103 protein-coding genes, 2 rRNA genes and 1 riboswitch are annotated in these 115,343 nt (G+C 39.7%); of the genes, 99 read left to right on the forward strand and 6 right to left on the reverse strand.

The window, feature by feature from the left end; translation table 11 throughout:
• The 9 genes from VEHSUH06_RS01180 to VEHSUH06_RS01220 form a co-directional block, all read left to right on the forward strand.
• A 23S ribosomal RNA gene (locus VEHSUH06_RS01180) occupies nucleotides 1-114 on the forward strand; the annotation flags it as partial.
• A 74-nt stretch (nucleotides 115-188) separates the two neighbouring features.
• Nucleotides 189-305: ribosomal RNA gene (gene rrf, locus VEHSUH06_RS01185) — 5S ribosomal RNA — on the forward strand.
• Between the two features lie 490 nt (nucleotides 306-795).
• On the forward strand, nucleotides 796-1,656 hold the full coding sequence (locus VEHSUH06_RS01190; RefSeq protein WP_105097460.1) for a polysaccharide deacetylase family protein: 861 nt from the start codon (nucleotides 796-798) through the stop codon (nucleotides 1,654-1,656).
• Between the two features lie 8 nt (nucleotides 1,657-1,664).
• Nucleotides 1,665-2,159, forward strand: coding sequence for a molybdenum cofactor biosynthesis protein B (locus VEHSUH06_RS01195; RefSeq protein WP_009352619.1), 495 nt, complete (start codon nucleotides 1,665-1,667; stop codon nucleotides 2,157-2,159).
• Between the two features lie 213 nt (nucleotides 2,160-2,372).
• Nucleotides 2,373-2,825, forward strand: coding sequence for an Rrf2 family transcriptional regulator (locus VEHSUH06_RS01200; protein ID WP_105081386.1), 453 nt, complete (start codon nucleotides 2,373-2,375; stop codon nucleotides 2,823-2,825).
• Nucleotides 2,826-2,888: 63 nt separating this feature from the next.
• Nucleotides 2,889-4,277 carry a cytochrome ubiquinol oxidase subunit I gene (locus VEHSUH06_RS01205; protein ID WP_105081387.1) on the forward strand — a complete coding sequence of 463 codons (1,389 nt, stop codon included), beginning with the start codon at nucleotides 2,889-2,891 and terminating at the stop codon, nucleotides 4,275-4,277.
• Complete coding sequence (cydB, locus tag VEHSUH06_RS01210) at nucleotides 4,268-5,287, forward strand: cytochrome d ubiquinol oxidase subunit II (RefSeq protein ID WP_105097461.1); 1,020 nt, start codon at nucleotides 4,268-4,270, stop codon at nucleotides 5,285-5,287. The genes VEHSUH06_RS01205 and cydB overlap by 10 nt, the downstream gene beginning before the upstream one ends.
• Nucleotides 5,288-5,511: 224 nt before the next feature.
• A complete protein-coding gene (cydD, locus tag VEHSUH06_RS01215; protein WP_105097462.1) occupies nucleotides 5,512-9,126 on the forward strand; it encodes a thiol reductant ABC exporter subunit CydD in 3,615 nt (1,204 codons plus the stop codon).
• A gap of 210 nt (nucleotides 9,127-9,336) precedes the next feature.
• The gene (locus VEHSUH06_RS01220) at nucleotides 9,337-10,506 is read left to right on the forward strand and encodes a hypothetical protein (protein ID WP_105081390.1); all 1,170 of its coding nucleotides are present in this window, start codon (nucleotides 9,337-9,339) and stop codon (nucleotides 10,504-10,506) included.
• 84 nt (nucleotides 10,507-10,590) lie between these two features.
• Here the strand turns inward: VEHSUH06_RS01220 and VEHSUH06_RS01225 are convergent, their stop codons facing one another.
• Entirely contained in the window at nucleotides 10,591-11,175 is a 585-nt protein-coding gene (locus VEHSUH06_RS01225) for a DUF805 domain-containing protein (protein WP_105097463.1), read from the reverse strand.
• A gap of 21 nt (nucleotides 11,176-11,196) precedes the next feature.
• Nucleotides 11,197-12,030 carry a pyridoxamine kinase gene (locus tag VEHSUH06_RS01230; RefSeq protein ID WP_009352736.1) on the reverse strand — a complete coding sequence of 278 codons (834 nt, stop codon included), beginning with the start codon at nucleotides 12,028-12,030 and terminating at the stop codon, nucleotides 11,197-11,199.
• 134 nt (nucleotides 12,031-12,164) lie between these two features.
• Between VEHSUH06_RS01230 and VEHSUH06_RS01235 the strand changes: the two genes are divergently transcribed.
• The 21 genes from VEHSUH06_RS01235 to ftsH all read left to right on the forward strand — a co-directional run bounded on the left by VEHSUH06_RS01235 (nucleotide 12,165) and on the right by ftsH (nucleotide 32,146).
• Nucleotides 12,165-13,097 carry an ABC transporter permease gene (locus tag VEHSUH06_RS01235; RefSeq protein ID WP_105097464.1) on the forward strand — a complete coding sequence of 311 codons (933 nt, stop codon included), beginning with the start codon at nucleotides 12,165-12,167 and terminating at the stop codon, nucleotides 13,095-13,097.
• Nucleotides 13,090-13,989, forward strand: a complete 900-nt coding sequence (locus VEHSUH06_RS01240; protein ID WP_105097465.1) for an ABC transporter permease — start codon at nucleotides 13,090-13,092, stop codon at nucleotides 13,987-13,989. The genes VEHSUH06_RS01235 and VEHSUH06_RS01240 overlap by 8 nt, the downstream gene beginning before the upstream one ends.
• Nucleotides 13,989-14,969, forward strand: a complete 981-nt coding sequence (locus VEHSUH06_RS01245) for an ABC transporter ATP-binding protein (RefSeq protein ID WP_105097466.1) — start codon at nucleotides 13,989-13,991, stop codon at nucleotides 14,967-14,969. The genes VEHSUH06_RS01240 and VEHSUH06_RS01245 overlap by 1 nt, the downstream gene beginning before the upstream one ends.
• Nucleotides 14,969-15,916, forward strand: coding sequence for an ABC transporter ATP-binding protein (locus tag VEHSUH06_RS01250; RefSeq protein ID WP_105097467.1), 948 nt, complete (start codon nucleotides 14,969-14,971; stop codon nucleotides 15,914-15,916). Before VEHSUH06_RS01245 ends, VEHSUH06_RS01250 begins: the two co-directional genes overlap by 1 nt.
• Nucleotides 15,917-15,928: 12 nt before the next feature.
• On the forward strand, nucleotides 15,929-16,747 hold the full coding sequence (locus VEHSUH06_RS01255; RefSeq protein ID WP_105097468.1) for a serine hydrolase: 819 nt from the start codon (nucleotides 15,929-15,931) through the stop codon (nucleotides 16,745-16,747).
• Nucleotides 16,744-18,345, forward strand: coding sequence for a peptide ABC transporter substrate-binding protein (locus VEHSUH06_RS01260; protein WP_105097469.1), 1,602 nt, complete (start codon nucleotides 16,744-16,746; stop codon nucleotides 18,343-18,345). Before VEHSUH06_RS01255 ends, VEHSUH06_RS01260 begins: the two co-directional genes overlap by 4 nt.
• A 56-nt stretch (nucleotides 18,346-18,401) precedes the next feature.
• Nucleotides 18,402-19,340: an LD-carboxypeptidase gene (locus tag VEHSUH06_RS01265; protein ID WP_105097470.1), complete on the forward strand. Its 939-nt coding sequence runs from the start codon at nucleotides 18,402-18,404 to the stop codon at nucleotides 19,338-19,340.
• Between the two features lie 46 nt (nucleotides 19,341-19,386).
• Nucleotides 19,387-20,526: an amidohydrolase gene (locus VEHSUH06_RS01270; protein WP_105097471.1), complete on the forward strand. Its 1,140-nt coding sequence runs from the start codon at nucleotides 19,387-19,389 to the stop codon at nucleotides 20,524-20,526.
• Between the two features lie 111 nt (nucleotides 20,527-20,637).
• Nucleotides 20,638-22,194: an ABC-F family ATP-binding cassette domain-containing protein gene (locus VEHSUH06_RS01275; RefSeq protein WP_105097472.1), complete on the forward strand. Its 1,557-nt coding sequence runs from the start codon at nucleotides 20,638-20,640 to the stop codon at nucleotides 22,192-22,194.
• A gap of 8 nt (nucleotides 22,195-22,202) precedes the next feature.
• Entirely contained in the window at nucleotides 22,203-22,772 is a 570-nt protein-coding gene (gene folE, locus VEHSUH06_RS01280) for a GTP cyclohydrolase I (RefSeq protein WP_105097473.1), read from the forward strand.
• Nucleotides 22,765-23,601 (forward strand): dihydropteroate synthase, encoded by an 837-nt coding sequence (gene folP / locus VEHSUH06_RS01285; RefSeq protein WP_105097474.1) that lies wholly within the window; start codon nucleotides 22,765-22,767, stop codon nucleotides 23,599-23,601. The genes folE and folP overlap by 8 nt, the downstream gene beginning before the upstream one ends.
• Nucleotides 23,601-23,963, forward strand: a complete 363-nt coding sequence (gene folB / locus VEHSUH06_RS01290) for a dihydroneopterin aldolase (RefSeq protein WP_009352705.1) — start codon at nucleotides 23,601-23,603, stop codon at nucleotides 23,961-23,963. The genes folP and folB overlap by 1 nt, the downstream gene beginning before the upstream one ends.
• Nucleotides 23,963-24,433 carry a 2-amino-4-hydroxy-6-hydroxymethyldihydropteridine diphosphokinase gene (folK, locus tag VEHSUH06_RS01295; protein ID WP_105097475.1) on the forward strand — a complete coding sequence of 157 codons (471 nt, stop codon included), beginning with the start codon at nucleotides 23,963-23,965 and terminating at the stop codon, nucleotides 24,431-24,433. The genes folB and folK overlap by 1 nt, the downstream gene beginning before the upstream one ends.
• A 121-nt stretch (nucleotides 24,434-24,554) precedes the next feature.
• Nucleotides 24,555-25,361 carry a hypothetical protein gene (locus tag VEHSUH06_RS01300; protein WP_105097476.1) on the forward strand — a complete coding sequence of 269 codons (807 nt, stop codon included), beginning with the start codon at nucleotides 24,555-24,557 and terminating at the stop codon, nucleotides 25,359-25,361.
• A gap of 320 nt (nucleotides 25,362-25,681) precedes the next feature.
• Nucleotides 25,682-26,629 (forward strand): L-lactate dehydrogenase, encoded by a 948-nt coding sequence (locus VEHSUH06_RS01305; RefSeq protein WP_105097477.1) that lies wholly within the window; start codon nucleotides 25,682-25,684, stop codon nucleotides 26,627-26,629.
• Nucleotides 26,630-26,798: 169 nt separating this feature from the next.
• A complete protein-coding gene (locus tag VEHSUH06_RS01310; RefSeq protein WP_043006286.1) occupies nucleotides 26,799-27,131 on the forward strand; it encodes a septum formation initiator family protein in 333 nt (110 codons plus the stop codon).
• A 67-nt stretch (nucleotides 27,132-27,198) separates the two neighbouring features.
• Nucleotides 27,199-27,600: a S1 RNA-binding domain-containing protein gene (locus VEHSUH06_RS01315; RefSeq protein ID WP_054747754.1), complete on the forward strand. Its 402-nt coding sequence runs from the start codon at nucleotides 27,199-27,201 to the stop codon at nucleotides 27,598-27,600.
• Nucleotides 27,601-27,696: 96 nt separating this feature from the next.
• A complete protein-coding gene (locus tag VEHSUH06_RS01320) occupies nucleotides 27,697-28,593 on the forward strand; it encodes a phosphatase (protein WP_105097543.1) in 897 nt (298 codons plus the stop codon).
• A complete protein-coding gene (gene tilS / locus VEHSUH06_RS01325) occupies nucleotides 28,541-29,560 on the forward strand; it encodes a tRNA lysidine(34) synthetase TilS (protein ID WP_255404223.1) in 1,020 nt (339 codons plus the stop codon). Before VEHSUH06_RS01320 ends, tilS begins: the two co-directional genes overlap by 53 nt.
• Before the next feature lie 23 nt (nucleotides 29,561-29,583).
• Entirely contained in the window at nucleotides 29,584-30,129 is a 546-nt protein-coding gene (gene hpt / locus VEHSUH06_RS01330; RefSeq protein WP_105081405.1) for a hypoxanthine phosphoribosyltransferase, read from the forward strand.
• Nucleotides 30,130-30,217: 88 nt separating this feature from the next.
• The gene (ftsH, locus tag VEHSUH06_RS01335; RefSeq protein WP_105081406.1) at nucleotides 30,218-32,146 is read left to right on the forward strand and encodes an ATP-dependent zinc metalloprotease FtsH; all 1,929 of its coding nucleotides are present in this window, start codon (nucleotides 30,218-30,220) and stop codon (nucleotides 32,144-32,146) included.
• Between the two features lie 145 nt (nucleotides 32,147-32,291).
• Here the strand turns inward: ftsH and VEHSUH06_RS01340 are convergent, their stop codons facing one another.
• On the reverse strand, nucleotides 32,292-33,635 hold the full coding sequence (locus VEHSUH06_RS01340) for a threonine/serine exporter ThrE family protein (RefSeq protein ID WP_105097479.1): 1,344 nt from the start codon (nucleotides 33,633-33,635) through the stop codon (nucleotides 32,292-32,294).
• A gap of 171 nt (nucleotides 33,636-33,806) precedes the next feature.
• Here VEHSUH06_RS01340 and VEHSUH06_RS01345 point away from each other — a divergent pair, with 171 nt between their 5' ends.
• The 60 genes from VEHSUH06_RS01345 (at nucleotide 33,807) to VEHSUH06_RS01640 (ending at nucleotide 105,043) form a co-directional block, all read left to right on the forward strand.
• Entirely contained in the window at nucleotides 33,807-34,781 is a 975-nt protein-coding gene (locus tag VEHSUH06_RS01345) for a biotin--[acetyl-CoA-carboxylase] ligase (protein ID WP_105081408.1), read from the forward strand.
• Between the two features lie 9 nt (nucleotides 34,782-34,790).
• Complete coding sequence (locus tag VEHSUH06_RS01350) at nucleotides 34,791-35,558, forward strand: type III pantothenate kinase (protein ID WP_009352711.1); 768 nt, start codon at nucleotides 34,791-34,793, stop codon at nucleotides 35,556-35,558.
• A 94-nt stretch (nucleotides 35,559-35,652) separates the two neighbouring features.
• Nucleotides 35,653-36,639, forward strand: coding sequence for a tRNA dihydrouridine synthase DusB (gene dusB / locus VEHSUH06_RS01355; RefSeq protein WP_105097480.1), 987 nt, complete (start codon nucleotides 35,653-35,655; stop codon nucleotides 36,637-36,639).
• Nucleotides 36,640-36,762: 123 nt separating this feature from the next.
• Entirely contained in the window at nucleotides 36,763-37,236 is a 474-nt protein-coding gene (greA, locus tag VEHSUH06_RS01360; RefSeq protein WP_105097481.1) for a transcription elongation factor GreA, read from the forward strand.
• Nucleotides 37,237-37,265: 29 nt separating this feature from the next.
• Nucleotides 37,266-38,789, forward strand: coding sequence for a lysine--tRNA ligase (lysS, locus tag VEHSUH06_RS01365; protein ID WP_105097482.1), 1,524 nt, complete (start codon nucleotides 37,266-37,268; stop codon nucleotides 38,787-38,789).
• A gap of 116 nt (nucleotides 38,790-38,905) precedes the next feature.
• Complete coding sequence (gene speC, locus VEHSUH06_RS01370) at nucleotides 38,906-41,080, forward strand: ornithine decarboxylase (protein ID WP_105097483.1); 2,175 nt, start codon at nucleotides 38,906-38,908, stop codon at nucleotides 41,078-41,080.
• 148 nt (nucleotides 41,081-41,228) lie between these two features.
• Nucleotides 41,229-41,327, forward strand: a riboswitch (purine riboswitch).
• Nucleotides 41,328-41,389: 62 nt separating this feature from the next.
• Nucleotides 41,390-42,733 carry an NCS2 family permease gene (locus tag VEHSUH06_RS01375; protein ID WP_105097484.1) on the forward strand — a complete coding sequence of 448 codons (1,344 nt, stop codon included), beginning with the start codon at nucleotides 41,390-41,392 and terminating at the stop codon, nucleotides 42,731-42,733.
• 105 nt (nucleotides 42,734-42,838) lie between these two features.
• Nucleotides 42,839-44,119, forward strand: coding sequence for a guanine deaminase (gene guaD / locus VEHSUH06_RS01380; RefSeq protein WP_105097485.1), 1,281 nt, complete (start codon nucleotides 42,839-42,841; stop codon nucleotides 44,117-44,119).
• Between the two features lie 169 nt (nucleotides 44,120-44,288).
• Complete coding sequence (locus tag VEHSUH06_RS01385) at nucleotides 44,289-45,242, forward strand: cation diffusion facilitator family transporter (protein WP_105097486.1); 954 nt, start codon at nucleotides 44,289-44,291, stop codon at nucleotides 45,240-45,242.
• Nucleotides 45,243-45,366: 124 nt separating this feature from the next.
• Nucleotides 45,367-46,647 (forward strand): serine--tRNA ligase, encoded by a 1,281-nt coding sequence (gene serS, locus VEHSUH06_RS01390; RefSeq protein ID WP_105081414.1) that lies wholly within the window; start codon nucleotides 45,367-45,369, stop codon nucleotides 46,645-46,647.
• Between the two features lie 13 nt (nucleotides 46,648-46,660).
• Nucleotides 46,661-47,305, forward strand: coding sequence for a fructose-6-phosphate aldolase (gene fsa, locus VEHSUH06_RS01395; protein WP_105097487.1), 645 nt, complete (start codon nucleotides 46,661-46,663; stop codon nucleotides 47,303-47,305).
• A 63-nt stretch (nucleotides 47,306-47,368) separates the two neighbouring features.
• Nucleotides 47,369-48,331, forward strand: a complete 963-nt coding sequence (glpX, locus tag VEHSUH06_RS01400) for a class II fructose-bisphosphatase (RefSeq protein WP_054747774.1) — start codon at nucleotides 47,369-47,371, stop codon at nucleotides 48,329-48,331.
• 216 nt (nucleotides 48,332-48,547) lie between these two features.
• Complete coding sequence (gene murA / locus VEHSUH06_RS01405) at nucleotides 48,548-49,813, forward strand: UDP-N-acetylglucosamine 1-carboxyvinyltransferase (RefSeq protein ID WP_105097488.1); 1,266 nt, start codon at nucleotides 48,548-48,550, stop codon at nucleotides 49,811-49,813.
• Nucleotides 49,794-51,179, forward strand: a complete 1,386-nt coding sequence (locus tag VEHSUH06_RS01410; protein WP_105097489.1) for a rod shape-determining protein — start codon at nucleotides 49,794-49,796, stop codon at nucleotides 51,177-51,179. Before murA ends, VEHSUH06_RS01410 begins: the two co-directional genes overlap by 20 nt.
• A 212-nt stretch (nucleotides 51,180-51,391) precedes the next feature.
• A complete protein-coding gene (locus VEHSUH06_RS01415; RefSeq protein WP_105097490.1) occupies nucleotides 51,392-52,735 on the forward strand; it encodes a phosphodiester glycosidase family protein in 1,344 nt (447 codons plus the stop codon).
• Between the two features lie 88 nt (nucleotides 52,736-52,823).
• Nucleotides 52,824-53,108 carry a biotin/lipoyl-containing protein gene (locus VEHSUH06_RS01420; RefSeq protein ID WP_105097491.1) on the forward strand — a complete coding sequence of 95 codons (285 nt, stop codon included), beginning with the start codon at nucleotides 52,824-52,826 and terminating at the stop codon, nucleotides 53,106-53,108.
• Nucleotides 53,109-53,120: 12 nt separating this feature from the next.
• Nucleotides 53,121-55,127 carry a SpoIVB peptidase S55 domain-containing protein gene (locus tag VEHSUH06_RS01425; protein WP_105097492.1) on the forward strand — a complete coding sequence of 669 codons (2,007 nt, stop codon included), beginning with the start codon at nucleotides 53,121-53,123 and terminating at the stop codon, nucleotides 55,125-55,127.
• Nucleotides 55,128-55,158: 31 nt separating this feature from the next.
• The gene (locus tag VEHSUH06_RS01430) at nucleotides 55,159-55,920 is read left to right on the forward strand and encodes an ABC transporter permease (protein ID WP_071587059.1); all 762 of its coding nucleotides are present in this window, start codon (nucleotides 55,159-55,161) and stop codon (nucleotides 55,918-55,920) included.
• Nucleotides 55,921-55,940: 20 nt separating this feature from the next.
• Nucleotides 55,941-56,699, forward strand: coding sequence for an ABC transporter ATP-binding protein (locus tag VEHSUH06_RS01435; protein ID WP_105097493.1), 759 nt, complete (start codon nucleotides 55,941-55,943; stop codon nucleotides 56,697-56,699).
• Complete coding sequence (locus VEHSUH06_RS01440) at nucleotides 56,699-57,958, forward strand: MlaD family protein (RefSeq protein WP_105081420.1); 1,260 nt, start codon at nucleotides 56,699-56,701, stop codon at nucleotides 57,956-57,958. The genes VEHSUH06_RS01435 and VEHSUH06_RS01440 overlap by 1 nt, the downstream gene beginning before the upstream one ends.
• A 42-nt stretch (nucleotides 57,959-58,000) precedes the next feature.
• Entirely contained in the window at nucleotides 58,001-59,461 is a 1,461-nt protein-coding gene (locus VEHSUH06_RS01445; protein ID WP_105097494.1) for a TolC family protein, read from the forward strand.
• Between the two features lie 328 nt (nucleotides 59,462-59,789).
• The gene (locus VEHSUH06_RS01450; protein WP_105097495.1) at nucleotides 59,790-64,076 is read left to right on the forward strand and encodes a translocation/assembly module TamB domain-containing protein; all 4,287 of its coding nucleotides are present in this window, start codon (nucleotides 59,790-59,792) and stop codon (nucleotides 64,074-64,076) included.
• Between the two features lie 177 nt (nucleotides 64,077-64,253).
• Nucleotides 64,254-66,422 carry an outer membrane protein assembly factor gene (locus VEHSUH06_RS01455; protein WP_105097496.1) on the forward strand — a complete coding sequence of 723 codons (2,169 nt, stop codon included), beginning with the start codon at nucleotides 64,254-64,256 and terminating at the stop codon, nucleotides 66,420-66,422.
• A 118-nt stretch (nucleotides 66,423-66,540) separates the two neighbouring features.
• Nucleotides 66,541-67,029 (forward strand): OmpH family outer membrane protein, encoded by a 489-nt coding sequence (locus VEHSUH06_RS01460; RefSeq protein WP_009352698.1) that lies wholly within the window; start codon nucleotides 66,541-66,543, stop codon nucleotides 67,027-67,029.
• A gap of 29 nt (nucleotides 67,030-67,058) precedes the next feature.
• On the forward strand, nucleotides 67,059-68,030 hold the full coding sequence (locus tag VEHSUH06_RS01465) for a hypothetical protein (RefSeq protein ID WP_105097497.1): 972 nt from the start codon (nucleotides 67,059-67,061) through the stop codon (nucleotides 68,028-68,030).
• A gap of 11 nt (nucleotides 68,031-68,041) precedes the next feature.
• The gene (locus VEHSUH06_RS01470; protein ID WP_105097498.1) at nucleotides 68,042-68,569 is read left to right on the forward strand and encodes an OmpH family outer membrane protein; all 528 of its coding nucleotides are present in this window, start codon (nucleotides 68,042-68,044) and stop codon (nucleotides 68,567-68,569) included.
• A gap of 31 nt (nucleotides 68,570-68,600) precedes the next feature.
• On the forward strand, nucleotides 68,601-69,632 hold the full coding sequence (gene lpxD / locus VEHSUH06_RS01475) for a UDP-3-O-(3-hydroxymyristoyl)glucosamine N-acyltransferase (RefSeq protein WP_105097499.1): 1,032 nt from the start codon (nucleotides 68,601-68,603) through the stop codon (nucleotides 69,630-69,632).
• Between the two features lie 6 nt (nucleotides 69,633-69,638).
• Entirely contained in the window at nucleotides 69,639-70,541 is a 903-nt protein-coding gene (locus VEHSUH06_RS01480) for a lysophospholipid acyltransferase family protein (RefSeq protein ID WP_105097500.1), read from the forward strand.
• A 263-nt stretch (nucleotides 70,542-70,804) separates the two neighbouring features.
• Nucleotides 70,805-71,644, forward strand: coding sequence for a UDP-3-O-acyl-N-acetylglucosamine deacetylase (lpxC, locus tag VEHSUH06_RS01485; RefSeq protein WP_105097501.1), 840 nt, complete (start codon nucleotides 70,805-70,807; stop codon nucleotides 71,642-71,644).
• Nucleotides 71,641-72,066, forward strand: coding sequence for a 3-hydroxyacyl-ACP dehydratase FabZ (gene fabZ, locus VEHSUH06_RS01490; RefSeq protein WP_009352668.1), 426 nt, complete (start codon nucleotides 71,641-71,643; stop codon nucleotides 72,064-72,066). Before lpxC ends, fabZ begins: the two co-directional genes overlap by 4 nt.
• A gap of 20 nt (nucleotides 72,067-72,086) precedes the next feature.
• Nucleotides 72,087-72,899 carry an acyl-ACP--UDP-N-acetylglucosamine O-acyltransferase gene (gene lpxA, locus VEHSUH06_RS01495; RefSeq protein ID WP_105097502.1) on the forward strand — a complete coding sequence of 271 codons (813 nt, stop codon included), beginning with the start codon at nucleotides 72,087-72,089 and terminating at the stop codon, nucleotides 72,897-72,899.
• Between the two features lie 221 nt (nucleotides 72,900-73,120).
• Nucleotides 73,121-73,957, forward strand: a complete 837-nt coding sequence (locus VEHSUH06_RS01500; protein ID WP_105081426.1) for an LpxI family protein — start codon at nucleotides 73,121-73,123, stop codon at nucleotides 73,955-73,957.
• Complete coding sequence (gene lpxB / locus VEHSUH06_RS01505; protein WP_105097503.1) at nucleotides 73,957-75,099, forward strand: lipid-A-disaccharide synthase; 1,143 nt, start codon at nucleotides 73,957-73,959, stop codon at nucleotides 75,097-75,099. Before VEHSUH06_RS01500 ends, lpxB begins: the two co-directional genes overlap by 1 nt.
• The gene (gene msbA / locus VEHSUH06_RS01510; protein WP_105097504.1) at nucleotides 75,092-76,822 is read left to right on the forward strand and encodes a lipid A export permease/ATP-binding protein MsbA; all 1,731 of its coding nucleotides are present in this window, start codon (nucleotides 75,092-75,094) and stop codon (nucleotides 76,820-76,822) included. Before lpxB ends, msbA begins: the two co-directional genes overlap by 8 nt.
• Before the next feature lie 2 nt (nucleotides 76,823-76,824).
• The gene (locus VEHSUH06_RS01515) at nucleotides 76,825-78,129 is read left to right on the forward strand and encodes a 3-deoxy-D-manno-octulosonic acid transferase (RefSeq protein WP_105097505.1); all 1,305 of its coding nucleotides are present in this window, start codon (nucleotides 76,825-76,827) and stop codon (nucleotides 78,127-78,129) included.
• A gap of 55 nt (nucleotides 78,130-78,184) precedes the next feature.
• Entirely contained in the window at nucleotides 78,185-79,297 is a 1,113-nt protein-coding gene (gene lpxK, locus VEHSUH06_RS01520) for a tetraacyldisaccharide 4'-kinase (protein ID WP_105097506.1), read from the forward strand.
• Between the two features lie 44 nt (nucleotides 79,298-79,341).
• Nucleotides 79,342-80,073, forward strand: coding sequence for a 3-deoxy-manno-octulosonate cytidylyltransferase (gene kdsB / locus VEHSUH06_RS01525; RefSeq protein WP_105097507.1), 732 nt, complete (start codon nucleotides 79,342-79,344; stop codon nucleotides 80,071-80,073).
• Complete coding sequence (gene kdsA / locus VEHSUH06_RS01530) at nucleotides 80,074-80,892, forward strand: 3-deoxy-8-phosphooctulonate synthase (protein WP_105081432.1); 819 nt, start codon at nucleotides 80,074-80,076, stop codon at nucleotides 80,890-80,892.
• Between the two features lie 11 nt (nucleotides 80,893-80,903).
• Entirely contained in the window at nucleotides 80,904-81,875 is a 972-nt protein-coding gene (locus VEHSUH06_RS01535) for an SIS domain-containing protein (protein WP_105097508.1), read from the forward strand.
• Complete coding sequence (locus tag VEHSUH06_RS01540) at nucleotides 81,875-82,396, forward strand: HAD family hydrolase (RefSeq protein ID WP_105097509.1); 522 nt, start codon at nucleotides 81,875-81,877, stop codon at nucleotides 82,394-82,396. The genes VEHSUH06_RS01535 and VEHSUH06_RS01540 overlap by 1 nt, the downstream gene beginning before the upstream one ends.
• A gap of 14 nt (nucleotides 82,397-82,410) precedes the next feature.
• Nucleotides 82,411-83,343 (forward strand): lysophospholipid acyltransferase family protein, encoded by a 933-nt coding sequence (locus VEHSUH06_RS01545; RefSeq protein WP_105097510.1) that lies wholly within the window; start codon nucleotides 82,411-82,413, stop codon nucleotides 83,341-83,343.
• Nucleotides 83,330-83,866 (forward strand): LPS export ABC transporter periplasmic protein LptC, encoded by a 537-nt coding sequence (gene lptC / locus VEHSUH06_RS01550; RefSeq protein WP_009352718.1) that lies wholly within the window; start codon nucleotides 83,330-83,332, stop codon nucleotides 83,864-83,866. The genes VEHSUH06_RS01545 and lptC overlap by 14 nt, the downstream gene beginning before the upstream one ends.
• A gap of 12 nt (nucleotides 83,867-83,878) precedes the next feature.
• Complete coding sequence (locus VEHSUH06_RS01555) at nucleotides 83,879-84,601, forward strand: LptA/OstA family protein (protein WP_105097511.1); 723 nt, start codon at nucleotides 83,879-83,881, stop codon at nucleotides 84,599-84,601.
• A 9-nt stretch (nucleotides 84,602-84,610) separates the two neighbouring features.
• Entirely contained in the window at nucleotides 84,611-85,330 is a 720-nt protein-coding gene (gene lptB, locus VEHSUH06_RS01560; protein WP_105097512.1) for an LPS export ABC transporter ATP-binding protein, read from the forward strand.
• A gap of 8 nt (nucleotides 85,331-85,338) precedes the next feature.
• Nucleotides 85,339-86,430 (forward strand): LptF/LptG family permease, encoded by a 1,092-nt coding sequence (locus VEHSUH06_RS01565; protein WP_105097513.1) that lies wholly within the window; start codon nucleotides 85,339-85,341, stop codon nucleotides 86,428-86,430.
• An 84-nt stretch (nucleotides 86,431-86,514) separates the two neighbouring features.
• The gene (locus VEHSUH06_RS01570) at nucleotides 86,515-87,729 is read left to right on the forward strand and encodes a DUF3084 domain-containing protein (RefSeq protein WP_105097514.1); all 1,215 of its coding nucleotides are present in this window, start codon (nucleotides 86,515-86,517) and stop codon (nucleotides 87,727-87,729) included.
• A 114-nt stretch (nucleotides 87,730-87,843) separates the two neighbouring features.
• Nucleotides 87,844-88,371 carry a hypothetical protein gene (locus tag VEHSUH06_RS01575; RefSeq protein WP_105097515.1) on the forward strand — a complete coding sequence of 176 codons (528 nt, stop codon included), beginning with the start codon at nucleotides 87,844-87,846 and terminating at the stop codon, nucleotides 88,369-88,371.
• Entirely contained in the window at nucleotides 88,361-89,230 is an 870-nt protein-coding gene (locus VEHSUH06_RS01580) for a YitT family protein (RefSeq protein WP_105097516.1), read from the forward strand. The genes VEHSUH06_RS01575 and VEHSUH06_RS01580 overlap by 11 nt, the downstream gene beginning before the upstream one ends.
• A gap of 9 nt (nucleotides 89,231-89,239) precedes the next feature.
• On the forward strand, nucleotides 89,240-89,824 hold the full coding sequence (lepB, locus tag VEHSUH06_RS01585) for a signal peptidase I (protein WP_009352727.1): 585 nt from the start codon (nucleotides 89,240-89,242) through the stop codon (nucleotides 89,822-89,824).
• A gap of 631 nt (nucleotides 89,825-90,455) precedes the next feature.
• Nucleotides 90,456-91,718 carry an S-layer homology domain-containing protein gene (locus tag VEHSUH06_RS01590; protein ID WP_105097517.1) on the forward strand — a complete coding sequence of 421 codons (1,263 nt, stop codon included), beginning with the start codon at nucleotides 90,456-90,458 and terminating at the stop codon, nucleotides 91,716-91,718.
• Nucleotides 91,719-92,327: 609 nt separating this feature from the next.
• Nucleotides 92,328-93,533, forward strand: coding sequence for a putative porin (locus VEHSUH06_RS01595; protein ID WP_105097518.1), 1,206 nt, complete (start codon nucleotides 92,328-92,330; stop codon nucleotides 93,531-93,533).
• Between the two features lie 286 nt (nucleotides 93,534-93,819).
• Nucleotides 93,820-94,632, forward strand: coding sequence for a Cof-type HAD-IIB family hydrolase (locus tag VEHSUH06_RS01600; RefSeq protein ID WP_105097519.1), 813 nt, complete (start codon nucleotides 93,820-93,822; stop codon nucleotides 94,630-94,632).
• A 12-nt stretch (nucleotides 94,633-94,644) separates the two neighbouring features.
• On the forward strand, nucleotides 94,645-95,559 hold the full coding sequence (gene rapZ, locus VEHSUH06_RS01605; RefSeq protein ID WP_009352646.1) for an RNase adapter RapZ: 915 nt from the start codon (nucleotides 94,645-94,647) through the stop codon (nucleotides 95,557-95,559).
• 12 nt (nucleotides 95,560-95,571) lie between these two features.
• Nucleotides 95,572-96,921, forward strand: a complete 1,350-nt coding sequence (yvcK, locus tag VEHSUH06_RS01610; protein WP_105097520.1) for a gluconeogenesis factor YvcK family protein — start codon at nucleotides 95,572-95,574, stop codon at nucleotides 96,919-96,921.
• 15 nt (nucleotides 96,922-96,936) lie between these two features.
• Nucleotides 96,937-97,884, forward strand: a complete 948-nt coding sequence (gene whiA, locus VEHSUH06_RS01615; RefSeq protein WP_105097521.1) for a DNA-binding protein WhiA — start codon at nucleotides 96,937-96,939, stop codon at nucleotides 97,882-97,884.
• 12 nt (nucleotides 97,885-97,896) lie between these two features.
• Entirely contained in the window at nucleotides 97,897-100,617 is a 2,721-nt protein-coding gene (locus VEHSUH06_RS01620) for an ATPase (RefSeq protein ID WP_105097522.1), read from the forward strand.
• A 351-nt stretch (nucleotides 100,618-100,968) separates the two neighbouring features.
• Entirely contained in the window at nucleotides 100,969-101,919 is a 951-nt protein-coding gene (locus tag VEHSUH06_RS01625) for an aspartate carbamoyltransferase catalytic subunit (protein ID WP_105081312.1), read from the forward strand.
• A complete protein-coding gene (locus VEHSUH06_RS01630) occupies nucleotides 101,903-103,192 on the forward strand; it encodes a dihydroorotase (RefSeq protein WP_105097523.1) in 1,290 nt (429 codons plus the stop codon). The genes VEHSUH06_RS01625 and VEHSUH06_RS01630 overlap by 17 nt, the downstream gene beginning before the upstream one ends.
• Nucleotides 103,193-103,325: 133 nt before the next feature.
• The gene (locus VEHSUH06_RS01635; RefSeq protein WP_105097524.1) at nucleotides 103,326-104,093 is read left to right on the forward strand and encodes a dihydroorotate dehydrogenase electron transfer subunit; all 768 of its coding nucleotides are present in this window, start codon (nucleotides 103,326-103,328) and stop codon (nucleotides 104,091-104,093) included.
• Nucleotides 104,093-105,043 carry a dihydroorotate dehydrogenase gene (locus VEHSUH06_RS01640; RefSeq protein WP_105097525.1) on the forward strand — a complete coding sequence of 317 codons (951 nt, stop codon included), beginning with the start codon at nucleotides 104,093-104,095 and terminating at the stop codon, nucleotides 105,041-105,043. The genes VEHSUH06_RS01635 and VEHSUH06_RS01640 overlap by 1 nt, the downstream gene beginning before the upstream one ends.
• A gap of 209 nt (nucleotides 105,044-105,252) precedes the next feature.
• Here the strand turns inward: VEHSUH06_RS01640 and VEHSUH06_RS01645 are convergent, their stop codons facing one another.
• Nucleotides 105,253-106,143, reverse strand: a complete 891-nt coding sequence (locus tag VEHSUH06_RS01645; protein ID WP_009352647.1) for a LysR family transcriptional regulator — start codon at nucleotides 106,141-106,143, stop codon at nucleotides 105,253-105,255.
• A 196-nt stretch (nucleotides 106,144-106,339) separates the two neighbouring features.
• Between VEHSUH06_RS01645 and VEHSUH06_RS01650 the strand changes: the two genes are divergently transcribed.
• Entirely contained in the window at nucleotides 106,340-106,528 is a 189-nt protein-coding gene (locus tag VEHSUH06_RS01650; protein ID WP_009352671.1) for a hypothetical protein, read from the forward strand.
• Between the two features lie 11 nt (nucleotides 106,529-106,539).
• Here VEHSUH06_RS01650 and VEHSUH06_RS01655 read toward each other — a convergent pair whose 3' ends face one another.
• Complete coding sequence (locus VEHSUH06_RS01655) at nucleotides 106,540-107,205, reverse strand: YigZ family protein (RefSeq protein ID WP_009352689.1); 666 nt, start codon at nucleotides 107,203-107,205, stop codon at nucleotides 106,540-106,542.
• A 343-nt stretch (nucleotides 107,206-107,548) separates the two neighbouring features.
• Here VEHSUH06_RS01655 and VEHSUH06_RS01660 point away from each other — a divergent pair, with 343 nt between their 5' ends.
• Together VEHSUH06_RS01660 and VEHSUH06_RS01665 are read left to right on the forward strand one after the other, a co-directional pair.
• Nucleotides 107,549-109,723: a cation-translocating P-type ATPase gene (locus VEHSUH06_RS01660; protein ID WP_105097526.1), complete on the forward strand. Its 2,175-nt coding sequence runs from the start codon at nucleotides 107,549-107,551 to the stop codon at nucleotides 109,721-109,723.
• Between the two features lie 169 nt (nucleotides 109,724-109,892).
• Nucleotides 109,893-110,420, forward strand: coding sequence for an ECF transporter S component (locus tag VEHSUH06_RS01665; protein ID WP_054748453.1), 528 nt, complete (start codon nucleotides 109,893-109,895; stop codon nucleotides 110,418-110,420).
• 120 nt (nucleotides 110,421-110,540) lie between these two features.
• On the opposite strand, the gene VEHSUH06_RS01670 is transcribed toward VEHSUH06_RS01665, so the two are convergent.
• Nucleotides 110,541-111,866: an FAD-containing oxidoreductase gene (locus tag VEHSUH06_RS01670; RefSeq protein WP_105097527.1), complete on the reverse strand. Its 1,326-nt coding sequence runs from the start codon at nucleotides 111,864-111,866 to the stop codon at nucleotides 110,541-110,543.
• A gap of 233 nt (nucleotides 111,867-112,099) precedes the next feature.
• Here VEHSUH06_RS01670 and ylxM point away from each other — a divergent pair, with 233 nt between their 5' ends.
• Genes ylxM through rimM form a run of 6 tightly spaced genes read left to right on the forward strand, consistent with a single transcriptional unit; the run spans nucleotide 112,100 to nucleotide 115,268 of the window.
• A complete protein-coding gene (gene ylxM / locus VEHSUH06_RS01675) occupies nucleotides 112,100-112,435 on the forward strand; it encodes a YlxM family DNA-binding protein (RefSeq protein ID WP_005387334.1) in 336 nt (111 codons plus the stop codon).
• Complete coding sequence (gene ffh / locus VEHSUH06_RS01680; RefSeq protein WP_105081321.1) at nucleotides 112,425-113,777, forward strand: signal recognition particle protein; 1,353 nt, start codon at nucleotides 112,425-112,427, stop codon at nucleotides 113,775-113,777. Before ylxM ends, ffh begins: the two co-directional genes overlap by 11 nt.
• A gap of 59 nt (nucleotides 113,778-113,836) precedes the next feature.
• Nucleotides 113,837-114,100, forward strand: a complete 264-nt coding sequence (gene rpsP, locus VEHSUH06_RS01685; RefSeq protein ID WP_004695565.1) for a 30S ribosomal protein S16 — start codon at nucleotides 113,837-113,839, stop codon at nucleotides 114,098-114,100.
• A 21-nt stretch (nucleotides 114,101-114,121) separates the two neighbouring features.
• Entirely contained in the window at nucleotides 114,122-114,349 is a 228-nt protein-coding gene (locus VEHSUH06_RS01690) for a KH domain-containing protein (protein WP_009352618.1), read from the forward strand.
• Nucleotides 114,350-114,363: 14 nt separating this feature from the next.
• Nucleotides 114,364-114,771, forward strand: coding sequence for a YlqD family protein (locus VEHSUH06_RS01695; RefSeq protein ID WP_005387339.1), 408 nt, complete (start codon nucleotides 114,364-114,366; stop codon nucleotides 114,769-114,771).
• Nucleotides 114,771-115,268 carry a ribosome maturation factor RimM gene (rimM, locus tag VEHSUH06_RS01700; protein WP_005387340.1) on the forward strand — a complete coding sequence of 166 codons (498 nt, stop codon included), beginning with the start codon at nucleotides 114,771-114,773 and terminating at the stop codon, nucleotides 115,266-115,268. Before VEHSUH06_RS01695 ends, rimM begins: the two co-directional genes overlap by 1 nt.
• Nucleotides 115,269-115,343 lie beyond the last annotated feature (75 nt).

The following is a 115,343-nucleotide window of genomic DNA, read 5'->3' on the forward strand; positions in this document are numbered from 1 at the left end:
TCTCATAGCATAAGCTAGTAAGATCCCATGTAGACGACATGGTTGATAGGCCAGGTGTGGAAGAGCCGTGAGGTTTGGAGCTGACTGGTACTAATAGATCGAGGGCTTTACTTAAACAAACATTAAGCAGAAATGTGCAACAAATATATATACTTCTATGTGGTTTTCAGAGTACAAACTCTGACAGATTCAGTGGCGATGGCTATGAGGATCCACCTGTTCCCATCTCGAACACAGTAGTTAAGCTCATAAACGCCGAAAGTACTTGGCTGGAGACGGCCTGGGAGGATAGGAAGCCGCTGATTGACTAAAAGAAAAAGGTCTACCTAAAGGTAGGCCTTTTTCTTTTAGCTAGTCTTCGACTAGCTAACCCTGCTAGAGCCGTCTCCAGCCAAGGTTGTACAATTATTATCTATGGATAATAATTTATTGGACGGCGTGGGAAACCTAGGGCAATAGGGCGTAAAGGAGCGCAGCGACGCGTACGTCCATTGCATCAGGTTCGACGAAGCCCTATAGTTAAGTCTGTACATTGGCATAATGTATTATATATTGCCATGGGCGAGTGTGATAGGAAGCCGCGGCTAGTGGTAGGAAGCAAACTAAATTTATACGGTAACAGGGCACATCGTGCTAATATTACCGAACCTTAAATCATGTGATTAACTCTAAATTTATGCAAATAAGATATTTCATAGACTTCTATGATAATCTTGTGAGGGATTTTGTTGATAATACTGATATACTTGTGGTATTCTCATTATGTATGAAAGTAGATGGGAGTGATTATTTTATATGTATAAATATGGCAAGTGCTGTATTAAAAAGTTTTTATATTTCGTTGTTGCATGTATTACAATATTAGCTGTTTCCATTGGGGCTATGTGGGGACTATCTGCTGATTATAAATTATATGGTGTGCCGGTACTCAATTATCACCAGATAAATGATGAAAAGCACTCTGCTTTAACACTGCATGTAGATCAATTTAAGGAGCAGATGGAATATCTCCATAATCATGGATACAACACGATTACATTAGATCAGCTATACGATTATTTGCAAAATGGTACAGAATTACCAGATAAGCCAATTGTTATTACCTTCGATGATGGGTATGTAGATAATTATACATATGCTTTACCTATATTAAAGGAATACAATATGAAGGCTACATTGTTTATGATTAGCGATGCAGCGAATACGCCTGGATTTGTTAGTACGGAGCAAATGCGAGAAATGGAGGCAGCAGGCTTTGATATTCAAGGTCATACAAATCATCACAAGATACTAACCCATATGGACCCAACGGAGTTGCCAGATGCAATCTTAGGTGGTAAAACCTCTATGGAAGGTATCCTAGGGGAGCCTATCGTTTATTTAGCCTATCCAGGTGGTTTTAATGATATGCTCGTTCAGTATGTTACGAAGCAATCTGGTTATAAGATGGCTTTCACCGTTCAACCAGGTACAGTTAAGCCTGGAGATAATCTCTATGCCTTAGATCGATTAGCTATATTCCAAGGTGATACACCGTATTTATCTTTCTGGTTGCGCCTACATTGCGCACCATTTATTAAGTATTCTTGGGCATTGCGTGATACATTACGCGATAATGGATGGCCAACCTTGGCATCTATTTTGCCTTTATTCTAGGAGGAATTATGTCTTACGAAGTTGTAGCAAGACCATTACGTGTTGCGGTGTTAACTGTTTCTGATACTCGCACATTGGAAACTGATAAAGGGGGCAACAAGGTTCAAGAGTTTTTAGAGCAAGCGAATCATATTGTGGCAGAACGCAAAATTGTTATTGATGATTATGATTCTATTAGAAACGCTATGATTCCGTGGTGCAATGATGAATCTATCGATGTAATCATCTCTACTGGTGGCACCGGTATTGCCATGCGCGATGTGACAATTGAGGCTGTAAATAGCTTGTATGAAAAGCATATTCCTGGCTTTGGTGAAATCTTTAGATATCTTTCCTACACAGAAGATATCGGCACAAAAGCGATGGCTTCTCGTGCGGAGGCTGGAGTGAACAATAATACATTGATGTTCTCTGTCCCTGGTTCTGTAGGTGCTGTGACATTGGCTATGAGTAAACTCATCATTCCTGAAATGGCGCACCTCGTTCGGGAAATTACAAAATAATATGTTGAGACTGCTCATAATGAGCAGTCTTTTTTTAGGTATGAAATATTATCATTATAGATTCTAAATTTGCTATGTGAGACATAAACTAGGGGCATAAAAACTGGTTTGTTTAATTCTCAATATATAAACAATACCATTGCAGTATTGTTTTATTTCGATTATACTAGATTTAGTAATACGTTTGTCCGAGTGCACGAGAAAGGAGACCTTATGAAGTTAAATCAGGCCACGGATTATGCATTTCGCATGGTCTTACATATGGCGATGTTACCTTCGGGTACGAAGATAACAGGTGCTGTATTGGCTGAGCAAGAATTGATTCCAGAACGATTTTTGCTCAAGATTATGCGTAGTCTCATTGCAGCAGGGATTATGAAATCCTTCCGCGGTGTAGATGGTGGGTTTGCCCTCAATCGAGACCCTCAAGAGATTTCATTGCTCGATGTAATTAGAGCGGTAGAAGGGGATGCGTATTTACAACGGTGTTTATATGATGTAGGTTCTTGCTCTAAATCTTGTAAGGGGCATTGTGCTATAAATGAAGCAATGGGGACGATTCAGCATCAATTAATTGGTCAGTTGAAAGAGGTTAACTTTAAAATCCTCGCGCAACGTGAACAAACTATTGTAGCGGGGTCCTTACCTTTTTTACAAGCACAATGATTCAAGGTTTTTTGTAAAAGCTCATCAAGTGATGTAAGTTTTTTATTCTAAGGAGGAAAACACATGTTTGAAGCTGTAGATTTAGCTCGATTACAATTTGCGCTAACATCTATCTATCACTGGTTGTTTGTGCCGTTCACACTAGGCATGACAGTGATTGTCGCTATCTTAGAGTGGACATATGTGTCTACAGGTAAAGAAGTGTACAAAAAAATGGCAAAATTCTGGGGCAAATTGTTCCTAATCAACTTTGCCATGGGTGTGGTAACTGGTATTGTTCAGGAATTCCATTTCGGTATGAACTGGGCAGAATATTCTCGTTTTATGGGTGACATTTTCGGCGCTCCATTGGCCCTTGAAGCATTAATGGCATTTTTCTTGGAATCTACATTCATGGGTGTTTGGATCTTCGGTTGGGACCGCTTAAATAAAAGCGTTCACGCCCTTGTAGCTACGTTGGTAGCATTAGGTACAAACCTATCTGCGTTCTGGATTCTCGTAGCGAACTCCTTCATGCAACATCCTGTAGGCTTTGTATTGCGCAATGGCCGTGCAGAGATGGAAAACTTCCTGACAATTGTTCAAAATGGCTATGTACCTGGCCAATTCTTCCATATCGTGTTGAATGGTCTATTAACAGCAGGCGTAATCATTATGGCAATCAGTGCATGGCACTTATTGCGTAATAATGCGACAGAATTCTATCGTCGTTCTGCTAAATGGGGCATGGTTATTGCCCTTGTATTCGGTACTTTAGGCGCAATGGCAGGTCATCACCAAGGTCAATACATTACAAAAGTACAACCTATGAAAATGGCTGCTATGGAAGCTTTGTGGGAAACACAAGATCCAGCTCCATTCTCTTTAGTTGCTAACATCGATACTAAAGCTCAAAAGAACACAAGCGCTCTTGAAATTCCTGGTGGCTTGTCCTTCTTGACTCAAAACTCCTTCACTTCTGGTAAAGTAGAAGGTATCAAAGATCTTCAAGCTAAAGCTGAAGCTCAATACGGTCCTGGTAACTATATTCCAGACGTTCCAGCAATCTTCTGGACATTCCGTGTCATGGTTGCAGCTGGTTCCCTTATGTTACTTGTTGCATTCGTAGGTCTTATCCTTAATGCAAAAGACAAACTTGTTGAAAATCGCACATTCTTGAAAATTATGTTCTGGATGTTGCCATTGCCATTCATTGCTCACTCCACTGGTTGGTTTGTAGCTGAAGCGGGCCGTCAACCATGGCTTGTATATGGCTTACAATTGACTGCAGACGGTGCTTCTAAATCCGTTACAGCTCCAGAAATTATGACTACAATCATCGGCTTTACACTTGTGTACATCGTAGCAGCTATTGCGGCTATCTACCTTGCTGTAGAACACATCAAAAAAGGTCCAGATGGCAACCCATCTCACGATGTAGTTGAAAAAGAGGAGGCGAGATTATGGAATTAATTTTTAATAACCTTGAAGTGGTATGGTTTATCTTAATTACTGTACTATTCGCTGGCTTCTTCTTATTAGAAGGTTTTGACTATGGTACTGGTATTTTGTTACCATTCATCGGTAAAACTGACGTTGAACGTCGTCAAATGATCAATGCCTTAGGTCCTGTATGGGACGGTAATGAGGTATGGATGATTACTGCAGGTGGTGCATTATTCGCATCCTTCCCTCATGTATATGCTACATTGTTCAGTGGTTTCTACTTGGCGTTATTCTTGATGCTTGCAGCGCTTATCATGCGTGGCGTAGCATTCGAGTTCCGTTCTAAAAGCCCTAACTTGTTATGGCGTAAAACTTTCGACTACTGCATCTTCTTTGGTTCCTTGATTCCTGCATTATTGTGGGGTGTTACGGTTGGTAACTTGATCCAAGGTACGCCAATCGATGCAAGCATGACGTATGTAGGTACGTTCTTTGATTTGTTAAGCCCATACACAGTGCTTTGTGGCATCGCTTTCATCTTGGTATTTACATACCACGGTGGTTTGTTCACTTCTATCAAAACTGCTGGTGCTATTTCTGAACGCGCTCGTGCAGCTTCCTTGGTAGTAGGTGTTCCTACAGCTATCGGTGCATTAGCATTGGTAGGTGCAACTTATGTATTTACAGATTTGTTCAACTCCGTATTAGCAATTATTTGCTTTGCGTTGGCAATCGTGTTCTTCCTTATTTCTTGGGGCGCAACACGTACTCGTAATACAAAATGGGGCTTTGTATTCAGCTCCTTATCCGTTATTTCTGTAACGGCTGCTTACTTTGCTGGTTTGTTCCCTCGCATCATGGTTTCTTCTTTGAATCCTGAGTGGAGCTTAACTATTACAAATGCAAGTAACTCTACTTACACATTGACATTGATGACTTGTGTAGCTTTCGTATTTGTGCCAATTATCTTGGTGTACCAAAGCTGGGTATACTGGACATTCCGTCATCGTGTAACAGAAAAAGACTTACACTATTAATAGAATAGCTTTATAACTCTGGTGAGTTGTAAAATTTAGGTCTCAATGTGAGGCGTGCCGTAGCGGCACGCCTCTTTTTTGTGGTAAGATGAATAATATTGATAAATTTAGATTCATTTGGACTCAATTAGATTATAGTTTAGCTTAATCTGAGTACGACCTAGATAGAGGAAATCTAATCAATTTGATTTTATATTTTTAGTAGTTTTACCGTAGAGGATAATATGATACAGCGTACCGCTTTTAAAGCGCTGCTAGAACATAAAGGTCAGCTTTTAATACTGGGATTAACTTGCTTAGTAGAAAGTCTGTCCATTGTTGGGCAAGCTTGGTTCTTTGGAACCTTAATTAATAATTTTATATTTTTAGAGAATACCTTAGCTGATGAGATGAATACAATCTTGTATTTGGCTATTGCCATTATTGTGCGATTGTTAGCTCATTATATACAAGAGGCTGTGGCAAATCGTTTGGGCACTGCAGTGAAAGCATCTTTTAGAGAGCTTGCCTTAGAGCATATGTTTAAGCTTGGTGTACAGCATAAGGAGCGTCACGGTGATGTAATTCATTTGCTTACGGATGGTTTGGAACAGGTTGATGCTTATATAGCTCGTTATATTCCTCAAATCTTATACGCTATTATGATTCCGCTCATCATGGGGATTGCTATCGTAGATGCATTACCGATTATTGGTATTATCTTGATTGTTACGGTGCCATTGATTCCATTCTTTATGATTCTAATCGGTAAGCAAGCTGATCGATTGAATAAAGAGCAATGGGAGCGCATGAGCTTTTTGTCAGGGCATTTCTTAGATGTATTGCAAGGGATTACTACGCTTAAATTATTTGGTCGTGCAAAAGATCAAATTAAAGTTATTGGTCGCTTATCTGAGGAGTTTAAAGATTCTACTTTAAAAGTATTGCGCGTAGCATTCTTATCAGCATTGGTGCTAGAACTAGTAAGCACCATTAGTACGGCCTTAATTGCAGTATATTTAGGCTTAACCTTGCTAGATGGTGAGATTGCCTTCTTCCCAGCGTTCTTTATTTTGCTATTGGCACCAGAGTTTTATACACCGTTTAGACAATTGGGTGCTGCTTTCCACACGGGAATGGCAGGTAAAACTTCAATTTTAAAATACGAAGACTTTATGAATCGTGAACCATCCTTACCTGTTGGTGGGACCACAAGATTAGATGGTTCTGTAGAATGTATTGAGATTAAGGATTTAACTTTTACCTATAAGAATAGTGATAATGGAGTTCGGCATATAACGCTTGAGGCTAAACGCAATGCACCTATTATGCTCGTTGGTGAAAGTGGGGCGGGCAAGTCCACTATTGCACATATTGTAGGCGGGTTCTTGCAAGCGCCGCGTGGTACAGTAACAGTAGATGGTCATGATATATGTGATTTAAATATCGACTGGTGGCGTCAACAAATTACCTATGTATCTCAACATCCACACATTATGAAAGGTACCTTGCGTGGGGTTCTATCCTTTGGCATGGATGTAAGTGATAAAGAAATTCTTGATGCTTGTAAAGAGGTTCAACTCTTAGATGTCATCAGTCGTCATGCTGACGGTCTTGATGCGGTCATCGGAGAAGGTGGCTTAGGTTTAAGTGGCGGTGAGCGTCAACGGGTTGCCTTAGCACGTGCATTCCTACGGAAGGGGCAGGTGCTGATTCTCGATGAAGTAACGGCCCACTTAGATGTAAAAACGGAATCTATCATCAGTACAGCTATTCAACAATTGATGAAGGATAAGATTGTCATCATTATCGGGCATCGCTTACAAACGATGCACTGGGCTTCTAAACTATATGTTTTAAAACAAGGCATCATTATTCAACAAGGCTCTTATGAAGAGCTAGTTGCTGTGGATGGTTATTTTAAAGACCTCGTAGCATCTGGCTTGGGACAATTCTCTTCTGCCATAGAAGAAGAATTAAAAGCAGGTAAATATTCAACTGCGCAACATATAGCTGTTATGGATGAAACTCTGAAACAGGCGTGTATTACTGATGCTAAGAAACAGGAAATTATTACTGATGCGGTGACTAAATCATCTACACTTGATAAACATGATGTGAAGATACAAAAAATGGGCTTACAAGGGTGGAAGCTATTATTCGCAGTTCTAAGTCCTGCTAAGTGGTCTTTAGTGTTAGCCTTGATATTTACATTCCTCACGGTCTTCATGAATGTAGGTTTGTTAACTGTTTCATCTTGGTTATTAGCGTCGGCTGCGTTACAACCCGGTCTTACCTATTTAAGTCTTGCCATCGTAGGGGTTCGTTTCTTTGGTGTTAGTCGTGCAGTATGTCGTTATTTTGAACGTTACACCTCGCATCGTATGGCCTTCCAAGGCCTCTATGGTTTGCGCCTGTGGTTCTATGCACATTTGGAGCCATTAGCACCGGCTATTTTAAAACGCTTTGGTGCTGGTGATATGCTAGGTCGCATTATGGGGGATATAGAGGTATTACAATTCTTCTACTTGCGAACTCTGATTCCACCTGTAGCAGCCATTGCTTTGACTGCATTAGTTGCTTATGGAGCATCTACGATTGATGATAGCTTGGTTATGCCAATTTTAATGGCCGCTCTTGTTTTAGGGGTAGTAGTACCATTAGTTGTTTACGCCCATAATAAACAATCTCTACGTGCCATTGGGCCTCAACAAGGAGACTATAAAGCACTGTTAAGTGATACTATGGATAGCCTCGAAGATGTTATTAGCTATGGCAATGAAAATCTTGTATATAAACGAATTCAACAGATGATGAGACATGTTGACGGTCATAAAGGAACTATTGATCGGGGTATGAACTTAGGCAACACATTATTCCTAGGCGGCGTTCAGTTAACTGTTGTTGTGGTAGCGATTATGGCTGCTAATGCATTAACTGGGGCGTGGGCCAGTGTAATGGTTGCGGTAGCCGCTATTGGTACGCAAGCTTGGTTTGAAGCGTTACAACCGATGATTGCAGCGGTCCATCACGGTGCTGAAAGTAAAGTAGCCACAAGCCGTCTTATAGCACTTGCAAATGAGCCGTTACCGGTTGTGGAGCCATTAGAGCCTAAGCCTTTTAATCCGAATCGAGATATTACTTTTACAAATGTATCCTTTGGCTATGATCATGCGCATACTATCTACGAGAACCTTAGATTGGATATTAAACAAGGTCAGTCGATTGCCATCGTGGGTGCCAGTGGTTCCGGTAAGACTACATTATTTAATATGCTAGAGCGTTTATATGATTACAACGGCTCTATCCATGTGGGGGATGTAGAATTAAAGGATATTTCTATGGATACCTGGCGTAATGCATTAGGTACCATTACTCAGGACACCTATATTTTCCATGCGTCCTTTTGTGATAACATTCGCCTTGCCAGACCGGAAGCAACAGCTGATGAGTTAGAGCAAGCCATACACCGTGCATCCTTGCAAAATGTTGTAGATAAGCTGTCCGATGGTATACATACAATCGTTGGTAGTGGTGGACATGGACTAAGTGGCGGTGAACGTCAACGTGTGGCGTTAGCGAGATTATTTTTGCGAAACCCTCAAATTGTTTTATTAGATGAGCCACTAGAAGGCTTAGATCAAGTAACTCGAAAAGCTTTACATCGCGATTTGATGCACTACGTAGAAGGTAAAACATGCTTATATATTACGCATCAACTAGAAGGTTTAGAACAAATGGATCGCATATTGTTTATGGATAAAGGTGAAATTGTAGAAGATGGCACCTATGAAGAGCTCATTGCGTTGCGTGGTCATTTCTACGAATATTGCTATCTATCTATGGCAAGTATTCAATAAAAATTAATATCAGTAAAAGTATCTATTATAATTATTAACTTATAATAGGTAGTATATTAAAGTACAGTAATAAAGCCCCTTGCGCTATGCGAAAGGGGCTTTATGTATACCTATATTTAATAGTAGATATGGGAGTCTTTTATCGATAAATCATGCAGTATATGGTATAATTTTTATATCGAAAGCTAATTTCTCACCCTTGGAGGGGTTATGACTAAAATTTTCACCAAATTAAGAGCTTTGGTGGATGAAGCATTATCTGATCGTGATACGGCGGTAAATAAGGAGCCTATTATAGAAAATACTCCTTTAGAAGAAGATTTGTTTGACCATCGGTTGCTATATATAGAGGAAGACACTATCAATCGTATGTTGCGTGCCGCTCTTCGCAATCACTGGTTCTTTTATGCTGTAACATTTGAATTTGAACCAAATAACCAAATATTCCTATCCATTATTACTAAATGGGGGAATGTGATTAATGTGGAATTCACCTTAGAGGATCTATGGTTTGATGATTACTCATCATCCTTTGCGATTCGCCTTGATACAAATAATATAGATACAGGTGGGTTTATTTTAAACTCCCTTTTACATTTAGTAGGTAACTGGTGCCTCAGCCTATTTGGCGTATTCTTTAATCCTATCGCATTAGGTGAAAAGGGTTCTACTGTACGCTTTGAGAAAAAAGGCATTATTCAATTTGACCTATTACCAAATACACAAGTAAAGAAATTTATACCGTTACCAGAACGCCATATTGGTAGTAATGGTCCCGTTCTTTTGGGGAATCCTCGTACTAGTCAATCTGTATTGCAGCTTGATTACTATGCATTCCATGATCCAGTAGATACCTTTACGGTACCAGATGTACCAACTCGTACTAGTTGGCTACGTTCTATCGATATTGCGGCGGTTCTTTTATTGCCGATTGGTGTATGGATTACCTTTGTTATCTTGCATCATTACTTGCCAACTGAAACGTTGGAGTTCTCATTCTCCACGTACTTCTTAATTTCTTTAGGGATTTTCATCATTTCCTTCTTGGTTATGAATATTCCGCGGTATTTGTACATGTATTTTGACTCTCGTAAACAGTGGCAAAGTGCGTTTGTACATAATAATATTAAGATTCAAATGCGCAAGCTCCATCGTCGCATCTTCATGCAGCAGGCTACGCTGACCTCTGACTGTGATGAGTGTACTGCTAATGAAAGCCAAGAGCGAATTAAACATTTGTTGTTACAAATTCGCGACAAGCGATTCCTCGCTAATCGACTTAAGATTGCCGATGATGATAGAGCCCGTAAACAAAAGGTTAAGTTTATCATCGCCTATATTGGTTGTACATTAATTGAGTTAATGTTGATCATGAACTAAATGGTTTTAACAACATAAGAAAGAAAAAACGTATCTCTTTAGAGATACGTTTTTTCTATTTCATGATTAAATTTTCTTATCGTTTTACCGTTTTTTACGACGTTTACGGACTGCTTTTCTAATTTCTCGCTCTGTTTCTGTTTTAGATTGTTGCATCGACTCATAAGTTGGTCGATTTACAGGCATAAATGGTGGGTTACCATATTGGTTCGGTTCTGGCTGACCAGGCAATACCCAGAATAGGAAACCGATGAGCCATATGAAGAGCTCAAGCAAGTAATTGAATGGAGATACAGCAGAGTAGGTATTGATGAAGATCATAATGACCGACCAGAGAATCCCTGCCCATGCATTAAAGCCGATGTCGTGAATACGACGACCAAATAAAATGCAAGATAATGGGAAGAGGGCTGCTAGTAAAATCCAAATAATAACTCTTGTAAACCAGTATGCAGGTAAAGAGACAACAAAGTCCAAGAATAGATCATCGATATAGTGGACGATGTGGAATAGAATCATCAGAGCGATAAAGCATATGATGAATTGTAGTCGATTTAACCGTCCCGTCAGGTTAAAAATCGATAAGCCCATGCGACGCCCTTGGAATGCAATGAGTAAACCGATGGCACATATGAGCAATGTTCGTAATACAACATAGAGTAAATCCATAAGTTCCCCTTTATGTATAGCTTATAGTTGAGTTAATTCTGGCAAGACTAGCTCAAATGCTACACCATGTTTCATTGATTTTACAGTATCTACTGTAGCTTGAATTGCTTTAGTAGTAAAATTCATTGCCAGTTCTGCTGCATCATAAGGTGAATATCCCCTCATTACTGCACCTGATAATACAGCGGTGAAAATATCTCCGGTTCCTGTTGCTTTTACAGGGACAAGAGGTATAGAGTAGGTTTTTAAAAAGTCTGTAGGCCCATCATAGACGGCGATGACCGCATGTGTTTCAGATGGAACGCTTGTCATGATAACCATGTCAGGCCCCATGTGATGTAATTGTTTACAACGGTCACGCAATTCATCATCATTAATAGGATCTGTAGAAAATGGAATATCTAATAAGAAGCAAGCCTCTGTATAATTGGGCTTTACAATATGAGCCTTGGAAACAAGTTGGCGCATAGCGACCACCATATCAGGAGTGTAGATTGAGTAGAGGCGACCATCGTCCGCCATAGCTGGATCGACGATGACCATTTGTCCATTGTTGCCAAAACGGTCGATTGCTTCCTCCACAAGGTGGATTTGTTCTGGCGATGCCAAGAAACCGCTTACAATAGCGTGAAAGTCGATTTCATTTTTATCCCAACAGTCCATGAAATCCCTCATGTGAGCCGATAAATCTACAAACTCATAATGAGGGTACTCCAAGTGATTGCTCAAAACGGCTGTAGCCAAAGGTACTGCCTGGCAGCGCATAGCACTGATGATGGGAATCATAACGGTTAGGGCACAGCGGCCGATTGAGCTCATATCTTGAATTGTTAATACTCTAGGTACTGCTGTCATAGACACCTCCAATTAATTATATATTTTATTGTACGTTATGTACGGCTTTCTGTAAATGTAATGATGCTATTCATGAAATTAACTTCATAATGTAGTATAATAAAACGGATAGACTTTTAATGGAGGATAGTGAAATGACAAGGTATGTATTTCGACGCCTAGGTGGCGCAATCATAATCTTATGGGTCATCATTACCGTAACATTTGCGTTAATGCACGCAATTCCGGGGGGACCTTTTACAACAGAAAAGAAATTGCCGCCTCAGGTGAAAGCAAGCATCGAAGCAAAGTATCATCTTGATGATCCCGTGTGGAAACAGTATGGAGATTATTTAGGTGGTGTTATTACCGGCGATTTGGGGCCATCATTTAAGTATGAAGGTCGTAGTGTGAACGATATTATTAGTGATGCATTTCCAATTTCTGCTCAGCTAGGTTTGTTATCTTTAATGGTAGCTGTAGTGGGTGGTATTACAGCGGGGGCGATTAGTGCCATGCGACCGAATAGTATTGTAGACTATGCTGTGACCGTGTTATCGACATTGGGAATCTCAGTGCCTACATTTATTATCGGTGCTGTCCTTGTATATGTAGTGGGCTTTGAGCTTGGGTGGTTTCCAGTAGCTTTCTGGCGCGGTCCATCGTATATGGTATTACCCGTTTTAACATTGGCTGCACAACCGATGGCATTCATTGCTCGTTTAACGCGCAGTGGCTTATTAGATGTGTATCAACAAGAATATATTCGTACTGCTCGTGCGAAAGGCTTAGGGTCTTGGACTATTTTGACGCGTCATGCACTAGGCAATGCGATTTTACCAGTTATTACATACTTAGGCCCATTGGCGGCGAGCCTCTTAACAGGTAGCTTTATTGTAGAAACGATTTTTGCTATTCCTGGTCTTGGACAGTATTTCGTAACATCTATTTATAACCGTGATTACACTGTTATTTTGGGCATTACAATTTTCTATAGTGCGCTAGTAGTATTTCTTAATATTTTAGTGGACATGATTTATCCATTAATCGATCCACGTGTTACGACAGAGGAGGGGACAGATGAATAAGGAAGATTTTTTACCTATTGAACGGACCCCTCAAGAAGAACTGACTAGTTTTATTAAGCGCCCTAGTAAATGGGAGCGGTTCAAGGTGAATCGTTTGGCTGTAGTAGGGGCAAGCATCATTCTCGTGATGATTGTAGTGGCTATTTTAGGACCCCTAATTTCGCCTTATACTTATGCGGATCAATCCTTAATCGATGCCAACCAAAGTCCAAGTTTTAGTCATTGGTTTGGTACTGATACATTAGGCCGCGATATTTACACTCGCGTTATGTACGGTGCTCGCATTTCTTTGACCATTGGTTTTGTGGCTGCCTTTATCAATCTTGTAATTGGCGTTGCTTACGGTGGTATTGCAGGTTACTTAGGCGGCAAGGTTGACCGCATTATGATGGGTATCGTAGATGTTTTGTACGGTATTCCACTCTTGTTATACGTGATTTTGTTAATGGTTGTACTAGGCCCTGGCCTTACATCTATTTTCGTAGCATTGGGCATCGCGTACTGGCTTAATATGGCCCGTATCGTACGTAGCCAAATTTTGAAAGTTAAAAACGAAGAATACATCATAGCTGCAGAAGCTATGGGTATTCCAAAGCATCGCATTTTATTGCGTCATATTTTGCCTAACTGTGTTGGTCCAATCATCATTACCTTAACATTGGCCATTCCAGAGGCTATTTTTACAGAAGCATTCCTTAGTTTTATCGGTTTAGGTGTAAACGCACCGATGGCGAGTTGGGGTGTATTAGCTTCTGAAGGGATTAGTAGCATGCGCTCTTATCCATTCCAATTGATTTTCCCTGCTGTTGCCATTAGCGTTACCATGCTTGGTTTCGCATTCCTTGGCGATGGCTTACGCAATGTATTAGACCCTAAGGAAGGAGATAGATAATGAATAACGCAATTGTTGATGTGCGCAATGTGTCCATTACCATCGAAACCTTTCAAGGTCCATTACGAGTGATTCGCAACCAAGATATTTCCTTACAGCCTGGTGAGATTTTAGGGATTGTAGGTGAGTCTGGTTGTGGTAAATCTGTTATGGTGAATTCCTTAATGGGTTTGTTGCCATATGGTAAGACTAAAATTAAAGCGGACAAATTCATGATTGATGGTCATGATTGTTTAGAATTTACTGAAGATGACTGGAATGAACTTCGTGGTACTACAGTTGCCATGGTATTCCAAGATCCTATGACCTCTTTAAACCCAATTATGACGATTGGTGAGCAAATGTATGAGGTTATTCATCGTACTAATGCCTATGGTGAAGATTACGATGAAAGAGCCATAGCCATCAACTTATTGAAGAAAATGGGCCTTTCTACGCCGGAAAGACGTTTATCTCAATATCCTCACGAGTTGAGTGGTGGTATGCGCCAACGGGTATGTATCGCCATGGCTGTAGCAGGTCGTCCAAAGATTTTGATTTGTGATGAGCCTACAACAGCACTTGATATTACTACAGAGGCACAAATTTTACGCCTTATGCAAACATTAGCCGTAGAGGCTGGTATTGGTATTATCTTTATTTCTCACAACTTACGCGTTATCGCTCAAATTTGTGATCGCGTTATGGTTATGTATGCAGGTAAATGCGTTGAGTCTGCTACGGTAGAAGGTATCTTTAACGAACCTCGTCATCCCTATACCTTAGGCTTATTACTAGCATTGCCGCAAGGTAAATGGCATGGTGAGTTGAAAGCCGTTGAAGGTCAACCGCCAGATCTATTTGATTTGCCGAGAGGCTGTGCGTTTAACCCGCGTTGTAAATGGGCTATGCGCATTTGTGGTAATCGGATTCCTACGGTTACAAATGTTGGTGAGAATCATCAATTTACATGTTGGTTAGCTAAGTTGGAGGGACTTTAATGAGTTACGTATGGGAGACTGACAATCTCGTTAAAGAGTTCACCCTGTCAGGTGGCTTGTTTAAGCCAAAACACACGGTACACGCTGTACAAGGCGTGAGCCTATATCAATCACCTGGGGAAACCCTTGGTATCGTAGGTGAGTCTGGATGTGGTAAATCTACTTTTGGTTACACTTTGATGGGTTTACATCAAGCTACATCTGGTTCCATTTATATGAATGGTCGTCACATTGATCCTTATATGGAGAGACAAGCTGTTCATCCAGTGATGCAAATGGTATTCCAAAATCCTTACGCATCCCTTAATCCACGACTTACGGTCAATGCTATTTTAGAAGAGCCTTTAGAGCTGGATCCAAAGTATACACCGCGTGATCGCGTTATTCGCGTAAAAGAGGTGCTCGACCAAGTTGGATTAAATATGTCCTTTGGTGAGCGTTACGCTCATGAATTATCTGGCGGTCAACGCCAACGTATCGGTATTGCACGGGCTCTCATTATGCAGCCTCAATGTATCATCTGTGATGAACCGATTTCTGCACTAGATGTATCGATTCAAGTGCAAATTATGACATTGCTTGAACGTTTACAAGCAGAGCATGGCATTTCGTACCTCTTTATTTCTCATGATTTAAACATGGTGCGCTACATTAGTCATCGCATGGTTGTTATGTATTTAGGTGCTGTTATGGAAGAAGGTCCAGCATTGGACTTGTATGAATTCCCACAACATCCATACACCCGTGCCTTGACGGCCTTAAATGGCCCAGTTATGCCACATGCACCAATTGGGGCCCCTCTAAAAGGAGACCCACCAAATCCACTAGATCCGCCAAAAGGCTGTTTGTTTAGTGGTCGCTGTCCAGAAGCGGAAGGTCGTTGCTTTACAGAGCGTCCACCACTTCGCGATTGGGCTGATCGCCGCATCGCATGCTGGCACATATAATGGGAGAATAGTATGGAAAAACTAATTGTTGGTAAGTCCTTAGAAAATCAACTTGATACGGTTATTAAAGAATTGGCACCTACAGGGAATATATCCTATGTAGTATTGCAATTTGATGATGAAGAAGAACCGACACTTATCGCATCTAAAGGTGAACATACAGTTCATTCCAGTGCGAGTTTGATTAAGGTGCTCATCATGGAATATGTCTTTCATTTAGCTCGCACTGAGCAGTTGGACCTTAATGATACGGTGCCTTTATCTAAAACTCCACGCGTTGAAGGTGGTGGGGCACTGCAAGAGCTTGTAGGTAAACATAGCTTTACGTATCTTGAGTTATGCCGTCTCATGATGGTGCTCAGCGATAATATAGCAACGAATTTGCTCATCACTGTACTTGGTATGGAAAATATTAATGCTCGTGCTGAGAAACTCGGTGTTGATGAGATTGAATTAAATCGTATGATGATGGACTTTGATGCGTTAGCTGAGGGTCGAGATAACCATATGACTGCTATGGCCTTAGCTCGTCTTTATAAACACATTTTTGAATATCGTGATAGAGATGCGTATGGCTGTGAAATGTGGAATATTTTAGGTCGCCAACAATTCCGTGATATCTTGCCATTTTACTGGGGCGAAGGCGTACGCTTTCACCATAAAACAGGTTCCCTTGATCGCGTAGAGCATGATGGGGGCGTGTTAGAAACGTTAAGAGGTCATTTTTGCTTTATCTTGTTGATGAGCGATATTGATAATGACCGCGGTAAAGAGTTAGGCGCTCAAGTTGGGCGTATCATGAAAGTATTTGTAGAGGAAGCATTGCCATGATGGATAAACGAAATTTGTTAAAACTCATGGTCCTTGCTCTTGGGGTGAGTGTGCTCTTGTTTGTATTTGGTTACCCTCGCGGTGTTCAACCAATCGACGAGCATACAATCCGTTATGTTATTGAGCAGGAACCATCCACATTGGATCCCGCAAAGTCTACTACCTCTCCGGAGGCTACGGTTCAACTTCAACTATTTGATGGTCTAGTTCGTCTTAATGATGAAAGTGAACCAGAAGCAGCACTTGCAAAAAAATGGGAAATCTCCGATGATGGTCGCGAGTATACCTTCCATTTACGACCTAATTTGAAATGGTCTAATGGAGAGCCTTTAACGGCTCATGATTTTGAATACGCTTGGAAACGCGTATTAGACCCTGAAGTCCATGCGGACAATGCATATATGTTATATGTATTAAAAAATGGCGAAGCCTTTAATGGTGGCGACGCTAAAGCAGAAGATGTTGGTGTTAAGGCCATTGATGACGATACATTGGTAGTTACCTTAGAAAATCCAACAGCGTATTTCTTAAAATTACTAGCATCTCATAGTTTCTATCCAGTGAGCAAAAAGGCTGTAGAGGCTCATGAAAATTGGGCAGCTAATGCAGAAACTATGGTGTCTAATGGTCCATACCGCTTGCTATCTTGGAAGCATAATGGGGAAATGGATTTTATTAAGAATCCTAACTATTGGGATGCAGAATCTGTGAAAACAGAGAAGATGAATTGGCCTATTAGTGAATCCCAAAGCACACGCCTTACATTGGTTGAAGGTGGCGAGGCAGATATGATGGTTGAGCCCCCTGTAGCGGATCAAAAACGCTTAGAAGAGGCGGGTCTATTACATATCGGTCCTATGCTTGGTAACTATTACTACGTATTTAATGTAAAGGCTGACCCTTTCACAAATCCAGATGTACGTAAAGCATTCTCCATGGTTATTAACCGCGCGAACATCGTTAACAACATTGTTCGCGGTGGTAAAGAAGCGGCCTATGCCTTCGTACCGTATGGCATGCTAGAAAGTAATGGCCGTGAAGACTTCCGTGAAGCTGGTAGTTATTTGGTTTACGAAGACGTAGAACAAGCTAAAGATATTTTGAAGAAAGCTGGTTACGATAAGAACCATCCATTACCTCAAATTACGATTTTGTATAATACAAGCGAGTTGCATAAATCCATTGCCGAAGCGATTCAAGATGCATGGGTAAATGCCTTTGATGCTGATGTACGCTTACAAAATCAAGAGACAAAGGTATTCTTGGCAGATCGTGAAGCTGGAAAATACCAAGTAGCTCGTGCTTCTTGGGTTGCTGACTATAGTGATCCGCAAAACTTCTTAGAAGTATTCTCTGCAGAAGACAATGATGGTCAGTACCACAGTGATGAGTACAATGAATTAATCGCACGGATTCGTACAACGCCAAATGGTGCAGCTCGTGATGCACTGATGCATGAAGCAGAAAAGATGATTTTTGATGAATCTCTTGTAATGCCGTTGTACTTCACAACACAACCTTATGTAACAAACGGAACGATTCAAAATTATTTCTGGACTACATTAGGCCTTGTTGACTTTAAAAAAGCATACAAATAAGATACACTTAAGACGTACACTATGTGTACGTCTTTTGTTGTATTTTATGAGGATATATGAACTGGATTGAACCAAAACGTTTAGCATCGGGCATGACCATAGGTATTATGGCACCTGCCAGTGCAAGCGATGAAGATTTACATAAAATAGAAGAAATTTGTGCCTCAAAAGGCTATAAGGTATTCTGGGGTGATAGTGTACATCGTAAGGGCCTCTATGGTGGTACTCCTGAGGAGCAAGCTACAGAGTTTCAATATATGATGACTACAGCCCCTTGTGATGCGGTGCTGGCCTTGCGTGGTGGGTATGGTACGATGCGGTATTTAGAACAATTAGACTATAATGCGATTCGTAAGTATCGTAAGGCTTTTATTGGCTATAGTGATTGTACAGCACTTCATATGGCTATCAACCGATATAGCCAGCTTATTACGTATCATGGTCCTATGGGCGTAGATTTTAAGCCTGAACGAAAAGCAGATATTGATGCCTTATTTAATACCTTAGAAGGTAAATTACAAGTTATTGAACCATTACCTGAACCACCTCGAGGTGCCATTGGCACTGACCTTGGTGATGGGGTTTTACGCGGTGGCAATATGACAATGCTATCTATGCTATCAGGAACGCCATATTTTTTAGAGGACGAGTCTTGGGAGGATACCTTACTATTCATTGAAGATGTAGGGGAGGCTCCTTATAAGCTAGATCGCATGTTGCAACAATTTCGTCTCAGCGGTTTATTGAGCCGCATTAAAGGTTTAGTCATCGGTACTTTTACAAATTGTGAAGGCGACGAAGATGAAGTTGATTATGATTTGGGCTATGAAGCGTTGCGGTACATGGAGGAAAATCGAAATTCTGAATTACCAGAACCTTTTGTGTGCTATGTGCCAACAGGCCATGGCTCGCCGCATCAAACCTTGCCATTAGGAGCAACGATTAGCTTTAGATATATTTCTAACACTATTATCGTTCATCCTTATACGAAATAGGCGACAAATGTTAGTTTACAGATATTAAATAACAATAAGGGACGTTATGACATTACAAGAACGAGAGGCCCATGCGTGTGCCATCATAGATAGTATGGCTATAAAATTGCGCGATGTCTCCTTATATTTACACGATAACCCAGAATTGGGCTTAGACGAGCATAAAGCAGTTAAGGTCATTAACCAATTCTTAGAAACACATAATTTTACATCTCAAGTGGGGCTAACTGAGCTTCCAGAGTTACAAACGGCGTTACGGGGTGACTATAACGGTACTGCACAGCACAAAATAGCCTTTTTAGGTGAATATGACGCGCTGCCAGAACTCGGTCATGGTTGCGGGCATAATCTCATTGCTATGATGAGTTTAGGGGCGGCTATTGCCTTTAGTAAAAGTGCACCGGAAGCATGGGGAACGACCTTCTTTGGTTGTCCTGCGGAGGAAACTATTGGTGGTAAAGTATACATGGCAGAGGCTGGTTTATTTCAGGGCTATGAGGCGGCGCTAATCATTCACCCAGGCGGTGAAAATGAGGTGGGCGGCACATCATTAGCGACACATCCCCTAGAGGTTACTTTCCATGGCCGTTCCTGCCATATAGCATCACTTACTGATTCTGGTATCAATGCCTTAGATTGTGCTGTAGATCTTTATCAAAGGGTTAAAGAGTTAAAGAAAACCTTCCCTAAAGGTGCTATTGTAGGTGCTATCTTTACCGAAGCTGGTACGGCACCGAATGTAGTAACACCTAAGGCTACGATTCGCATGACTGTACGGGGGCGTACGGTGGATGATTTAGAAGGTATTATTTTGCCGGCTATCAAAGAGGCTGCTCAAGAGATCGGAGCATCCTATGGTGCTCAAGTTGAAATGCATCATTATGAGCCACTCTTTAAGGATATGCGTCAAGATAAAAGGTTATTAGATCTCTTTAAAGATGTAATGACTGAGTTTGGTGAAACACCTCGTATATTGCCTGATGATGAAGCGGATGGTAGCACTGATGTAGGTAATGTATCCTATGAGGTACCTACGGCACAGCCCACATTACAGATTGGATTAGGCTTAGAAGCGCATACGCCAGAGTTCACTTGTGCAGCCGGTTCTGATTATGGATTGGCACAAGCTATTAAGGGGGCTAAGATTATGGCTGTTGTAGCCTTGCGTTATGCCATGTGTAAGTGATGTTCAATTTTTGACATATAGAGGTCAAAAAGGTACAATAGATATAATATTTAAGTAAGTATGAAACAAGCCGTCTTCAACAAGACGGCTTTTATTCCGGTGGAGATAGATATGAGTGTTTTAACCGTTTCAAATGTAACCCATGGTTTTGGAGCGCGACAAATTTTAGATGATGCATCATTCCGTTTGTTAAAAGGCGAACACGTAGGCCTTATTGGTGCTAATGGTGAAGGTAAGTCTACGTTCCTAAATATCATTACAGGTAAAATACCGCCTGACGAAGGTAAAATTGAATGGTCCAACCAAGTAACAGTAGGTTATTTGGATCAACATGCAGTGCTTGAAAAGGGCATGACTATTCGCGATGTATTACAACGGGCTTTCGATGATTTGTTCGTTATGGAGCAAAATATTAACGATGCGTACAATCGCATGGGTGATGTGTCCGAAGATGAAATGAATAAGCTTCTCGAGCAAGTTGGGGAATGGCAAGAAATTCTTGAACAACGTGGGTTCTATGAAATTGATGCGGTTATTGAGCGTACTGCTTCTGGTTTAGGCCTTACAGATATCGGCTTAGATCGAGATGTTACAGAGCTCAGTGGTGGTCAACGTACTAAAGTTTTACTTACTAAACTATTACTAGAGAAACCGACAATTTTATTATTGGACGAACCGACAAACTATCTTGATGTAGAGCATATTCAATGGTTGCAAAACTATTTGCAGAACTACGAAAATGCGTTCATCTTGATTTCTCATGATATGGAGTTCTTAAATTCCGTAGTCAATGTCATTTATCATATTGAGCAAGCAGTACTTACTCGATATACTGGTGACTATCATCAGTTCCAAGCTGCTTACGAAGTGAAAAAGGCACAAGCTGCCAAGGCTTATGAGCGTCAACAACAAGAGATTGAGCGTATGGAGGACTTTATTCAACGTAATAAAGCTCGTGTAGCGACGCGTGGTATGGCAAACTCTAGAGCAAAACGCTTAGAGAAGATGGAAATTTTGGAAAAACCAAAAGAGTATATCAAGCCTACCTTTGGCTTTAAAGAAGGTCGTACACCAAGCCGCTTCATTGTAGAGGCTTTTGGCTTACAATTAGGTTATGATGAACCGTTAACTAGACCAGTAGACTTTCAAATTGAAAGAAATAAAAAAATCGCCATTCGCGGCGTCAATGGTTTAGGCAAAACAACGTTGTTAAAAACTATTCTAGGTTTATTAAAACCTGTGAGTGGTGAGTTGGTAAAAGGTGAGTTCTTACAAGTTGGCTATTTTGCTCAAGAGGATACACCATCTAACTCTGAAACAGCGCTAGATTATATTTGGAATGAATATCCGGCTATGACCAATGCAGAGGTGCGTGCAGCCCTTGCTCGTTGTGGTCTTACGAATGAACATATTACGTCTCAAATGCGTGTACTATCTGGTGGTGAGAATGCTAAGGTTCGCCTATGCAAACTCATGCAGAATAAGTACAATGTGTTGGTGTTAGACGAACCGACTAACCATTTAGACATATATGCGAAGGAAGAATTGAGCCGTGCATTACGTGATTTCAAAGGTACTATTGTACTAGTAAGTCACGAACCTGAATTCTATCAAGGTTGGGTTACGGATATTTGGAATATTGAGGATTGGACGACAAAAATCGTTTAGGAGGACCGATGAATCAACGTGCAAAGGACGGGATAAAGCAATTCTTAGAGGCTTTATCTGTTGATACAGAGGCACCAGAGTTAGAGAAGACACCAAGTCGTGTAACAGAATTATATAGTGAATTATTCAGCGGTGTAGGATTAGATACAAAATCTGCATGGGGAGAAACCTTTAGCACAGACTATAAAGGTCTTGTGGCAGTTACAGGGATTCCGTTTTATTCCATGTGCGAGCACCATTTATTACCTTTCTTTGGTACTGTAGATATTGTGTACCAACCTAAGGATGGGTGTGTTGCAGGACTTAGCAAGTTCCAAGATATTGTTAATATTCTTAGCCGTAGACCGCAATTACAAGAGCGGTTGGCATCTGAATTGGCAGATGCTATTATAAATGATTTATCCGCTCATGGCGTATTTGTACGCATTACATCGACTCAGTTGTGTATGCTCATCAAAGGTACCATGCAGCAAGATTCAAAGGTTATTACATTAGAAAGCCGAGGCGTATTGGCCGAAAAAGGCACATTAAGAGATGAAGCGTTGGCAATGTTAGGTGGAGGACAGGCAAATGTTTAAACGTAGAAATTATACATGGAATGATGGCAAAAGTTTATCTTTGTGCGATCGTACCCTTATCATGGGTATACTCAATGGTACACCTGACTCCTTCTCTGATGGCGGTCTATTTAACACACCAGAGTCAGCAGCAGCGCATGTAAAACAAATGATTGAAGATGGTGCGGACATTATTGATTTAGGCGTTGAATCTACACGCCCAGGTTCTACACCATTGACGGCAGACGAAGAAATTGAGCGTTTGTCTCTATTAATAGATCCTGTATTACATGCATCTACAGTTCCCGTATCTATCGATACATATCACGCTAAAACAGCTGAATATGCATTCTCTAAAGGGGCGCATATTTTAAATGACGTATGGGGACTACATTATGATCCTGATATGGCGGCGGTAGCAGCTAACTTCAAGGTGCCTGTTATTATCATGCACAATAGTAATGATACAAACTATGGCGATATTATTGAGGATATGAAAGCATTTTTCTTCTGCGCTATCGATAAAGCGTTAAAAGAGGGGGTTACACCTCAACAAATCTGGCTCGACCCAGGTATTGGCTTCTTCGGTAAAACAGAAGAACAAAATATTGAAGTTATGCAGCGATTAGGTGAGTTAACAGCTCATGAATATCCAATTTTGTTGGCACCTAGCCGTAAGGGCTTTATCGGGTCTATGTTGGGCGGTTTGCCACCAGAAGAACGCGATGAAGGCACTGTAGCCGCTTGTATTACAGGTGTATTCCAAGGCGTTGATATGGTGCGTGTTCATAACGTGAAGATGCATAAGCGTGCTTTAGCAGTCGCGGATGGCCTATTACGAGGTGAATAATGGATAAAATCGTTTTGAAAAATATGGCCTTCTATGGATACCATGGGAACTTGGAATCTGAACAAGCACAAGGTCAACGATTTTTTGTAGATGTGGAAATTACAACAGATCTTACCAAGGCTGGTCAAAGTGATCTGCTAGAGGACTCTATCAATTATGTAGAGGTATATGAAATTGTAGAATCTGTTATGACTGGTGAGAAACGTAATCTATTGGAGCGCTTGGGGGCGCTTATTGCGGATTCCTTGTATCAACATTACCAAGGTATCGTAGGTTTATCTGTAACGGTGCGGAAGCCATCTGTACCAATTGCAGGTATTTTAGATTATGTTGAGGTTGTAACTACAAGGGGACAAGTTTGATGTATACCTATTACATCAGTGTAGGCTCCAATATGGGGGACAAGAAAGGCTACATTCATTCTGCTTTTCAGTCATTGCAGCAACATGAGGCTGTTTCTAAGGTGATTAGTTCTACGCTTATTGAAACTGAGCCGTGGGGATATACGGAGCAAGATACATTTGTTAATGGCATGTGGTTTTGTGAAAGTACTTTAGAGCCTCATCAAATGCTCGGTCTAATTCAATGTCTTGAAAAAGGGGCAGGCCGTAAACGTTTGATTCATTGGGGGCCTCGCACGCTAGATTTAGATATTATTTTAGCTTACGACTCACAAGGTGCTATGCTTTCTTTAAATGATGCAACACTCGTTGTGCCGCATCCACATTTTTGGGATCGCTCCTTTGTATTAGAACCACTATATGAGTTGTTGCCAACTTTTACCTATAAAGATATGACAATTAATGAGCGATTAGCTCAATTAAGTGAATAAAAGAGCGATATATGTGTTAAGATTAGTGAACCAGTAAATACTAAGATTAATGAACTAGTAAATACGATACATATTGTACAGGAGTTTACGTTTTATGACTGGGGATTCATAGGGAGTGTAAATGAATATAAAACGTATCGGTTTATGTGTACTGGCTTTGATTGTAGTGGGGATATCCTATTGGCTTGCGGTAGGCGTCAACTACGATACTAAAACAGTGCGTATAGATCCGGAAGCGCATACATTAGTCAACTCTAGTGATGCCATTATTTCGAAACGAATATTAGCGATGAAATCCATTGATTCACAAGTGTATTTCTTAGGTTACGAAGGGTATGGTATTTATAATTTAGCTGATAATACACTTCGGTTGATGCCTATTACCTTTCGTGGTCAACATATAGAGCCACCGAAGACCGAGAATTACCAACGTGGCTTACGTGAGATTACTATGGTAAAAACTTTCTCTGATTTTAGTGGTCCAGAACAATCCGTACTCAAGGATTTGTTGGAATCTACAGATAGAGGGGCGCATTATTATGGTGACTTTTACCATTCTGGTTATGAATCATCTCTTATCGATATGAAGGACCAGTATTTTATTACGAATACGGTACGTGCCTTAAAACGTATAAACCATACATTATATGTATATGATGCGTCAGGCTTTATTATTATTGATTTAGATAATCGTCGCTTGCAGGGGTTCTTTAATAATCGCCTTGGCGGTGAAGGGCCTAAAGGTGTACCGGATAGCTTACGTGGCCATTATGGCGGGGACTTCACTATGATATATGCGCTATCTAAACTAGATCCTAAGGATTTAGAAATTTTATGGACTATGCGTAAACAATATTTAGAAAAATCACCACAAGTGATGGAGGATAAAGACTTATTCCCTCTTAACCTTGAAGATATGGCTTTATAAGTGCGATTTTGTTGTGGTCAGTTTCTTTACTAGATGCAACTAAAGATAGAGAGACTGTTATATGAAATGCCCCCAAAAGTTGGACACAATTTTGGGGGCATTTCATATAACAGTCTTTTTTCAGTACTTTTAATAGATTTTCTAAAAATGGGTATATGGGTATATAATAATTATGTATTCTTTAAATCATATGATTTTATATAATTTGAATAGAAAACATCGAATTTTGATATAAAGTATTTAGATATTGAGTATTTGATTTCAATACATTAGTGTTGGTTAAGGTTTTATCATTTACTCGCTAATAATTGGAGGCCCTTATGAAATTGCGTAAAGTAGGTATTATTGGTACTGGTCACGTAGGTTCTCATGTAGCTTTTTCTCTTGCGTTGCAAGGTGAAGTTGATGAGCTATATATGATGGATATTGATGAGAAAAAGGCGAAAGCCCAAGCTATGGATGTTAATGATGCGGTTAGCTATATTCCTCATAAAGTAATAGCTACTGCAGGTCCTATTGAGGGCTGTGGAGATTGTGATATTCTCGTGTTTAGTGCAGGACCTTTGCCAAATTTGTATCAAGATCGTTTAGAAAGTCTTGGTGAAACGGTAGAGGTATTAAAGGACGTTATTCCTCGTATTAAACAATCTGGGTTTGATGGGTTTATTATTTCTATCTCAAATCCTGCAGATGTGGTGGCTACTTACTTATGTACACATTTAAATTGGAACCCTAAGCGCATTATCTCTACAGGTACAGCATTAGATTCTGCTCGACTCCAAAAAGAATTAGCTCATATTTTCAACATTAGTAATCGCTCTATTACGGCATATTGTTTAGGTGAACATGGTGGTAGTGCTATGGTGCCGTGGTCTCACGTATGCATTCAAGGTAAGCCCTTGGAGCAGTTACAACAGGAATTACCTCATAGATTCCCTACACTTGATCATCAACAAGTATTAGATGATGTAAAGATTGGTGGTTACCATGTATTAGCCGGTAAAGGCTCTACAGAATTTGGTATTGCTAGCGCTACTACTGAGCTAATTCGCGCTGTATTCCACAATGAAAAGAAGGTACTTCCTTGTTCTTGTTACTTGGATGGTCAATACGGAGAAAGCGGAATTTTTGCGTCCACTCCTGCTGTTATTGGTAAAGATGGTATTGAAGATATTTTAGAACTACAACTTACTGTTGAAGAGTTAACTTTATTTAAAGCTTCCTGTGCTATTATTCGTGAACATGCTACTAAGGCAGAAACTATGTAAATATAGCTTATCGTTAGATGTATACATAACTGTGCCTTTGTATACATATATATAATTGCACTCTGTTTTTCTAGAGAAATATCTGTAATATTATTTAGTCCCAAGCTATGTTATGTGGTATAATTTAAAAATGACAATATACAGATGATGAATATTTTTGGGGGACATTATGACTCAGGACACTATGGAAGTACAACGTCCAAAAAGGCCGCGCAAACGGGTTCGCCCTAATCGCAAAGCGCAGGATCAGCGTATTATCCTCATGTGGATCAAGCGAATTGGTATAGGGATTATGGTGCTGCTATTGTTAGGGCAGGCCTATCGCTTGGTGGCTGTATATCAAGAAAAACAACATATAGAGCAACAATTGCAAGAATTAAAACAGCGAAATGAAGAATTAGAGCAGGAAAAGGCTAAGTTACAAGATCCGAAGACCATTGAAGGGGTGGCTCGTGAGGAATTAGGCTTAGTTAAGCCTGGTGAAGTACCATATGTAAAATAGGTAAGAATTTAATTTTTGATTCGCTTTATTGTGTAGTTTGAGGTTTCCGCATTAATTAGGAGGTTGCATGGCAATCGAAGTTGGTAACATTGTAGATGGTACCGTATCTGGTATTACAAAATTCGGCGTATTTGTTGATTTAGGAGAGAAACAAACAGGGTTAGTTCATATTTCTGAAGTAGCTCATGGGTATGTCGAAGATATTAATACCGTATTAAAGGTTGAGGATCCTGTAAAGGTAAAGGTTTTATCCATTGATGGCAATAAAATTGGTCTTTCTATTCGTCAAACACAATCTAAAGAAGTGGTAAGTGAAGAAAGACGTCCTCGTAGAGTTCAATCTAAACAAAGTGCAGAGGCTTTCGAAGCGAAGATGAAATCATTTTTGCGCGATAGCAATGAACGCCTGCACGATTTAAAACGCAATACAGAAGGTAAACGCGGAGGCCGAGGCGGTCGTCGAGATTAATAGTGAGAGATGGCTTTCTGCCATCTCTTTACTTATGTATAAAATAGTAAGGGGGCAGTAGTATTAGGTGGATACTACTGTATGCAAGGAGCGATTATGAAGTTAGCAATTATCGATATTGGATCTAATTCAGTACGCTTATTATTAGCTACTTATGAAAATAAAATTTGGCATTACGAGCCAAAACAGTTGTGGACCACTCGTCTTGGAGAGCGAAATACAGATGGTACATTACGTGCTGAATCGATGGAAGCATCATATCAAGCCTTCAGGGATATTAAGAAATTAGCCGACCAATACGGAGCGGAATACTGCTTTGGTTTTGCAACGAGCGCTGTTCGTGAAGCCGCTAATGGCCTTGAATTTATGGAGCACATTAGTGAATATTGTCCGATGGAATGGCGTATTCTCTCGGGCGATGAAGAGGCTATTTATGGCTTTAATGGCGCCTTAGGGGAACAGTTGAATGATGGCCGTCACTATACAACTATCGATATCGGTGGCGGTAGTACAGAGCTAGCATTAGGCAATAAGGACGGCGTTTATTGGAGTCGCTCTTATCCTATAGGGGCTGTACGGCTTCAATCTATGTCTGACGAAGGTCCTCAACGTGTGTGGGAAGAAACTCAATTCTTGTGGGATCCGATGATGATTGAAGGGGAATTTGGTGAATTCATTGGTATCGGCGGTACGTTAACGACCTTGGCAGCTATCGATTTAAAGTTAGAAGATTATGATGGCACTAAGGTGCAAGGACATAAATTGAGCCGTGAGACTGTGGAAGGCATCATTATGAGATTGCGTTACATGAGCCGTGAAGAGCGATTGCAAGTCAAAGGCTTACCTGCCGGTCGTGCCGATATCATCGTAGCCGGTGCGGAGATTTTAACGTCCTTTATGGACGCTTATGAGGTGCCTCATGTATTTGTGAGTGACCAAGATGGTATGGAGGCGATGGCCAGTGAATGTGAAAGCACTCATTCGAAGAGTTAATCACACTTTAAAATTACATAAGCTATTTCCTGAATATAGCCGTATATTGATAGCTTGTTCTGGTGGTCCAGATTCGATGGCTTTATTACATTTATTACAAGACATTGCTGCGCATCGCCATACAAAATATAAGCTTGGTATTGCTATCGTAGACCACTCTATTCGCCCTGAAAGTAAAGATGAGGTTCTATGGCTTCAAAATCAGGTAGATGCATTAGGGTTGTCGTTTTATACAACTACCTTTGATGTGCCTACCTTGAGTAAAGACCTAAAGCTATCTGAGGAGACCGTTGGTAGGCAAGTTCGCTATCAATGGCTAAATGAAATAGCTCATTCTGAGGGGTATGATTATATTGCGGTAGCTCATCATAAGGATGATCAAGCTGAGTCGATTCTAGCGCATCTTATTAGAGGTGCAGGATTAAAGGGGCTAACAGGTATGGCTGTAGTCAACCATGACTATGATATCCCTGTGATTAGACCTTTATTAGATGTTACAAAAGAGGAATTATTAGCTTATTTAGCCGATAGAAAGCTCACGTATTGTATTGATTCTACAAATGATGATATTCGATATCAGCGAAATAGAATTCGTCATCGCATTATACCAGAGTTAGAATCGATTAACCCTAATGTAGTAGATGCTATCGCTAGATTAGGATGTTCTGTAAGTGAAGATTTAGCAGTAATTTCTAATTTGACGGTACAAGCTTTTGAGCGATTAGTGACTATTGATAAAAATGAAATGCGTTTATCTCGTAAGGCCTTACGAAAGGAACCAGTTGCTATACAACGTCGTTTGTGGCAGCGTTTGATGAGTTCTATTGACTCTGATATAACGCTTACTACAGCTCATCAAGAGCAATTACTAGATATTGTTAACACCGGAGAAGGGAAAACTTTCACTATAAAAAGTATAAAAGTAACCGCTCAATGTGATACAATAAAGGTATATTGCAAACATTAATATGAATCGTGGAGGTCATATAGATGCATCAAGATGCAAAAGATATTTTATATACAGAAGAACAATTAAAAGCACGTGTAGCGGAACTGGGTAAAGAGATTAGTAAAGATTACCAAAATGAATCCGTTGTGCTCGTAGGGGTATTAAAGGGTGCTATCGTATTCTTTACAGATTTAGCACGCGCTATTGATGACAGCGTAGATGTAAGTTTTGATTTCATCTCTTGTTCTAGTTATGGCAGTGGTACAACTAGTACAGGGGTAGTTCGAATTTTAAAAGATTTAGATCGCTCTGTAGAGGGTAAACATGTACTCGTTGTAGAGGATATCGTTGATACTGGTACAACATTACATTACTTGCTAGAAAATTTACATGCTCGTGGCGCTAAAAGCGTACGTCTTGCAGCGTTATTAAATAAACCTGACCGCCGTAAAATGGACGTAGAAGTAGACTATGTAGGCTTTATTATTCCTGACTACTTTGTTATCGGTTATGGTTTAGACTACGCGGAAAAATATCGTCACTTGCCTTATATCGGTATTTTAAAGGAAGAAATGTATCAAAATTAAAAATATGATATAATATATGAGTGCATCTCTCAATGAGATGTACTCAATTCGTTTATACAACTAAATTACTATTGAAAGGGGTAATATTTTGGGTCGATTTACTAAAAATATCGTCCTTTATTTACTTATCATTGCCGCTTTCGTTATCGCCATTGACGCTTTCTCTGGTCAAAGTGCGAATAAATCTGAACTTAGTTATACAGGATTTATTCAACAAGTACAACAGAAAAAGGTTGAGTCCGTAACGATTACCAATGATCACGGTATTAAAGGTAAACTAAAAAATGGAACAGAGTTCAATTCTTATGCGCCTAGTGATGAAACATTAATTAAAACATTACAAGATAATGGCGTAGAAATCACAGCAGCTCCACCTGAGCAACCAGCTTGGTGGATGAGCCTGTTAGGTTCTGCTATTCCTATTATCATCTTGGTCGTATTGTTCTTCTTTATCATGCAACAAACACAAGGTGGCGGTGGCCGAGTGATGAACTTCGGTAAAAGCCGTGCTAGATTGATGGGTGAAGGTAACGTAAAGGTTAGCTTTAAAGATGTAGCAGGTGCTGAAGAAGCAAAACAAGAATTAGAAGAAGTAGTAGAATTCTTGAAGGATCCAGGTAAATTTACAACAATCGGTGCTAAAATTCCGAAAGGTGTATTGCTCGCAGGACCTCCAGGTACAGGTAAAACATTGCTTGCTAAAGCCGTTGCTGGTGAAGCAGGGGTACCATTCTTTACGATTTCCGGTTCTGATTTCGTAGAAATGTTCGTAGGTGTTGGTGCATCTCGTGTGCGCGATCTTTTCACACAAGCGAAAAAGAATGCTCCATGTATTATCTTCATCGACGAAATTGATGCGGTTGGTCGTCAACGTGGCGCAGGTCTTGGTGGTGGTCACGATGAACGTGAACAAACATTGAACCAATTGCTCGTTGAAATGGATGGCTTCGGTGCCAACGAAGGTATTATTACCATCGCCGCTACAAACCGCCCAGATATTCTTGACCCAGCGCTGTTGCGTCCAGGTCGTTTTGACCGTCAAGTTATCGTAGGTCGTCCAGACTTACGCGGTCGTGAAGCAATCTTGAAAGTACATGCTCGTAACAAGCCATTGGCTGACGATGTAGACTTAAAAACAATTGCGAAGAAAACTCCAGGCTTTACTGGTGCTGACTTGAACAACTTGTTAAACGAAGCGGCTTTATTGGCGGCTCGCCTTAACAAAAAAGTTATCACTATGGCTGAAGTTGAAGAAGCAAGTGAAAAGGTTAGCATGGGTCCTGAACGCCGCAGTCATATTGTGAGCGAGAAAGACCGTAAGTTAACAGCGTACCATGAATCTGGTCATGCTATTGTGGCACATTTATTGCCTCATGCAGATCCTGTTCATAAGGTAACAATCATTCCTCGTGGCGCAGCAGGTGGTTACACTATGATGCTTCCTACAGAGGAACAAAATTACAAAACAAAATCTCAATTATTAGCGGATATTCGCGTAGCTCTTGGCGGTCGAATTGCAGAGGCCTTAATCCTAGATGAAATCAGTACAGGTGCTTCTGGTGACCTTCAAAGCGTAACGAATACAGCTCGTGCGATGGTAACGCGTTGGGGTATGAGTGATGAGCTTGGTCCTATCGTATTTGGTGAACAACAAGAACAAGTATTCTTGGGTAAAAACCTTGGACACGAGCGCAACTATAGTGAAGAGATTGCAGCAAAAATCGACTCTGAAATTCATCGCATTGTAGAAGAAGCGTACAAAGATGTAACAAAACTTCTCAGCGAAAATGAAAAATTCTTACATGACATGGCAAATGCTTTGTTAGAAGAAGAAACAATCGATTCTAAAGCTGTAGATAATCTTTATAAATATGGTACAACGAAAGCCCCTGAAGTTGAGGAGCCTAAAGAAGCTCTAGAAGCGGCAGGTATTGTAGTACCAGAGGTGGTTGAAGCTAAAGAAAACACTGCTACAGTGGATGCTCCTAGTGAAACACCTTCTAATGAAATCAAATAATGAGATATCTAAATAAAAGAGCTGGCCTCGTTGAGGACCAGCTCTTTTTATATATGTTCTTTTGATTATAATTACCTATTACTAGCTATAGTACTTAGTATTCTATCTATATTGTGAAGCTCGTAATGTAGTTGGTGAGGATTAGCTATTGGCCATCATTAATATGACGTGTTGCCAAGTACTGTTGAATTCTACGCTCTTTTCGGGCTTTTAAATATTTTTGAGCCAGTACATTTGGAATTGCTACACCAACCGCAATACTTACAATAGTAAGGACGCCTGTTACACCGTTTTGGACCATATGAAGTAAGCCGGATTCTGATAGTGCGTTGATATGAAGCATATCAAAGAGGAATCTGTAATATAAAATACCAGGCATTAAGGCTATAGCAGATGGGACGATGATAATTGTGCTAGATGTTCTCAGCCAAGTAGAAACTTTTACATAGATTACGCTCATTACAGCGGCGCCTACAAAGGTAGCACCTGGAATGGAGAAGCCAAATTCAACAGTTAATAAATTGCGGATAAATACGCATAATACACCACCAATACCAATGGATACTAGTAATCGGACAGGGGCGTTAAATAGTACTGCAAAGGATGCGGCTGCTGTAAAAGCCCCTATAATTTGCTCAATGGTTAATACATGAGGCTTAATATCTACAAAGCTAAAGGCCGGCATAGGGCTAAAGTATAATGCCATGGCCATGCCTAAGGTCATGCTACCAACGATAAGGATCGTTCTAATAGCTCTTGTAATTCCCGATAAAATATGGTTGTTGATGGTATCAATAACGGAGTTTATAAGAGGTACACCAGGTATCATAAATAAGGTACAACAAACAAGAACGTAAACTAACGAATCTTGTTCAATATGTGAATAGAAACCATAGGCAGAAACCATGGCAGCAAAGCCGCCAATTGTAATGCCTACATATTCATTGCAACCAAAGCGTACCGATAAGGTACGACCAAAATAACCGATTAGAGAACAAATAACAGTTACAATAAAAGCTATCATATCGCCACTATATAAAAAGGCAAGGCCTGCTGATCCGAGGGCACAAGCAATACCCTTTATCCAATCAGGATATACTGGAATAGTGGAATCTAATTTTGAAATTAACTGTTCATAAGTTGTAAGTGAATAATGTCGTTCAAAGGCTCGCCAAGTTAGTTTAGATACTGCATTAATCATGGCCATATTGGGTACATGGACAGGTGTTTTTCTAAATACGGTAATAGATCGTTCCTTATGCAGTAAATTGATCATAATCGTAGTATAGGAAATATGTATATTTAAATAATCATGAGGAATACCCATAAATGTGGCGGCTTTAAGCATTTCTTCAATGATTCGATTTGTATCGGCACCACACTCCATGAGTAGTTTGCCTATGTTTAATAGAACATCGAGCTTTCTATGAATATGAATAAACGGGTTCTCAAGAACTTCATTTTTTTCTTCTAATGTAAATTGTTTCATATATCTCCCCAGATAATGATAGATTATACTATTGTTATCTTTTACATAAGGTATAACTTAATACTATATGTATTATATCATTAATTACTATAAATAATCCTTGCTTTTTATAGGGGACACTTGTACAATCGAATTGTAAACCTAGGTTGACAAAGAAAGGGGCTCTAAACTATGCGTGATGAAGTGCTAGAATTCTTGAGACAAAACCAAGGTAGTTTCGTATCGGGACAAGATATGTCCGAAGCATGCCATGTTTCGCGCACAGCTATTTGGAAACATATCAAGGCGTTACGTCAAAAAGGCTACAAAATAGAATCTTATACCAAGAGGGGGTATCGATTATTGGAGGAACCTGATTTGTTAAGTCCATTGGCCATGAAGCAAATCTTGAAGACCGATGTGTTTGGCAAACGATATGTTTATATGGATGTTACAGAGTCTACAAACCTAGAGGCTCGTCGATTAGCTCAACAAGGTGCTGAAGAAGGTACTGTTGTCGTTACAGAAGAGCAAGCAGCTGGTCGTGGTCGCTTATCTCGTGGCTGGTATTCTCCATTTGGTAAAGGTCTGTGGTTTAGTCTTATCTTGCGCCCTGATTTTGCGCCTGTAGAAGCACCAAAGTGTACTTTGATGGCCGCAGTGGCATTAACAAAGGCATTCCATAAAATGGGGCTCACTGATGCGGGTATTAAGTGGCCTAATGATATTTTAGTGAATGGCCGTAAATTGGTAGGTATCTTAACAGAAATGTCCGGCTCTATGGAGGAAATCTCTCATATTGTGATGGGCATTGGTGTTAATGTTAAAACAAAACAAGAAGAACTACCAGAAGAATTAAAATTAATTGCTACATCCCTCGCGATGGAAGGGATCGATATTGAGCGGACGGAAGCATTTAGAATTATATTAGAAGCCTTAGAGCATCAATATTATGATGTTCTTGATAGCGGCTTTGAGGAAACTCTCAATGAATGGCGTCAATTATCGGTGACTCTCGGTGAAGAAATCGAGGTTCGCGCTCCTGGTAATACCTATGAAGGGGTAGCCACCGATATTGATGAAGATGGTAATTTATTAGTAAGAATCCCGGATGGGACTGTTAAACGTGTTATGGCAGGGGACGTATCAATTCGTCCGCGTAAATAGGAGGCATTCATGTTATTAGTAATTGATGTGGGGAACACCAACATTGTTCTAGGTGTATACGACAAGGCAGAGCTTGTAGGTCACTGGCGTATTTCCACGGATCGGGTTCGTACCACTGATGAATATGGCATGTTGATGATGAACTTGTTCTTCCACGATCGCAAGGTTAATGTGAAAGATATTAAAGATATTATCATTTCTTCTGTTGTACCTCCAATGATGCCTACCTTAGAACGTGTATGTTTACGTTATTTCAATGTGAATCCTCTTATCGTAGGTCCTGGTACTAAAACAGGTATTGCTATTAAGTATGATAATCCGCGTGAAGTTGGTGCGGACCGCATCGTAAATGCTGTAGCGGCTCATGAAAAATACAAGGGTGACTTGATTATTATTGACTTTGGTACAGCAACTACTTATTGTGCAGTACAAGGTAATGGCGATTATATGGGCGGTGTTATTACTCCAGGTGTAACAATTTCTGCGGAGGCTCTCTTCCAACGGGCTGCTAAATTGCCACGTATTGAAGTAAGAGATCCAGGGCAAGTCATTTGCCGGAATACCGTATCTTCTATGCAATCCGGTATGTTCTACGGCTACGTAGGTCAAGTAGAGGGTCTCGTAACGCGCATGAAAGCAGAAATGGGCGACCACGTAACTGTAGTGGCTACAGGTGGTTTGGCACAGCTTATCAGCAGTGCTACAGACTGCATTGACCATGTAGAGCCTATGCTTACACTAGAAGGTTTACGCCTTATTTACGAAAGAAATAAATAATGCTACTATAATATAGTTACGTATATGTAACGAAGTAGTGTACATTCGGGTACAGCTTATGCTGTACCCTTTTTGTTAGGGGATATAGAATTATATGAATTATAAACAGTGGCAAATAGGGTCCGTCAAAATTGATGGTCAAGCCATATTAGCGCCTATGGCAGGGGTAAGCGATATTGCCTATCGCTTACTTGCTAAAGAGCATGGCGCTGCCTTGGTTTGCACCGAAATGGTCAGCGCCATGGGCATTAAATATAAAAATGAGCGCACTCATGAATTGTTGCGTATTGAAGAGGCAGAACGCCCTGTATCTATGCAAATCTTTGGTTCCAATCCAGAAGCAATTGCGTTAGGCGCAAAGGTAGTAGCTGATGCAGGTGCCGATATTGTAGATATTAATATGGGCTGTCCTGTGAAAAAGGTAGTAACCTCAGGTGATGGTTCTGCGCTTATGAAAAATCCAGATTTAGCAGCTCGTGTAGCAGAGGCTGCGGTTAAGGCCGTCGATGTGCCTGTAACCGTAAAAATGCGAATTGGTTGGGATAGTGATTCCATCAATGTTGTGGACTTTGCTAAGCGCATCGAATCTACAGGTGTGGCGGCTATTGCAGTACATGGCCGTACTAAGGAGCAAATGTACAGTGGGCATGCTGATTGGTCTTATATTAAGGCTGTAAAAGAGGCTGTGTCTGTACCGGTTATTGGTAATGGCGATATAGTAGAGCCTAAAGATGCAAAGCAAATGCTTGATGAAACGGGTTGTGATGCGGTAATGGTAGGCCGTGGTGCTCAGGGGAATCCTTGGATCTTTGGTCGTATTCACCATTATTTGGCGACTGGTGAAATATTACCAGCACCTACAGATATTGAGCGTCTCGATATGCTATTAAAACATTTTGATTTGTTATGCCAATATAAGGGTGAAAGTATGGCCGTTAAGGAAATACGAACTCATGCAGGGTGGTATATGAAGGGACTTCCTGAATCTGCCTATTGGCGCAATCGTGTAAATACAATTCATACTGTAACAAGCTTTCACGATGAGCTAGAATCATACCGTAAAATACTGGTTGCAATGTAGTCAGATTGACAAATGAATAGTATTTTTATATAATGGTTGAGATAATTTAGAAACAAAAGACAAGGTGTCATCTTACTATGACACTTTTTCTTATTATTTATATGTAGAAAGAGTGGGGTACCCATGGCAGACGTAAAAGAAACATTACTTACCGCCGACGGTTTAAAGAAATTAGAAGAAGAATTAGCGTACTATAAATCTGTACGTCGTATTGAAGTATCTGAACGTATTAAGACAGCTATTGAATATGGCGATATCAGTGAAAACTCTGAATATGATGATGCAAAAAATGAACAAGCTTTCATCGAAGGTCATATTGTAGAGTTAGAAAATAAAATTAACACGGCGAAAATCATTGACGAGTCCGTAAAGGGTGATGTTGTATCTGTAGGTAGTAAAGTTACTGTACTTGATACGATGTACAATGATGAATTGGAATATGTTATCGTTGGTTCCTCTGAAGCGGATCCATTCAACAATCGTATCTCTAACGAATCTCCTGTAGGTAAAGCTATTTTGGGCAAACGTAAAGGTGATGAAGTAGAGGTTTCCACACCAGATGGTCCTGTTACATTCAAAGTGTTAGCAATCCAATAATTTACATTTACTGACGAAGAGGCGATAACATGAGTGAAGAAATTAAAAATGTACAAGAAGAGCTGAATGAGCAAATGCAAATTCGCCGCGACAAATTGGCTGAATACGAAGCAGATGGCATCTATCCATTTGGTCAACGTTTTGTTGTAAAAGATCATGCAAAAGAAATTAAAGATGACTTCTTCTTGAAATATGATGGTCAACCTGTAGTTATTGCAGGGCGCTTGATGACAATCCGTTCCCATGGTAAAACAGCATTTGCCAATGTTCGTGATAAATCTGGGGATATTCAAGTATATTTCCGTAAAGATGTATTGGGCGAAGAGGCTTATAAATACGTAAAAATGCTTGATATCGGTGATATCATCGGTATAGAAGGTCATGTATTTAAAACTCATACAGGTGAAGTTACAATTAAAGTTAACAAATTAACTTTGTTATCTAAATCTTTACGTCCATTGCCAGAAAAATGGCATGGTTTAAAGGATACAGAACTTCGTTACCGTCAACGTTATGTTGATTTGATTGTAAATCCTGAAGTGCGTGATTCATTTGTAAAACGCTCTCAAATCGTTGCTAAAATTCGCGAATACATGATGCGTGATGGTTTCATGGAAGTGGAAACTCCAATGATGCATGCGATTCCTGGTGGTGCGGCAGCTCGTCCATTCATTACACATCACAATGCGCTCGATATTGATATCTACATGCGTATTGCTCCTGAATTGTACCTCAAACGTTTAATTGTTGGTGGTATGGATCGCGTATTCGAAATGAACCGCTGTTTCCGTAACGAAGGTATCGACAACCGTCATAACCCAGAATTCACTACTATCGAATCTTACCAAGCGTATGGCGATGTTGAGGATGCTATTCGTTTAACAGAAAATCTTGTGTCCTACTGTGCTCAAGAGGTTCTAGGTACACAAGAAATCACATACCAAGGTACTGAAATCAATTTGACTCCACCTTGGAACCGTATCACAATGGCAGAAGGTGTAAAAAAATACACTGGTGAAGACTTTGATGCAGTAAATACTGTTGAAGAAGCTCGAGCTATTGCAGATCGTTTGAATGTAGAATATACAGATAACGATGGTATTGGTAAAATCTTAAATGCTTGCTTCGAAGATTATGTAGAAGAAAACTTGATTCAACCAACTATCGTATATGGTCATCCAAAAGAAATTTCTCCACTTGCGAAAGCAAGTCGTGAAAATCCATTGGCTACAGAACGTTTTGAAGCGTTCATTTATGGTCGTGAATTGGCAAATGGCTTCTCCGAGTTAAATGACCCAATCGACCAAAAACAACGTTTCTTGGATCAATTGAAAGAACGCGAAGCTGGCGATGATGAAGCTCACCGTATGGATGAAGACTTCGTTACAGCTCTTGAATACGGTTTACCTCCAACAGCAGGTTTAGGTGTTGGTATTGACCGTCTCGTTATGTTCTTAACAGACTCTGCATCCATCCGCGATGTATTGTTGTTCCCATTGATGAAACCAGAAGCTCCTAAGCATATTGAAGCTGAAGAAGAAGCAGCTGAATAATCTAACATACAAAGGCTCCCTATTCTTTGAGTAGGGAGCTTTTTTTACATGACCATAATGTACTACATTAAATACTATAAACATATAAAGTATTGATATTAAGAGAGGAGGCTATGGTGAAACATTTAAAAATTGCTTTTACCGATAGTGTAAAACCTTGGATTAGTTCTATCGAGGACCGTACATGCATACCTATTAATGAAACGGATTTTACCAACATAGGTGCAGTTGTGGTGAGCGCCTCTGAAATGGATGTACTCGATAATGAGCAAATTCGTTCTTTTGGAATACCTGTTATTGTAATGGTAGTAGATCCATCCCATACTATATCTTTTGATATGGAGCGAATTGGGGCGGTAATAGATGTTACATCTACTAGCATAAATGACTATAAAGGGACGATAGAGCAGATTGTAGCAAGCTATGAAGCTTTGATTTTGCCCCCTTTCTTTAAGGCCTTATCTGATTATGTAGGAGATAACAATGCTCAATTTGACTGTCCAGGACATCAAGGAGGACAGTTTTTCGCTAAGCATCCTACGGGACGTGCTTTTTATGACTTCTTTGGAGATCATATTTTTCGTGCAGACCTTTGTAATGCCGATGTAAAGCTCGGTGATCTTTTAATCCACGAAGGTTATGCTCATGATGCGCAGGCTCATGCAGCTGCAGTGTATAATGCGGATAAAACATATTTTGTATTAAACGGCACATCTTCTGCCAACAAAGTAGTACTCAATGCTCTTTTAACACCAGGAGATATTATTTTATATGATCGCAATAATCATAAATCTATTTGCCATGGCGGTCTCGTTATGTCCGGTGCAACACCAATATATTTAGAGACCGCACGGAATCCTTTTGGTTCCATTGGTGGTATTCTAGAGCATTGTTTTGATGAAAGCTATATTCGGAATTTAATCGGTGAGAAGGATCCTAATAAAGCTAAAGCAGACCGTCCAATTCGGCTAGCCGTTATTCAATTAGGTACCTATGATGGTACGATCTATAATGCGCGCCAAGTAGTTGATAAGATAGGTCACTTGTGCGACTATATTTTCTTTGACTCTGCCTGGGTTGGGTATGAACAGTTTATTCCTATGATGAAAGATTGTAGTCCTTTATTATTAGAGCTAGGCCCTAATGATCCTGGAATTTTAGTGACTCAATCTGTGCATAAGCAACAAGCTGGCTTCTCTCAAACTTCTCAAATCCATAAGAAAGATAAACATATAAAAGGACAAGACCGTTATGTAGATCATAAGCGATTTAATAACTCCTTTATGATGCATGCTTCCACATCTCCTTTTTATCCACTCTTTGCATCTCTTGATGTAAATGCCAAAATACATGAAGGTGAATTGGGAAAACAGTTGTGGCGTGAATGTATTGAAGTAGGAATTGATGCCCGTAAGTCAGTATTAAGCCACTGTAAATATCTGAGACCTTTGGTACCACCTGTAGTACATGGTAAGAAGTGGGAAGAAGGCAATACACAAGAGATGGCTAATGATGTGAGCTATTTTGCCTTTGAACCTAATGCAAAGTGGCATTCCTTTAAAGGCTATGGTGAAGGGCAGTACTTTATCGATCCTTGTAAATTCCAGTTGATTACGCCTGGTATTAATGTTGAAACAGGGGCGTATGAAGACTTTGGTATTCATGCCAATATATTGGCCAATTACTTACGGGAAAATAGAATTATTCCAGAAAAGTGTGATCTCAATACGATTCTATTCCTTATGACTCCTGCAGAATCTAAAGAGAAAATGGATGAATTAGTCGATCAGCTTGTGCGTTTTGAAGAGCTTATAGACCGAAATGCACCTATGGAAGAGGTGTTACCGTCGATTTACTATAGCCATATAGATAAATATAAAGGTTATCATATTCGCCAACTGTGTCAAGAAATGCATGATTTTTATAAAGCTAGAAACGTGAGTACTCTACAACAACGCTTATTCTACAAGGAATACTTCCCAGAATATGTAATGAATCCACAAGAGGCAAACTTTGAGTTCCAACGTAATAAGGGAGAGCTTGTATCTTTAGATGAGGCGGAAGGGCGCATTGCACTTGAAGGGGCTTTGCCGTACCCACCAGGGGTATTATGCGTACAGCCTGGAGAACGATGGTCTCGGACTGCTTGTGATTACTTCCTTGCTTTAGAAGAAGGAATTAACCAATTACCTGGATTTGCTCCAGAAATACAAGGTGTATACCTCATTGAACAACCCGATGGCTCTAAAAAAGCATACGGTTATGTCTTGAAAAAAGAATATGAAATGTAAATCATAAATAGTTATTGACAGTGCATAAAAATAACTTTATACTAGGTGCATAGATTGTATTATTGGCATAACAGATATGAGAAAAATTCATAAAATGAAAATTTTTTATTTAGCCTTATCAATAGTAAATAGCAGATAAGGATTAACTGTATAGACATATTGCTAATCTTGTATAACCTTGACGGGATGGGTCAAGGCTCTCTAGCGTAAACCGAGATTTACGACTACAAGAGCATCTTTATGATGCTCTTGTAGTCGTTTTTTATTTATCTATTTTATTTTTTTTCTAAAAGTTTGGAGGAATGTGAGATGAGTTCAATGGAGTACGAAAGAACTAATGAAGCAAATGGTTTTCTTGATCGCTTTTTCAAGTTAACCCAACATGGTACATCAGTGAAAACTGAATTTTTTGCAGGTATTACGATGTTTATTGCGTCAGTATATATTCTGGCAGTAATACCAAACTTATTATCTGTATCAGGCATGCCGCATGCTAGTGCAGTGGCAGCGGTTGTGTTAACAACAGCTTTTGCGACCATGCTTATCGGTTTAGTGGCTAATGTTCCTGTTATCGTAGCACCAGGCCTTGGTCTCAGTGCGTTCTTCTCGTACACTATTTGTGGTGCCATGGGACTTAGTTGGCAAACTGCATTAGGTGCCGTTTTTATTTCCGGTACAGTATTTGTTATTTTAACGGTTACTAAAGTTCTTAACAAAATTGTAGATGGTATTCCACAAGTACTGAAAACATCGATAGGTGTGGGTATTGGTTTGTTCGTTGCTTTCATCGGCTTTAAAAATGCTCATATTATCGTACCTAATAATGCAACCTTTGTAACCCTAGGTAATATGCAAGATCCAGCGGTATTATTGACTTTACTAGGCTTATTTATTACTAGTATTTTGCTGGCAAAACAAGTTAAAGGCGGCTTGCTAATCGGCATGGCGTTCACTACAATTGTAGCAATGGCTTTAGGTTTAACTAAGATGCCTGCTACAAGTGCAGATATCTTTAACTTGGTGCCACCAGTTCCCGTTGATACATTCGGTCAACTAGATATAATGGGTGCTATTAAATATGGTATTTTCTCTATCATTTTCTCCATCACTATTGTAGATATGTTTGATAATATCGGCACATTGATTGGTGTAACGAGAAAAGCAAATTTGGTGAATGAAGATGGTAAGTTCGAAGGGTTAGACAAAGCCTTGCTATGTACTTCTATTGGCGCTGCAGCAGGTGCCGTTGTAGGTACTTCTACAGTTACTTCTTACATTGAAAGTGCAGCAGCCGTTGCCGACGGTGGCCGTACAGGTCTTACAGCCGTTGTAACAGGTCTTTTATACTTGGTAGCATTGTTCTTTGCACCATTGTTCTTATTGGTACCACCACAAGCGACTGCACCGGTACTTATTACAATCGGCGTATTTATGATGAGTGAGGTAACACATATTGACTTCACTGACTTTACAGAAGCATTGCCAGCATTCTTAACAATTCTTCTTATGCCTTTAACATTTAGTATTGCTCAAGGTTTATCTTTTGGTTTTATCTCTTATACATTGATTAAATTGACTACAGGTCGTCGTCATGAAATTCATCCTATTATGTATATCATGACATTGGCATTTATTATTCACTTTGCCATCTAAAACGCCTATACTATGAATCATATAGCATTGTATATTGATTGAAAATTAATCTAGCATGTGGTATAGAGCGACTCATCTATAATCTTGAACATGCGAGGAGGTTATATGAATTCAACAATCATTTTAAAAGGAAATATTCTATATACACCACGTCCATCAGAATTTGTAGCTATTCAACAAGGTTATGTTATTGCCGTCGATGGTGTAGTAGTTCATTGTGGTGAAAGTATACCACCAGCGTATGGAGAACATCCGATTACAGATTATGGTGATCATCTCATCATCCCCGGTTTTGTGGATACTCATGCTCATGCACCGCAATATTGCAATCGCGGTTTAGGTATGGATAAGGAGCTCTTACCTTGGCTTGAAACGTATACCTTCCCAGAGGAAGCAAAGTTTAGTGATCAAGAATATGCTCGTTTAGTATATGGCGCCTTTGTACACGACTTATGGCGAAATGGCACGACGCGAAGCATCTTGTTTGGTACGATTCATAAAGATAGTACATTAGTATTGATGGAGCTTTTACAAAAAGCAGGTTTATCTGCCTATGTAGGCAAGGTCAATATGGACCGCAATAGTCCAGAATTTTTAATTGAAGACACACATCAATCCTTAGCTGATACTAAAGAGTGGTTAGAAGCATCAGCTCAATTTGGTCCTTTAGTAAAACCAATTATTACGCCTCGTTTTGTTCCATCTTGTACAAGCGAGTTAATGAGTGGTTTAGGTAACTTGGCAGAAGCGTATAATGTGCCGGTTCAATCTCACTTGTCAGAAAATCATGGTGAAATTGACTGGGTAGCAGCCCTACATCCTGAGGCAGCTAATTATACAGATGTGTACTATGAACATCATCTCATGGGGAAGGTGCCGACAGTGATGGCTCATTGCATTCATTTAAGTGACGTAGAAATGGACCGCATGGCAGAAACACAAACTATGGTGTCTCATTGCCCGTATTCAAATGTAAATTTATCTAGTGGTATTGCACCGATTCGTAAATTGTTTGAGCGGAAAATACCTATTGGCTTAGGTTCCGATATTTCTGGTGGACATATTGTATCTATGGCGAAGGTTCTTACCGAAGCCATTGGACTATCCAAGATGAAATGGGTGGAAGTGGATCAAATGTATGCGCCACTTACATTGAGTGAAGCCTTCTATATGGCTACAAAGGGCGGCGGTAAGTTCTTTGGCAAGGTGGGCAGCTTTGAAAAAGGTTGTGAACTTGATGCTCTTGTTATCGACGATACGATGTTGTTTGACCCTAATGAACGCTCCTTAGAAGAGCGATTGGAACGCTGGTTATATGTAGGCGATGATCGACACATAATAGAGCGCTATGTAGCTGGTAAAGTGGCTCCAGAGCCTACGAACTAAATAAGGATTAAAAGGATTCCAAAGATTGAAAATTTACTCCTTATAGAAAAAGAATATTGATACATTACAAGCAGCTGATTTGAAACGCATTCAAATTAGCTGCTTTTTGCGTATCAATGTACTTGGTGTATAATAAAAGGATGTAAAAATTAAGAAAGTGGGGGACTTAATGGATATATTAGGCGCAAGGCGCTCTATTGAACAAAAGTTATTAATGCAGTCTGTTGCCTTGATGGCACTTGTGGCCGTTAGTGGTACTATAATGGGGATTGTTACAGGGTCTAGTGCGGTCTTATTAGATGGTGTATTTTCCTTCGTGGACGTAGTTATTAAGATTATGATGCTTATGACTGCTAAGCTTGTAGCGAGAGAAACAAGTAAGCGATTCCAGTTTGGCTTCTGGCAATTTGAACCGCTTGTGTTAGCTGTAGAAGGTTTCTTTATTTTACTTATTGTCATTTATGCTTTATCGAGTGGTATTACAGACCTTTTATCTGGTGGTCGTCATGTAGACTTTGGACCAGCTATTTATTATGCTATATTCTTTACTATTGCAGATACTGCGTATTATTTATATGTACGTCGTATTAATAAAAGTTTACAGTCTAACTTGATTAAGTTTGATAATGTAAGTTGGTATGTAGATGCCTTGTTAGAGGCGGCTATTTTGATTAGCTTTGTGGTAGCTACCATGCTAGAAGGAACGGCATACGCTGAATGGGCAGCTTATATTGACCCTATCGTATTAATTGTATTAGCCGTACAGATGTTACCGTCTGCGATCCATATTATTGTACCATCTATGAAGCAAATCTTGGGGTGGGCACCATCTTCATTACATAATGAAGTACAAGAAATTATGGATCGTTTTATGGCGAAATATAATTTCAAAGATTATGTAACGAGTGTGCAAGTATATGGCAGTACCCGTATCATCGAGATTGATATTTTAGTTCGCAAGAATTTCCCATATCAGACAATTGCTGAGATTGATGCAATTCGCAACGAAATTGATCAAGAAATCGGCGGTAATCCCACAGAGAAGTGGGTTACTATATCTTTCACAGGCACTCGCAAATGGATGGCGAAAGATTATTTGCTAGACGAAGAAGATGATGAGTAGTAAAAATATTGATGAAAAGACTAGTATATAACGTATAATTTAATGATAAATACACCAATATATGGTATACTTAAACGTATTGAATATATTGTACGTAGCATAGTTGGAAAATGAGGTTTATAGCATGTTAGATTTAAAATTTGTCCGAGAAAATATTGATTTAGTGCAACAAAACTTAGATAACCGTCACACAACAGGCGATTTGGAAACCTTTGTATCCGCTTATGATGAACGTCGTCAGTTGATTGGTAAGGTAGAAGAATTAAAAGCGCTTCGCAATTCCGTAACTGAAGAAATTAGCCAATTAAAACGCAATAAAGAAAATGCGGATGATAAAATCGCAGAAATGAAAAAAGTAGGCGACGAAATTGCTGAGCTTGATAACCGTATTCGCGAAGTGGAAGCTGATTTGCGTGATGCGGCGTTAATGTTGCCAAATATGTGTGATCCATCTGTTCCAGTTGGTGCTGATGAAGAGGAGAACGTAGAGCAACGCAAATGGGGCGAACCACGTCAATTTGATTTTGAAGCGCAAGCTCATTGGGATTTAGGCGAAAGTCTTGATATTCTAGACTTTAATCGCGCTGGTAAAATGAGTGGTGCCCGCTTTACTGTATATAAAGGTTTAGGTGCTCGTTTAGAACGTGCCTTGATCAATTTCATGGTTGATCTTCATGTAGACAAACACGGCTATACTGAAATGATGACTCCATACATGGTAACTCGTGAAACATTGACTGGTACTGGTCAATTACCTAAATTTGCTGAAGATATGTACCATGTAGAGGATACAGAATATTTCTTGATTCCTACGGCTGAGGTTACATTGACTAACTACCATGGTGGTGAAATCTTGAGCGAAGAGGAATTACCTAAATACTACACTGCATTCACTGCATGTTTCCGTGCTGAAGCAGGTTCTGCAGGTCGCGATACTCGTGGTCTTATTCGGCAACATCAATTCAACAAAGTTGAAATGGTAAAATTAGCTAAACCTGAAGACTCTTTCAAAGAATTAGAAACTTTGACAGATAATGCAGAAGAAGTATTACGTTTATTAGAATTACCATTCCGTGTTATCACTCTTTGTACAGGTGATATGGGCTTTGGTTCTGCTAAAACATATGACGTGGAGGTATGGATGCCAGCTCAAGGCAAGTACAGAGAAATTTCTTCTTGCTCCAATATGACAGACTTCCAAGCTCGTCGTGCTAATATTAAATTCCGTCGTGGTCCTAAAGGCAAACCTGAATTTGTTCATACATTAAATGGTTCTGGTCTTGCGGTGGGCCGTACAGTGGCAGCTATCTTAGAAAATTGCCAACAAGCTGATGGTTCCGTAGTGATTCCAAAGGTTTTGGTACCTTATATGGGTGGCGTTGAAGTCATTACACCTGCGAAATAAGAGGGGGAATTCTATGAAATTCTTTATTGATACAGCAGAATTTGATGAGATTAAAGAGGCCTATGCCTTTGGTTTTATTGATGGTGTTACGACAAATCCATCTCTTATCGTGAAAGCCAAACGGGACTTAAAGCAAGTTATTTCTGAAATTGCAAATCTTGTAGAAGGTCCTGTTAGTGCAGAGGTTATTTCTGCTGATGCTGAAGGCATGGTAGCAGAAGCGCATGATCTTGTAAAATTAGGCTCTAATGTAGTTATTAAAGTGCCTATGACTCCTGAAGGTCTTAAAGCTGTTGCAGTTTTAAGCAAAGAAGGTATTAAAACAAATGTAACTTTAATCTTCTCTGCTAACCAAGCGTTGTTAGCGGCTCGTGCAGGTGCTACTTATGTTAGTCCATTTGTTGGTCGCGTTGATGACATCAGCATGGATGGCCTTACATTGATTCAAGATATTGCAGACATCTTTGCTATTCATGAAATTGAAACTGAAATCATTGCTGCTAGTGTGAGAACGCCGTTGCACATCATTCAATGTGCTAAAGCGGGTGCTCATATTGCAACCGTTCCATTTAAAGTGCTTATGCAAGCTATGAAACATCCGTTGACTGATGCAGGCCTTGCGAAGTTCATGGAAGATTGGAAACAAGCTAATCAATAAGTTAAGTAAAGACTCTGGGTAGGAGTCATATCAAAACATAGAGGACTTATAAGGAGGCCCATTATGGATCGTACATTATCTTTGGAATTTGCTCGTGTCGTTGAAGCAGCCGCTTTGCGCAGTGGTCGTTTGCTTGGTCGCGGTCAAAAAGACGCAGCTGATGGTCTAGCTGTAGACGCTATGCGTCAAGCTTTTGACTCTGTTCGCATTTCTGGTACTGTAGTTATCGGTGAAGGTGAAATTGACGAAGCTCCTATGCTTTACATTGGTGAACATGTAGGTGCAGGTGGTCCAGAAGTAGATATCGCAGTTGACCCTATTGAAGGTACAAACTTAATTGCGAAAGGTCAAAACGGCGCTATTGCAGTTATGGCAATTGCTGAAAAAGGTGGCTTATTACATGCACCAGATATGTACATGGAGAAACTTTGTGTTGGTCCTCGCGGTGCAGGTGCTATCGATATTACAAAATCTTTGACTGAAAACATAAAAAATGTAGCTGCTAAAATGGAACGTAGTGTAGAGGAAATTACGTTGGTTATGCTCGATCGTGAGCGTCATCAAGGTTTGATGAAAGAAGCGCGCGAAGTAGGTGCTCGTATTATGCTCATCTCCGACGGTGATGTTAACCCAGCTATGGAATGTTGTATCGAAGGTTCTGGTGTACACATGGTTGTTGGTACTGGTGGTGCACCAGAAGGTGTATTAGCTGCTGCTGCATTAAAATGTGTAGGCGGTGATATGCAAGCTCGCTTAAAACCAGAAACTGATGAAGAAATTCGTCGTTGCCATGAAATGGGTATTACCGATGTAAACCAAGTTCTTACTTTGGATGATTTAGTTCGTACTGATGATGTTATCTTTGCGGCTACAGCTATTACACGTGGTAATCTATTGAACCCAATTCAATACTTCCCAGGTGGTGCGCGTACACATACTATCGTAATGCGCTCTAAAACTGGTACTGTACGCTTCCTTGATACAGTACACATGGATGATAAATTGAAATCCTTAAAAGCAAAATAATAAGAAGCCCCTCTACATGAATGGGACCTAAAAATTTAACAATATTTTTGGGTGAAACGATTCAAAAAAAGAGGGGCTTTTTTCTCAGTATTTTCTCACATTCTCTTGATGAGATATATCGAAAAATAGTATAATAACATTTAGTATATGACGTTATAAATACAACGTCTTGTAGTTTATACAAGATGATCGATATAAAGTGTAGGAGGAATTCTGTTGGAAAAGCTAATCATTCAAGGTGGCAATCGGTTGGAAGGCCGTGTACGTGTTAGTAGTGCTAAAAATGCGGTACTCCCTATTATTGCCGGTACTTTGCTAGCATCAACACCTAGTAAATTACTTGAAATTCCAAATTTGGAAGATGTAGGTACGATTTGCCAAGTTATCGAGTCTTTGGGGGTTAAAATTACTCGTAATGAAGCAGATGATGAAATCATTTTTGATGCGTCTACATTGACTGCTACTGAAGCTCCTTATGAACTTGTACGTAAAATGCGTGCATCCTTCCTTGTAATGGGGCCTCTTTTGGCGCGTAAAGGGGAGGCTAAGATCTCCATGCCTGGTGGCTGTGCTATCGGCGCGCGTCCTATCGACCTTCACTTAAAAGCTTTTGAAGCACTAGGTGCTAAAATTGAAATTACTGAAGATTATGTATATGCTCATGCTCCTGAAGGCCTTAAAGGTACTCAAATTTACTTGGACTTCCCAAGTGTAGGGGCTACGGAAAACGTAATTATGGCCGCTTCTATGGCAGAAGGTAAAACTGTTATTGAAAATGCTGCAGAAGAGCCTGAAATCGTTGATTTAGCAACATTCTTGAACGCTATGGGCGCCAATATCCGCGGTGCTGGTACAAACGTAATCCGTATTGAAGGTGTACCTCAATTGCATGGTGCTATTCATACGGTTATTCCTGACCGTATTGAAGCTGGTACATACTTGATTGCAGCGGCTATGGCTGGCGGTGATGTATTCGTAGAAAATGCGTTACCAGAACATTTGAAGCCTGTAGTAGCTAAATTAAAAGAAGCTGGTATTACTGTAGAGGAAGAGATCGACGGTATTCGCGTCATCAGCACTGGTAAAGGCATTAAAGCTGTTGATATTAAAACATTACCATATCCTGGCTTCCCAACAGATATGCAAGCTCAATTTATGGCGCTCACTACGATTGCAGAAGGTACAAGTACAGTAACAGAAACGGTATTTGAGAACCGCTTCATGCACGTAGCTGAACTTCGTAAGATGGGTGCTCATATCGATATCGATAATCGCCAAGCGATTGTAGAAGGTATGCCTCGCTTGCATGGTGCCGTAGTAAATGCTACTGACTTGCGTGCTGGTGCAGCTCTTGTTTGTGCTGCGTTGACTGCAGAAGGTAGAACTGAGGTAGGTCGTCTACATCATATCGACCGTGGCTATGATGATTTTGTAGGTAAATTGCAAAGGTTAGGTGCTGATATTGTTCGGGTTGACGAATAAGAGTACAGAGCCAAAACAGAATAATAAGAAAAGAAGCCGGCGCTCTAAAGGGCCGGCTTTATACAACGAGCAACAAAACCTAGGTGCTGCAAAGGTTGAAAACTCTAAGGCGAGTGCGACTCGTAAGCCCTTGCGCAGAACAAAGCGCAAGTCTACGAAACTTTCAGAAGGTGTTGCTAAACAAGCGAATCATTTAGCCTCTAATATGCGCGAGGCCATGGTTAAGGTCACAAAAATGCGCCGTGCAGAGCGCCGTAGTCGTGAAACCGTAGCCATTGCTAAAACTACGCCTGCCATGACCTTAAAGCGCTTAGTTCGTCCTGAGCAAGTTGGAGATTTGATGGGACGCTTGAATCGAACTTTAAATTTCGATTTAGGTATCGATTTAGGGACTGCCAGCATTCTCATTTTTGCTAAGGGAAAGGGCTTGGTGCTTGATGAACCATCTTATATCGCTCGAGATGATAAAACGGGGGATATTCTTGCTTTAGGTGAGGCGGCCCGTTCCATGGTAGGTCGTACGCCAAAGGGGATATCTGTCATTAGACCTGTTCAAGCCGGTGTTATTGCAGACTATGATATGACAGAATTCATGTTAAAGTACTTTATTCGCTCTGTTGTACCTGCTTCTCGATTGATGAAAACACGGATTATCGTATGTGTTCCATCAGGTATTACACCTGTGGAGAAGCGCGCCATTTTAGAGGCTTTGCTTAGAACCGGTGCTAAAAAGACTGTTCTTATTGAAGAGCCACTGGCTGCTGCTATGGGGACCGGTCTCAACGATGCTAAGCAAGTAGGCGCTATGGTTGTTGATGTTGGTGGTGGTACCACGGATATTGCTGTTCTTTGTGATACAGGTGTCGTTGTAAGTGAATCTCTCCGTATAGGTGGAGATTCTTTTAACGAATCTATTATTCGTTATATTCGCCGGAAGAAGCGGCTTGTCATTGGGCCATTAACAGCAGAAAAGATTAAAATTTCTGTAGGTACTGTGGATCGCCGTGCTAAGGAACGTACTATAGAGGTACGTGGACGCGATGCGAGCTCTGGTTTACCAAAGATGGTAGCGGTGAACTCTTTAGAAATTCAGCGTGCTTTAGAGGCACAAGTCATGAATATTTTAGAGGGCATTAAATCTATTTTAGAAAAAACACCGCCTGAACTTGTGGCTGCCATTAATGATCATGGTATCATCCTAACGGGTGGGGGTGCTCTTATCGATGGTTTGGATCGCGTTATTACCCGTTCTGTTGGTATTGCGGCATATTTAGTAGAATCTCCACGATATGCAGTTATTAAGGGCGTTGCGAAGGCTCTTGATGAAATGTCACAACTTCGTGATACATTAGATGAGTTACAATGATATACGACTTTAATATAAGTTAAAAGTAACGAAGTTACTAACTATGGATTGATTATGATTTAATGATTTTTCTATAGCTAGTAACTTCGTTTTTTGTTTATATTTTTGAAATTTTTATCTTTATGATGTATACTATAGTAAAAGTATATTGTATAAAATTGATATAAAATATATGACCATTGATATGGTTTATCGTTGTAGAGGAATTATATATGAAACGATATCTATACATGACTTTTGCTGTTTTAGGTTTCTTAGGCAGCACTGTTCCTTATGCTGAAGCAGGTAATTTAACAGGGGTACGCGTATCTAATCATGAAGGTACTAGTCGCATAGTTTTGGATGTATCTGAAATGCCTGTGTCCTGGAATCGATCCTATAATGAAGCAACCCATGCTTTGACCCTTAACTTAGGGGGGACTACAAATGGTCTGACAGGGCCTATTAGTCAGAATGATACAAAGACAGGTGTTCTAAAAGGTATTGGTTTACAGCCAGTAAATGGAAGTTTACAAGTAACGTTAACGGCAAATAAAGATGTACAACATCATGAGTTCACCTTGGAAAAGCCGGCACGTATCGTTGTAGATCTATTTTCTAGCTATGCCCAACAGACTACAAAAGATGTAAATAAATCTGTGGCATACAGTAAGATTAATAACACAGTGCCTGAAGGTAAAATTCAAGCCTATGCTTTAACTGTAGATAATGATTCGCCTATGGTAGTAGCTCATGTTCCGGAAGGCAAAACCTTGTCGGCTGTCAGTCAGGCCCATACTGCTTTGGTTGGAGCCAAGGTAAAAGGTGGTAGTTTTGAACGTCCTTATTCTGTAGCTAGTGATGGCACTATCGATTTAGAGCGTATTTCTAATCGTGGCACTTTGCGGTATACTCCGAATCGCGGTTATTTCATAGAAGAGAAAAAGCCCTTATTACAAGCTAAAACACAAAAAGAAAGCTTTATGATTACTGCTGTAAATGCACCGCGCAAAGAGAATGCTTTAACATTGTATACGAACGCTTATGGTCCTTCTACGAAGACCAATGACTATGGCTATGAAGTGACTGTAGCCAATGGGAAGGTTATTAACGGACAAAATGGTAACTCTAAGTTAGGGGAAAACCAATATGTATTATCAGGTCACGGTGAGGCTCGCGAGGCTTTACGTAAGTTAAAGGTAGGTACACCTATTTCAATACAAAATAGACCGGAGCTTGCTCAAGTGAGCACAACAGGTGGTGCTAGTCTACAAGCAGGGACGATGGTGATGAAAAATGGTCGCTATGTAGGGGCAGATTCATCTAATAATAAAGCGCGTAGCTTTATAGGCACTACAAAGGACCATAATTTGGTAGTATTAGCTGTTGATAAAGTAGGCCTTCAATCTGTGGGAGTTACTCAAAAAGAAGGGGCAAATCTACTTTCTAAGCTTGGCGTAGTCGACGGTGCTGAGTTGTCTAACCAAGGTAGTGTTGACTTAGTTGTGAAAGATGAGTATGCACATAAGTCAACTTCTTCACCTACAAGCTATGAGGATATAGTAATCATAAAATGAATTCGCTGCATACAATTTTGTTTGAAAAATTGCTAATAATTTAGTATACTATACGTACATAACTAATTTTGTAAAAGGAGGGATCGTTATGAAAAGAGTAGTGTTGGCTTTAGCTGCGCTAGGCCTTTTAAGTGTTAGCTCTGTAATGGCGGCCCCTATATCATACCAAAGTGTATTAACAGGTAAAGTTGCCTCTACAGTTTCTGTTGGCACTTCTGTAACAGAAGGTCAAACATTGGTGACTGTCGAAACATTAGCTGGCCCTATGGCTGCTGCTAAATCTACTGTAACTGGTACTGTATCGGCGGTTAATGTTACAGTGGGTTCAGACGTTTCTCGTGATCAAATCGTTGTCACCGTAGAAAGTAAATAAAGGAGAGAAGGAATGAAGTTTTCTCATTCTTGGCGTCGGTATAGAAAAGCGATACTGGCGCTTTTCTTCTGTACTTCACTTACAGCTGCACAGGCTGTCGATTTCATGCCTGTCAATGATGTAACTACAGGTATGGAAGGTATTGCAAAAACTGTAATCGTAGGGGATACTATCTCCACCTTTGATGTAAAGGTGCTTGGTGTCATGAAGGATAAGGGACCATCTGGTCATCTTATTTTGGCAAAATTCTCCGGTCCTATTATGGAACAAACCGGTGGTATTGCTCATGGTATGAGTGGTAGCCCTGTATATATAAATGGCAAGCTCGTTGGCGCTGTTGCCTATGGCTGGGGGTTTGCAGACGGCACAATCGGGATGATTACTCCTATCGAGGATATGGTAAAACTATGGAATATTCCATATGAGAAGAATTTATCTAAACCTTGGGATGACACGCAGTTGATTCCTCTTGGAACGCCACTGATGGCTTATGGCTTTGACGCGGCATCCATGGATTATTTTAAATCCAAGCTGCCTCAATATAAATATGAAACTTATGATACTGCTAGTGCTAGTGGTGATGAAATTGCAAAACCACTAGAGGCTGGTGGATCCGTAGCAGCATTATTAGTTGATGGAGACCTTAAATTAGGGGCTATCGGTACTGTTACTTATGTAGATGGTGAAAAAATCGTAGCCTTTGGACATCCGTTCTTGAAGCATGGATCTTCAAACTACTTCATGCATAATGCAAGTATTTTTACAGTAGTTAAAAGTTATAATGCAGCATTTAAACTTGGCTCTATGGGCCAAGAGGTAGGTTCTGTTACGGAGGATAGAGGGGCAGGCATCGCTGGTGTATCTGGCGTAATTGCTCATGGTATTCCATTGCGATTCCATCTTAAAGATCGCGATATGGGCCGTGATAAAACTAGCTCTGTTAAGGTCGTAGAAGATAGTGAAATGACGCCAACCTTAGCAGCTACATCTTTGTATAATATGTTGAATAAAACATTGGATCGTAGTGGCTCTGGTACAGCGACAATTTCCTATACTATTACGCCTAAAGGAAAAGAACACAAGCCGTTAACGCGGACAAATATGTTCTATAGCGCTGATTCTATTTCTGAGAAAGCCGTTGATGAGTTCTATAATGTCATTGATGTTCTAATGAATAATCGATTCATAAATTATGAAATTGCGGACATTACAGTTGAGACGGAAGTAACTCAAGATAAGAAAACAGCGAAGCTCATTGATGCGTCTGCATCATCTACTGTTGTTTCTCCTGGGGATACAATTGTTGTAGATGTTACTTTAGAACCGTTCCGCGGCGAAAAGGTTGTTAAACAAATCTTCTTTAAGGTTCCTGAAGATCAAGCAATTGGCAAATATACCTTAGAAGTACGTGGTGGTGGGGAAATTCCATTGCCATATGTTTTAGAAAAACAAAAATATAATTTAACAGATGAAATTTTGCGTCGTTTAAAAATTCATAAAGACTTTAATGAGCTTTACGATGAAATTCAAAAAACAGATACAAACAATCAAATCGTCGTAGAATTTTTGGAAGATGGCATTAGTCTAGTTGATGAAGATGGTTCTAAGTCTGTTAAAAAAGCTAAAATCAAAGATGTTGAATCAAAACCTATGCCAGGGGATGTACAAAAGAAAACAGGTCAAGAAGACTTGAGATCTGGCAAAGATGATGATAAAAAAATTGAAAAGACTGCAGTTGATACTGAGTACATCGTACAAGGCGATGGTCAATTTACGATTCATGTTATGAAGCCAGCTGATCGTGATAAAGAATTAGCTAAACGCGTGAAAGAAGTTAAAAATCAGATCAAGATGGAACATAAATTAGAGTTGGAAGACCAAGCAAAGAAAGACAAAGCTGATAAAAAAGAAGCTAAAAAATCCGATAAAAAGGATGTAAAAGATTCCGCTAAAAAGGAGTCCAAAGAGGCTGATAAAAAAGGTGAGTCTAAGGTTGATGGTACTAATTCAGCTGAATAAGTTAAGACTGTAAGGGGAATGGGTGAATCTGTTGAATTGGCTTGAATCGATAGGTAGAACCGTAATAAACGGCCTATCGCAGATGGGTAGTGCTACGTTATTAGTGTGGCACACTATAAAACAACTAAAAATGATTAATCTGTGGCATGTATTTCAGCAGATGGCTCACCTAGGGGTGGACTCATTGCCGATTATAAGTTTGACGTTACTCTTCGCAGGCGCGGTTATGACTTTGCAGATCACAGATGTATTAATTACGTATGGCGCACAAAGCACAGTTGGTGGTCTTATGGCGGTAGCTATGGGACGTGAATTAGGTCCTATTTTAGTAGGTGTCGTGCTAGCTGGCCGCGTAGGTGCTGCCATTACTGCAGAAATTGGTACTATGAAGGTAACAGAGCAAATTGATGCTCTTCGAGTTATGGCTGTTGATCCAGTAGGTTACCTCGTAGTTCCTCGTGTTGTGGCTTGTATGGTAATGGTTCCAATCTTGGCCTTTTACGGTGTGGTAATTGGTATTGCCGGTGGTTACTTTGTAGCTACTGCTATTAAAGGGTTGGCTCCAAGTACATATTTAGATTCCATTCAAATGTTCTCTACTATTTCTGATTTTACATTAGGTTTAATTAAATCTAGTGTATTCGGCGCGGTCATTGCGTTGGTAGGTGCATATAAGGGAATGGAAACTAAAATGGGCGCAGAAGCAGTAGGCTTCTCCACAACTAGTTCTGTAGTAACTAGTATCATTTTAGTATTTGTATTAAATTACTTTTTATCTACTTTGTTATATTAGTAGAAGTTTTAGAGGGATTTATGATAGAACTACGCAATGTTGTAGTTGCCTATGAGTCGCGTGTGATTTTAGACTCCGTTAATCTCACTATTAATGATGGGGAAACATTAGTTATATTAGGTGGTAGTGGTAGTGGTAAAAGTACATTACTTCGCTTGCTGATTGGCTTACAACGTCCTACATCGGGGCAGATTATCGTAGATGGCAAAGATATTACAACATTATCTGAAGATGAATTTAATACAGTACGAAGAAAAATGGGCATGGTGTTCCAATACTCTGCTCTTTTTGACTCTATGTCGGTGGGGGAAAACGTAGCCTTTGGTCTACGGCAACATACGAAGTTAGGGGAAGATGAGATTAAACGCATTGTGGCAGAGCGACTCGACTGGGTTGGTCTTAAAGGATATGAATCCTATATGCCAAATGAATTATCTGGTGGTATGAAGAAGCGTGTTAGCTTGGCTCGTGCTATTGCACTAGATCCGAGTTTAATTCTTTATGATGAGCCATCGTCTGGTTTAGATCCAATTACATCAGGTACAATTAGTATGCTGATAAAAGGGATGCAAAATCGGCTTGGTTGTACCTCTATCGTAGTAACACATGATATGCAATCTGCATTTTATGTAGCCGATCGCATAGCTTTACTTGATAAGGGGTGTTTTGTAGAGATTTCTGATACAATAGACTTTAAGAATTCTACAAATAAAAAGGTACAACAGTTTATTAATGGCGAAGCAGAACCGATTAACGTATCTGCGATGGGAGATATATAATGAAGTGGACGACGGAGGCCAAGGTAGGGGCTTTCACAATAATAGGTATAGCTTTATTTATTGCAGGCATACTGTTTGTAGGACGCATTGATATATGGGCTAAACCACAAATGACAATTACTGGTGATTTTGCTCAAGTAAATGGTTTGAAAAATGGCAATCAAGTTAAGTTTTCTGGCGTAGCCATCGGGTCAGTTTCTGATATTGAAATTACACCGCGTGGCGTTGTAGTTAAGATGAAACTTGATGAAAAAACGCAGATTCCAAGTGATTCTACTTTCACATTAGGCTCTGATGGTTTCTTGGGTGATAAATTTATTCAAATTTCACCGGGCCATTCTAAAGTATATTTACAAGATGGTGACTCTGTTAAGGGGGAAGGCGTTGATGCTATGGAAAAAGCCATGCAAAGTGCTCAGAAATTAATGGATGGCACCGAAAAAATGTTACAGTCTATCAATAGTATCATTGGTGATCCTGCAACTCAAAATGCGCTCAAGCATTCCTTGCAATCTACAGCGGTGATGGCTGATAATGCAGTAGCCATTACTGAAAATATGGCGAACGTAACTGCCCAGTTAAATCAAGCTGCTCAGCAATTTAACGCTGATGGTAATGCAGGCAATGATATGCGTGCTATTTTAACTAATTTAAAACAAACTACGGATCGTGTAGATAATATGGCTCGTTCCATGGAATCTACTGTAACAGATCCTAAAGCGCAAGCAAATATTCAGGAGACGTTACATAATACGGCGCAAATCTCTGCTCGTATCAATAAATTGATGGGTGGTAAAGCATACCGAACTGATGTAAATGGAAATGTTGTAGAGGTTGGTACAACTGAAAAAAAGTCCTCCCCTAAGGTTGAACCATCTGTAGATATGTTGTATAACACAACAGATAATGAATTCCGCATCAATGGTCGACTTCGTGCATTTAACGATAAAGGAATGGCTGAAATTGGCTTATCCAATATTGGGGATGATACAAAATTTGATTTAAATGCAGGTAAATTTATCAGTTCTAAATGGTTAGTGCGTGGTGGTATTTTTGAAAGTGAATTGGGCGTGGGCGTAGATTATAATTTACGTGGCCCTGTATCCTTGTCTGCTGCTATGTATGATCTTAATCATCGTAAATATCGTATTCGTAGTGATATACGTTTACATAAAGATACCTATGGCGTTATTCAAATGACCAGACCATTCAGCTCTACGAATGGAGGTACCTATTTCGGTATTAAACAAGTATTCTAATGACTAATACATTTACTCTTTATGAGTATGGAGGTACATATTATGAATAAAAAGGTATTATCCTTAGGCGTAATGCTCTCCTTAGCTACTACTGGTGTAATGGCTGCCGATAGCGTAACTACATCTATTAATAATGGTGATCAACTTACTAAATATCAGAAAGAGGCTATTCAGTTAACACAAAAACAATTGGCTAATAAAGCAGTTCAAGATAGCAAGACTTATGAGCATGCACTTGCTCTTAATGAGACTCGTACTATTGATTTAGCATTGGCGAATAACCGTACTGCAAAACAAACTAAGTGGGGTTATGAGGCCGCAAAATCTGCTGTGAGTCAAGTAGCTGCTGGGAAAAATCCAAGTGTAAGTTATGCTTGGAATGCACAGAGAACCGGAGGCGATACTGGTAGTGGTAAGTCCGGTAGCCATAATTTCTCTATTAGTGCGCCTGTATTCCATCCTCAACTTGATGCAAGCATTGATTCTGCTCGTTATACTCGTGAAGGTACTGGTGCTAGTTATGAAGAAGCACTTCAGCAAGCAAAATACGACGCTATTAGCGGCTACTATACATTGATTATGAACCGTAATCTTGTTGATGTAGCGCAACAAGCTGTTAAAGACTATCAAGGCCATGTAACAAATGTAGAAGCACAATATAATGTAGGCTTAGTAGCAAGCTCTGATGTATTGGCAGCTAAAACAAATCTTGCTGAATCTGAAACATCTCTTGTGAAAGCGCAAAACACTGCAAATTTGGCAGAAGCAAGCTTGAATCAAGTCATTGCATATCCTGTACAAACATCTATTACCACGGCAGAACATGACTTGCAATACAAGCCATACAATGTAACATTAGAGCAAGCTAAAGCGTATGCTATGCTTCATCGTTCTGCTCTTGTAAAATCTGCCCTTGATGTGAAATCTGCTGAAGAAGCTGTAAGATCTGCTAAAGCTGGCTACTTACCGACTGTAGCGGTAAAAGCTGGTCGTGGTTATATTGATCCAGATGGTTACTTTGGGACAAGCACAAAATCCTGGAGCGTTGGTGCTAGTGCATCTTGGAGTTTATGGGATGGCGGTGCTACACAAAATGCGATTAAAAAAGCAAATGCACAACTTGAACAAGCTAAAGAAGCTAACTTAGCAACTGTAGATGCTGTTTTATTAGCAGTACAAAAAGCATATTTGAATTTGCGTTCTGCAGAACAAACGATTCAAAGTACACAAACTGCAGTAACTCAAGGTCAAGAAAGCTTCCGTATCGCTACACTTCGTTATCGTGCAGGCGTTGGTACTAACCTTGACGTTCTTGATGCAGAAACTAAATTGACAACAGCTCGTAACAATTATGTACAAGCTCTTTATAACTACAATATTAGCATTGCAGCACTTGAGCAATTAACAGGTGTTCCATTGAATACTCCAATTGGCCAAGGTGCTGAGGTTATTACAAATAGTGGTGCCCTTGAACAATTAGCAAAACTTGGTAGCAATCAATAATATAATATGTAACCTAAAAAGACGACTTCGGTCGTCTTTTTTGCTACTTCAGTATTTACTTTCGTATTTTATATGTATATTTCATATTGGTTTAGATTAAGTGTGTTATCGTAAAAAAGCAATTAATTTCCCATATATATAGTCGTATAACTTAATGTACTTACATTAGAGCAATTGTATTAGCAGTGTACTTATAGCAGAAATTGATTAGTGTGAAATTATATTAGTTTTATAAAATTTACCCCTAAAACACTATAGTTATTACTGTGTCTGTGGTAAGATTAGTATATATATTTATATTATTCATAATGTGTATGGGAGTATCATTATGACCCGTAAAAAGTGGTGCCTTATAGGTGCAGCGATTTTAGGTTTATCTAGTATTGGTGCCAGTATCAATCCTATCGCTCAAACGTATGTAGCACCAATGGTTAAAGAACAAGTAAATAATGCCATAAACGGATCTGTAAACTATGATTCTCTACGTATTAACTGGAATGGTGATGTAGTTCTAACGGACGTTACTATTAAAGATAGAGATGATCATTTAGTAGGAACTGCACGAGAGGTAGAAGTAGGGGTTAAGCTATCTGCTTTGCCTAGTATTATTACAAGTAATACATCAGGGGCAACGGCTATTTCAAGTGTGATTGTAGAGGCGCCGGATCTTCATATCTGGCAGCTAGCTGATGGATCGTGGAGTGTAGAAAAGTTAGTAAAACCATCTGACCCTAATAAGTCGGGTAGCTTTGATGGTTCTATTACAATTCATGATGGTCGCGTAGCTGTACGAACCAAAGATGGACTAAAGAGAAATGTAGAAAGTCTCGATGGGACTATGGCACTTAATATGGGTGGTATGTCTAAAGGGGCATTTACTGCTGATGTTGATGGCTCTTCTGTTGTATTAAATGGCACCATTGATATGGACCATGTATCTAATTTCGATCTTTTTGTACAAGCAGATGAAATTGATACGGCAGGTTTCATGAGTTTTGTACCACTTCGTCAAGATTTATCTGTAACGGGTGGGAAATTACAAGATTTACATCTCAATGTTAAAAGTGAAGATGGCAATTACATTATGAGTGGTAATGTCGGTTTTAAGGGCTTAACAGGCACTTATAAGCGTGGTAATACTATATATAATATTACCGATGGTACAGGCCGCATTATGCTAAATCATGACCAAATCGTTATTAGTCGCAGCTCTTGGCGTGTTAATGATCAAGTAGCCAAGGTTAATGGTCTTGTTACGTTAGGTAAAGAGGAAGAGTATCTAAACCTCAATGTTGTGGCCGATAAGGTTGCTTTAGAAGCGCTTACCGATGTAGGCATAACTGGTGTTGTAGGTGGCCGTGCACATATCGGTGGTACAACGGTAGCTCCTCGTGTAGATGCTACGATTAGCAGTGATGGTATTTCTTATAAAGAGTATTATGTTGATCGTGTACAAGGTGATATTATCTATGATGATGGATTAGTTCGCCTTGAAAATACTCGCTTGTCAATTGGCGAAGGTAATGCAAAGGTTAATGGTCAATATGTAGTTGATACAGGCGACTTTGATGCTACAGTAAAGGCCCAGAATTTACCTTTGGATACTTTTACAAAAGATATGTCTACCCCTGTTACAGGGAATGTAGATGGTGAGGTTCGTATCTTAGGTAAAAATAATCAAGTTACGGATGTAGTGGGCGCAGTTGAAGGGCGTCAAATCGGCATTCGTGGTGTAGTAGTTGATGCGGCGAAAGCTAATTTTACCCATAGTGATAATCGAACTAATCTAACCCTAGTAGGCAATATGGGGGATGGTGCATTTAGCGGATATGGCTATATCCAAAATGGTAATGTAGATGCTACTATTTCTGGTAATGCCTTACCATTGACGTCATTAAGCCCTATTATCGGACAAGATGTAGATGGTACGTTGAATACGTCTATTACAATAAAAGGTGTTTTGGATAATCCAAATGTGACCGGCACTGTATGGGGGCAAGAGGTTCACTATAAAGGGGCTCGATTTGATAATATCCATGGGGATATTCAGTTGGATAATCATGTTCTCACCATCACAAATGGACATGTTGGAGATGCTAGTGGCGGCTATGATGTAACAGGCTGGTATAACATTAATACTGATGCATTAGACTTAAATGCTCGAGCTCGTGCAGTACGTATTGAAAATCTAATCCGTACAGTTACAGATATTCCAATTACAGGCTGGTTTGAAACAGATAACCATATAACAGGTACTGCGGCGAATCCTATTATAGAAGGTCGTGCTCATTTATGGGATGGTTCTGCGTATGGCAAGCTTGTAACTAATGCCTTTGCAAAATACAACTATAAAAATGATATTTTAGAACTGTACCGCTTTGATATCGAAGGTTATGGTGCAACCATCACTGGCGGAGGTACAATCTCTAAAGACGCCATTAATGTTGATTTTGAAGGTAAGAACATTGATATGGGCAGATTGCTCATCAATACAGACTACAAAGTTGACGGTTTAGTATCGGGGCGCGGGATTATCACGGGTTCTATGGATAACCCTCAATTTAATGGATACATATTATCTGATGCACTATCGATTAATGGGGAATTATTAAATGATATTCATGGTCATGTGTATGCAGATAAAACAGTAGTAAATGTACAAGACTTTACTTTTGCTGAAAAAGATGGAGGCCGATATGTTGCTAAAGGCGGCATGAAGCTTGACGATAGTAAACAATTATTTGGCGTATTAGATGTTACTAATGGTAGCGTAAAGAATTTATTAACCTTACTAGATCGCGCCAATGAACATCTTGATGGCAAGTTAAATGGCTCTGTAGAAATTGGAGGCACAAAGGATAATCCGAGTGTTAATGTAGTAGGTAAGATTAACGATGTAAGTATTGATGACAAGGTTGTAGGTGACGCAACTCTCAATGCTAGTCTTGCGAATCGTAAGTTCAAAATTACAACCTTAAAATTGCCTGTTGATGAAGGGCTCATTGCGATGGGTGGGACATTAGATCTTGATGGACAAGCAGATTTACAGGTTGCATTAAAGGATGTTGATATTGTACCGTTCTTGCCGTTAGTAGGTAAGGATATTCAAGCTACAGGTTGGATAACTGGTGTTATAAATGTTACAGGCGAAACTAAAAATCCTAAGGTTGAGTTATCTAGTTCTGTAGAGTCAGGTTCGTTTAATGGTATTGGCATTGACGAAGGCTTTGTATTAGCTACCATGCAAGATCATGTCATCCAAATTCAACGAATTCAAGGTGCTAAAAGTGGTTACAAGCTAAGCATTTACGGTAAGGTTCCGTTAGCAGCTATTTATACGTCTGGCTATATTCCAGCAAATGACAGTAAGTCCATGGATGTAACAATTGACTTTAATGAAGCTGATATGGCGGTTATTCCTCTTGTAACGACGAGTGTTAAAAATGCGACTGGTCCGTTAAAAGGTGTTATTAGACTTACTGGTACTATCGATCAACCTGAAGCATATGGTACCGTTTCAGTTCGAAATGGTACGATGAAGCTAACTAGTGTGGAAAATGAAATCACAGGTATTGATGGAGATTTGATTTTCTCTGGTCAACAAGGTGATTTCCAATCTCGTATTAATATGGGTAAAGGTTCTGCAGGTTTAGCTGCTAAAGTAAATTGGTCTGGTCATAGCCTTACTAATTACAAAGCTGCGGTTCAGCTTGATGGCTTAGAGGTGCGTAGTGAATATGTACGAGGACCATTAAATGGTGAGCTTTATATCGCGGATAGAGATGGTTTGCCTACATTGATAGGTAATTTGAATCTTGAAAAGGTTCAATTCAAAATCCCTCTTTCCATGGAGTCTAGTGAAAGTACTAGAAATATGGGTGTCGATGTCACTGTTCATGCAGGTAAAGGTGTACGCTTGTATGATCGTACATTGTATAACATGTTTATCAGCGGTGATGTTCACTTTGGTGGTACATTGCAAAATCCAACAGCTAGTGGTCAATTCGATGTAAGAAATGGTACGTTTAAATACTTGAGCCATGTATTTAATATTACAAAAGGGAAAGCTCATTTTGTAGGTGGTTCTTATTTGCCTAACTTACAATTAGAGGCTGAAACTAATGTAAGCAATTATAATATCATGCTCAGTGTAAAAGGGACTGTTGATCATATGGACTTAACATTGTCATCAAACCCTAATTTGTCTCAAAAGCAAATTATCTCTATGTTAACCTTTGGTCGAGGAACAGATTCAAATAGTAGTACTTTAACAAATGATGATGTAAATGCTGTTGCTACAGCAGGGTTACAAATGTTTGCCTTTGGTTATGTACAAGATGCATTACAAAATACATTAGGCTTGGATCGTATTAATATTACTACAGGTTCCATTGATCCTGATGAGCCGACGAATAAGGAAACCGCGGGTAACTATAATATTGAAATTGGTAAGTATGTATTACCGAAAGTTATGTTGACCTATTCTCAAGGTATAAATAACAAGCAAAAAAAATATGGTATAGAGTATTCTGTTAAACGAAACCTCAAGTTTACTGCATGGCGCACATCGCAAGGAAACAATTATATCGGTGGTCGTTGGACACGAAGCTTCTAAGTGTGTGGCTAGAATGTGTAAACCCTATAGGTATGCACATTCTAGTCATATTAATTTCATAAAATTTGTTTATAGTAGTACTCATTCCACGTAATTTATGCTATAATAATAAAGATTTATTAGTCTTTATAAAACAAGATGTAAACTCTTTATGGGGATGAGTTCTAGGAGGAATTTATGTTTAAACCAAAAGCCTATAAAAGTATGCTTGCAGCGTCCGTGTTGACGGCTGTCATGGGGACAGGCAGTGTATTTGCTGCTGAGGTACAAGCTGGCTATACTCCAGATTTAAATAGCACAACAACAACTAGTGCTGCTACTGCTAATGATGCAGCTACTACTCAAGCTGTTTACAATGCTGATGCAACTACTACAACTACGCAAGATGAAACTGATGCGGCGATTTTAGCTGCTCGTGGTGATACAACTGTATCTAGCGATGGTACTGTAGTAAAAGGTTCTGACGGCACTGTTACAGTCAATAATGCAGCTTTAAAAACTGATGACAAACAAGTAAAAATGGTATCTAAAACTACTGGTGGTACTGACCTTGATAAGGCTGCTGAAAATGGCCAAACTCAAGCTGTTACAACAGTAGAGGCTCAATATGTTTCCTCTGCTAGTGCAGAAACTGTGAATCCATATGTAGGTAAGTTGATTACTGGTTTATCTATCTCTGGTGTTACGGCTCAGCAACAAGCAGATTTATTGCCTATTTTGACTGAACGAGTGGGCGATGCTGTATCCGTTGATGGCGTATTCAGAGACGTAACTAATCTTGGCAATACAGGTTATTTCTCCGAAGTTAACCCTGTGTTCACAACAGTACCTGAAGGCGTTAAATTGGACTTTGCTGTAACAGTAAATCCAATTACTACAGGCGTATCCTTCGAAGGTAATACTGTTTACACATCCGAAGTATTAACTAAGTTCATGGATATCCAACCTGGTCAAGTTCTTAACTCTGTATACGTTGGTCAAAAAATTCAAGGTATCAACGCTGCATACGCTCGTGATGGTTACATGTTAGCTCACGTTGATGGTATCCGTGTAGATGACCAAGGCGTGCTTCATGTACATATCGTAGAAGGCATTGTAGAGGATATCATTCCTGCTGGTAACAAGAAAACTCGCGATAAAGTTATCACTCGTGAATTTGTTCAAAAGAAAGGTAAACCTTTCAACAAATTCTTGGTACGTCGTTCTGTAGAGCGCGTATACAACTTAGGCTTCTTTGACGATGTAAACGTTCGTATGTTGCCTGGCGAACAAGATCCTAACAATGTAATCATTGAAATCGACGTATTGGAACATAAAACTGGTACCATTACATTAGGTGCTGGCTACTCTAAATCTGATGGTTTGATGGGTATCATTGAGTTTGGTGAAGAAAACTTCCGCGGTACTGGTGATAAATTCAAAGTTCACTGGGAAATTGGTGGTAAGAAAAAATATAAAAACTACCAAATTTCTTACTTAAAACCTTGGATCGATAGCAAAGGTACATCCCTTGGCTTCTCCTTCTTCAACCGTGAAGATGAATACACAGACTACAACGAAGATGGCAATGAAGTAGCAGAATACAATAAGAAATCTCGTGGTTTCAATATTTCCTTCGGTCGTCAAACTGGGGAATATACACGTGATTACTTGACATTAGAATCCCGTAAAGATTCCTATAAATGGGATAGTGATGATAGCTCTGGCTACCGTTATGACCGAAATGCTGGTAAAGGTCAAAACTGGGATAATGGTTCTCATAACTTCGCTGCAGAGAACTATGTTGGCAACAACTTTGGTCGCATTAACTCCATTACATGGCAAAAAGTATACGATTCCCGTGACAATATCTATGATCCAACACGTGGTCGTCGTATTTCCTATACAGCACAATGGGCTGGTCATGGCTTAGGCGGTGATTTCGACTTCTACAAATTCACAGCTGAAGCACGTATGTATAAAAAACTAGGTGCTAAGAATGTATTGGCATTCCGCGCACGTGGTGGTTTTATCCAAGGTGATGCACCTTATAGCCAATTATTCACATTGGGTGGTGCTGACTCTTTACGTGGTTATGAAGATGATCAATTCCGTGGTAAGTATATGTATAATGCTACATTGGAATTCCGCTTCCCAATCGTTAAAAAGGTTAGTGGCGTATTGTTCACTGATATCGGCGACGCATGGGATGCTCCAAATGTTACATGGTACAACAGCAAGAAAACCTTTAACTATGGCGTTGGTGCTGGTGTTCGTGTTACAACACCTATCGGTCCTGTTAAACTTGACTATGGCGTGGGTAAACACAAAAATAAATTCCACTTCAGCTTCGGTACACAATTCTAATATAGTAAAAGTATATGGTGGAAGCCTCTTTTCGGAGAGGCTTTCACCAATATCTCTATATGGCATCCTTTGATGCAATAATTTACAGAAAAATTTATAGAAATGAGGGCACTCTATTATGATGCGAATGATGAATAATAAGGCGAATGTGAAGATTTTTTCCATCGTCATTGCTACCGTATTTATTATCGGTATTGGTGCATTAGCATACACTCAAATGGCTACGCCTAGTGGTAATGGTGGGGCTAGTACAATTGGTGTTATCGATACATCTCGTATGATGTCTCAAGATAATCCATTATTTGTGTCTGCCGCACAAGAGTTCATGAGTTATCAAAGTAAATTACAACAAGAAACTCAAGCTAAAATTGATGCAGCACAAGATGATGCGACGAAACAAAAGTTAGTAGAAGAAATGCGTCAAAACTTGGCTAAAAAAGACCAAGAAATTGCTAAATCTATTCAAGATAAAGCTATGGAAGCAGCAAAAGCTGTTGGTGATGGTAAAGGTTTAAGCGTTGTTATGTCTAAAGATACTGTATTATACGGTGGCGTAGATATTACAGATCAAGTGTTGAAAAAATTAGCTGGCGATGCAAAAAAATAAGCTGTAGTTCTATGTAAGGGAGAACGACAATGGACGGGAAAAAACGATATATAGGATTAGTCATATTTCTCGTTGCTGCAATAAGTGCTATGGTTTGGGCCTATGGGTTTGTAACAAATCGCCAACAGGGTCCAAATGGGGTGTCCATAGGTGTTGTGCGTATTGATGATGTATTAGAGTTTAATCCATCCTATGAGGATTATAAGCAAGCTAAAAATGAGCTAGATCTTTTACAACGTCAATATGAACTTGAACAACAAGCCTTAAATGCCAAGTCGGAGACACAAGATGAACAGTTGAAAACACTTGCACTGGATTCAACCTTGTCAGATGCTCTTACGGTGGAATTGCAAACTCGTATTGCAACAAAAGAAAATGAACTAAATCAGCAATTAAATGCTAAGCGTAACGAATTGACTCAAAAATATTTAGCTGAGTTGAAAGTAAGTACTAATGAATATGATCTAGAAATCGTAAATCTTCAATTAGACTTATATGCCTATGATGCTCGTGTATATATTGACGATGCACAAAAGGCAGCCGCTATGGATGAAAAATCCAAGAAAGAAGAACGATTAAAAGAATTATTAGCTAAACGAAAACCATCGAATCTCGATGTGGATTCTATAAAAGCAAAGGTACAGGCTGAGCTTGCCCCAATGCAACAAAAAGGACAAGAGGAACTCAACCAATATGCAGCATCTCTACAGAAGGAGTTAGCAGAAAAACGAGATTCTATGGTGCAACAACAAGCACAAGCTATCATTGCTAATAACAATCTTCCTGTAGCGCAAGAGTGGAATGATACGTGGGCGAAAAAGCTTTCTGATAAAGAGGCAGAAGTAAGCGCTATTCATGAAGCTATTTTGGAAGATGTACGCATGCGCGTAGCTGTAATTGCAAAAGAACAACATTTAGATTTAGTCATCATTGATGACGGTGGTAATATTAAAGGGCTTGATATTACAGATGCAGTAAAGGCATCTTATCGAGTTCAATAAGGAGTTATATAATGAATAAACGTATTAAATCTTTAGTATTGAGTGCAACTTTAGTGGCTTCTATGGCGATTCTAGGTGGCTGTGGGTCCAATAATATCGGTTATGTTGATACAATGAAAGTAGCTAACAGCACTGAAAAAGGTATCGAGATTACTAAAGAAATTAACGCTAAAAAAGCTGAGTTGAACAAGAAAATTGAAGCTGCTGATGATGCTTCCAAACAAAACGTATATAACCAAGCATCTCAAGAGTTAACTGCTTTTACAAATGCAAAAGCACAAGAATACCGTCAATACCAAGAGCAAAAAATTAATGAGCTTGTAAAAGAGAAAAAACTTGATGTTATTATTGAAAAAGGTGCTGTTGTAGGCGGTGGCGCTGATGTGACTGAAGACTTGATCACCAAAATGGGTAAAGCATCTGAAGCTCAAATTAAAGAAGCTGAAGAAGCTGCGAAAGCTGAAGAGCAACAAGAAGCTCAACAAAACGCTCAACAAGCAGGTCAAGCTGCAGCAGCTACTACTGAAAGCGCACAATAATTAAGGATTATCACAGGGGGAGGAGTTTACCTTGGAAAAAACTTTACAGGAACTCGCAACATTGGTAGGCGGTCGCGTTGTAGGCGATGAGTCTATTGTCATTACGGAGACACGTGGCTTTGAACAAGCTGTTAAACAATCCATCACTTTTGCTATTGGTGAATATGTTGAACATATCGCATTATGCCAAGCGGGTGCTGTTATCGTTGAATCTGAAGTTAAAGATGTACCGATGGCACAAATCGTAGTTGATAATGCAAAAGCAGCATTTGCACAAGTGTTAGAGCTCTTCCATCCATTTGTTGTAGTGCCACGTGAAGTACATAGTACGGCAATTATTGGCGATAATGTAACTCTTGGTAACAATGTAGCCATTGGTGCCTATTGTGTTATTAATGATAATGCTGTTATCGGTGATAATGTGACGATTCGCCCTTATGTATATATTGGTCATAATGTGCGTATCGGTGAAGATTCCGATATTTATGCAGGTGCTATTGTTCATGAAAACTGTATTTTAGGTAAACGCGTTGTATTGCGCGCTAAAGCAGTTATTGGTGGCGAAGGTTTTGGTTTTGCTACGGAAAATGGTGTTCATACTCACATTCCTCAAGTAGGCAATGTTATTCTTGAGGATGATGTAGAAATTGGCTCCTGTACTACTATTGATAATGCTACAATGGGATCTACATTAGTTCGTCGTGGTACAAAAATTGACAATCTTGTTCACCTTGGACATAATGTTGAAATCGGTGAAGATTGCTTCTTGATTGCTCAAGTTGGTATTGCAGGTAGTACAAAATGTGGTAATCATGTAATCTTTGCAGGTCAAACAGGTTGTACCGGTCATATTACAATTGGTGATAATGTACAATTTGCTGGTAAAACCGGTATCACTGGTAATGTACCATCTAATTCCATCATGGCTGGTTATCCAATGAGACCGCATAAAGAGTGGTTAAAATTGGCGGCCTATGAAAATCGTTTGCCAGATATGGTGAAAACTGTAAAACAATTACAAAAAGAAATTGATGCTTTGAAAGCGCAGCTTAAGGAGAGCTAATAATCCATGTATAGGTTTATGAAAATCTTTAGTGCCTTTATTTGCTTATTACCTAAAGGTTTGCAATATGCTATTGGCACATTGCTTGGTGAAATTGCGTGGCTAGCGGTACCGCCAAAACGCAAGCGTCTAGCAATAGGCCAAATTCTATTCTGTAATATTACAGATGATCCTAAAGAAGCTCGTCGTATTGCTAAAGCTAGTACAACTCGCTTTGGCCGTATGATTATTGATGTATTGCGATATCCTGAAATTAAGGATGGCAAATACAAAGATATGGTAGAGTTTATTAATCGTGAGTACTTAGATGATGCTTTGGAAAACGGACGAGGAGCTATATTAGCGGCTGTTCATAGTGGTAACTGGGAATTGCTGGGCGGTGTACTCGCATCTGAAGGCTATCCATTGATTTCTGTAGCCATGAAACAAAATGGTGATGCAGACAAGTTTATCAATGAATATCGTCGTATTATGAACCAACATGTAACGTATAAAACTGGTGTACGTGAAATGATTAATGAACTTAAAAAGGGCGCTTTTTTAGGGCTTATCATGGATCAAGATCCAGGTGATGATGGTGTTCTTGTGCCATTCTTTGGTTATGAAACATTAACAGCTGCTGGTCCTGCTGTGTTGGCTCGTATGCAAGATGTACCTATTATCTTTGTGACAATACATTATAGTCCATACTCTGGAAAACATGAGCTTGAAGCTCATCCACCGATTTATGTAGAACGTACAGATGATAAAAAACGCGATATAGCTGTTACCACAACTCTACTTAATGAGTTTATAGAAGACTATATTAGACGTTATCCTGAAGATTGGTTCTGGCTACACAACCGTTGGAAGTGGACTCGTCGTTTCTATGGCGAACAAATAGAAACGCCACCAGATGTATACCAATAATAAATAATTATAAAGAGATTTTATTTATGTAAAAGTAGAAATATTCTAGATAGAACTGATTCCTACTACATAGATGAAATCTCTTTTTATTTTGGGAATTATTACGCAGTATTTAAAAATAAGCTATTATAATTTTAAAGAATAAGAATAGACTTTCAAAATAGCGTAATATGTGGTAAATTTCTTGTAACACCTATGCAAATAGGGTATAATACATATTGGTGTATAGTAAACGTGAATTCAGATTATGAAAGGACATTCTTATGAGTAAGCCCCAACAAACAATAGAAAAGGCTGTTTCATATCAAGGGATTGGCCTTCATAGCGGTGAACCAGTACATATGGTTTTCAGACCTGCACCTGAAGATACAGGAATTGTGTTTGTCCGCACGGACATTGAAGGTCAGCCTTCTGTGCGAGCACACATTGATAATGTGACGAACACTATGCGCGCTACCACATTGGAAAATGGTGAGGCAAAGGTATTCACTGTAGAGCATTTGATGGCAGCGTTCAGTGCTATGAATATTGATAATTGTTATATAGAAATGGATTCTCCAGAGCCTGCGGTAGGTGATGGCAGTAGTGCTGTTTTTATCAATCTTATTGAAGAGGCGGGCATTATAGAACAAGCAGCACCGCGTCATACATATAAAGTGACTCGATCCCATGCTATTTATGATGGAGACCGTTTTGTTTTGATTTTGCCGTATGATGGCTATCGTATGACATTCACATCCATCAACAGTCATCCGTTGCTTGGCACACAACAATGTGACTTTGAAGTATCCCCTGAATATTTTAAAGAGCATATTGGATCTGCTAGGACTATCGGATTTATTAAAGAGTTAGAACAATTACAGGCTATGGGCCTTGCTAAAGGTGGCAGCCTAGATAATGCATTAGTTTATGATGATGAGAAATGTTTATCTGTACCACGCTTTGATGATGAATTAGTTCGTCATAAGGCGCTAGACGTTATAGGTGACTTATTCTTATTAGGACCAATAGAAGGTCATGTAATTGCTTTGAAATCGAGTCATGAATTAAATTCTAGATTGGCTCGCAGTATAATGGAAGAAATAAGGGAGACACAGCCATGATTCTTAATCACGAAGATATTTTAGAAATTTTACCTCATCGTTACCCAATGCTTTTGGTAGATCGAATTGTTGAGTTAGAACCTATGAAACGTGCTGTGGGCATTAAGAATGCTACATTCAATGAATTGTTCTTCCAAGGTCACTTCCCAGGTAACCCAGTAATGCCAGGTGTATTGCTTACAGAAGCAATTGCTCAAGTTGGCGGTATTGCTTTATTGTACCCAGAAGAAAACCGTGGTCTTACTCCGATGTTTACAGGTATTGATAAAGTACGTTTCCGTCATCCAGTAAAACCTGGTGACCAAGTGCGCATGGAAGTTGAAATCGTAAAAATTAAAGGTAAGATGGGCAAGGTTGAAGGCCGTGCCTATGTAGGCGATAAATTGTGCGCTAGTGGTGAATACATGTTTGCCCTTGTATAATAGAATGAGGAGTGATTGTAGTGATAGTTGTAGGCATGGAAAATGCAGAATCCAACATCCATAGTACAGCCATAGTCCATCCAAATGCTAAATTGGGCAAAGATGTAATCGTAGGCCCCGGAGCTGTAATCGGCGAGAATGTCGAAATTGGCGACGGCACAAAAATTGGTGCAAATGTTGTAATTGGTGGTTGGACAACCATTGGCAAGCGTTGTGAAATTTATCCGAACGCATCTATTGGGTTGGAACCTCAAGATTTAAAATTTAAAGGCGAAAAAAGCTATTGTAATATTGGTGATGAAACGGTTATTCGTGAATTTGTAACTATTAGCCGCGCTACTGGAGAAGGTGAAGAGACACGAGTAGGCAATAACTGCTTGCTTCAAGCATGTACACATGTGGCTCATAACTGTATCGTTGGCAATAATGTCATTATGAGTAACTGTGCAGGTCTTGCTGGTCACGCTATCGTTGAAGATCGTGTGGTAATTGGTGGTCTTGCTGGCATTCATCAATTTGTTAAAATCGGTCGCAATGCAATGGTTGGCGGGATGGCTAAGGTAGTACAAGATATTCCACCTTATGTTATCGCTGATGGTCAACCTGCACGTGTTATCGGTCTTAACTCTGTTGGTTTATCTCGTGCAGGTATTTCTGAAGAAGTACGCCGAGATTTGAAACAAGCTTTCCGTATTATTTATCGCTCTGGATTTAGTTTGTCCAAAGCTATTGAAGAAATGGAAATGCAACTTGATTCTTCCGTAGAAATTGAAAACTTATTACGCTTCTTGCGCAATGCCGATCGTGGTATTATGCGTACACGTCGCGACTAAATTTAAGGACCTCGTATTATGTACGAGGTCTTTTTTGTGGGCTAAAAATATCTGATAAAATGATGAAGAAAAGGGCATAAACCGTGGTGTTTTAATGGTAAAAAGTGGCTATTTATAGTACAATATATTGTATATGATTATGTCTTTTTCTAGTCAAATCATTATAAATTTGAGATTACTAATTGATATATAGGCCATAGAGCCATCTAGGAGGTAAAGTCTTGGCAAAGGTAGGATTAATTGCGGGCATTGGTGCTTTGCCTGTAGAATTCATGCGCGCCGCTCATGTTTTAGGCCACGAAGTGGTTGTTATCGGTGTGGTACCTGATATTGACCCAGCTTTGAAAGCTGAGGCCGATGCTTTCTATGATATTAGTGTTGCTAAACTAGGTAAAATCTTCAAGACCTTAAAAAATGAAGGTGTTGTTGAGTTAACTATGTTAGGCAAAGTAACTAAGGAAATACTCTTTAAGGGGCTTAGCTTCCCCGATTTGAAAACACTAGGTGTTCTTAAACGGTTAAAAAATCGCAAGGATGATACAATCATGCTTGCCATCGTTGATGAAATTGAAAGAGAAGGCTTTAAAGTATTAGATCAGACAGTATACTTAAAACCATTTATGCCTAAGGTCGGTGTATTTACAAAAGCACAGCCAACAGAAGAACAATGGGCTGATATATGCTTTGGCTTTGAATTAGCGAAACAAATGGGCGGCCTTGATATTGGGCAAACTGTTGTTGTTAAACACAAAGCGGCGATGGCCATTGAAGCCATTGAGGGTACTGATAAGTGTATTTTGCGCGGTGGTGAGCTTGGCCGTGGTGAGGCTGTTGTAGTAAAAACAGAAAAGCCCAATCAAGATGTGCGCTTTGATGTGCCTGCAGTGGGTATAAAGACATTGATGTCTATGATTGATAGCGGCTGTAAAGTGCTCGCTGTTGAAGCGGAAAAGACTATTTTTGTACAACAACAAGATGTTCTTGATATGGCCAATCGTCACGGTATTGTTATTTGTGCTGTAGACCAAGAATTTGTAAATTCCAGAAAGGATGCATAATGAAAGTCATGTTTTCTGCCGGTGAAGCATCCGGCGATACTCATGCGGCAAGTGTTGCCAATGCATTGAGAGAAATTGATCCTTCTGTAGACATGTTTGGTATGGGCGGCACCTTGATGGAACGCGCTGGTGTTCGCATTGTATATGACATTAAAAACCTTGGCGTCATTGGTATTGTTGAAATTGTAAAATCATTACCAAAATTCTTTAAATTACGGACGTACTTAAAACGCGTCATGATGAAGGAGAAACCGGATATTCTCGTTTGTGTAGATTATCCTGGGTTTAATATGAAACTTGCTGCTGTAGCACATGAATTGGGGATTCCCGTTCTTTATTATATTGCTCCCACAATTTGGGCCTGGCACAGTAGTCGTGGTAATACGATTCGCAAGTATGTAACAAAGGTTGCATCTATATTTCCCTTTGAAGCTGAAGCATATCGCAAATATAAATGCGATGTAGAGTTCGTGGGCCATCCCTTATTAGATATCGTACATCCTACGATGACTAAAGAGGAGGCTGAAGAATACTTTGGGGCTCGTAAAGACGCTAAAAAGGTATTGCTCATGCCTGGTAGTCGCAAGCAAGAGGTTTTATCTTTACTTGACACGATGTTAAAAAGTGGTGAGCAATTGATGGCAAACCATAAAGACATTCAATTCTTTTTGCCTCGTGCACACACCATCGATCGCAGTGAGTTAGAAACTTTCATAGATGCTCATAAGGTGCCTGTTACGATTACAGAAGACCATACATATGATTTGATGCAAATTTGTGATGTGTGCCTTGCCGCATCAGGAACTGCTACGTTGGAAACGGCTATGATGGAATTGCCAACTGTATTATTGTATCGCGTATCTCCCATAACGTATGGTATTGGTAAGATGGTGGTCAATGTAACACATGTAGGATTACCTAATATTGTGGCTGGTAAAGAAGTAATTCCTGAATTATTGCAAGATGCTGTTACACCAGAGGCGATTGTATCCTTAGTAGAACCACTCATTAGTGATGTAGAAAAGAATGAAGCTATGCGTAGCGAATTACGTGAGGTACATCATAAATTAGGCGAGCCTGGTGCTGTAAAACGAGTAGCACATCTTGTATATGATCTCGGTAAGGAGAAATGTAATGAATAGTTATTCTAGGCTCTTATATTTTGTAAAGCCTTATTATAAGCGCATGATTTTTGCAGTGTTCTGCATGATTGTCGCTGCTGCTGCCTACCTGGTAGTGCCTTGGCTAATTAAGAACGTAGTTGACCAAGTATTAGACGAAAAGAATATGTTTATGTTGAACCTTATTGTAGGGGCAATCATTCTAATTTTCTTAATTCGTGGTTTCGCTACTTATGGTCAAACTTACAATATGTCTTATATTGGACAACGGGTAATTATCGATGTACGAGAGTCCATCTTTAATCATTTACAAAAATTAAGTTTATCTTACTTTGATCGACGCAAGACAGGCGTTATTATGAGTAATCTTACGAATGACGTTGCTGCCTTGCAAACCGCTGTTGTAGATAATTTGATTTCCTTTATTACTGAATCCGTAACACTTATTGGTTCCTTGGTGTCTATGCTTCTTATCGACTGGAAATTGACCCTCGTTACCTTTATTACAGTACCAGTGGTATTGGTGATTATTAATGTGTTTGGTAAAAAGCTTCGCGTAGCAGGTCATGACGTACAAGGTCGTGTAGCTGATATTACAGCACTTTTACAAGAGGTTATTAGTGCAATTCGAGTTGTGAAATCCTTCGCTCGTGAAGATTTTGAGCGCCAGCGTTTCGAAGATGAAAACGATCGTAACTTTAGAGCTGTTATTAAGGCTACTAAATTGACTAGCTTACTAAGCCCAATGGTTGAGTTCTCTGCAGCTATTGCTGTAGCAGTTATTCTTTGGTACGGTGGTTATTCCGTAGTAACTGGCACAATTACGGCTGGTTCTTTAATTGCATTCTTGATTTATGCTATTAACTTGTCTAATCCTGTAAAACGATTGAGCCAAGTATATGGTAATATTCAAAAGGCCTTGGCTGCTGCGGACCGTGTTTTTGAAATTTTAGATACTAAGACGGATGTAGTAGAAAAAGCTGATGCCATTACATTGCCTCATATTAAAGGTGATGTTGAGTTCAAAGATGTGTCCTTCTCCTATGATGGAGAAAAGATGGCACTAGAAAACTTCACCTTGTCTGTTAAGGCTGGTGAAAGTGTAGCCCTTGTAGGTCCTTCTGGTGCAGGCAAGACTACTTTGGCAAACTTATTACCTCGTTTCTATGATGTTACAGGTGGCTCAATTACTATTGATGGTTACGATATTAAGGATGTTACTTTTAAGTCCTTGCGCGAGCAAATCGGCCTTGTACCACAAGAAACTGTATTGTTCAACGCTACTATTAAAGAGAATATCTTGTATGGTCGTTTGGACGCTACTGATGAAGAGGTATATGAAGCGGCTAAGGCTGCTAATGTGCTTGAATTCGTTGAAAAGATGCCTGAAGGCCTCGATACTATCGTAGGCGAACGAGGCAGCTCCTTATCCGGTGGTCAGCGTCAACGCGTTGCTATTGCACGGGCTATTTTAAAAGATCCTCGTATTCTAATTTTAGATGAAGCTACATCTGCATTAGATACAGAGAGTGAAAAACTTGTACAAGAGGCACTCGATCGCCTCATGAAAGGGCGTACAGCATTTGTTATTGCCCATCGATTGAGCACTGTTCAAAATGCTCATCAAATTGTTGTACTTAATCAAGGTCGCTTGGTAGAGCAGGGGACTCACCAAGAGCTATTAGCTGTTGACGGCGGATTGTACAACCATCTCTATTCCGTTCAATTCTCCCACAAAGGATAACCATGTACTGGATATATAATGTATTGCTCATAATCTATTGGATTGGCTTGATACCGGTTATTTTATACCGACTTGCCTTTGAAGAAGGTTTCTATGAGCGTATTAAACAGAGTGCAGGCTATATGCCAGCCTCACTATTAAAGAAAATTGAAGGCCGTCGTGCCATTTGGATTCACGCTGCTTCTGTAGGGGAAATTGTGGCTACTAGTCCATTGGTAAAAGAGGTTAAAAAGGAATTTCCTGAAGCTGTCGTAGTTGTGTCTGTTGTTACTGCAACAGGTCATGCTATGGCACATCGTATCATTCCTGAGGCAGAAGGGATTATTTTCTTCCCTTTAGATTTGCCATATTTAACTCGTAAAATTTTGCATATTATTAAGCCAATTACTATTTTGCTTGTAGAAACTGAGATCTGGCCTAACTTCTTGCGTATTGCTCAATCGGAAAATATTCCGGTTATGATGGTTAACGGTCGTATTTCTGACCGCAGTATGAAACGCTACAAGTATATTAGCGCTTTCACCCGCGAAATGTTGCGTTCCATCGAGCGTTTCTGCATGCAATCTAAATTTGATGCGGCTCATATTGAATGTTTAGGTGCTCATACACCAGATATTACAGTAACAGGCAATATGAAATATGATCAAACTTATGCCACTGTATCAGAAGAAGAAAAACAAGCACTTCTTGATGAATTTGGCTTTGGTAATAATCATCCAATCATCATCGCAGGCAGTACACATAAGGGCGAAGAAGAGACTATTTTTGAAACTTTCATACAGGTTTTAAAAGAATATCCACAAGCTCGATTATTAATTGCACCTCGTGAAATCTATCGCGGCCATGATATACAAAATCTTGCTAAACGTTATGAATTGAGTGCAATTTGCCGTAGTGATATGAAAGAACCTGTGCATGAAGGGATTCCTGTTGTTATCTTGGATACCATCGGTGAGCTCGGTCGTCTTTATAGCCTAGGGGATATCATCTTTGTAGGTGGTTCTCTTGTGAAGACTGGGGGCCATAATATTTTGGAACCTGCTGCACATGGTAAGCCAATTTTAGTTGGCCCACATATGTTTAACTTTAAAGAAATCTTCGCACTGTTAAATTCTCGTGGAGCTTGTGAACAAGTGAAAAATGGCAAGGCCTTAACAACTATGGTTTTACGCCTATGTAAGGATAAAGCACTAGCGGAAGAAATGGGCCGACATTGTCTTGAGATCATTCAAGAAAACCGTGGTGCTACACAACGTAATACACAAGAATTACGTTTGTTATTTGAAAAACATCAAATTATTCCGTAAGACTATATAATTCGTTTCATTACTCTATCATATTAGATAATCGGAGGGGTCACCTATGAGTGGGGAAGCATTATTCAAATCCATAGTTAGTGGTGAAAATCAATCCATATTAGGTGATATAGCTCGTTCTAGCTTAGGCTTTTTAAGTAAAGGTTATGAGAAGGCTGTATCCATGCGCAATGCTAAATTTGATGAAGGCAAAGGCGTTACAAAAGTTACAGTACCTGTTATCAGTGTTGGTAATATTACGGCTGGTGGTACTGGTAAAACACCGATGGTACGATTTATCTGTGATGTACTCACCCAAAAGGGCCTTCATCCTACGGTGCTTAGTCGTGGTTATCGAGCAGAAGATAACAAGAAGAATATCATTATTTCTAAAGACGGCACAATGCTTGTAGAACCAAGTATTAGTGGTGATGAAGCTTGGCTACTTGCAAAGGTTTTGCAAAAATCTAATGTTATTATCGGTCGTGAACGATCAAAATCAGCAGAGATTGCTATTAATGAACTCGGAGCTGATTGCCTTGTAATGGATGATGGATTTCAACATCGCGCATTAGCTAGAGATATTGATATCGTGCTTATCGATGCGTCTAATCCGTTTGGCTATGACCATGTATTACCACGTGGTTTATTGCGTGAACCACTCAGTGGTTTACAACGGGCTCATATCATTGTCCTTACGAAGGTAGATCAAGTGGCACCAGGTATTGTGTCGGGTATTCGTAAGCGCTTATCTCAGCTGGTTCCCAATATACCTGTCTATGAAACTACACATAAGCCTCAATTTATGTATACCTTGGATGAGTGGGCTAATGGTACTGCTGGTGCTCCTGTAGACTCCTATAAGGATCAGCGTATTATGGCAGTTAGTGGTATAGGTAATCCACACTCCTTTACGCAAACTTTGACTGATGTGGGATATAATGTGGTTCATACTTTGCCGTTTGGTGATCACCACGACTTCACTAATGATGATGTAGTAGACATTTGGAAAGAAGCGTTTGCTCATCAAGCTGATGCAATTTGCATTACAGAAAAGGATGCGGTGAAGTTGAGTCAATTGCATGCAATCGAAGACTTGAAAATACCGATTCTAGTGCTATCCATAGGGATTGAGTTTATTTCTGGAAAACAAGAATTCATAGAAAATTTAGAGATTTAGTGTATAATAATAAGATACACGAATAACAGAAATGGGGTTTTATTGTGAAGTTTGGATGTGTCATTCCTGCCCGTTATGGTTCTACTAGATTACCTGGTAAACCATTAGCTGATATTGCAGGAAAGCCGATGATTGAACGTGTTTACGATAGGGTGTCTCAAGCAACAAAAACGGCATGTACTATTGTTGCTACTGATGATGACCGCGTTTATTCTGCAGTTCAACAATTTGGGGGAACTGTTATGATGACAGACCCTAATCATCCGACAGGGACTGATCGATTAGCAGAGGTTGCTAGTCATTATACTGACTTAGATGTAGTTATCAATGTCCAAGGTGATGAGCCTATGATTGAGCCAAACCTTATTGATGACTTGGCACATCTATTTGAAGAGGATCCAAACTTACAAATGGCTACCGTAGCCACTCCTTTATTAGAGGAGGAATACGATGAACCGTCAGCGGTAAAGGTTATTTTAAATAATTGCAATGATGCGATGTATTTTTCAAGATCTTTAATTCCCTATCCTCGCCATGATTTTGTGCGAACTCCATTAAAACATATTGGTATCTATGCGTATCGTAGAGACTTCTTATTAAATTACGCTAAGATGGAGCCAACTGCTGCGGAGCAAACAGAATCGTTAGAGCAATTACGCGCTCTTGAAAATGGCTATACTATTCGTGTTATTCTTACAGATAAACGATTTATCGGTGTAGACACACCGGAAGACTTAGCTCGTGTAAATGCAATTTACGAGCAAGAGGAGAAATAAATGAAAACAGTTCAAATTAAAGATATTACAGTAGGCGGTGGCAAAGGCTTATTCGTTCTTGCTGGACCATGTGTTATCGAGGACTATGATCGCACATTAGCCATTGGTAAACGTGCAAAAGAAATCTGTCAGCGTTTAGGTGTTCCATACATCTTTAAAGCATCTTTCGATAAAGCTAATCGTTCTAGCTTTGGCTCCTTCCGTGGCCCAGGTCTAGAAGAAGGTTTAAAAATGCTCGCTTCTATTAAGAAGGAACTCAACGTACCAGTTGTAAGTGATATTCACTCTATTGAGCAAATAGAGCCTGCTGCTGAAGTATTAGATATTCTTCAAATTCCAGCTTTCTTATGCCGCCAAACAGACCTTGTCTACGGTGCCGCTAAAACTGGTAAATGCGTAAATGTTAAAAAAGGCCAATTTATGGCACCTAAGGACATGGAAAATGTTCTTAATAAAATGAAAGAAACAGGTAATGAAAATCTTATGCTTACAGAACGTGGTTTTAGCTTTGGCTATAACAACCTCGTGGTAGATATGAGATCCTTCCCAATCATGCGCTCTTTCGACTATCCTGTAATTTTTGATGCTACTCATAGTGTTCAATTACCAGGTGGTGCAGGTACTAAATCTAGCGGTAATCGAGAATTTGTACCTAACTTGGCTCGCGCAGCTGTAGCTAGTGGCGTAGATGGCTTGTTCTTTGAAGTGCATGACAATCCAGAGGAAGCATTATCCGATGGTCCAAACATGTTGTATTTAGATCAATTCGAAGCTGTGCTTCGCGATTTAGTAGCTATTGATAAAATCGTAAAAGGTTAGGGGCGGTATTTGTGACTATTTTAGAACAAGCTGCACAAGTGCTTCATGAGGAAGCTCGTGCTATAGAAGAATTAAGTTCTCGTTTGGATCACAACTTTGTAAATGCTGTAAATATGATTTTGGCTTGTAAGGGTCGTGTAGTATGTACGGGAATGGGTAAATCTGGTCATATTGGCCGTAAAATTGCGGCTACCTTGGCAAGTACAGGGACTCCAGCATTATTCATGCATCCTGGTGAAGGCGTACATGGTGATCTTGGTATGATTACAGAAGATGACGTAGTATTAGCCTTTTCTAATAGCGGTGAAACTGGTGAAATCATTAGTATTTTGCCTTCCTTGCGTCGCATAGGTGCAAAATTAATCTGTGTTGTAGGGAAACCGGAGTCTACATTAGCTAAGAATTCCGACATCGTATTGTTGGCTGAAGTAGAACGTGAAGCCTGTCCACTAGGATTAGCGCCTACTACAAGTACTACAGTTGCGTTGGCACTAGGCGATGCATTAGCTGTATGCTTATTAGAGCGTCATCATTTTACACCGGAAAACTTTGCTGTATTCCATCCAGGTGGTTCTTTAGGTCGCAAGCTGTTGCTGACTGTGGAAAATATCATGCACGGTGGTGAAGATAATCCTACTGTATTTAAAGGTGCTACTGTTCGAGATGCACTCTTTGTAATGACAGAAAAAGGATTGGGCGCTACTAATGTAATCGATGAAGAAGGTCACTTATTAGGTCTTGTTACTGATGGTGATGTCCGCCGCGGTCTTGATTCTGGCAGTAATTTCTTAGAATGGCCTGTAGAGGATATGATGACTGCTATGCCTCGCACAATTACTAAGGACAAACTGGCTGCTGAAGCTCTTCACTTGATGGAGAAAAATCAACCACGTCCAATTACTGTACTACCTGTTGTAGATGGCAATAATGTATGTCTTGGCATTGTTCATATTACGGATTTATTGCGTAGAGGCATTGTATAATGAATATTCAATGGATTGTTCTCGATGTGGATGGCGTTTTATCTGATGGATCTCTCGTTTATACATCGAGTGGAGAAGAGCTGAAATCTTTTTCTGTAAAAGATGGCTTAGGCTTAACAGCGGCTCGTAAATCAGGGATTAAACTTGCAATTATTACAGCTCGTATTTCTCCTATGGTTGAGCGTCGTGCTAAGGAGCTTCACTTTGATGCACTCCTTATGGGCCATGCTAATAAAACAGAAGCATTAAGAACTCTCTGTACAGAACATCAAATCGACTTAAAGACGATTGCATACATGGGAGATGACCTCAACGATTTGGGGGTTCTTCAAATAGTTGGTTTACCAATGGCGCCAAATAATGCGGTACCAGAGGTAAAACAATTAGCAAAATTTATTTCTACTGTTAATGGCGGTCAAGGTGCCGTAAGAGAAGCTGTAGAGTATATCTTGAAAAATCAAGGGTTATGGGAAACTGTCGTAGCAGACTATGCACGAGAGGCCCATGCTCATGGACAATAAAGGAGGTGGGCAGAATGAATAACGAATGGCAATACCATTTAGTTAAAGGCATTAGCTGGCTTGCTTGCCGACTGCCGTACAAGCTCATTTTGCTCATAGGCGCTAGTTTAGGTCCTGTATATGGGCTAATAGCGAAGAAGCAAAAACTTAGAGGTATTAAAAATATCAAAATTGGCATGAACATGAATGATCAAGAGGCAGAACAACTCATTGATAAGTTGTTCAAAAACCTTGGCCGTAGTGTTATGGAAGTATTGTACATGCCAAACCTTACAAAATCCTTTATCGATAAACATATTGAAATGCGTGGTGTCGAATATTTAGAAGAAGCCATCGCAGAAGATAAGGGTGTTATTGTTCTTACTGGACATGTAGGGAATTGGGAATGGATGGGCGCTGCTATGGCGGCTCATGGATACCCATCTACTACAATTGTTAAGAAACAACCAAATGCTCAATTTACACGTCTTATGAATGAGTATCGTGAGATGGTAGGACTTGATGTATTTGCTAGTGGTGGCAACGAAATCGTTTCCGCTGCAAAGGCCTTAAAGAAGAAAAAACTGCTTGGATTCTTAGCTGACCAAGATGGATATATACATGGTTTACCGGTTCCGTTTTTAGGTCAAGACTCCTCAGCGGTTATTGGGCCGGCTACATTTGCGAAAAAATTTGGTTCGCCTGTAGTTCCGATTTTTGCATCTCGCAAGCCTGAAGGTGGGCATATTGTTCACATTTTACCAGCATTGCATTATATTGAAACTGGTGATGAAGATGCAGATATGTATCGCCTAACTGAGGAATGTGTACGCGTTACGGAAGACTTCATCCGCCAGCATCCAGATGAATGGCTTTGGTTCCAACATCGCTGGATGACTAAGATGGATCAAATTATTGATTATGATAAGAAGATAGCTGCACGGGAGAGGGCACATGAAAAACAATAAAAAATTAATTGCCATTGTGGCCGCTATAGTGCTGGCTTTAATTGGTCTTATCGTATACATTATGAAAGACTCTAATGAGGTTACTACCACTCAAAATCCAAGTGGTCAACTCGTTAATTTCCAAGGCGCTGACCTACAAGAGGAAAAAGATGGCAAATTAGTGTGGGCCTTATCAGCTGAAAAGATTGAATATGACCCACGGACAAAGGCCATCGTTTTGACTAACTTGAAGGGTCTTTTCTATCAAGATGATGTGACTACTACTATTACAGCTCCTCATGCTGTATTGACGGGTGATCGCAATTCTCTTGATATCGACCAAGGTGTTACAGCTACCAATACGGAAGGTGCAGAATTTAAAACAGAAGCCCTTCACTTTGATAACAAAACGAAAACATTGACATCTAAGTCGGCTTTTACTTATAACAGTAAGGATGTAACTCTTACAGGCGATAAGCTTGAAGGGAATATGTCTTTGAAAATTATTAAAGCCATTGGCAACGCAAAATTAACGAAGAAGTAATTGAGGGGAAATATGATGAATAAGAAAAAACAGATTGGTATGGCTATTTTGGCTGTGCTCATGACAGCATCTGTTACAGCTTGGGCTGCAAATGATCCATTGACTATTAGCGCTGATACATTGTCTTATGATGGCAATACAGGTCGTGCTGATGCAACCGGTAATGTTGTTATTACTCAAACGGATAAAACTATGACTGGTGCCAATGGTTGGTACAACACAAAAACTCAAGAAGCAAGTCTTGAAGGTGGTGTATCTTTGATTGGTTCTGATATGGCTATGTCTGCCCAATCAGTTCACAGTTACAACAATAATAAATTTACTGCTAGTGGTGGTGTTCATTTGCAACGTGGTGATCGTCAAATTTTTGGTGACAGAGTGGAATATAGTACTGATTCCGAATATGGTCTCGTTAGTGGTAATGCTCGATTGATTGCTGAAGGTACAACATTGACAGGTAATCAAGTAGAAGGTTGGATGAAGGAGATTCGTGCAGTAGCACAAGGTAATGTAACTTTCAATAATCCTGAAAAAAATGTATCTGGTTCTGCAGATCGAGCTACATACACACAAACACCTAACCAAAATGATGGTGTTGTACTCTTATCTGGTTCTGCTCATGCCGTTCAAAATGGGAATGTGTTAAATGCGCCAGAGCTTAGAATTCGTCTAGCTGATGATTCTGCTGAAACATTAGGTGGCCGTAGTACACTCGTCATTGTTCCGAATAAATAAGGATAGCATATGTATATAGAAACCAAAAACTTAGTCAAAACCTTTAGTGGTCGCAATGTGGTAGATGGGGTGAGTCTACGCGTTGATAAGGGGCAAGTCGTAGGGCTCCTCGGTCCTAATGGGGCGGGGAAAACTACATCATTCTACATGATTGTAGGTATTGAACGACCTAGTTCTGGTATTATTACCGTTGATGGTAAGGATATTACTAATATTCCAATGTATAAACGAGCTGCTGAAGGTATTGGATACCTACCACAAGAAGCTTCAATTTTTCGCTCTATGACCGTTGAGGATAATATTCGTGCAATGTTACAAACAACATCAAAGAAATCTGATGAAATTGAAGCAATTGTGGAGTCGTTAATTGAAGAATTCCATATCGGTCATGTTCGTGATCGCATGGGGATGCAATTATCTGGTGGTGAACGACGCCGTGTAGAAATTGCTCGTTGTCTTGCCTTAGAGCCTAACTTCATCCTTTTAGACGAACCATTTGCTGGTGTCGATCCAATTGCGGTAGCCGACATTCAACAAATTATCTTACATGTAAAGAATCGAGGTATAGGTATCTTAATTACAGACCACAATGTGCGTGAAACTTTGGGCATTGTAGACAAAGCTTATATTTTGAGTAGTGGCAAAATCCTCCTAGAGGGTACTCCTGATGAAATCGCAAACGACCCAATCGCTCGCGAACATTATTTAGGGGATAACTTTAAATTATAGGAGGGACTATGAGATTATTAGATAAATATATTTTAAAAGCCTTTGTAGGCCCATTCCTATTTGGGGTGTTTGCTTTTACTAGTATTTTTATTGGTACAGGCACATTATTTAGAATTGCTCAATATATTACTGAATACGGGGCACCATTATTGCTTGTTATGAAAGCCTTTGTCTTGGCGTTACCAAGTATTGTTATCTTAACATTCCCTATGTCAGTACTATTGGCTTCTCTTATGACCTTTAGTCGCTTGAGTAGTACTAGTGAGATTGTAGTTATGCGGGCCGGTGGACTTAGTTTTTTGCGTCTAGCGATGCCGGTATATATCATTGCCCTCATCATTTCTATTGGAGCCGTAGCCTTTAATGAGTTTGTCGTGCCTCGTACAAATAATATGTATCAAACGATTGTGCGCGAGCAGATTATGAAAAATGCGTCTCCTCAAACACAAAATCATATTGTTTTAAAAACAATGAATGGTAATGATTTAGGTACATTGATGTATGCTAAGAGCTATAATGCTGAAACTAAACAGTTGTCTATGATTACAGTTCAACAGTTTGGAGAAGGTGGCAAACTTCAACAAGTTGAAAATGCTGACACTGCCATCTGGAATGGTCAATATTGGGTGATGCAAAATGGTATCATTTATGATATTTCCGCTGGTGATGGTGTAGAACGTACAATGAAGTTCAAGGAGCAGTCCTTGCCAATTAAGTCTGCACCAAAGGATATTCAACAAGATCAACGTAAACCAGAAGAATTAACAATTAAGGAATTACGTCATCAAATTAAAGCGTATAAGGCCGCTTATACAAATGCTAATAAGCTGGAAATGGAAATGTACCAACGTTTTACAATTCCACTTGCTAGCTTTGTATTTGCTCTTGTTGGTGCTCCATTAGGACTTCAAAAGCAACGTTCTAGCTCATCTATCGGCTTTGGTATTAGTATTTTAATCATCTTTATCTACTATGGTGTAATGACATTTGCCGGTGCTTTAGGTAAAGGTGGTGCATTACCGACTGTATTTGCTGCATTAATACCTGATACATTAGGTGTTATAGCAGGTTTATATTTAAATTGGCGAGTGTCGAAGTAATCAGGTAGAAAAGATAAACTAGAAATAGAGAATTTATTTTTATAATTGATTTGACTATTGTAATCTTATGAAAGGAGGGACTCGATGGTAGTAGGTGTTAAAATCTTAATAATTATTGCCCTTATGGGTGGTCTAATAGCCTACATGGGAGATAAGTTAGGCACCAAAGTTGGTAAGCGTCGCATGTCCCTCTTTGGATTACGACCTAAGCATACATCGATTATTGTTACTATTGTAACGGGTCTACTAGTTGCTGCTGCTACAGTAGGTGTTTTATCCTTTACCTCTCAAAGTGTCCGAACTGCATTGTTTGGTATGGACCAATTGAGAGCGGATATGAAACATCTTAATGAAGAGGTTGCTGCAAAGACACAAGAGCTCATTCGTGGTAAAGCCTTGCTTGAACAAAATAAGCAAGAGCTTGAGGAGCGAATGGCCGAGATAGAACAAATTCGTCGCGAAGTAGAAGCTACAAAAGCTGAATTAGCTAGTGCTCAAGCTGCTAAAGATGCTACTGAAGCAGAACTAGCATCGTTACAATCATCTTATGCAGAGGTATCTAAAAAGTTAGCTAATCTTGAGGCTACTCGAGCTAAGATGGAAGCCCATATAAAAGAGCTACAAAATACACAAGAACAATTGCAAAATGGCATTATTCATCTGCGGGAAGGGACAATATTGTTCCAAGTAGATCAATTATTAGCCCAAGCTGTTGTTCGTCCTGGATTGAGTGCTGAAGATAGCAATGCGACTATCAAGCATATTATTGATGATACTAATCAGTTGGTCTTGCGCCGTCTTGGTATAGAAGATCAAGGTCAAGCTGTAGTCTATGTTGATCGTCAAAATATTGAGGTAGCTACTCAAAAGTTAATCGACTCTAAGACACCAATGGTTGTTCAAGTTGTAGCGGCAGGAAATATTATTTCTGGTGAACCTGCAGTAGCGCTTATCCAGGTGTATCCACAACAGTTTATCTATAAGAATAATGAAGTTATTCACTCTACTGTTATGGATGGTGGTAGCAATGCTCAATCCTCTATGCTTCAATTCTTGAAACAAGTAAATGAAAAAGCAAAAGCCAAAGGTATTATTCCTGATTCCTTATCAGGGGATATTGGGACCATACCAGGCGATGATTTGTTTACTGCAATTAGGCGTGTTAGCACAATGCATGGTAAGGTTCATGTAGAGGCTTATGTAGATGGCGATACGTATTCTTCTGGTCCTGTACATCTTAAATTGCGTATTACTCAAATGCCTGTTTTAAATGATAGGGTAAAAATGAAAACGAATTAATATAAGTATGTTGGTTTCATACATTATAGTAGAGAAGGTCTTATGTAAATTTTTACATAAGACCTTCTTTTTATGTTAAAATATAACTACTGTATTTACAACGAGGATAGTTAAATGACTGAAAATACATATATTTTAGCAGTAGACCCAGGTAATGAAAAAACAGGTGTTGCTATTGTAACACCTGATGGATCTATGGTATGTCGCAACATTATTTCTACGAAGACCTTCAATGATGATATTGAACGTTTATTAACAGAATATTATGGAATCGTTCATATTGTATGTGGGAATGGTACGAATCATAAACATTTATATCCATCTCTTCAACAAATTGGACGTAATCATAAAATCACTACAAGCTTAATCGATGAATCTCATAGTACAGAAGAGGCGCGTAAATTATATTGGAAATATAATCCGCCTACAGGATGGCGCAAATTTCTTCCTACATCTATGCAGTTTCCACCTGAACCTGTAGATGATTTAACGGCTCTCGTAATTGGCTTACGCTATACAAAGCAGTTGGCTCAAAGTAAAGCCGAAGTAAAAGAAGAGACGATAAGCTCTAGTGAGTTAGAAGAAAAACGATTACATGCTATGGAGCAGTTATACGGAAAAGGAGAAGTACATGACAAGTGAGACTTCAACGCGTAACTGGTCAAACCTTATTATGCGTTGTGTAATGATGATTTTAGGGGCCTTTATCTATACAGTGGGCTTAGATTTATTTTTAGTACCCAATAGCATCATCGACGGTGGTGTAGTTGGTATTTCGTTGATGGCTGCGGAACTATCTGGTATATCCTTTAGTATTTTCGTAGTACTTATCAATTTACCATTCTTGTATTTAGGATATAGAGCAATCGGCAAAGGGTTTACCTTATCTACATTGTTTTCCATTGTCTGGATGGCTATATTCTCTAACTTTGCTCATGATTTTACACCTATTACGACAGATCCATTTTTAGGTTCTATTTTTGGTGGTATAATCTTAGGTATTGGTGTGGGCTTTATTATTCGTAATGGTGGCTCTTTAGATGGCTCTGAAATCGTAGCTATTATTTGGGATAAGAAGTCTACTTTCTCGGTAGGTGAAATCGTAATGGCTATGAACTTAATCATTCTTGGGGCGGCCGGCTTTGTTTATAGCTGGAATAGTGCAATGTATTCTTTAATTGCTTATTTCATTGCCTATAAGATGATCGATGTAACCATTACAGGTCTTGAAGAATCTAAAGGTGTTATGATTATTACTGATGCAGATAACTCTAAAGATATTGCAGATGCATTAAATGCTAATCTTAACCGAGGTGTTACAATTATGTATGGTGAAGGTGGTTATTTAAAACAACCGAAGCATATATTATACTCTGTAGTAACACGTCTTGAGATTACAAGATTAAAGGATACCGTTTATGAAGTCGATCCAGCTGCGTTTATTACCATTCAAGATGTGCATGATGTCTTTGGTGGGAGATTTACAAAAGGTGGTCATTAAGGGGATAATATGAGTAATAAATTAGGTAATACAATAATAAAAGAAATTCTAGATTGGATTTATGCCATCGTGTTAGCGTTGATTATTGCTATGGTAATTCATATCTTCTTGATTCAACCAACACGTGTATCTGGTGAATCTATGGATGATACATTGCACAATGGTCAATATTTAATCGTTACAAAATGGCACCATATCATGAATGAAATGCCAGATTATGGTCAAATTGTTATCATCGATAGCCGTGTCAATCGTGCTCGTACTTGGGTAGATGATGTGAAAGAGCCATTGATGAATTATGCATCTGTTTTTAATAAAGCTGCTCAAACTAATGATGTATGGGTAAAACGCGTTATTGGTCGCCCTGGTGATGTATTAGAGTTTAAAGATGGTCACGTATGGCGTAATGGGGAACAATTACAAGAGCCATATACTAAAGATCCTAAAATGAACTTTACTCGTTCTACGCCTGTAATCGTTCCAGATGGTCATGTTTTTGTGATGGGAGATAATCGAAATCACTCTAGCGATAGTCGTTTTATCGGTCCTGTACCTGTAGATCATATTTTAGGATTTGTATCCTACGCAATTTAATAATGGTAAAAGCCTATCTATTGATGTAATTGATATGTACCCCCTTTACTGGACAACAGCAAAGGAGGTATATATCAAATGACATTGTAGATAGGCTTTTTTGTTAAAATTACGATGGTCTTACAACCTTGTAAAAGGTTTCTAGTAGTATGCATTAGTATATAGTGTTATATAAAGAAGATTAATGATTTAAAAGAAGAAAATATATTAAATGAAAGCATTGAACCGTACATTTATAAATGAAAATGTTTAATTCTATTAAGATAGATTAGAAGTATTAATTAATGATTAGTGTTGATTGGATGAAAAAAGCAGAAAAAATAAGTCTGAGAAATGAAATTGTGTAAAATTTAATTTTAAGAAATGCAGTAAAAATCTATGTTTAGGAGATTATTTTTATTCATGAATAAAATTTCATCAAATTTAGTTGCATAAAATACTTTACAAACTTTTTGGGTGGTGGTATATTCACATCACAGAAGGACGACACTACAAAGTGGTTGATCTAAGATAGATAATTAGTTGAGGAAACGTGGACACTCCTAATAGATTTTTCATAGTGATACTACATATGTAGTGAATATCTTCTGCGAATATATATTCTTATATGAAAAGAAAGAAGGAATTCATTATGAAAAAACAATTTGCTACAATTTTAGCAGCAACAGCTGTATTAGGTGTAACAACAGCATTCGCTGCAAACCCATTCTCCGATGTAACTCCAGATAGCTGGGCATACCAAGCAGTATCCCAATTAGCACAATCCGGTATCGTTAATGGTTACCCAGATGGTACTTTTAAAGGCCAAAACAACATCACTCGTTACGAAATGGCACAAATGGTAGCTAAAGCAATGGCTAATCAAGACCGCGCTAATGCAGAACAACAAGCAATGATCAATCGCTTAGCTGATGAGTTCTCTAACGAGTTGAACAACTTAGGTGTTCGCGTATCTCGCTTGGAAAACCGCGTTGGTAATGTAAAAGTAACTGGTGATGCTCGTATCCGTTACCAAGGCTCTGAAGATAAAGGCGTTTATAAAGCTAATAGCAAATCCTTAACAGATGGCCGTGCACGTGTTCAGTTCAACGCTAAAGTGAATGACAAAACTGAAGCAGTTGTTCGTGTAAAAGGTAATTACGAATTCGGTGATTCTACCAAAGGTGCTGATGCAAAAATCGATCGTGCTTATGTAGATCACAAATTTGGTAATCATGTATCCGCAAAAGGTGGTCGTTTCCAACAAACAATTGGTAGCGGTTTAATGTACGATGATACATTTGACGGTGCTCAATTGAATGTAGGCAATGATAAAGTTCAAGTACAAGGTGCTTACGGTTACATGGTAGACGGCGCTGCTGCAGGCAACTCCAAATCTGATAACCCTTCTGTAGCTTATGTAGGCCTTAAAGGTAAAGTTGGTCAAGAATCTACAGTTGGTGGCTTCTACTCCAAATTATCAAGCGGCAACTTGAATCACAACGGTTCTACAGTAGCTTCTGATAGCCAAAATGTATACGGCTTCAATGCGGACTTCCGTAAAGATAAAGTATGGGTTGGTGGTGAATGGTTGAAAGCATCCAACGTAAATGACTCCCAAGCTTGGACAGCCGGTGTTGGTTATGGCAACTACGACATCGCTAAAAAAGGTACATGGGATGTAAAAGGTCAATACTTCAACCAAAAAGCTAACGCTCCAATCGTAAGCTCCACTTGGGATCAAGCATATGACTTAACAAATACATCTAATGGTTACAAAGGTTACATGGCTAGCGTAGACTACGCAGTACAAGATAACGTAGGCTTATCTGCTGGTTATGGTTTCAACTCTAAAGACCAAAGCGGTAAAGATCTTTCCGATTTCTACCGTGCAGAATTAAACTACAAATTCTAATTCCCTCACAAACAAAAAGAGACTTCTTCGGAAGTCTTTTTTTGTGTATAAAAAATCTATTTATTATCTTTTGTATATAATAGTATATATATAGTAAAATAAATACATATATAAGTAGAGTTAGATTATCGAATAAATTAGTAGTTCACAGTATTGTTGGCACAATATATTGTATGAGGTATTTATGAACCGTTTTGCATAAAACCTTTAATGAGTTATTAATGATATATTAATTGATTAGTATTACTTAATAATAACAGTGATAAATAATCTCATTTAGACTAAAAACAGATAAATTTAATAAATTTATTGAAAAAAATTATGCCTCATAAAACTAGATATTATCTAAATTTGAAGGCGTTTTAAATTATAAAATTTTTATAATGAGAATGAAATTGAGAAAAAAGGGTTTACACGAAAATTTGGTTATGCTAATATCACCGTACAAGAGATAACAAACACATGAAACGAAGAACTTCGATGTAGAATATGGCGAGGAAACGTGGACACTCCCAAAAATTCTTAATCTGAAGAACGGAGTAGAATGTGAATGTTATAACTTGTAACATTTTATATTTCTATTTTTTTTCAGAAAGAAGGAATTCAACTATGAAAAAACAATTCGCAGCAATCTTCGCAGCAACAGCAGTTTTGGGTGTAACTACTGCATTCGCAGCTAACCCATTCTCCGACGTAACTCCAGATTCTTGGGCATACCAAGCAGTTTCCCAATTGGCTAACGCTGGTATCGTTAACGGTTACCCAGATGGCACTTTCAAAGGCCAAAACAACATCACTCGTTACGAAATGGCTCAAATGGTAGCTAAAGCTATGGCTAACCAAGACCGCGCTAACGCTGAACAACAAGCTATGATCAACCGTTTGGCTGATGAATTCTCCAACGAATTGAACAACTTGGGCGTTCGTGTAGCTCGCTTGGAAGACCGCGTTGGTAACGTAAAAGTTACTGGTGATGCTCGTCTTCGTTACCGTGATGCTGAACATGCTAAATCCAAATTCGACGCTCGTGCACGTTTGCAATTCAACGCAAAAGTTAACGATCGTACAGATGCAGTAGTTCGTGTAGCTTCTGATAACTTCGAATTAGGTGATTCCCGTACTGGTGGTAAAGTAGGCGTATCCGTTGACCGCGCTTATGTTAACCATAAATTCGGCGAACGCGTATCCTTGAAAGCTGGTCGTTTCGGCCAAGTAGCTGGTGGCGGTCTTGCATTCGATGGCACATTCGACGGTGTTCAATTCAACGCTGGTAACGACAAAGTTAACGCTCAAGTAGCTTACGGTTACTTGGTATCCGGCGAAGCAGCTGGCTTAACTAAAGATCAAAACGTAACTAACGTACTTGTTAACCTTAACGGTAAAGTAGGTAAACACACTATGGTTGGTGGTTTCTACGATCGCGTAAACCAAGACTCTGGTGTTAAAAACATCTACGGCTTCAACGCTGACGCTAACTTCGACAAAGTTTGGGTAGGTGGTGAATGGTTGAAAGCTTCCAACCTTGACAAATCTCAAGCTTGGACTGCAGGCGTTGGTTATGGCAACTACAACATGAAAAAACAAGGTACTTGGGATGTAAAAGCTCAATACTTCAACCAAAAAGCTAATGCTCCAATCGTAGATACTACTTGGAACCACATCTACACTACAGATGCTAAAGGTTGGATGGCAACTGTTGACTACGCATTACAAAACAACGTAGGCTTGTCCGCATACTACGGCTTCGACTGGAAAGATCAAGCTGGCAACGACAAAGCTGACTTCTACCGTGCAGACCTTAACTACAAATTCTAATTTGATAGTTATCAATACAAAAGAGACTCCTTCGGGAGTCTCTTTTTTGTGCGTAAAATATATAGATCTATGTGAAATTGATATATAAGACTTTTTATTGTGTCATTTAAGTTTAACGTTTTAATATTCATGATGTACGTAAAATAATTTTGGGTTTATTTATTAGTAAGGTTAAATAATAGATAAATATCAAGTTTATTGACGTGAAACTAGGTTATTTCTATGTATATAAGTGCTATAAATGGTATAATAAAGAGTATTAGATTTTCCTATAAAGGAGGCAAATATGAACCCTTCTTTTTCTCATATTAAAATGGTGGCTATCGATTGTGATGAAACCTTGGTACGCAGCAATAATACTGTATCTGACTATACTGTAGACGTATTACAAAGGCTGTATAAAAAGGGGATTGCCATCACTATAGCTACGGGGCGCATGTACCAGACGGCTAAGCCTATTGGCTTGGCTTTACAGCTTGGTAATGTACCGATGATTTTGTTTTCAGGTGGCCTTATTCAAGAGTTAGAGACGGGGCATAAGCTTTTTGAGCAGACTGTTTCTATTCAGGCTGTACGTCGTATTTTTGATTTAGCTAAACAATACAATTGGCATATTCAATCCTATGTGGATGATCACTTATTATGCCACCATAAAACATGGCAGTCCGATCTCTATGAAACCCAAACAGGTGCTAAAGCGGAGTTTTTAGGGGATGAATTATATAACTTAATATCCGAACCTAATAAATTAATTGCTATCGATACTGTAGATGGTATTGATAGAATTATTGATACCTTAACGCCTTTGTTGGGGGATGTAGTTACATTAGTTCGCAGTCAACGTGACTTTTTAGAAATCATTGCTCCGAATGTATCTAAAGGGCGTGCTTTGGCACAGTTAGCTTTTGATAATCACATCGATTTAGAGAATATTATATCCTTTGGCAATGCAGAGAATGATATTTCAATGCTCAGTGAAACCGGTTATTCAGTAGCTGTTGAAAATGCTACAGTTCATGTGAAATCTGTAGCTCATGCAATTTGCGGTCACCATAATGAAGATGGTGTGGCCCGCTGGATTGAAGAGAATCTTTTATAATGGAGTAAAACTATGGAAGCCTTTCGTTTATTAATCGTTACTGGCATGTCTGGTGCTGGTAAAACTCAAGTATTACAGGCCTTAGAGGATATGGGGTATTTATGTATCGACAATATTCCACCTGTGCTGATTCCAAAATTGAGTGAAATTTGCCGTCAAGGTGGGGAGCGTACAAATCGGGTAGCTTTAGTTGTAGATATTCGTGGTGGTGAGTTCTTTGAAGCACTCTCTTCATCTCTTGATAGATTAAAGGATATGAAGGTAGATTTTGAAATCGTATTCATGGATGCTACTGATGAAACATTAATTCGTCGCTATAAAGAAAGTCGTCGGAGCCATCCATTGGCTCCAGATGGGTTGATTACGACTGGTCTCAAAAAAGAGCGTCAAATTCTTAATTCTGTACGCCATAAAGCAGACTTTATCATTGATACTACAAATATGAAAACAGCTAGTCTTAAAGAGTATTTAAAAACTCGCTTTACTCAAGTGGATGAAGGTCATGGCATGGCTATTACGGTAGTTAGCTTTGGTTTTAAATATGGTATTCCTCTCGATGCGGATATGGTGTGGGATGTACGCTTCTTACCAAATCCGTTTTATATTCCTGAATTCCGACATAAAACAGGTCGCGTGAAGGCCGTTAATGAATATATTCATTCCTTTGAAGTAACAGATGAGTTTAAAAAACGCTTCTTTGATACGGTAGATTTTCTTGTGCCAAATTATGAACAAGAAGGCAAATCTCAATTTATCGTAGCTGTAGGCTGTACTGGTGGTATGCATCGATCTGTTGCTATGGCAGAATCATTATACTCTCACTTGCTTGAAAAGGGCTACCGCGTATCCGTTGAACATCGAGATATGATGAAAAATAATGTAGAAGAAGATTTTAATCCTCATGAAATTAAAACACTTGGTAACTAGATAGGGGTTTTTATGTTGCGAAAAGGATGGTTCCGGTGGCTAAGTCCGGGCCTAAATATAAAACGTTGGCTTGCTCTGTTTAGTGTTGGTGTAGGTCTATTAATTATTGGTATTTCATTGATGTTCAACTATCAATGGTTAGCCGTGCTTGAAGATATTGTACTAGCCTTTTCTTATGATTTAACGGGCTTTTATAATTATAATGTTCTCATTGCTGTAGGATTTGTACTATTATCCATCGGTGCTATACTGATGCTCATCGGTACGAGTAAGGTTATTAAAACGATTATTCGTGCTGTATTACCAAATCCGGATAGTAAGGTGTCGGATATTATTTTCCAAAATATTCGCCTTGATAAAGGTCCTAAGATCGTTGTTATCGGCGGTGGTACAGGGCTATCAAATTTATTACGTGGCTTGAAGTCTCATACGTCAAATTTGTCAGCTATTGTAACTGTAGCTGATGATGGCGGTTCTTCTGGTCGCTTGCGTGAAGATTTTAAAATGATTGCTCCTGGCGATTTGAGAAACTGCTTGATTGCATTAGCTGAACAAGAAGGGGTTATGGAAAACCTGTTCCGTTATCGCTTTGAAGGGGAAAATGAGCTATCTGGCCATAGTTTTGGCAATTTATTTATCACAGCACTCGCTCAAGTATATGATGGCGATGTGGAGGAAGCGCTTGAAGCGGCTAGTAAATTGTTGCGTGTACGAGGTCGTGTAATTCCGTCGTCTACTGAGTTCATTAAGTTAGTAGCGGAGATGACTGATGGTACTATCGTAGAAGGTGAAAGCAATATTCCGAATTCTGGAAAGCGCATTCAACGTATTTACAGCAATCCCGCACAACCAAAGCCGGAAGGTGCTGCTTTGCGCGCCATCGATGAAGCAGATGTAATCATCTTTGGTCCTGGTAGTTTATATACTAGTATTATTCCAAATCTGTTGACCGATAAGATTGCCTCTCATGTAAGAGCAAGTAAGGCCAATAAAATCTATATTGCTAATGTTATGACGCAGCCAGGTGAAACCACGGGTTATACATTAAATGACCATGTAGAGGCTTTAATTGCTCATGGTGGGGAAGGTATTGTAGATACCGTCTTAGCTAATGACGGTCCATTGCCAATTCAAATGGTTGAGCAATATAGTGCGGTAGGCTCTGAACCTGTAGCATTAGATACGAAAAAATTACAAGCTAAAGGTATTCGTACAATTCGTGCTACCTTGATTAGTTCTAAAAAGCCAGCAGTTCATGATCCAGAACGGTTAGGCAAAGTTATTATGGATATCGTTCGTGCTATGCAATCTAACACAGAACCACATATCCTAGAATATTATCTCCAACGAGACGATCATTAATAAGAAAGGATACCCATGTCATTTGCAGAAGATGTAAAAAATGAATTATGCCAATATGAATCCTCTAGTGATGCAGATGTGGCCATGAAAATTGAAGCGTCCTGCTTATTGCGCATGGGTGGATCCATCATTTTAGGTATGAACGGTGCCGTAGGAATTCGATTGGCTACGGCTAATAATGCGGTAGCTCGTCGTTTGCTAGGCATTTTAAAGAAACAATACGAATTACCTACTAATGTATTAGTACGACAAGGCTTAAACTTACGTAAGAAAAATATGTATACCTTATCTGTAGAGCCATCTATGGAGGGGCGTCAAGCTTTAGAAGACCTTGCACTATGGCCTGTAACTGAACAGATTCCACGCAGTTGGCTCAAGTCTATGGAGTCTCGACGTGCTTTTTTACGGGGTGCATTCCTAGGGGGAGGATCCGTTAATAAACCGCAAAGTGATTATCACCTGGAGTTTATGACGGGCAATGAAAGTTTTGCACGAGAGATTATCCATGTGTTACGACTCTTTCACATACATGCTGGATTGACGGAGCGCAAGGAGGAGTATGTAGTATACCTTAAAGAAGGCGATGCAGTGACGAACTGCTTACAAATCATGGGTGCTCAATCTGCTCTCATGGAATTTGAAAACGTACGGATTATGAAGACTGTACGAAATCAGATCAATAGACAAGTAAACTGTGAAACTGCAAATTTACAAAAGGTTGTAGATGCAGCGGTACGTCAGGTAAAAGCTATCCGTATTATTGATAGAGAAATCGGTATTGAAGAATTACCTGAAAAATTGCGAGTCGTTGCAAGACTTCGGTGGGAAAATCCCGAAGCGAGTTTAAAAGAGCTAGAAGAGTTAATGGATGGTGAACTGTCTAAATCGGGCATTGGCCATCGTCTTAAAAAGATTGAAGCATTAGCACTTACATATGACCCGATGGGGCTTGAAGAAATATAGAGGTAATAATATATGTTTTCTTATAAATCAAGATATTGTGTAGCTGCGGCTATGGCCGCCATGGCTGCTCTTACAGGCCATGTAGAGGCTCGTGATATAGATTTACAATCAATTGGATATTTTCAGTTCTCTCCGTTACCACCCACATTGGTAGCTCAAACGGATACATTACTACTATCAGATAGCCCTGAATACGTAGGGCCTGTAGGAGGTACGCTTAGTGCAGGCACAATTAATGGCAATGGCCGTATCTATTTTTATCATGTAAATGAAATGGATCAGCCTCATAAAATTGCTATTGTCCTCGAAAATCAAACGGCATATCCTAATACAGTCCATGTAATGCGACAGTTAAAGTCTGTAGCTACACCTGACTATTTTGCGGCTGGTCGTGATTTGTCGCGTAAAGATTTAGAACAGCCTCTTAATGAAAGCCCTAATGCTAGACCATTATATTCACTAAGTATTCCGCCTCAAGGTCGTAAACTGATTTTTAGCGATTTAGAGCAAACGCCTGTATATCAAGACGCATTATTTACAGGGATTGTAGATATTAAAACGGAAGCGCCTGTATTTGCTCGCGTTATGATGCTACCTATGGGTATTGACGCTGTAGATGCATCTCATTGGGCGAAAAATTTGCCTATTGATGAAATTCAGTTGCGTGGTACCTATACTGGGTCTAAGCGTAATATGGAGGTTACTACACCATTTGATACGGCATTAGGTGGTGCTTTTGTAGAAATCGGTAATGACCGTGAAGATATGTTTATCAACGGTGTAGACGAAATACAAAATAAAGCATTTGTTCGCGATCGTGGTAACTATGGTGTATCTTATACACTAAAAATTCCTACAAAGGGTAATGAACCATTTAGATTGTATTTTAACCCTCTTGGTGGTCCCTATTCTGGTTCCTTTACGGTGAAAGCATTACACCAACAAGGTGCTCGTCGCGGTCAAACAGATACACGAACCTATCATATTGGCGGTGCTGATGGTATCTCTGCACTTGGGGATGGAACTATTTTAGATAGTCGCATCATGGGTAACTATAACGCAGGTGATTTATTAACATTAAACTTTATGCCTGCAGGGGCATCTAACTTGCCGATACGGTTCTTGTTAATCCCTGAATCTCTTGCAAATCCACAAAAACATCAAACTATTGCTGTTAATGTTCCTAAGGATGTAAAAGATAGTTTAGGTCATCCAACTCAAGGGACTACGCAAATTCCGGTTGGACCTATAGGTGGTAAAGATAGCAATAAAGGTACTGTAGATACTACAAAATCCACTTTGACACCTAGTAAGCAGGCAGAGAATATCGCTCATGAAGAAACTAAAAAGTTAAGTGATAAAGCAGCTGCTGAAGCTAAGAAAGAAGCTCAACTTAAAAAATCAAAAGAAGCAGAGGAAACATTAGCTCGTAAAAAAGCAGAAGAAGCTAAATTAGCTGCTGAAAAAGCAGAAATGGCACGCAAGGCTGCAGAAGCCAAACATGCTGAAATTGAGCGTAAAATGGCAGAAAAAGCCGAAGCTGATCGCAAGGCAGCTGAATTAAAAGCGGCTCAAGAGGCGCAAGCGGCAAAAGAAAAAGCAGCTTTAGAGGCTAAGAAAGCCGAAGAAATGCGACAAGCAGAAGAGGCAAAACGCATAGAAGCAGCTAGAAAGGCTGAGCTTGAACGCCAAGCTGAGGAAGCTCGCAAGGCAGAAGAAGTGCGTAAAGCTGAGTTGGCCCGTATCGAAGCGGCACGCAAGGCGGAAGCAGAACGTGTAGAGGCAGCACGAAAAGCGGAAGCAGCTCGCATAGCAGCCGAAGAAAGACGTCTTGAAGAAGAGCGTAGAATTGAAGCCGCTCGTGTAGAGGCAGCTCGTAAAGCCGAGGAAGCACGTAAGGCAGCTGAGGCTAAGGCTCGATTTGAAGCACAACGAGCGGCAGAAAAGGCGGCCTTAGAAGCTAAGAGAGCCGAAGAAGAGCGTTTAGCAGCAGAAGCAAAAGCTCGTTTAGAAGCACAACGTAAAGCAGAACAAGAAGCATTAGAAGCTAGACGCTCCGAGGAAGCTCGTAAAGCTGCAGAAGCAAAACGTGCTGAAGAAGCGCGTAAAGCAGAAGAGGCGAGAATTGAAGCAGCCCGTAAAGCTGAACAAGCTCGCTTGGCTGAAGAGGCTCGTAAGGCAGAGCAAGAACGACTTGCGGCAGAACGAGCTGAAGCAGAACGTCAAGCCGTAGAGGCTCGCCGTATTGCTGAGGAACGATACCAAGCACATCTTGAAGCGGAGCGCAAGGCCGAAGCGGCTCGTCAACAAGCGTTGGCACAAGCTGAAATCGAACGTAAAGCTAAAGAGCGTGCTGAAGCGATTCAACGCGTTAAAGAACAACAAGAAAATGCTCGTCGTCGAGCAGAGCTTGCTCGACAACAAATTGAAGCGGAACGTAAAGCGGCTCAAGCTGCTAAGACTGGTCCATCCTTTAACGAGCTTGACGATATTCATGAAGATACACCGAATGTAACAATTCCAAATGCAGTATCTATCGATGAATTAACTAAGCCAAGACCGACGGCATCTCAAAATACGCGTCGTCGTGATCAACGACAACCGCAAGTGCCACAAGATCAGCAATATGTGCAAGTGAATCCGATGCCAACTGCGCCGGTAGCTCCATTGGCACCACAAAATGAACAGCAAAACGAAGAACAAAATCCTCCAAGAATTTATCCTTTAGGCTAATACTGTTAACTTTCATTGATAAAATTTTTAAGTTAAATTAGTCTATTGTGAGGGGTTAAAAGCTGTTTAAATATAGAGAGGACAAGCCATTTTATGTGCTTGTCCTCTTTTTAAAATCATTATGAATTTTGTGTTTTACATTGACTTTCACAGGTAGATTCAGTACAATAAAAAAAGAAAATGCGTATATGGTACGAGAGACCATTGCATAATACAATACCTTTTAATTTAGTCCAGAGAGGCTGAAAAAGGAATATAGTTGAAGCGCCCATAAGGGCTTCTTTGTGCAAACTATTTGACCTTTTGCCCTGGGCAAAAGGTCTTTTTTGTTACGTGAGTTAGGAGGAAATCATGGGACAAGTTAGCCTAAAAGGCAAACATTTATTAGGTTTGCAAAATGTGTCACCTGAAGAAATCAAATTGATTTTAGATGTGGCAAAGAAAATGAAGAACATCGTACTTTCTGATGACAAGAAGGTTCCACTTTTAAAGGGGAAATCTATTATTAACCTCTTTATGGAGCCAAGTACTCGTACCCGTAGTTCCTTTGAGTTAGCCGGCAAATATTTAGGGGCTGACGTTATCAATCTTTCTCCAAGTGGATCTTCCATGGGTAAAGGTGAAAGCTTCCGCGATACATTGTTAACAATGTCCTACATGGGCACAGATGCTATCGTAATGCGCCACAGCGCAGAAGGTGCACCTTTATATGCTACTAAAGCAGTTGATCCTATCATCATCAACGCAGGTGATGGCGCTCATGAGCATCCAACTCAAGCTTTGCTAGATATGTACTCTATTTTAGAGAAAAAAGAATCTCTTGAAGGCTTAAAAGTAGTAATTATCGGGGATATCATGCACAGTCGTGTAGCAAGATCTAACATCTACGGCCTTACTAAAATGGGTGCTGATGTACATCTAGCTGGTCCTCGTACAATGGTATATCCAGAACTTGAAAAACTAGGTGTTACTGTACACCATGATATTCGTGAAGCAGTTGCTAATGCAGATGTAGTAAACGTACTTCGCATTCAATTAGAACGTATTCACTCTGCACTATATCCTACAAATAGAGAATATGCACGAATCTTTGGCATCAATAACGAAGTATTGAAATTAGCTAAAGACGATGTAATGGTAATGCATCCAGGTCCGATGAACCGCGGTCTTGAAATTGCGCCAGATGTAGCATATTCTGATCAATCAGTAATTCAAGAACAAGTACGCAATGGCGTAGCTGTACGTATGGCTGTATTGTACTTAACTATTATCGGAGGTGACGGTAGTGAGCTTGCTTATTAAAAATGGTACGGTAGTAAATCCGGCGAAAAAACAAAACGAAGTAGCAGACGTTCTCGTAAAAGATGGTAAAATTGTAGCCATCGGTCAAAATTTAAGTGCAGACGGTGCTGAAGTATATGATGCAACAGGTCTTATCGTAGCACCTGGCCTTATCGATATTCATACACATTTACGTGAACCAGGCCAAGAAGCGAAAGAAGACTTCCACTCTGGTACACAAGCAGCAGCAGCAGGTGGTTTCACACGCGTTGTAACTATGGCTAATACTAATCCTGTAGTAGATAATGCGATGCTAGTAAGAGGTTTGCAAAGACAAGCAGAGCTTACTGGTGTAGTTAAAGTAGAATTCATCGGTGCTGTATCCAAAGGCCTTGAAGGTAAGGAACTTGCTGAAATGGGCGATATGGCGGAAGCTGGTGTAGTTGCATTCTCCGACGATGGTCACTATGTAGAAAATGCGGCTTTCATGCGTCGCGCTTTAGAATACTCCTCCATGTTCAATAAAATGGTTATCGACCATGCGGAAGATATTACATTGACTAAAAATGGTCATATGCACGAAGGCATTGTATCCTATGAGCTAGGTGTTTCTGGTCGTCCTGCTGTAGCTGAAGATTTGGCTGTAGCACGTGATATCTTATTGTCTGAAATGACAGGTGGTCATATCCATATCGCTCACGTAAGTAGTAAAAATACGGTAGATATGGTTCGTCGTGCGAAGGCTAAAGGCCTTAATGTAACTTGTGAAGTTACAAGCCAACATTTATCCTTCACTGACGAATATTTACGTGAATATAACCCAGCTTTCAAAATGGCTCCTCCAATTCGCTCCGAAGATCATCGTCAAGCTTTGTTAGAAGGTTTGAAAGATGGCACAATTGATGCCATTATCACAGACCATGCACCTCATGCATTTGAAGAAAAAGACCATGAGTTCTGCTGTGCACCAAATGGCTTCAGCGGTCTCGAAACATCTTTGGCAGCAGTTATTACAAATGCCTACGGTCCAGATAAACTTAGCATTGATCAAGTTGTGTACAATATGAGTACTCGTCCAGCTGAATTGATGCGTCTCGATGCAGGTGTTCTTGAAGTTGGCAAACCAGCGGATATTACAGTATTCTCTACAACTGAAGAATGGACTGTAGATCGGAATAAATTCTATACAAAAGGTAAGGTAAGCCCGTTCGATGGCATGACTGTTACAGGTAAAGCAAAACTTACAGTCGTTAATGGCGAAGTAGTCATGAAGGATGGCGTAGTCTTACGATAAAAGGCACGTTAGTACTACCTTGCTTAACAAGTCTCGATACAGCACGCGAAGTATTACGGGTTGTAGCAAATCGTAAAAATAATGCAAATTATACTGTAGAAGCGTTACAGGATTCTGAATTGGAGTAATAACCATGAGTGGCTATGTAGAACAGGGCGAAGTCGTTCGCAATGAGCAAATAGGCTCTGATGTGTGGGTAATGGATATCCACGCACCAAAACAAGCAGCAGAAGCAAAGGTAGGACAGTTTTGTAATGTTCGCGTAGCGGACTCTACGGCACCATTATTGCGCCGACCTATCAGCTATGCAGGCTTTGATGCACAAAAGGGGACGATTACCCTTTTGTATCGGGTCGTAGGTAAAGGGACTGAGATTATGACTCACCTTGTTCCAGGCGATACTCTAGATTGTTTAGGTCCTTTGGGTGAACCATTTATTACATCTAAGAATATGCTTCTCGTCGGTGGTGGCGTAGGTATTGCACCAATGTTATGCATATCTTCCCATTTGAAAGAAGGGGCGGAAGCACAAGTTATTCTCGGCTTTAGAAATGAAAGCGAAACCTTCTGGGCAGACTTATTTAACGATACGCCTGTTAAAGTACATATCACCACTGATGATGGTAGCGTAGGTACAAAAGGTTTTCCTACGGCTATCATGCCGGATCTGATTAATGCTAATGCTTTCACATCTGTTATGACTTGTGGTCCGACGCCGATGATGAAAGGCGTAGCTCAAGTGGCTAAAGACCTCAATGTACCATGCCAAGTTTCTCTTGAAGAGCGCATGGGTTGTGGTACAGGTGGTTGTTTAGGCTGTGGTTGTGATGGTGCAGAAGGTAAACGCTATAAAGTTTGTAAAGATGGTCCTGTATTCCCGGCTGAGGAGGTGTTCTTTTAATGAGTGAACGCGATTTAAATAACACCGTTACGCCAAATCTAAAGTTAGCTATCGATTATTGCGGTATTAAGATGAAAAATCCTATTATCGCTGCGTCTGGTACCTTTGGTAATGGCCCTGAATATGCAGGCTACCTTGATCTAAGCAATGAAGTAGGGGCTATCTCTGTAAAAGGTTTGACTCCAAAAGGTCGTCATGGTAACCGCGGTACTCGCATTGCAGAAACACCATCTGGTGTTTTGAATTGTATCGGCCTTGAAAATCCTGGGGCAGAATATTTTGTTACAGATATTTTGCCAGATTTAAAGAAATACGATGTACCATTACTTGCTAATATGTCTGCAGGCACCATTGAAGAATTTGCGTGGATGGCTGAGACTTTATCTGTAGATGGTATTGCAGGTTTAGAAGTCAACGTATCTTGTCCAAATGTAGAGTGTGAAGGTATGGCCTTTGGTGTAGACCCAAAGGTAGTTGAACAAGTAACTAAAGCAGTTCGCAAAGTTACCGATAAACCTGTTATTGTAAAACTTTCACCAAATGTAACAGATATTGTGGAAATTGCAAAGGCTGTAGAAGCCGGTGGTGGTGATGGGGTAAGTCTCATTAATACCATTCTCGGTATGGCCATAGATATTCACCGTCGACAACCTGTATTGGGTAATATTTATGGTGGTTTATCTGGTCCAGCTGTTAAACCGGTAGCACTTCGTATGGTGCACCAAGTTTATAAAGGGGTTAATATTCCTATTATGGGGCTTGGTGGAATTATGACTGGTACTGATGCTATCGAATTTATGATGGCTGGTGCTCAAGCCGTTCAAGTTGGAGTTGCTACGATGGTAGATCCAACAGCGATTTCACGTATTGCCCGTGAAATGAGTGAATATGTAGAACAATATAACTTAAACAGTATCTCTGATATTGTAGGTGCTGTACATCAAGCTTAATCTAATCATATCTATGGTAAACTTACACAACCATAAGTTTTACTGCACAACCATAAGCTTTACTGATATACAAGATATGATGCGAAAAGACCTAGTACATATTGTACTAGGTCTTTTCTTATGTATTCTACTGAAGGCTATATTTATAGCCGCTACAGTAGTATGCTTTGTTAACGTCATATTGTGGTAATCGTTTTGCTTATTCTTGATTAGACATAAGCTTTGTAGAAATCGATAAATTGCTGTGCTACAGGAGATAAAGCATGTCCTTTAAGAGTGATAAAGGCTTTTTTAAAGTCCCCTGAGAATTCTGGCAATTTGATGCGGACCATCTTACGATGGTTGATCAATTCTTTTGCATCCATTGGAACTAATGATACAGTGCGGCCAGAAGAAGCCCATTCAATAGCGGAGCTTTTAGTAGTAGTTATAGCCACTGCATTGAGTTGCTCCATGTCTGTTAAGCTAGATTGCATAATCATACGTACGGAACCACCAGAGAGGGATAGAGGACATTTTTTTATGTCTTCCCAAGTGATGGTATCATGTTCACGATCTGTCCAGAATACATCACGACGGAAGATAGCATATAAATGTTCTTCTTGGGTAAGAAGAATATCAAATTTATCAGTGTCTACCATCTGAATGTTAGCAATACCTAATTCAGCACTGCCGTTGATGAGTTGATTTACTACATTTGTCATGAGACCTTCGTAAATCTCAAAGTGAACAGACGGATATTTCATAGAAAAGGCTGGTAAATATTGCTGTACAATCGGGGTTGAACGAGAAGCAGAGGTTGCAATACGCAAGGTACCTTCAATGCGAGAGTTCAATTGTTGTACAGCATTATAGGTAGATTCTTCAATAGAGCAAAGCTGTTGTGCCTTTTCATAGAAGATTTTACCAGCATCTGTTAATTGTAAGTTGGATCCTCGTTGCCCGCGTTTGATATTGATTAACTGGGCTCCAAATTCAGCCTCTAAATATTTCAACTGCTTGCTTAACGCTGGTTGTGTAATATGAAGAATCTCTGCGGCCTGCGTCATATTGCCCGTTTGAACGAGGGTAATAAAATTGTGGTAGTAAGATGTATCCATGGAATCTCCCTATTATACACAAAATAAGATAAATAAAAATTATAACGAACTAAGTAACCGTCATTTCACATTTTATAAAATGGTATATATACTATACTCAACAAGGAAATAGTGAGTTAATTATATATGAAGTAAACTTTCTATCCTTATCACAATTTTTGATATAATAACGGCAATTAAGAAAGTGGGTACTACTATGGGCGTGGTAAAAAGAACATTAAGCAAAGCAATTCGTAACTGGGAAGCACGTAGATTAATGACTGCACATAATACTGGTTTAAGTCGTAAAAAACAACTTGAACGCGTGTGGCCTCATCCGTTGACTAATGAAAAACGTCGTGAACTTAGTCAAGGCGTAACAGGTTTAGTTAACCACGGCAACTAATTGCCTAGTGTCTATTGGTTAGATGATTCATCTAGCGGTAGTACCACTTCAATAGAATCTAATATTGTACAATCTGCAGCTCCATGACTCATGTCTTGGAGCTCTTTTTGTATGCCTTCCACATCAGTAGGGGGGACTAAGATTGTTACCGTTACATGTTCACCAAAATTTGCTTCATAATGTAGTTTTTTGTCTTGTACAAATCTTTCTACTGCGCCATATAGTGAGTAGTCGATGGTCGCTTGTAGTTGAGTTCGTGTTGTGTGTAGTTCTTTAGGGGCAAGACGTAATGTTTCCGCAACGGAGTGTGAATATGCACGAATCAAGCCACCAGCACCTAGTTTGATACCACCAAAATAGCGAGTTACAACAACTGCCACATTGGTAACTCCAGTTTTCTTGAGCACTTCTAACATTGGCTTGCCAGCTGTACCAGATGGCTCGCCATTATCGGAAGATCGTTGTTGTTCTTGCTTAGGACCTAATGCATAGGCTGTACAGTTATGAGTGGCATCCCAAAACTCTTTGTTGATGCGGCCAATGAAGGCTTGCGCCTCTTCTTCAGTTGTACAAGGGTATATAGTTGTGATAAATCGTGATTTATCAACAATATATTCATGGCGGAATTCCTTCGCTACCGAAGTAAATTCTACTGTAGGACTCATTGATTCAGGCATATTTTCACCTCCTTTAGAATCAAAGTTTATGTTTATTCATCATCACTTTATTATAATCTATTTATGAATGTTGTGTATAGGTAGGGACATATTAATTCCCCTGTAAAAAAGGAATAATCCTCTAAATTTAGTAGGATATTGACGTATTGAGAATTTATGTTACTATTAAATAGAGATGTATGAATGTGTACTCATGTAAATGTGTTCATATGTTAAATGTTAGAACTTAATAAAAATCTCTACTATTAATACAAGCTATGTACACTATAAGTTTATGGTCATATGTCTTGTATTTCTATAAGTGTACATATCTTTACATATACGGTTAGAAGGAAGTGATACTATGAGTAAGAAGAAACAAGAGTTTGATATAACAGGTATGCATTGTGCCGCCTGTGTAAAGCGTGTTGAAAATGTTGTTTCTAAAGTCGATGGTGTAGAGTCTGTAAAGGTAAATCTTTTGACTCGAAAGGGTAGCGTTGAATATAAAGAGGGCTCTAGCGTAGAACCACAACAGATTATAGAGGCTATTACAAATATCGGCTTTGGTGCTGAAGAGGCGGATGAAACAAAGCAGGAAATAGAAAAGGTTAATTTAAAGCCTCATATTATCCGATTAATAGTTGCAGCTTGTATGGCTGTGCCTATGATGGTGAATATGACCCTCCATCGATTTGGTATTGAAGCATTGCCTGTATGGGTTGAGTTTATTCTAGCTACTATCGCTCAGTTTGGACCTGGTCTCATGTTTTATAAGAGTGCGTGGAGTGCCGTGAAAAATGGTGCCCTTACAATGGATGTACTCGTAGTAATGGGTACGACAGTAGCGTATCTATTCAGTATTTATAATTGGCAGTTCCATCCTGAGCTAGGGCCTCATGGCATTTACTTTGAAACCTCTGCGTGGCTCATTACCTTTATCCTTCTTGGTAAACTCTTAGAAGAGATTGCAAAAGGGCGTACCTCTGAAGCACTTCAAAAATTGATTGCTTTACAACCTGCAACGGCTCATGTGTTGCGTGACGGTGAGTTTGTAGATATTCCTACTTCTAAAGTAGTAGCCGGCGATATTTTACAAGTTCGAGCAGGCGAAAAAATCCCAGTGGATGGTACAATTACTGACGGCTATTCCACAGTAGATGAGGCTATGCTTACTGGTGAAAGCTTGCCTGTAGAAAAACAAGTAGGCTCTGAGGTAATTGGAGCGACCATTAACTTGAGTGGTGCTTTCACGATGGAAGCGAAGCGTATTGGTTCCGATACAATGCTGTCCCAAATCATTAAGGTTGTAGAAGAGGCACAAACCTCTAAAGCGAGCATTCAACGTATTGCTGATATCGTAGCACAATACTTCGTTCCTATCGTTATTGGCCTTGCTATTCTAACAGGTCTCGTTTGGTACTTTGTAATGGGCGATTCTCTCAATGTGGCGCTCATTAATGCCACAGCAGTCCTCGTTATTGCGTGTCCATGTGCCCTTGGTCTTGCAACGCCAACATCTATCATGGTTGGCTCTGGTCTAGGTGCAGAACATGGTGTTCTCATCAAGAGTGCAGAATATCTTGAAAAAGCTGGAAAACTTGATGCTATCGTTATGGATAAAACTGGTACCCTCACACAAGGTGTGCTAGATGTGACGGCTTTCAAAAACTATAATGGTGATGAAAGCACAAATATGTCTATTATGATGGCTCTTGAAAGTGGTACATCACATCCGATTGCTAAGGCTATGGTCTACTATGGTGAAGATCGTGGTTATAAAGGTAAAGCTGTAGAACTTGAAAGCTTTGGTGATGTGCCTGGTAAAGGTTTACAAGGTGCTTATCAAGGCGTATCTGTACAGCTTGGTCATAGCCGTTGGATGACTGAATTAGGTTACGATTTAAGTGCGGTTCAAGACGATATTCTTCGTTTTGAAGAACAAGGTGCTTCCGTTTCTGTGTTAGCTGTAGATGGTATAATCAGTGCTTTGTGGGCTGTAGAGGATGAATTGCGTCCAGAAACTATTGAGGTTGTAAAAGAATTACAGTCTCAAGGTATTGATGTGTGGATGCTTACCGGTGATAATCGACGTACGGCTCAATATATTGCTAAACAAGCAGGTATTACTCACGTTATTGCAGAAGTCTTGCCTCAAGATAAAGCTAGCAAGGTAAAAGAATTACAAGATAAAGGTCTTGTAGTAGGTATGGTAGGCGATGGTATCAATGATGCACCTGCCCTTGTAACTGCAGATATTGGCTTTGCCATCGGCAGTGGTACAGATATTGCTGTAGAGGCGGCGGATATCGTTCTTGTAAGAAATGATTTACACACCCTAGTGCAAGCAGTACGCCTCAGTCGTAAGACCATGACCAACATAAAACAAAATCTGTTCTGGGCGTTGATCTTTAACTGTATTGGTATTCCACTTGCAGCCATCGGTGCATTAAATCCAATGATTGCGGGTACAGCGATGGCATTCAGTTCCGTTACAGTTGTGGGTAACTCCCTTCGCTTGAAACGAGCTAAACTCTAATTATATATGAGATAAAATATAGAACAGCACCTATAGAATGGTATAGGTGCTGTTTTGTAGTTCTTCATTTTTATTGCTAATATATTAATTCCTATAAATTCGGTATTTTTATAGTACTTATCATCTGATATACTGGGTATAGTTCTTAAGAAAAGGGAAGGAGTTTATTATGAAATTAAAGACTCGCGATATTGTATATATTGGTTTTATTGCTGCCTTATGTGCAGTAGCAACAACGATTCGCATTGAAATACCAGGTGGGGCCATGGTTCATTTAGGTTCCGCTGCTCTCTTTACGACATCAATTCTATTCGGTGGTTTATATGGTGGTTTAGGTGCGGCTATTGGTTCCGCATTATTTGATCTTTTTGGTGGACATACGCAATACATTGTATTCTCTTTCTTTATTAAAGGTATTGCAGGTCTCATCGTAGGTGGCATGACAGCAGGCTACTTGCCTCCATCTATCAATAAACCGACAGCATCTTTTGGTCGTATTTTAGTAGCTCTCATCATCGGTGCTATTTGGACTGCCTTTGGTTACTTCATTGCTTGGTGGTTTGTTCTTAACAGCGCGGCTGTAGCAGCTAGCAAAATCCAATACTCCTTGATTACCAGTGCGGCTGGTATCATTGTAGCTATTGTGTTAACACCAAAACTACAAAAGGTAGTACGTAGATTATTTACAAAAAACTAATGGCTATTATGTGGTAGCCTAATCATAAAAAGCCTTTAGACTCTATATTATTTTAGCGTCTAAAGGCTTTTTTGTTAAATTATTGTTTTATAATTAGCGTTTATATTGACTGTTAAACGATTAAAAATTACATAGGTCGTTTAAGTTTTCTGCCATTGTAGGATGTGTGAAGATTTGATTTTTGAAGTATGTATATGGAATGTTGTTATCCATAGCCATTTTAATGAGGTTAATCAACTCTTCAGCACCTTGAGAATAAAGTGTAGCGCCAAGGATTAAATCGTTATCTGCATTTACTACAATTTTAAAAGCGCCTTTTAAATAGTCGTTTACATGAGCTCTTGGCATGGTAGCTACGAGCATTTCTTTAGATTTAACGGTATAGCCTTTGTTGATAGCATCTTCTTCTGTAAGACCTACACGAGCGAGTGGAGGTGTTAAGAATGTTGTGTAAGGAATATTTTTGCGATCTTTTAATGTGTATTGGCCATTACCTGTAAGTGCACCAAATACAATGCGGAAGTCATCGAGAGAAATATACGTAAATTGAGGACCACCGTTTACATCGCCTACTGCATATACGCCAGGAACGGAGCTTTCACATGTATCATTCACTACGATAGCGCAATGTTCGTTAGTAGTAATATCCGTATTTTCTAAACCGATGTTAGCTGTATTTGGTTTGCGACCTGTAGCATATAAAACGGCATCAAACGTATAGTTTTGACCATTTGCAGTAATAACAGGTTTGTTGCCATCATTAGATACAGAGTTTAATGTTACATCGTTGAGAATAGTAATACCTTGCTCAGTCAAGTACTCATTAGCTAATTCTTGTACGATCGGTTCCTCCCGTTTTAAGATACCAGATTCAATATTAAATACTGTTACCTTTGTACCTAATTTAGCATATAGGCTAGCAAATTCAAGGCCGATAGGACCAGCACCGATAACGCCTAGTGTACTTGGTTGCGGGGATAATTGTTGGATTTCTGTGCTATTATAGAAGCCTGTTGCTGTGTCAATGCCATCAATGTTAGGTTTAATAGATACAGCACCAGTGTTAATAATAATTGTTTCACCACATAAGATAATTTTATCTTCCCCAGCTGTAATGGCGATTTCTTTATTACTAATGAATTCACCATGGCCAGTATATACATCGACATGTTCATTAGTGTCTAACATAGCGAAGTTTTTATTGCGTAAACGAGATGTAACTACCTCGCGTTGGTTTAATACTTGATCGTAAGATAAGCCTTTTGATGCGGCTATAATCATCGTTTTAGTTGGAATACATGCAATATTAATACATGTGCCACCATACATAAGTGGGTTTTCTTCAATCATAGCTACAGATTTACCCATAGAGCCAAATTTAGCGGCTAATGTTTTACCGGCTTTGCCGAAACCTAGAACGATAAGGTCATATTGTTTGGTATTCATAAAATACCTCCTGTCTTTATATTGAAAATATTAGATATCTATATTATAGCACTTTATTACAGATATAAAAGTAAAAAATAAAATTTATTATCATTAAAGTAATTATCTTAAGAACATAAAAGTAGTTGAGTACAAGACTATAATTGTGTGTTAAGTATTTCTACTTGACACATCTTTTTTTATACTGTAGTATATGTAAAGTAATATGACTTGACAGTGATGGAGGTGGCGAAATGGAAGAACGAGTACTTATAAGTTTGCTCTTAGATTTCTATGGGCCATTATTGACGGACAAGCAACGCATGTCCTTACAACTTCACCACGAAGACGATATGTCCCTTGGCGAGATTGCTGAGGAGTTAGGTGTATCACGGCAGGCTGTACATGATAATTTACAGCGTGCTCGACACATTTTAAACGATTACGAATCTAAATTACACTTGGTAGCACAATATGAACAGCGTGAAGGACTGCTTTCACAGTTGAAAGAAACCTTGCCTAAAGAGGTGTTAGCTGAAAGTAAGGTACAACAAGTATTGGCGCAAATGGAGGGATATTATGGCATTTGATAGCTTGTCAGAAAAACTGCAAGAAGCCTTTCAATCCTTAAAAGGGAAGGGCAAAATTACAGAAGAAGATGTCAATCTTGCGTTGCGTCAAGTACGTACGGCACTTTTAGAAGCGGACGTTAACTTTATGGTTGCGAAGGACTTTGTTAAGTCCATCAAGGAAAAGGCCCTCGGCGAAGAGGTGTTCGGTTCTTTGAATCCAGCCCAAACGGTTATTAAGATCGTAAATGACGAATTAACCGCTCTCTTAGGTGGTACACAAAGCCGTATCATGATTTCTAGCAAGCCTCCAACGATTATTATGCTCGTTGGTTTGCAAGGTGCTGGTAAGACTACAACAGCTGGTAAATTGGCAGTATACCTTCGCAAACAAGGTAAGCATCCAATGCTCGTAGCTGCCGACGTATATCGTCCAGCTGCGATTACTCAATTGCAAGTTGTAGGTAAGCAAATCGATATCCCTGTATTTGCTGATGAAACACCTGGTGCTAATCCAGTAGATATTGCGCGTCGCGCCGTAGAGCAAAGCACGCATATGTTGAAAGATGTTGTTATCATCGATACAGCTGGTCGTTTGGCGATAGACGAAGTCCTCATGGACGAGTTATCCAATATTAAATCCGCTGTTCGACCTCATGAAATTCTACTCGTTGTAGACTCCATGATCGGTCAAGATGCGGTAACAACAGCACAAACGTTTAATGAAAAATTAGGCGTTGATGGTGTTATCCTTACTAAACTCGATGGTGATGCGCGCGGTGGTGCTGCATTATCTATCAAAGCTGTAACAGGCTTGCCAATCAAGTTCACTGGTGTGAGCGAAAAAATGGATGGTTTCGATGTATTCTATCCAGACCGCATGGCTTCTCGTATTCTTGACTTGGGTGACTTTAAAACATTGATTGAAAATGTTCAAGGCGCTATCGATGAAGAAGAAGCTCGTGAAATGGCTAAGAAAATGGCGAAAAACAATTTCACCTTGGATGATTTCTTGAAACAGATGAATCAGGTGAGAAAGTTAGGGCCATTACAAAATATTATTGGTATGTTGCCAGGCATGGGACAAATTAAGGATCAATTGAAAGACCTTGATTTGAACAGTAAAGAGGTGCGCCGCATTGAGGCCATCATTACATCTATGACGGCAGCAGAGCGAGAAAATCCAAATATTCTTAATGGTTCTCGCCGCAAGCGTATTGCATTAGGTTCTGGTACTCAGGTACAAGATGTAAATCGCTTGTTGAAACAATTTGAGGAAGCGCGGAAGATGATGAAGCGCATGCAAGGTTTACGTGGCGGTAAGGGCGGCTTCCCAGGAATGCCTAAATTACCGTTTATGTAATACATGGGCAGGGGCGCTGAACCTGTCCACCCACATCAGTATAAGGAGGTGAATTTCACATGTTAAAAATTCGTTTGACTCGTTTAGGTGCTAAAAAAGCTCCTTTCTACCGTATCGTTGTTGCTGACGCACGTGCTCCACGTGAAGGTCGTCCTGTTGACACTATTGGTCAATATGATGCTACTAAACAACCAGCTATCGTTAATGTAGACGAAGAAAAAGCTTTGGCTTGGTTAGCTAAAGGTGCTCAGCCTACTGACACTGTTCGCTCCTTGTTCAAAAAACAAGGCGTTATGCAAAAATTTGCTGACGCTAAAAAGTAATTAATAGAGAGGCATACTGTGATGATAGAATTAATTTCATTAATTGCGAAATCATTAGTGAAGCAGCCTGATGCCGTATCTGTTACCATGGTCCAAAAGGGAAATATGGAGGTTTACGAACTTCACGTAGCCCCAGAGGATATGGGCAAAGTCATCGGAAAGCAAGGACGAATTGCGAAGGCGATTCGCGCTGTGGTGAAAGCGGCGGCTATTAAAGAGAACAAAAAGATATCTGTTGATATTGTCTAAAAGGGAGTATTCCAATGGAAGAAATGACATTACGTGTCCCTGTAGCAGTAAAAGCAAAAGTAACAGAAGACTTGAAAGCGAAAATTGTATCCGATCTTGAAACTCGCCTTGATATGGTGAATAAAGATTTGGAAGCAATTGAGTTCCAAGCCCAACGTATTTTGGCTGATGCGGCTAAAGTTGATGCAACAAGTCTTACTGCTATTCGTCAACAAATCGACGAAGAAAAAAATAAACGCTTGGCTTTCAAAGAAGAAGTAACAGCTAAATTGAAAGATGCTCAAGGTTTAGCTTTGGGAACTGAAATTCCTCAAGGTACTTTAGAGCAAACAGTTACCGTTAAAATCGGGGATGATTTGGATGCCATGATGGGCGCTGAAATCCTATTAGAAGACGGTAAAATCGTTGCGTTTCGTCAATAATGAAACATAACGATTTCATCACAATAGGTGTTATCATCGCCCCGCACGGCGTGCGGGGTGATCTTCGTATTATGCCTCAAACCGATTTTCCAGAACGGTTTATGCATATGGATGCCTGTTACATCGATGGTAAAGAATACCACGTTGCATCCGCACGATTTCATAAGCAATTTGTACTAGCATCCTTTAAGGAAATTCCTGATCGTAACACGGCTGAATTATTCAGTAAGAAAGCAATTCAAGTCCGTCGTGAAGATTTGGTAGAATTGCCAGAAGGTCGCTACTACATTTTTGATATCATCGGTCTTGAGGTTCAAGACACTAAAGGTAACGTGCTTGGTACGGTTACTGATGTGTTGCAACCTGGTGCTAATGATGTCTATGTGGTTTCCAAAGATGGGGAACCAGATCAATTATTTGCAGCCATTGAAGAGGTCGTTAAAGACATCGATGTGGAGAATAAATTGATGATCGTAGATCCGCCTGAATGGATATAATCCTTTAGGCGGTTTTATTTTATCTAAATATAGGTATATTATGGTAAAAGTTATATAATATAGCTATATATAGAT

Origin of the sequence: Veillonella sp. S13053-19 (assembly GCF_002959835.1) — a bacterium.
Lineage (GTDB): Bacteria > Bacillota > Negativicutes > Veillonellales > Veillonellaceae > Veillonella > Veillonella rogosae.

Excerpts from the sequence above, each read along its gene's own strand:
- VEHSUH06_RS01190 (WP_105097460.1), top strand. The coding sequence starts at position 796 with ATGTATAAATATGGCAAGTGCTGTATTAAAAAGTTTTTATATTTCGTT.
- VEHSUH06_RS01195 (WP_009352619.1), top strand. The coding sequence starts at position 1,665 with ATGTCTTACGAAGTTGTAGCAAGACCATTACGTGTTGCGGTGTTAACT.
- VEHSUH06_RS01200 (WP_105081386.1), top strand. The coding sequence starts at position 2,373 with ATGAAGTTAAATCAGGCCACGGATTATGCATTTCGCATGGTCTTACAT.
- VEHSUH06_RS01205 (WP_105081387.1), top strand. The coding sequence starts at position 2,889 with ATGTTTGAAGCTGTAGATTTAGCTCGATTACAATTTGCGCTAACATCT.
- cydB (WP_105097461.1), top strand. The coding sequence starts at position 4,268 with ATGGAATTAATTTTTAATAACCTTGAAGTGGTATGGTTTATCTTAATT.
- cydD (WP_105097462.1), top strand. The coding sequence starts at position 5,512 with ATGATACAGCGTACCGCTTTTAAAGCGCTGCTAGAACATAAAGGTCAG.
- VEHSUH06_RS01220 (WP_105081390.1), top strand. The coding sequence starts at position 9,337 with ATGACTAAAATTTTCACCAAATTAAGAGCTTTGGTGGATGAAGCATTA.
- VEHSUH06_RS01225 (WP_105097463.1), bottom strand. The coding sequence starts at position 11,175 with ATGGATTTACTCTATGTTGTATTACGAACATTGCTCATATGTGCCATC.
- VEHSUH06_RS01230 (WP_009352736.1), bottom strand. The coding sequence starts at position 12,030 with ATGACAGCAGTACCTAGAGTATTAACAATTCAAGATATGAGCTCAATC.
- VEHSUH06_RS01235 (WP_105097464.1), top strand. The coding sequence starts at position 12,165 with ATGACAAGGTATGTATTTCGACGCCTAGGTGGCGCAATCATAATCTTA.
- VEHSUH06_RS01240 (WP_105097465.1), top strand. The coding sequence starts at position 13,090 with ATGAATAAGGAAGATTTTTTACCTATTGAACGGACCCCTCAAGAAGAA.
- VEHSUH06_RS01245 (WP_105097466.1), top strand. The coding sequence starts at position 13,989 with ATGAATAACGCAATTGTTGATGTGCGCAATGTGTCCATTACCATCGAA.
- VEHSUH06_RS01250 (WP_105097467.1), top strand. The coding sequence starts at position 14,969 with ATGAGTTACGTATGGGAGACTGACAATCTCGTTAAAGAGTTCACCCTG.
- VEHSUH06_RS01255 (WP_105097468.1), top strand. The coding sequence starts at position 15,929 with ATGGAAAAACTAATTGTTGGTAAGTCCTTAGAAAATCAACTTGATACG.
- VEHSUH06_RS01260 (WP_105097469.1), top strand. The coding sequence starts at position 16,744 with ATGATGGATAAACGAAATTTGTTAAAACTCATGGTCCTTGCTCTTGGG.
- VEHSUH06_RS01265 (WP_105097470.1), top strand. The coding sequence starts at position 18,402 with ATGAACTGGATTGAACCAAAACGTTTAGCATCGGGCATGACCATAGGT.
- VEHSUH06_RS01270 (WP_105097471.1), top strand. The coding sequence starts at position 19,387 with ATGACATTACAAGAACGAGAGGCCCATGCGTGTGCCATCATAGATAGT.
- VEHSUH06_RS01275 (WP_105097472.1), top strand. The coding sequence starts at position 20,638 with ATGAGTGTTTTAACCGTTTCAAATGTAACCCATGGTTTTGGAGCGCGA.
- folE (WP_105097473.1), top strand. The coding sequence starts at position 22,203 with ATGAATCAACGTGCAAAGGACGGGATAAAGCAATTCTTAGAGGCTTTA.
- folP (WP_105097474.1), top strand. The coding sequence starts at position 22,765 with ATGTTTAAACGTAGAAATTATACATGGAATGATGGCAAAAGTTTATCT.
- folB (WP_009352705.1), top strand. The coding sequence starts at position 23,601 with ATGGATAAAATCGTTTTGAAAAATATGGCCTTCTATGGATACCATGGG.
- folK (WP_105097475.1), top strand. The coding sequence starts at position 23,963 with ATGTATACCTATTACATCAGTGTAGGCTCCAATATGGGGGACAAGAAA.
- VEHSUH06_RS01300 (WP_105097476.1), top strand. The coding sequence starts at position 24,555 with ATGAATATAAAACGTATCGGTTTATGTGTACTGGCTTTGATTGTAGTG.
- VEHSUH06_RS01305 (WP_105097477.1), top strand. The coding sequence starts at position 25,682 with ATGAAATTGCGTAAAGTAGGTATTATTGGTACTGGTCACGTAGGTTCT.
- VEHSUH06_RS01310 (WP_043006286.1), top strand. The coding sequence starts at position 26,799 with ATGACTCAGGACACTATGGAAGTACAACGTCCAAAAAGGCCGCGCAAA.
- VEHSUH06_RS01315 (WP_054747754.1), top strand. The coding sequence starts at position 27,199 with ATGGCAATCGAAGTTGGTAACATTGTAGATGGTACCGTATCTGGTATT.
- VEHSUH06_RS01320 (WP_105097543.1), top strand. The coding sequence starts at position 27,697 with ATGAAGTTAGCAATTATCGATATTGGATCTAATTCAGTACGCTTATTA.
- tilS (WP_255404223.1), top strand. The coding sequence starts at position 28,541 with ATGGTATGGAGGCGATGGCCAGTGAATGTGAAAGCACTCATTCGAAGA.
- hpt (WP_105081405.1), top strand. The coding sequence starts at position 29,584 with ATGCATCAAGATGCAAAAGATATTTTATATACAGAAGAACAATTAAAA.
- VEHSUH06_RS01340 (WP_105097479.1), bottom strand. The coding sequence starts at position 33,635 with ATGAAACAATTTACATTAGAAGAAAAAAATGAAGTTCTTGAGAACCCG.
- VEHSUH06_RS01345 (WP_105081408.1), top strand. The coding sequence starts at position 33,807 with ATGCGTGATGAAGTGCTAGAATTCTTGAGACAAAACCAAGGTAGTTTC.
- VEHSUH06_RS01350 (WP_009352711.1), top strand. The coding sequence starts at position 34,791 with ATGTTATTAGTAATTGATGTGGGGAACACCAACATTGTTCTAGGTGTA.
- dusB (WP_105097480.1), top strand. The coding sequence starts at position 35,653 with ATGAATTATAAACAGTGGCAAATAGGGTCCGTCAAAATTGATGGTCAA.
- greA (WP_105097481.1), top strand. The coding sequence starts at position 36,763 with ATGGCAGACGTAAAAGAAACATTACTTACCGCCGACGGTTTAAAGAAA.
- lysS (WP_105097482.1), top strand. The coding sequence starts at position 37,266 with ATGAGTGAAGAAATTAAAAATGTACAAGAAGAGCTGAATGAGCAAATG.
- VEHSUH06_RS01375 (WP_105097484.1), top strand. The coding sequence starts at position 41,390 with ATGAGTTCAATGGAGTACGAAAGAACTAATGAAGCAAATGGTTTTCTT.
- guaD (WP_105097485.1), top strand. The coding sequence starts at position 42,839 with ATGAATTCAACAATCATTTTAAAAGGAAATATTCTATATACACCACGT.
- VEHSUH06_RS01385 (WP_105097486.1), top strand. The coding sequence starts at position 44,289 with ATGGATATATTAGGCGCAAGGCGCTCTATTGAACAAAAGTTATTAATG.
- serS (WP_105081414.1), top strand. The coding sequence starts at position 45,367 with ATGTTAGATTTAAAATTTGTCCGAGAAAATATTGATTTAGTGCAACAA.
- fsa (WP_105097487.1), top strand. The coding sequence starts at position 46,661 with ATGAAATTCTTTATTGATACAGCAGAATTTGATGAGATTAAAGAGGCC.
- glpX (WP_054747774.1), top strand. The coding sequence starts at position 47,369 with ATGGATCGTACATTATCTTTGGAATTTGCTCGTGTCGTTGAAGCAGCC.
- VEHSUH06_RS01415 (WP_105097490.1), top strand. The coding sequence starts at position 51,392 with ATGAAACGATATCTATACATGACTTTTGCTGTTTTAGGTTTCTTAGGC.
- VEHSUH06_RS01420 (WP_105097491.1), top strand. The coding sequence starts at position 52,824 with ATGAAAAGAGTAGTGTTGGCTTTAGCTGCGCTAGGCCTTTTAAGTGTT.
- VEHSUH06_RS01425 (WP_105097492.1), top strand. The coding sequence starts at position 53,121 with ATGAAGTTTTCTCATTCTTGGCGTCGGTATAGAAAAGCGATACTGGCG.
- VEHSUH06_RS01435 (WP_105097493.1), top strand. The coding sequence starts at position 55,941 with ATGATAGAACTACGCAATGTTGTAGTTGCCTATGAGTCGCGTGTGATT.
- VEHSUH06_RS01440 (WP_105081420.1), top strand. The coding sequence starts at position 56,699 with ATGAAGTGGACGACGGAGGCCAAGGTAGGGGCTTTCACAATAATAGGT.
- VEHSUH06_RS01445 (WP_105097494.1), top strand. The coding sequence starts at position 58,001 with ATGAATAAAAAGGTATTATCCTTAGGCGTAATGCTCTCCTTAGCTACT.
- VEHSUH06_RS01450 (WP_105097495.1), top strand. The coding sequence starts at position 59,790 with ATGACCCGTAAAAAGTGGTGCCTTATAGGTGCAGCGATTTTAGGTTTA.
- VEHSUH06_RS01455 (WP_105097496.1), top strand. The coding sequence starts at position 64,254 with ATGTTTAAACCAAAAGCCTATAAAAGTATGCTTGCAGCGTCCGTGTTG.
- VEHSUH06_RS01460 (WP_009352698.1), top strand. The coding sequence starts at position 66,541 with ATGATGCGAATGATGAATAATAAGGCGAATGTGAAGATTTTTTCCATC.
- VEHSUH06_RS01465 (WP_105097497.1), top strand. The coding sequence starts at position 67,059 with ATGGACGGGAAAAAACGATATATAGGATTAGTCATATTTCTCGTTGCT.
- VEHSUH06_RS01470 (WP_105097498.1), top strand. The coding sequence starts at position 68,042 with ATGAATAAACGTATTAAATCTTTAGTATTGAGTGCAACTTTAGTGGCT.
- VEHSUH06_RS01480 (WP_105097500.1), top strand. The coding sequence starts at position 69,639 with ATGTATAGGTTTATGAAAATCTTTAGTGCCTTTATTTGCTTATTACCT.
- lpxC (WP_105097501.1), top strand. The coding sequence starts at position 70,805 with ATGAGTAAGCCCCAACAAACAATAGAAAAGGCTGTTTCATATCAAGGG.
- fabZ (WP_009352668.1), top strand. The coding sequence starts at position 71,641 with ATGATTCTTAATCACGAAGATATTTTAGAAATTTTACCTCATCGTTAC.
- lpxB (WP_105097503.1), top strand. The coding sequence starts at position 73,957 with ATGAAAGTCATGTTTTCTGCCGGTGAAGCATCCGGCGATACTCATGCG.
- msbA (WP_105097504.1), top strand. The coding sequence starts at position 75,092 with ATGAATAGTTATTCTAGGCTCTTATATTTTGTAAAGCCTTATTATAAG.
- VEHSUH06_RS01515 (WP_105097505.1), top strand. The coding sequence starts at position 76,825 with ATGTACTGGATATATAATGTATTGCTCATAATCTATTGGATTGGCTTG.
- lpxK (WP_105097506.1), top strand. The coding sequence starts at position 78,185 with ATGAGTGGGGAAGCATTATTCAAATCCATAGTTAGTGGTGAAAATCAA.
- kdsA (WP_105081432.1), top strand. The coding sequence starts at position 80,074 with ATGAAAACAGTTCAAATTAAAGATATTACAGTAGGCGGTGGCAAAGGC.
- VEHSUH06_RS01540 (WP_105097509.1), top strand. The coding sequence starts at position 81,875 with ATGAATATTCAATGGATTGTTCTCGATGTGGATGGCGTTTTATCTGAT.
- VEHSUH06_RS01545 (WP_105097510.1), top strand. The coding sequence starts at position 82,411 with ATGAATAACGAATGGCAATACCATTTAGTTAAAGGCATTAGCTGGCTT.
- lptC (WP_009352718.1), top strand. The coding sequence starts at position 83,330 with ATGAAAAACAATAAAAAATTAATTGCCATTGTGGCCGCTATAGTGCTG.
- VEHSUH06_RS01555 (WP_105097511.1), top strand. The coding sequence starts at position 83,879 with ATGATGAATAAGAAAAAACAGATTGGTATGGCTATTTTGGCTGTGCTC.
- lptB (WP_105097512.1), top strand. The coding sequence starts at position 84,611 with ATGTATATAGAAACCAAAAACTTAGTCAAAACCTTTAGTGGTCGCAAT.
- VEHSUH06_RS01565 (WP_105097513.1), top strand. The coding sequence starts at position 85,339 with ATGAGATTATTAGATAAATATATTTTAAAAGCCTTTGTAGGCCCATTC.
- VEHSUH06_RS01570 (WP_105097514.1), top strand. The coding sequence starts at position 86,515 with ATGGTAGTAGGTGTTAAAATCTTAATAATTATTGCCCTTATGGGTGGT.
- VEHSUH06_RS01575 (WP_105097515.1), top strand. The coding sequence starts at position 87,844 with ATGACTGAAAATACATATATTTTAGCAGTAGACCCAGGTAATGAAAAA.
- VEHSUH06_RS01580 (WP_105097516.1), top strand. The coding sequence starts at position 88,361 with ATGACAAGTGAGACTTCAACGCGTAACTGGTCAAACCTTATTATGCGT.
- lepB (WP_009352727.1), top strand. The coding sequence starts at position 89,240 with ATGAGTAATAAATTAGGTAATACAATAATAAAAGAAATTCTAGATTGG.
- VEHSUH06_RS01590 (WP_105097517.1), top strand. The coding sequence starts at position 90,456 with ATGAAAAAACAATTTGCTACAATTTTAGCAGCAACAGCTGTATTAGGT.
- VEHSUH06_RS01595 (WP_105097518.1), top strand. The coding sequence starts at position 92,328 with ATGAAAAAACAATTCGCAGCAATCTTCGCAGCAACAGCAGTTTTGGGT.
- VEHSUH06_RS01600 (WP_105097519.1), top strand. The coding sequence starts at position 93,820 with ATGAACCCTTCTTTTTCTCATATTAAAATGGTGGCTATCGATTGTGAT.
- rapZ (WP_009352646.1), top strand. The coding sequence starts at position 94,645 with ATGGAAGCCTTTCGTTTATTAATCGTTACTGGCATGTCTGGTGCTGGT.
- yvcK (WP_105097520.1), top strand. The coding sequence starts at position 95,572 with ATGTTGCGAAAAGGATGGTTCCGGTGGCTAAGTCCGGGCCTAAATATA.
- whiA (WP_105097521.1), top strand. The coding sequence starts at position 96,937 with ATGTCATTTGCAGAAGATGTAAAAAATGAATTATGCCAATATGAATCC.
- VEHSUH06_RS01620 (WP_105097522.1), top strand. The coding sequence starts at position 97,897 with ATGTTTTCTTATAAATCAAGATATTGTGTAGCTGCGGCTATGGCCGCC.
- VEHSUH06_RS01625 (WP_105081312.1), top strand. The coding sequence starts at position 100,969 with ATGGGACAAGTTAGCCTAAAAGGCAAACATTTATTAGGTTTGCAAAAT.
- VEHSUH06_RS01635 (WP_105097524.1), top strand. The coding sequence starts at position 103,326 with ATGAGTGGCTATGTAGAACAGGGCGAAGTCGTTCGCAATGAGCAAATA.
- VEHSUH06_RS01640 (WP_105097525.1), top strand. The coding sequence starts at position 104,093 with ATGAGTGAACGCGATTTAAATAACACCGTTACGCCAAATCTAAAGTTA.
- VEHSUH06_RS01645 (WP_009352647.1), bottom strand. The coding sequence starts at position 106,143 with ATGGATACATCTTACTACCACAATTTTATTACCCTCGTTCAAACGGGC.
- VEHSUH06_RS01650 (WP_009352671.1), top strand. The coding sequence starts at position 106,340 with ATGGGCGTGGTAAAAAGAACATTAAGCAAAGCAATTCGTAACTGGGAA.
- VEHSUH06_RS01655 (WP_009352689.1), bottom strand. The coding sequence starts at position 107,205 with ATGCCTGAATCAATGAGTCCTACAGTAGAATTTACTTCGGTAGCGAAG.
- VEHSUH06_RS01660 (WP_105097526.1), top strand. The coding sequence starts at position 107,549 with ATGAGTAAGAAGAAACAAGAGTTTGATATAACAGGTATGCATTGTGCC.
- VEHSUH06_RS01665 (WP_054748453.1), top strand. The coding sequence starts at position 109,893 with ATGAAATTAAAGACTCGCGATATTGTATATATTGGTTTTATTGCTGCC.
- VEHSUH06_RS01670 (WP_105097527.1), bottom strand. The coding sequence starts at position 111,866 with ATGAATACCAAACAATATGACCTTATCGTTCTAGGTTTCGGCAAAGCC.
- ylxM (WP_005387334.1), top strand. The coding sequence starts at position 112,100 with ATGGAAGAACGAGTACTTATAAGTTTGCTCTTAGATTTCTATGGGCCA.
- ffh (WP_105081321.1), top strand. The coding sequence starts at position 112,425 with ATGGCATTTGATAGCTTGTCAGAAAAACTGCAAGAAGCCTTTCAATCC.
- rpsP (WP_004695565.1), top strand. The coding sequence starts at position 113,837 with ATGTTAAAAATTCGTTTGACTCGTTTAGGTGCTAAAAAAGCTCCTTTC.
- VEHSUH06_RS01690 (WP_009352618.1), top strand. The coding sequence starts at position 114,122 with ATGATAGAATTAATTTCATTAATTGCGAAATCATTAGTGAAGCAGCCT.
- VEHSUH06_RS01695 (WP_005387339.1), top strand. The coding sequence starts at position 114,364 with ATGGAAGAAATGACATTACGTGTCCCTGTAGCAGTAAAAGCAAAAGTA.
- rimM (WP_005387340.1), top strand. The coding sequence starts at position 114,771 with ATGAAACATAACGATTTCATCACAATAGGTGTTATCATCGCCCCGCAC.